Here is a 111,934-nt window from a genome sequence, read left to right as displayed (position 1 = left end):
ATCGTGCGGTAGTCGACGGAACCGGCCAGATGCGTGGCGACCAGCGACACGCCCGCCTGCTTCTTCCAGGCGATGAACTCCTCCGGCGTCGCGCGCGACACGGGCATGGCGAAGACCGAGCCCATCGTTGCCCGCACGGTCTCAAGCGAAAACGGGTCCGTGGTCTCGCCGACCAGGATGACGCCGGAAGCGCCCGCCGCATCGGCGGTGCGGATGATCGTGCCGAGATTGCCGGGATCGCGAACCCTATCGAGCGCGATCCACGTCTCGCCCTTGGCCGGGCGAATGTCGCGCAGCGGCTTCCAGCGGTTTTCGAACACGCCGACCACCATCTGCGGATTGTCGCGACGGGTGATCGAGGAGAGAACCTTCTCGCTGACCTCAAGCACCAGCCCGCCGGAGGCGACGGTCTTTGCAGCCATCTGCTCGACCAGCGGCTTGCCCTTGGCGGCCTTGGCGTAAACCAGCGTGCGGATGCTCCAGCCGAGCTCGATCGCGTCGATCACGAGCTTCAGGCCCTCGGCCATGAAGGTGCCGCTCTGCTCGCGGGTCTTCTTGTCGCTGAGCGCCTTGATGTCCTTGATGATGGGATTGGCAAGCGAGGTGACTTCCTTCACCTGGCCGACCCTGCGCGGACCGTTGTCGCGGTGTTCGTGGCTCATTTCGGCACCCAGCGGGAAAAGAGGGATGTGGAGAGCGCGCGGCCCGGCGTGTTGCCATCAAGCCCGGCTTCGCGGATCACCAGCTCTCCGGATTCGACCACGCCGCCGGCTCCGCGCATCGTCTCGCGCATCAGCTCGTGGATCGAATAGAAGCTGGCGCGGATCGAATAGGCCGTCAGCACGAGGCCGACAGCCTTGGGCGACAGGATCTCGCGGCAGATGTCAAGCATGACGGGCAGGTGCTCGAACAGATGCCAGACTTCGCCATTCGGGCCGCGGCCGAACTTCGGCGGATCGGTCAGAATGATGTCGTATGTATTGCCGCGGCGTTCCTCGCGCAGGATGAACTTCATCGCGTCTTCGCAGATCCAGCGGATCGGCGCCTTTTCAAGCCCGCTCATCGCCTGGTTCTCGCGCGCCCAGCCGATCGCCTTCTTGGAAGCGTCGACATGCGTGACCTCGGCGCCGGCGGCTGCCGCGACAAGCGAGGCAACGCCGGTATAGCCGAAGAGGTTCAGCACCTTCAGCGGCCGGCCGGCTGCTTCGACCTGCTGCTTCATCCACGTCCAGTGAACGATCTGCTCGGGAAACACGCCGACATGGCGAAACGAGGTGAAGCGGCCGAGGAAATCGACGCCGAGAAGGTTGAGCGGCCAGGTCTCGCCCAGCGCTTCCTTGGGAAAGCGCCAGCGGCCGGTGCCTTCTTCATCCGTATCGCCGGTAAAGGCCGCATCGACCTTGTCCCAGACATGTTTGGGAAGCGATGGCTTCCACAGCGCCTGTCCTTCCGGACGAATGATCCGGTAGGGGCCGTATTGCTCGAGCTTTTCCCCATTGCCGCTGTCGATCAGGTGGAAATCGCCGGCGCCGAGGGATTCGAGAATGATCGGAACGCGCTCGGGCGGCCGTTCACCGGTGCGCTCCATCAATGGGCGCTCCAGTGCCGCAGGCGCGGAGGCGGGTTCGCGCGCGGACTGTTGCGGCGCTGCGGGTCTGTTCGCGGGCTTCGGCGGGCGGCTGTTGCCGCGCTCGTCGCCGCGTCGTCCACTGGCGGGGCCTGTGCCGGATTTCTGGCCCGGCCGGCGTTCTTTTTGTCTCAACGTGGTGTTCCGCGTGCTGAATTTGATAGAGCCCGTGCAAATAGCATCCCATTTTCACCTTGGCAAAGCGCTTTCCCGCCGCGATATGTTCGAGAAGGTGAAAATGGGAGGATTGTGATGGACTTCGTCGGACAAGAGCGGATCACCGCGCCGCGCGATGCCGTGTGGGCCGGCCTCAACGATCCCGATATCCTCAAGGGATGCATACCGGGCTGCCAATCGCTGGAGTTTACCGGTCCGAACGAACTCGTCGCCACGATCCGGGTCAAGATCGGCATGGTGCCGCTGACCTTCACCGGCGAAATCCGCGTCTCCAACATCGATGCGCCCCTGAGCTACACGCTCTCGGCCGAAGGCAAGGGCAGCATCGCCGGCTTCGCCAGGGGATCGGCCGATGTGACGCTCGAGGACGACGGCGGCGAAACCATCCTGCATTATCGCGCCGGCGCCGATGTCGGCGGCAGGATCGCCCAACTTGGCGTCAAGCTGATCGATTCCTCCTCGCAGAAGCTCGCGCAGCGGTTCTTTTCCGATTTCAACGCGGCGGTCAGCGCCAAGGCGGCCGAATAAAAGGCCGCTGCCGTCCAACGAGGTAATTGGCAGCTCATGCTGTCTCCGCTACATCCATAACCATGCAGTGGACCATCCGATCGCCAGAAAAGGCCGACCTGGAAGAACTCGCGGATATCTATCTCGCGGTGCGTCGCGACACCTTCACCTGGGTCGACCCGCAGGTCTTTCGCCACGAGGATTTTCACGCGCATACGCAGGGCGAACTTCTGTGGCTTGCCGAAATGCCGGATGGCGAGATCGCGGGCTTCATGACGCTGTGGTCGCCCGACGACTTCATCCACATGCTATACATCAGGAAACAGTATCGCGGCCTCGGCATCGGCCAGGCTCTCCTGAAAGCGCTGCCCTACTGGCCGGACAAGACCTACCGGCTGAAGTGCCTCGACCGGAACGAAAACGCCAAGGCGTTCTATCGCGCCCGGGGGTTCGTGGTGACAGGCAAGGGCTCATCACGTGAAGGCGAATACGAGGAGATGACCTTCTTCCCCGAACGCTGACCGCCTCACTGCATCTGCGGCTTGCGCAGGAAGCTGTTGCGATCGGCCGAGTGCACGCGCAGCCAAGCCTCGCGACCGTCTCGGAGGATCCGCATGGGGATCTCGGCGCCGGCGGGGCCGCTGCTCCAGATCTTGCGGTAGAAATCGGCCAACCCATCGACCTCGCCATCGCGGATTTCCGAGATGACGTCGCCGCGTTTCAGCCCCGCCTGATCCGCCGGACTGCCCTCTGCGACGCTCATGACGATGACTTCTCCGTTGCTTTCGGCGGAGAACGCGCCGAGCCACGGGCGCGCCGGCTTGTTGACCTGCCCGCGCGTGGTCAGGTCATCGAGGATGGGGGTCAACAGGTTGATCGGAACGATCATGTTGATGTCGGCCACCTCGCCACCCTGGCTCATCTGCAGCCGCAACGAACCGATGCCAAGGAGCTTTCCATCGCCATCGACCAGCGCCGCGCCGCCCCAGGAGGGATGCGCGGGCGTGGTGAAGATCGCCTCGTCGAGCAGATATTCCCAATAGCCGGCAAATTCCTGCTTTGCGACGATCTTGGCATCAACGAACTCGCCGATCCCGTCGATCAGCGTCACCGATTGCCCAAGCTCGGCCAAGGTGGCATCGCCGAATTCCAGCGCCGGCAGGTTGAGGGGGCCGAGCGCCTGTAAAAGGCCAAAGCCCGTTTCCTGGTCGTAGCCAAGCGGATGCGCAGCGACCACCCGTCCGTCATGGGCGGTGAGCCACACTTCCTCGGCCTCGGTGATCAGATAGCCGATCGTCAGCACCAGGCCGCTGTCCTTGATGACCACGCCGCTGCCCTCGCGCCGAGTACCGAGCGTATCGGCGGTAAAGGCATCATCGGGAATGATGCCGCGGACGGCGACGACCGATTTCAGGATCTGATCTGTGTTCATGGTTTCATCCTCATGAAGCGACGCGCTGAGGCAGTGAAACTGCTTTGGGAGAAGGGCGCAGCGGGTTCTTTGGACATAGCTATGAAGACAGATGGCGCGGTGCAAGGGCTTGGCAAGCCGAAATCGCCGCGCGCACTTATGTCAGGAAACTCTGAAAAGCCCGAAGTCTTACCGCGACGGCAGCTGTCCGGCGATTTCTTCCGAGCGCGCCTTGTGGCGGTCGGCTTCACCCTGCCAGCGCACGGCTTCCTTGGCTTCGCTGCGGGCGCGCTTGCGATGCTTGCCCTGGTTCATCCAGGTCACCGCCGAGCCGGCGAACATGCCGATGATGAGCGCGATGAAGAGGAAGACGAAGAACGGTGCCGAGAGCGACAGCACCTGGTCCTCGGGGCGGAACGGATTGAACGCCAGCGTCACGCTCTGGCGGTTGGCCACGCAAAAAATGATCAGGATGATGCCGAGCGGCAGCAGGATCAGGAGGTTGATAATCTTCTTCGCCATCGCAGGCCTCCATATGCTCACGCACGCTCATGGATGAGCGGCGCGTTCTTTCAGCCACAGGATAGAAAAGACCTCGTGAAGTTCAAGTGCGGTTTCGCCGCAGCCGGACCCATAGGCGGCGATCAGTCGTCCTGATCGGCTTGTCCCGGGTTCAGCCGCTCGCGCAGCTCCTTGCCGGTCTTGAAGAAGGGGACCCACTTCTCCTCGACGAACACGGTGTCGCCGGTGCGCGGGTTGCGGCCCGAGCGGGAGGGACGGTTTTTGACTGAAAAGGCGCCGAAACCGCGCAGCTCGACGCGGTTGCCCGCCGCCAGCGCATCGGTGATCTCGTCGAGAACCGCGTTCACGATATTTTCCACATCGCGATGGTAAAGATGCGGGTTGCGAGCCGCAACTATCTGCACCAGCTCGGACTTGATCACGGTGGCCCCCTTAAATTATTGATTTCTTATCAATCATGGCCAACCTGCCAAACTGAAACGAGCCCGTCAAGAAGCAACTTCTGCGGCAGAATTCCCGCAAGGTCCTGGCTTCTGGCGAGATCGCCGTAACCGAGAAGCGTCAGGATCTGCGAGGCCGCGCCTGCAAGCAGGAACGGCGTGCTGCTCTTCTTGTTCCAATCGATCTCGGGCAGGTCCTTGCTGACATTCTTGGTGGCCAGATAGGCGCGGATTTCGTCGTCGCCGCCGAGCTGGTCGACGAGCTTCATCTTCAGCGCCTGGCGCCCGGTAAAGATGGTTCCGTCGGCGAGCTTCAGCACATCCTCGCGCGGCAGCTTGCGGCGATCGGCGACCAGATCGACGAACCAGGCATAGCTGTCGACGATCATGTTGTTGATCATCGCCTTGGCTTCCTCGCTCGCCGGATGGAAGGGCGAGGGCTCAGCCTTCAGCGGCGAGGATTTGATCTCCTCCATCGAGACGCCGATCTTGTCGAGCAGCGGCTTGACCTGCGGATACTGGAAGATCACCCCGATCGAGCCGGTGATCGAGCTGTCACCGGCGATGATCGTATCGCCGGCCGTTGCGATCATGTAGCCGGCGGATGCCGCAAGTGTGCGGACATCGGAGACCACGGGCTTCTTGGCGGCGATCGCCCGGATCGCCTTGAAAATCCGCTCGCCGCCATAGGTCGTGCCGCCGGGCGAGGAAATGGAAACGACCAGCGCCTTGACCGCGTCTTCGTCCTTGATCTTGGCAAGCCGCTCAAGCAATTCGCTGTCGTCGGTGATCAGGCCGGAGATCGTCACATGCGCGACATGCGGGCGTCGGTTTGCATTGTCGGCGAACAGGAAGCCGTAAATAGCCAACACAAGCGCGAGAAGAAGCAGTACCGCCACCACGCGCCAGAAGCCGACCTTGCGGCGCAGCCTGCGGCGATCTGCGATCATGGAGCTGTCCATTTATTCCTCCGGTCGGCAAGTCTGACGCAACTCTTCTTACGTAGAGTGCATAGATATGCGTTAACGCTGTGTCGATTGGTTTTGCGGTTTTCTTGCTTGTTGCAGAAAAAAATCCATATTGGCAAGTCAGTGTAATAATGCGAAATGAACTGTGATCGGGCGAAAGCGCTCCCTATATACGCCGTCCTATCATCGACACGGACCGAACGAATGCTCAACACCTTGGATAATGGCGGACAGGCTGCCTATGCGAAGCCCGCGCAAAGTGCCTATGGCGCCGCGCGGTTTCACTCCGCCCGCGTTCGCCGGCTGAAGGTTCTGCTGCCGGTCGCCGCCGTGATCGTGTCGCTCGCCTTTATCGGCGTGTCGGTCATCCGCACCTATCTGCCCGAGAACATCAAGATCGAAGGCGCCAAGATCGAAAACGGCAAGGTCGTGATGCTGAAGCCGGCGATCGCTGGCCGCAACGCCGCCGGCATCAACTACTCGATGCTCGCCGAACGGGCGCTGCAGGACATCAAGAACCCGAACCTGATCTCGCTGGAAACCGTCAAGGCAGTGGTTCCGGTCAAGGACGATCTGGTCGCCCGCGTCGAGGCGACGACCGCCGATTATGATCGCGCGACCGACAATTTGAACATCACGTCTCCCTTCGTCATCAACATGAGCGACGGCATGACCGCCAAATTCCAGACCGCGCAGGTGGATGTGAAGGGCGGAAAGCTTACAACCAGCGACCCTGTCGACATCAAAAAAGATGGCGCATCGGTTGTTGCGCGCTCGCTCAAGATGACAGATAAGGGACGGACGATCACATTCGAGGGGAACGTTCGAATGAATGTGAACCCCACCGCTATCCGCAAACAGGGCACTTAACCCGGGTCACCATGGCAAAAGATTGTCGCATTTCTACCCGCAAGGCGGGCGCAGTATTCACGAACGGTGCGCTTGCACTCCTGCTGTTGGCCGGAGCCGCGATGGCGCAGGCGACGACCAGCCAGATGAGCGGACTGAAGCTCAACAAGGATCAGCCGATCCAGATCGAAAGCGACAAGCTTGAGATCCACGACCAGGATCACACCGCCGACTTCACCGGCAACGTGAAGGTCGTTCAGGGAACGACCACGCTGCAGGCCGGCCACATGACCGTCTTCTACAAGGCAAAGGCCGCAGCCGATGGCGCTGCGCCCGCGACCAAGGCATCTGAAACCACGACGCCGGCATCCTCGATCTCGTCGGGCAACACCGACATCGACCACATTATCGTGACGAACAAGGTGTACCTCACCTCTGGCACGCAGACCGCGACCGCCGATAACGGTTCGTTCGACATGGCAAAGCAGCTCTTTATCCTGAAGGGCGACAAGGTCGTTCTGACCGACGGTGGCAATGTCTTCACCGGCTGCCAGCTGACGGTGCACATGGAAACGGGTCAGGCACAGTTGGACAGCTGCGGTGGCCGCGTCCAGATTCAGCTCGATCCGCAATCCCAGAAAAAGAACTGACCTCGGCTGCCACGTGAAATTATTCTCGCTATCGAATATGTTCGGCAAGACCGGGCAACAGGCCGCCGCAGATGGCGCCGTTGACAAGAGCCGCTATCAGGGCACCCTGATCGCGCGCGGTCTGACGAAGACGTACAGCACCCGGCGCGTCGTTAACGGCGTGTCGCTGGTCGTGCGTCGTGGCGAGGCCGTCGGCCTGCTCGGCCCGAACGGCGCCGGCAAGACGACCTGTTTCTACATGATCACGGGCCTGGTCCCTGTCGACGAAGGCACGATCGAGATCGACGGCAACGACGTCACGTCGATGCCGATGTATCGCCGCTCGCGCCTCGGCGTCGGCTATCTGCCGCAGGAAGCCTCGATCTTTCGTGGACTGACGGTCGAGGAGAATATCCGCGCCGTTCTCGAAGTGCATGTGAAGGACAGGGCGCAGCGCGAGAAGAAGCTCGACGAGCTGCTCGACGAATTCCACATTCGCAAGCTGCGCAAGAGTGCTGCGGTCTCCCTGTCCGGTGGTGAGCGCCGCCGCCTGGAAATCGCCCGCGCGCTGGCGACAGACCCGACATTCATGCTGCTTGACGAACCCTTCGCGGGCGTCGATCCGATCTCGGTGTCCGACATCCAGAACCTCGTCCATCACCTGACGGCACGCGGCATCGGTGTCTTGATCACCGACCACAATGTGCGCGAGACGCTCGGGCTGATCGACCGTGCCTATATCATCCATGCGGGCGAAGTGTTGACGCATGGCCGGGCAAACGACATCGTCAACAATGCCGAAGTTCGCAGGCTTTATCTCGGCGACAACTTCAGCCTCTGATCGCTCATCTTTTTTGATCGCGAGCCCCTTTGTTTACGGGGCTCCCGCAGCGGAAATTCACCTTCCCGCATACTTCCGCTTGACCAAATAGAATAAAAAAGCAATTTTTGGGCCAACTTGGATATCAGTGGTCCCACATATCGGACGTAACGAAAATCGCGATCGATTTTCGTTACGTCCGATATGTAGATTCAAAGAGTTAGAGCGTCCTTTGTGCGTCCTGCGGACGCACGGCGCTCTAGCCCCGTTATAGGACACTGTTTCCCGGAGGAACCGAGCGGGAGTTTTGCGTCCATCATGGCACTTTCGGCCAATTTATACCTGCGCCAAAGCCAATCGCTGGTGATGACACCACAGCTGATGCAGTCCATCCAGCTGCTTCAGATGACGCACTTCGAGCTCAATCAGTTTATCGCCCAGGAAGTCGAAAAGAACCCGCTGCTTGAGTTTCCGTCAAATGACGCCGAAACAGGCAGCGATCGCGCCGGCGATGACGACGATGGCCATTCCCGCCAGGCCGAAGAACAGAGCTTCGACGAAGATTACGACAGCCGCTCCGAAGTGATGTCCGGCGATTGGTCCGACCGTGCAGATGGCGCCGGCGCCACCAGGATGAGCGACGAACTCGACGCCAACTACGCCAACGTCTTCCCCGACGATGGCGTGCCGCAGCGCGCCGACGCTCCCGAATTGATCAGCCAGTGGAAGTCGATGCCGGGTGGCGGCGAGGGCGGTGCCGATGGCTATGATCTCGACGATTTTGTCGCCGGCCAGGTCTCGCTGCGCGATCATCTCGCCCAGCAGATGCCTTTCGTCCTGCCCGATATGGCCGACCAGCTGATCGGCCAATATCTCGCCGACCAGCTCGACGAGGCAGGCTATCTCCACGCCGATCTCGCGGAAGCGGCCGAACGGCTGGGTGCTGGTGCTGCGGATGTGGAGCGGGTGCTGGCGGCACTGCAGACGCTCGATCCGCCCGGCGTCTTCGCCCGAAACCTGTCGGAATGCCTGGCGATCCAGCTGCGCCAGAAGGATCGCCTCGATCCGGCCATGCAGGCCTTCGTCGGCAATCTCGAATTGCTGGCCCGTCGCGACTTCGCGACGCTGAAGCGGCTCTGCGGTGTCGACGAAGAGGATCTGCTCGACATGCTGAGCGAGATCCGCCAGTTGAACCCCAAGCCGGGCAGCGGCTTCGAGACGGCGGTGTCGGAGGCGATCATGCCCGACGTCGTGGTTCGTCCCAGCGCCGATGGCGGCTGGCTGGTGGAGCTCAATCCGGATACGCTGCCGCGCGTGCTCGTGAACCAGGCCTATTTCGCCAAGGTCAACAAGACCGGCGATGATCACGCTTTCCTGTCGGAGTGCCTGCAGACGGCCAACTGGCTGACCCGCAGCCTCGATCAGCGCGCCAAGACGATCATGAAGGTGGCGACCGAAATCGTCCGCCAGCAGGATGCCTTCCTGCTCCATGGCGTCGACCATCTGCGCCCGCTCAATCTGAAGACCGTGGCGGACGCGATCAAGATGCATGAATCCACCGTCAGCCGCGTAACGTCCAACAAGTACATGCTGACGCCACGCGGCCTCTTCGAGCTCAAATACTTCTTCACGGTGTCGATCAGCGCGGTCGAAGGCGGCGATAGTCACTCGGCTGAAGCCGTCCGTCACAAGATCCGCGCACTTATCGCGCAGGAAAGCCCCGACGCCGTACTCTCAGATGATGATATCGTTGACATCCTAAAGGGGAGTGGGGTGGAGCTTGCCCGCAGAACGGTCGCGAAGTATCGTGAAGCCATGAATATCGCTTCTTCCGTCCAGCGCCGGCGGGAAAAGCGGGCGCTCGCGAAGGTCGCGGGCTTCTGAGGAGTTCGGTCTGTTGCGGCCGACGCGTCCCGCCCCCGCGAGAAAACAGGGCGTGTGTTGACTTTTTGGTAACTTCTGGCTAGAAGCCGCGCCAAATTGACGCTGTGAAGGGTGTCAGAGGTTATCCCCATCAATCCTAAGGGCGCCCACAGCCGAGAACTTCGGCCGATCTTGCTTGAGATTGCGCGAAGTGCTTGGATGAGAGTCAGGCTTGGCGTAAACTGGTACTCGCAAACCACATAAGAAGGGAAACTCCATGAGTGTGCGTGTATCCGGTAAACATATGGAAATTGGTGACTCGTTCCGTCAGCGGATAGAGGACCAAATTGCCGTGGCCGTCACGAAATACTTCGACGGAGGGTATTCTGGTCAAGTGATCGTACAAAAGGCCAACGCCCGTTTCGCCGCCGATTGCAAGGTTCATCTCGACAGTGGCGTGATTTTGCACGCGGCCGGCGAGGCAATGGATCCGCAGTTGGCATTCGACGCCGCTTCCGAGCGTATCGAGAAGCGACTTCGCCGTTACAAGCGCAAGCTCAAGGATCACCATGCCGGAAATCATCTGAATGGTTTTGCAGAAGTCGCCTACACCGTCATGGATGGCATGCCGGATCATGACGACGAGATCGCCGATGATTTCGCACCAGCGATCGTTGCCGAAAGCACCAAGCAGATGAAGACCATGTCCGTCGCGACCGCCGTGATGGCGCTCGACATGACGGACGAACCCTTGCTGCTCTTCCGCAGCCCGGGTAACGAACAGTTGAACATCGTTTACCGTCGGCACGACGGCAACATTGGCTGGATAGACGCAGCCAACATCAAAAGCTGAGAAAACGGAGCGGAGCGGCAGGCATCTGCCGCTCCCCCGGCTTGGCACAAAAGGAAAAAGAAATGGCTTTGGCAGATTTGCTGCAGCAGAATGCGATCATTCCCGCTCTCAGGGTCAACTCCAAGAAACAGCTCCTGCAGGAATTGTCGGCCAAGGCGTCGAAAGTTACCGGGCTGTCCGAGCGCGAGATTTTTGACGTTGTCCTGCAGCGCGAGCGGCTTGGTTCCACCGGCGTCGGCAATGGCATCGCCATTCCGCACGGCAAGCTGGCAAGCGTCAATTCCATCGTCGGCATCTTCGCGCGTCTCGACCAGCCGGTCGATTTCGAAGCGCTGGACGATCAGCCGGTCGATCTCGTCTTCCTGCTACTGGCGCCCGAGGGCGCCGGCGCCGATCACCTGAAGGCGCTCTCGCGCATCGCCCGCGTGCTGCGCGACCACGATCTCGTCGCCAAGCTGCGCGCCACCGATAGCGCCTCGGCGATCTATGCCTTCCTCAATGAAGAGCAGACCTCCAACGCGGCTTGATCCTATTCAATTCAAATGAAAAGAGGCGCCGGATTGCTCCGGCGCCTCTTTTTGTTTTGGCTCAGTCGATCGGCTCAGAATTCTTCCCAGCTGTCCTGCGCGACGGCCGCCGATCCATGCGACTGCGCAACAGCGCGGCGCGGGGCAGGGGCGGCTGCCTGGCGATAGCTCGGCTGCGACGACGGACGGTAGCTCGGTGCCGCCGGTGCCCGCATCTGCTGTGCGGTGGAGCGCAGCGATGCGCCATGGTTGGCGTTGCTGACGCGGAAGCGGGCGACGAGATGCTGCAGCGTCTGTGCCTCTTCGTTCAGCGTGACGCTGGCCGCTGTGGTCTCCTCGACCATGGCGGCGTTCTGCTGCGTCACCTGGTCCATCTGGTTCATGGCCTGGCTGACTTCCTTGAGGCCGATCGCCTGCTCGCTGGCCGATGCCGAGATTTCCCGGATCAGACCATTGATGCGCATGACCTGCTCGGAGATGTTGTGCAGCGTATCGCCGGCGCGGCCGACGAGATCGACGCCTTCCTTGACCTGGACGGCCGAGGTGTTGATGAGCGTCTTGATCTCCTTGGCGGCGTTCGCCGAACGCTGGGCCAGTTCGCGAACTTCTTGGGCAACCACCGCAAAGCCCTTGCCGGCTTCACCGGCACGCGCGGCCTCGACGCCGGCGTTGAGCGCCAAGAGGTTGGTCTGGAACGCGATCTCGTCGATGACGCCGATGATGCGCGACACCTCGGTGGAGGACTGCTCGATCCCGTGCATCGAGGCGATCGCCTTGCGCACGACATCGCCGGAGCGTTCCGCATCCTCGCAGGCGTGGTTGACGTTGTCGGCGGCCGTGCGGGCATTGTCGGCGCTGGAATTGACCTGCGCGGTCAGCTCGTTCAGGGCCGCAGCTGTTTCTTCCAGGCTTGCCGCCTGCTGTTCCGTGCGCTTGGCCAGATCAGACGCGCTGCCGCTGATCTCGCTAGTGCCGGAGCCGATGTTGACGACGCTGAGGTTCATCGTCGTAATGGTCTCTTCAAGGGCGGCCAGCGCCGCGTTGAAGTCCTGCTTCAGCTTGCCGTATTCGCCCGGGAATTCATCGGTAATGCGGTGGCTGAGATTGCCCTGCGACAGCTCGGACAGACCGGCGCCGACGATGGATACGATGTGGCGCTGCAGCGAAACCGACTGCTGGCGTTCGCTTTCCGAACGGCCGCGCTCGTCTTCCGCTTCCTGGCGCTGGCTCTTGGCTTCGGCTTCGAGACGGCGGCTGTCGGCGAGCGCATGGCGGAAGCCTTCGAGCGCCTTGGCGACCGAACCCGTTTCGTCCGAGCGATCCTGGCCAACGACCGGCTGCTCGTAGCGACCTTCGCTCAGCATCTTGACGCTGGCGACGAGGCCACCAAGCGGCTTCTGCACGAAGGCGCGGACGGCGAAGTAGAGTGCCAGCATGACGGCCGCCAGAACGACGATGCCGGCCACGATCATCATGAAGGTCTGGTCCTGCACCGGCGCGTTGATCGCGCTGTGCGGCACGTCGACGAGGATGACCCAGTTGGTGTTCACGTCGGGGAGCGCGAAGGGATAGACCACGCGGTCGAACTGCTCGCCGCCATCGATCGAGAGGTTCTTGACGACGGCAGGCGCAAGCGTCGAGAGGCCGGTCTTGACCGCATCGACACCTTCACCCTCGTAGGGCTTCATCGCCAGATCCTTGGACGGCGCGACGATCCAGTTACCGCCCTGCGAGAGCAGGGTCACGCGGCCGGTGCCGAAGGGATGCAGGCCGCCGAGCTTGTCGGCGAGCGACTTCAGCGAAATATCGACGCCGCTGACGCCGATCATCTTGCCGCCGGACATGACCGGGTAGCCGATGGAAGTCATCGCGGTGTTTTCGCCGGTGGTGCTTTCAGCGTAGGGCGAGGAGATCGCGCCCTTCTTGCTGGCGGCGGCAAGGCTGTACCATTCGGCCTTGTAGTCGGATGCGAACACCGAGAAGGTGAAGCCGCCGTCCTTCTTCTTGGTCCAATAGGCGTTGAACGCGCCATTCTTGTCCGAGCCGAGATCCGTGCGGCCGGCAAGCGACGGCGACTGGCCGTCGAATGCATTCGGCTCTTCGCCGAACCAGCTGCCGAAGGCGAACTGGTTGCGCTCGACATTGGCCTTCAGCATATCGACGATCGCCTTGCGATCGAGATACTTGCCTTCGTGGCCGCGGCCGATGACGCCGGCCATGGAGCGCGCCGCGCCCGCGAGTTCGCCGACCGAGGACGCGACTTCGTTGGCGATGGCCTTCGCCTCTAGATTGGCTTGATCCATGGTCAGCGTTTCCACGCGATCACGGGTTTCGCCGATGAGGAAGAAATTGGAGATCAGGAGAACCAGTGCGATCGCGCTGCCGGTAATCACAATGAGTTTGGCCGCAAGCGATTTCATGCGAAAGATGAACATGCATTCCTCGGGGGGATCAAGGATGGGCCAGGCGAAGCATCCGCCGGCACAAGAAGCGAGGGCAGCCACATCATGGAGCCGCCGTGGCGAGTGCCGCGTCCCCTTGGAGAGGGAGCCGGCGATCACGCGGAAGATCGCCGGAAACCTATTAAATTTAAGTGAAATGCGATGATAATTTGACTCATCGCAAACAAACGCATCGCCGATGTCGTCGGCGGATAACGCCTATAGTTTGTTTGCGACGTCGTCGCGCGAGGGAATGGACGGCTGGGCGCCTGCCTTAAGGCATGCGAGCGAGCCGGCAACGGCCGCGCGACGCAGCGCCGGCTCGAAATCGATCCCTTCGTCGAGGCTGGCGGCGAAGTAGCCGCAGAAGGTATCCCCCGCGCCGACCGTATCCACCGGCTCAATCTTCAACCCCTTCGCCCGCGATATCACGCCGTCGCGGATCGCGACCACACCATCGCCGCCAAGCGTGACGATCAGCGTCTGCCCCGTCTCCGAGTTGAGGCGCTTCAGTGCTGCTTCTCGGTCTTCCGCGCTCATGTTTTCCTGCCCGGCCAGAAGCTCGAATTCGGTTTCGTTGGCGATGACGATATCCGCGAGGCGCCCGAGACGCGCGGCATCGTCGATCAGCGGCGCGAGATTGAGAATGGTGGTCACGCCCTTGGCGCGCGCGGCGGAAAGAGCCTGCTCGACTGATGGAACCGGGATTTCCAGCTGTAGCATCAGCGTGTCGCCCTTGCTCATCGCGCCGACAGCCTGATCCGCATCCTGCGCGGTGACCGTGCCGTTGGCGCCCGGCACGACGGCGATCATGTTCTCGCCGTCTCCGCCCACGAGGATGATCGCGGTTCCGGTCGGCTCGTTCGCGCGCTTGACGGACTGGAGATCCGTGCCGGCGTCCTTGAGGAGCGCGAGCGCTTCGTCCGAAAAACCATCATGGCCAACGGCGCCCGCCATGGTCACGCTGCGCCCGGCGCGCCGCGCGGCCAGCGCCTGGTTGGCGCCCTTGCCGCCGGCGGCCGTTGAAAAGCCGTTACCGGCCACCGTCTCGCCGGGCTTCGGAAGCCGTTGCGTCGTGGCGATGAGGTCCATGTTGATGGAGCCGAAAACGGTGATCATGCGAGGTGTCCTTCCCAGTGTTTTGTCGGGCGCGACACTGCCGAAGGCCTCACTCGTCGTCAACCACCCTTAGCTTGAGAAGGCCCGTTCTGCTCTCCACGGATTTTGATGCGGGCGCACTTTCATCCGGGACGCGGCCTGCATCAGCACCCTCGAATTCCAGCGCCTCGATCTTGGCGCCGCGCTTCGTCAGCTTGTCGGCCGAAGTGACGATCATGTCGACATCCTTCTGCGCCATGGCGAAATGCCCCTGCAGCTTGCGCACGCGGTCGTCGAGGCGACCGAGATCATCCATCAGATTGGCGACCTCACCCTGGATGACATGCGCCTGCGCCTGCATCCGCTGATCCTTCAGAACCGCCTGGATGACCTGGATCGACAGCATCAGCAGCGACGGCGAAACGATGACCACGCGAGCCCGATGCGCCTTCTGCACGATCGCCTCGAAGTTCTCGTGAATTTCCGCGAAGATCGATTCCGACGGCACGAACAGGAACGCAGTATCCTGCGTCTCCCCCTGGATCAGATACTTCTCCGCGATATCGCGGATATGGGTCTCCATGTCGCGCCGAAACTGCTGCGATGCGGCCTTGGCAAGCTCCGGCCCGCCCGCGTCGCGAATGGCGTTCCATGCCTCCAGCGGAAACTTGGCGTCGATGACGAGCGGCGGCGCGCCGTTCGGCATGCGGATCGTGCAATCCGGGCGTGAGCCGTTGCTCAGCGTCTGCTGAAAGGCATAGGCGCCGATCGGCAGGCCATCGGCAACGATCGTTTCCATCCGCGATTGGCCAAAGGCGCCGCGCGTCTGCTTGTTGGACAGGATCGCCTGCAGCCCGACGACGTCCTTGGCGAGCGTCTGGATATTGTTCTGCGCCGCATCGATCACCGCCAGCCGCTCCTGCAGCTTTCTCAGATTCTCATGCGTGGACTTGGTCTGCTCCGTGATAGTCGAGTTGACCCGCTGCGACATGCCATCCAGCCGCTGGCTGATCGCCTGGTTGAGTTCCGACTGGCGCGAGCCGAACACCTCCGCCATCGCCGCCATCCGGCCCTGCATTTCCGATTGAATCCGCAACAGCTCCATCATCCGCGCATCCGCCTCGGCGGCACGCTCGAGCGCCTCTTCCGCCTGCTCGCGCCGCGCCTGGCCACCACGAACGAGCAAGGCAAGCATCAAGACGATCACGATAGCCAGTGCCGCGCCGGCAAGGGCGAGCGACATGGGGCTAAGGCCTGAAAGGGTGGCGGAAAACGAGTCGGTGCTGGTTGTCATTTCAGCACCATAGCAAAGTCGCGCAGCTTTTCCAGATCAAAACGTGAACATTGTAAATGGCCTGCCGGCGATACCCAAGCTTCACATTCGAGCGCTAGCTAAGAAATAACCGCATAATTTAACGCTTGCGAAACTATATTCGGCAAAAGCTGCGCGAAAATTGCCCTTCGTCAAATGAAAAAGCAGAAATATATTATGAGCAGCCAGCAGCCTGAAAACGGTCTCAAGCAACGCCTCGATTTCATCGAACTGGACGACAACGCGCGGCAATCGCTGCGCCAGATGCGCCCGGCGATTTCGGAGCTGTTGAGCGGCGCGCTCGAACGATTTTACGGAAAGCTGGCGCGCACACCCTCGGTCGCGAGCTTCTTCTCCGACAAGTCGCATATGAACAGTGCCAAGACCCGGCAGGAAGCCCATTGGGCCAATCTCGCCGGCGGCAACTTCGACGAGGCCTACGTCAAGGGCGTCGTTGCGGTCGGCAAGACCCATGCGCGCATTGGCCTTGAGCCGCGCTGGTACATCGGCGGCTACGCGCTTCTGATGAGCGATCTGATCAAGGGGCTGATGGCGAAGGAATGGCCGTCGCGCTTCGGCCGCGGCCAGGGCAAGTTGCTCGGCGAAAAGCTCACCGCCGTCGTAAAGGCTGCGATGCTGGACATGGATTATTCGATCTCGGTCTATCTGGAAGCGCTGGAAGAAAAGCGGCTGAAGCTTGAAGAGGAACGCCACAAGGCGGAAGCCGATCAGGCAATGGCGCTCAGCCATCTCCGTCGCGGTCTCGAAGCGCTGTCGCGCGGCGACCTCGAAGCCACCTTGCCTGCTGACCTGCCGGGCAACTTCAAGGATATGGGCGACGACTACAACCGCGCTGTCGCGGCCCTTCGCGCCTCCTTCGCATCCGTTCGCGCCACGTCAGGTGAAATCCTGCGCGGCACCGATGTGATCGCCAAGGGTTCCGACGATCTGGCGCTGCGCACTGCCCAGCAGGCTGCCGGCGTCGAGGAAAGCTCGGCTGCCCTGCAGCAGCTCTCCGTCAGCGTCGGCCAGACGGCATCCAACGCCGAAAAAGCGTCGGCAGCCGTGCGCGAAACGCAGCAGAAGGCGAAGAACTCCGGCGAACTGGTCACCAGTGCCGTCTCCGCCATGGCCGGTATCGAAAAGTCGTCGAGCGAGATCACCAAGATCATCGGCGTCATCGACGATATCGCTTTCCAGACCAACCTTCTCGCGCTGAACGCAGGCGTTGAAGCGGCCCGCGCCGGTGAAGCCGGCAAGGGTTTTGCCGTCGTCGCCCAGGAAGTCCGCCAGCTGGCACAGCGCTCGGCCGATGCCGCCAAGGAGATCAAGAAGCTGATCTCCGAGAGCTCCGCGCAGGTTAACCAGGGCGTCGATATCGTCAGCAGCACCGGCGAATCTTTGAGCGACATGATCAACCGCATTGACAACATCAGCAGCTTCGTTGCCGATATCGCCGCCGCCGCGCGCGATCAGGCGACCGGCGTCAACGAAGTCAGCGTCGCCATCCGCAACATGGACACCATCACCCAGCAGAACTCCGGCATGGTCGAGCGCACCTCGTCGGAAACCCGGCGCCTGCGCAACGAGGTAGAAGGCCTGGTCGGCCTGCTCGAGCGCTTCCGCACCGACAGCGCCAGCCACTCCGGCTATCAGGCCTCGCGCCGCGCCGCCTGAGGCAAAAGCGTCGAAATTGCGAAGGCGGCGTAAAAAAGCGCCGCCTCCGGCCATCGGATAATTCCATCCCGCAAAAAGATGGGTTATGGGAACGCCATGACCATCAAGCCACTCATCATTCTTCCCGATCCGCTGCTCCGTCAGGTTTCCAAGCCGATCGAGCGCGTCGACAGCGATCTGCAGCGTCTCGCCGACGACATGCTGGAGACCATGTACGATGCCCCGGGCATCGGGCTGGCCGCCATCCAGATCGGCGTTGCCCGCCGCATGCTCGTCATCGACGTTGCGCGCGAGGGAGAGGAAAAGCAGCCGCTCGTCTTCATCAATCCCGAGATCGTCTCGTCCTCCGACGAGCGCTCGGTCTATGAAGAGGGCTGCCTCTCCATCCCGGATTACTATGCCGAGGTCGAGCGCCCGGCCACCGTCGGCGTCAAATATCTCGACCGCGACGGCAAGGAGCAGACGATGAAAGCAGACAGCCTGCTCGCCACCTGCCTGCAGCACGAGATCGACCACCTGAACGGCGTGCTCTTCATCGACCACATCTCCCGCCTGAAGCGCGAGATGGTCATCAAGAAGTTCACCAAGGCCGCCAAGACCACGAAGGCGCTCTGAGCCTCGCGTTGATAATCCGGCACCGAAGCGCTATGATATCAGTGATATCGTAGTGGAGGTGCCAAATGGGTGATCTTCTGATCCGTGGCCTTGATGACGACTTGAAGGCGCATCTGCAGGAACGTGCGATCCGCAACGGTCGCAGTCTTTCGCAGGAAGCGATCGAAATGATGCGGGGCCAGATCCTCAGGGAGCAATCGCTCGTTCCCGCCGGAAATCGGTTGCGTGGGTTGTTGGGAGATGAACGGCTGACTGCGGATGAGGTCGAGGCCTTTTCCGAGCTCCGTCATGATACAGATCGCGATCCGCCGCGCTTCGAACCATGATCGTTCTCGACACCAACGTGATCTCCGAGATCCAGGGCCGGCTGAACAGCGAACGTATCCTGACTTGGCTCAACGGGTTCGAGATCGAGTCCCTCTTTCTGACGACCATTTCCATTGGCGAGATGTATTATGGCCTGCATCTGCTCGACAAAGGCCGTCGCAAGGCCTCGCTGCTTGCGGATTTCGGTCGGATCGAGGCTGATTTTGCCGGCCGTGTTCTTGGCTTCTCCATCGAGGCGGCACGCCGCTACGGTGCACTGGCCGCCGCTCGCCGAAATATTGGCCGTTCCATGGAGACCAAGGACGCCATGATCGCCGCGATCTGCCTCATCCACGGCGCCACACTTGCGACGCGCAACACAAAAGACTTCGAAGGGCTTGATCTCAAGCTCGTAAACCCGTTTGAAGGCGGCTGATCTTCAAGATTGGCCTCGAGCCAGGAATTGGCGGCATAGAATGTCTCTTCGCATCATCTTCATGGGTACGCCCGAATTCTCCGTCCCGACGCTGCGCGCGTTGGTCGACGCCGGTCACACGATCCTGGCGGTCTACACGCAGCCGCCGCGCCCCGGCGGGCGTCGGGGGCTGGATCTGCAGAAGTCATCGGTCCATCAGGCAGCCGAGATTTTGGGCCTGCCTGTGTTCACGCCCGTCAATTTCAAGGATCCGGAAGAGCGCGAGAGATTCGCTGCCCACAAGGCCGATGTCGCCGTCGTCGTCGCCTATGGGCTGCTGCTGCCTGAGGCGATCCTCAACGGCACGCGATATGGCTGCTACAACGGCCACGCCTCGCTGCTGCCACGCTGGCGCGGTGCAGCCCCCATCCAGCGCGCGATCATGGCCGGAGACGAGAAGACCGGCATGATGGTGATGAAGATGGACAAGGGCCTCGACACCGGCGCCGTGGCCATCACCAGCGAAGTCGCGATCGGCGAAAACATGACCGCCGGCGAGCTGCACGACCGGCTGATGCTCACGGGCGCCAAGGCGATGGCCGAGGCCATGGTCAAGCTTGAGATGAGCGACCTGCCGCTGACGCCGCAGCCCGAGGACGGCGTGCTCTACGCATCGAAGATCGACAAGGCCGAGACGCGGATCGATTTCTCGCGCAATGCCGCCGACGTCCACAACCACATTCGCGGTCTTGCCCCGTTCCCTGGCGCGTGGTTCGAGCTCGAAATTTCAGGCAAGCCGGAGCGCGTCAAGGTGCTGGGCTCCGAGCGCGCCGAGGGATCGGGTGTTGCCGGAGAATTGCTGAGCGACGATCTCGTCGTTGCCTGCGGCACCGGCGCCGTGAGACTGACCAAGCTGCAAAAGGCCGGCGGCAAGCCGTTGGCGTCCGCCGAATTCCTGCGCGGCACGCCGCTTGCCAAGGGCACGAGGCTCGCCTGATGTTCCGCTACCGCATGATCGTCGAATATGACGGCTCGCAATATGTCGGCTGGCAGCGGCAGGACAATGGCCCGTCGGTGCAGGGCGCCATCGAGAAAGCCATCCTGTCGGCGAGCGGCGAGGTCGTCTCCATCCGAGGCGCCGGCCGCACCGATTCCGGCGTGCATGCCATGGGCCAGGTCGTCCATGCCGATCTCTCCAGGGAGTGGTCGCCATTCAAGCTGCAGAACGCGCTGAATGCGCATCTGAGGCTATCAGGCGAACGCGTCGCGATCCTCGATGTCGAGAGTGCCAGCGAATTCTTCGACGCACGCTTCTCGGCGCTACGCCGGCATTATCTTTACCGCATCATCAGCCGCCGCGCGCCTCTGGCACTGGAAGCCGGCAAGGCCTGGTTCGTGGCAAAGACGCTCGATCATGAGGTCATGCACGCCGCCGCCCAGACGCTGGTCGGCAAGCACGATTTCACGACATTCCGCTCCGCCCATTGCCAGGCGAACAGCCCGATCCGCACGCTCGATCGTCTGGATGTGACGCGATCAGGCGAGCTCATTGAAATCCGTGCCACCGCGCAGAGCTTCCTGCACAACCAAATCCGCTCCTTCGCGGGCACGCTGAAGCTTGCGGGTGAGGGGCGCTGGACGCCCGATGATGTGCGCGCCGCGCTGGAGGCGAGAGATCGCAAGGCCTGCGGTCCCGTCGCCCCGCCCGACGGTCTTTATTTCATGCAGGTCGATTATCCCGACGTGATCGTCGACCGCCGAAAGGAAACGGAAACAGCCGATGCCGACGACGATCTATCATAATCCCGCCTGCGGCACCTCGCGCAACACTCTCGCCATGATCCGCCAGTCGGGCGAGGAACCCGTCGTCATCGAATATCTGAAGACCCCGCCGAGCCGCGAGACGCTGGTCGCGCTGATCACCGAAATGGGCATCCCCGTCCGCGCGCTGCTTCGAGAGAAGGGCACACCCTACCACGACCTCGGCCTTGCCGACCCTGATCTCAGCGACGAGCACCTCCTCGACGCCATGCTCGCCCACCCGATCCTCATAAACCGCCCCATCGTCCAGACCACCAAAGGCACCCGTCTCTGCCGCCCGTCGGAAGCCGTTCTGGAGATATTGGAGAAACCGATCGCCGTCTTCACCAAGGAAGACGGCGAGGTCGTCAGCAGTCGCTAAACCGGATAAATCCCCAGAAACCGCTGCATGAATTCCGACAGCATCAGCGCCGGCACGAAGAGAACCAGCGTCATCGCGCCGATCAAAAGGCCGTTGCCGTTGAAGATCATCCGGAGAATGCGGGCGATGGCGAAGACTTGGGCCAGCATGAAGGCAAGCAGCAGTAGCGATACGAGGCCGATCGTGCCGGGCAGGAAGAACACCAGCGCCAGCAGCAAGCCGTTGATATAGGAGAGCGGCACGCCCAGCCAGTTGACGCTGACGACGACGGCGGAGAAGCGCTCGCCCTTCTTCATAGCAAGCAGCAGCAGCCCCGCCAGCACCAGCGGCACGAACCAGTTCGCCGCCTCGACCAGGCCTAAGCGAACATAGAAGACCAGGCCGACATCGGTGTGCGGCGGCATCGTGCGCAGGAAGGATTCGCGCCACCAGAGCCAGGAAATCCCCATCGGCGGCAGGCACCAGACGAAGGCCCAGAAGGAGCGGTTGACGCCGCGGTCCGACATGTCGAGAAACCGGAAGCCGGCCGGATCCATTCGGATCAGCAACCAGAGCCCGGCCAGATAATACTGGACTTCCCTAAACCCCGGCATTCTCGAACCAGCGCGCGATGAAGGTTTCATAGACGACCGTCAGCCGCTCGAGGTCTTCAACCGCGACGCGTTCGTCGACCATGTGCATGGTCTGCCCGACAAGGCCGAACTCGACGACGGGGCAGTAATCCTTGATGAAGCGCGCATCCGAGGTGCCGCCCGTGGTCGACAGCGCCGGCGATTGGCCGGTCACGCTTTCGATGGCCGAGGACAGCGAGGCGATCAGCGCGTTGTTGCGGGTGAGGAAGACGTGGCTCGGGCGCTCGGCCCAGACGATATCGTATTTGAACGGCGCCCGGCCGGGCCTGAGCACGCCGTCGCTGGCGGCGGCGTCGAGGCGGCGGATGATCTCCTGCTGCAGCGTCTCGGCCGTCCATGTGTCGTTGAAGCGGATGTTGAAGCTCGCCGCCGCCTTGGCCGGCACGACATTGGTCGCAGGGTTGCCGACGTCGACGGTCGTCACTTCGAGATTGGAAGGCTGGAAGTTCTCGGTGCCGGCATCGAAAGGCGGGTGCATCAGCGCCTGCGTCAGCTGCAGGATCCCGCGCACGGCGTTGTCGGCCAGATGCGGATAAGCGGCATGGCCCTGCACGCCATGGGCGGTGATCTTGCCCGACAGCGAGCCGCGGCGGCCGATCTTGATCATCTCGCCCAGCGTGTTCGGGTTGGTCGGCTCGCCTACGAGGCAGGCGTCCCAGCGCTCGCCACGCTCGGCCGCCCATTGCAGAAGCTTGATCGTGCCGTTGACGGCGGGGCCTTCCTCGTCGCCGGTGATCAGGAACGAGACGGATCCCTTAGGTAACCCATGCTTTTCGATATGGCGGGCGATGGCAGCCACGAAGCAGGCGACGCCACCCTTCATGTCGACAGCGCCGCGACCGAAAAGCTCGCCGCCCGCGATCTCGGCCGCAAAGGGCGGATGCGTCCATGCGTCTTCGTCGCCGACAGGCACGACATCGGTATGGCCGGCAAACATCAGGTGCGGGCCGTCATTGCCGAGACGGGCGTAGAGGTTCTCGATATCCGGCGTGCCCGGCTCCGTCGCCTTGACCTTGTCCACCTTGAAGCCGAGCGGCGACAGCATCGCCTCCAGCGCCGAAAGCGCGCCACCTTCGGCGGGCGTAACGGATGGGCAGCGGATCAGGGTCTGGAGATTGGCGACGGGATCGGTAGCGGTCATGACAGTGGAACTATCCGGCGGTAATGGCAAAGAAAAGGCAAGGGAGAGTTGCATCAGGCGAAATGCGCCGTTCGCTTACGGCAGCCTGATATCGGGCAGGAGAATGGTCCGTGCCGCGCATGAGTTCTGTCATGCGCGGCGCCGGATAGAAGCTGAATTAGTCGCGCAGCAGTTCGTTGATACCGGTCTTCGAGCGGGTCTTCTCATCGACCGTCTTCACGATCACTGCGCAGTAGAGATGCGGCGCGGCAAGGCCGTTCGGCATGGTGGCATTGCCCGATGGCATGGAGCCGGCGACCACCACCGAGTAGGGCGGTACTTCGCCGTAGAAGACTTCGCCCGTGGCGCGGTTGACGATCTTGGTCGACTTGCCGATGTAGACGCCCATGCCGAGAACCGAGCCCTCGCGGATGATGCAGCCTTCGACGACTTCCGAGCGGGCGCCGATGAAGCAATTGTCCTCGATGATGGTCGGGCCGGCCTGCATCGGCTCGAGCACGCCGCCGATGCCGACGCCGCCCGAGAGATGCACATGCTTGCCGATCTGCGCGCAGGAGCCGACGGTTGCCCAGGTATCGACCATCGTGCCCTCGTCGACGAAGGCGCCGAGGTTGACGAAGGACGGCATCAGCACGACGTTCTTGCCGATATGGGCCGAGCGGCGCACGACGCAGTTCGGCACGGCGCGGAAGCCGGCGGCCCGGTACTCGTTTTCACCCCAGTTCTCGAATTTGGACGGCACCTTGTCCCACCACGTCGAGTTGCCCGAGCCGCCCTTGACGACTTCCATGTCGTTCAGGCGGAAGGAGAGGAGAACGGCCTTCTTCAGCCACTGGTTCACCTTCCACGTGCCATCGGCGCCGCGTTCGGCAACGCGCACCTTGCCGCCGTCGAGAAGCTCGAGCGCGGTTTCGACCGCGTCGCGTACTTCGCCCTTGGTCGAGGTGTTGACGCTGTCGCGGTTGTCGAAGGCGGCTTCGAGTGTCTTTTCGAGGGCGGAGAGGTCGGTGGCGCTCATGAGAATTCCTTAAACTTCGATCTTTATCGTTGGAGGCGGAGGCCTCCGGGAATTGTGATTGGCGGGATGCGATCTGCTCTATCGCATGCAAGGCTAAAATGGAATGATTTTTCGGGACCGCTTGGCTCCCGATCACTGCTACAAAACGACATACCGGCTGCACTGCCGGCAGGACTGAAAGGCATTGGAATGGCAAAGGCGAAAAACGGCAGACTGCGGCGCAAGGACGGCGTCTGGGATCCGTTGAAATCAAGCGAGACCGACAAGCAGCGCGCCGAAGCCGTGCCGAAAACGCCGCAGACCCTGTCGCCGGCCTATCGCCTCGCCTATGCCGACGAGGACTTCCTGTGCCGCGAGGAGCTGAGGCCGATCCGCCTGCAGCTGGAGCTGATGAAGCCGGAAATGCTGCTCACCGAGCGCGGCATCAAATCGACAGTTGTGATGTTCGGCGGCGCCCGCATTCCCGCACCCGGCCAGAGCGCCTGGGCGGCCCGCAACGACACGCAGCGCGCCAATCTGGAGGCGGCATCCGTCTATTACGACGAGGCGCGCAAGTTCGCCCGCCTGTGCTCGAAATACGCGGCCGGCTTCGATTTCCACGAATATGTCGTCGTCACCGGCGGTGGGCCGGGCGTGATGGAAGCAGGCAACCGGGGTGCTGCCGACGAGGGCGCGCCGTCGATCGGCCTCAACATCGTGCTGCCGCACGAGCAAGCGCCGAATGTCTATGTCACGCCGGAGCTCAGCTTCAATTTCCACTACTTCGCCATCCGCAAGATGCATTTCATGGTGCGCGCCAAGGCGATCGCCGTCTTCCCCGGCGGCTTCGGCACGATGGACGAGTTTTTCGAATGCCTGACGCTGATCCAGACCGGCCGCATGGAAAAGATGCCGCTCATCCTCTTCGGCGAAAAATTCTGGAAGAGCATCATCAATTTCGAAGCGCTCGCCGAATTCGGCACGATCGCGCCCGATGACGTCGATCTGATCAGCTTCGTCGACACCGCCGACGCCGCCTGGAAGATCATCCAGGAATTCTACGAACACCCGGAATAGGGGCTCCCCTAAGACACGAAAAACCCGCCGCGATGGTCGCGGCGGGCTCGGTTGTCGGTGTTTCTCGCCTTACAGGCCCGTTTTTACAGGAATGGACGCTGCGGCATGTCGGCGATCGAGATGACGCCGTCCTTGTTGGTGTCCATCCGCGTGAAGAATTTCTCGAAGGCGGCTTCGGCTTCCTGCTTGGAAATCTGGCCGTTCTCGTCGGTGTCGATCCGCTGCATCAACAGGAGTTCGCGGACCATGCCGGGGCCGCGCATGCCGTGTCGGCCTGGGCCACGACCGGCTTCGTCCTGCGGCGGTGCGGGCTGGCCTGCGTCGGCATCAGCCGGCGGCGGGGCGGGAGGGGCTTCGTCATCGGCCGCCATGTCTTCGGCGGGCGCCTTCATCTTGGCCATCTGCGCTTCGTGATACTTGCGGATTTCGCCCGGTGTCAGCGAGCCGTCATTGTTGGTGTCGATCGCCGCGAAGATCGCCTCCATGCCCTTCTGGGCTTCGTCCTTGGAGATCTGGCCGTCCTTGTTCGTGTCGAACTGCTGCAGCATGCGCACGAATACGACTTCCCGCATCACGGGCCCGCGCATACCGCCGCCCATCATCGCGTGGTGTGGCCTTGGCGGATGCTTGTGCTTGTCGCCGGGCGCGGCAAAACTGCTGCCGGCTGCGGCACCGACAATCAAGACGGAGGAAAGTGCGGCCAGTATCAGCTTGTTCCGAGACATTTGGGTTCCTTTCAGTGTGCAATCTCATTGGGGATCACAGACAAAAAGGTAGGGCGGACAAGCCCGATTACCCAGTTAAACATCGGTAAGCTGGATGAAACTTTCGTAATTTAGCCGGTAATCTTGGGCGTAATCTTACCAAGGAAATCAGTAAGATCGTCGGTCACGAAGTCGATGTGATCGTCCTCGCCGCTGGTCTTTTCCCACCACTCGACAACCGTGTCCTCGAGATTGTTGGGCACCAGCAGAACGGTCTGCATGCCAAGCGCCTTCGGCGCGATCAGGTTGCGCGGCAGGTCCTCGAACATCGCAGCCTTCTGCGTCTCGACGCGCTTCAGCTGGGTGAACTTGTCATAGGTCTGCTGCGCCGGCTTCGGCACGAACTCGGCGGCCACGATGTCGAAGATATCGTCGAAATGGTCGAGAATCCCAAGTGCGCCGGCCGCCATTTCCGCATGCTTGACGCTGCCGTTTGTGAAGATGAACTTGCGGCCGGGGAGCGCCTTGATCGCGGCCCCCAGTTCCGGCTGTGCGGTCAGGCTGGAATAGTCGATCGCATGCGCCTTCTCCAGGAAGTCGTTGGGATCGACGCCGTGGTGGATCATCAGCCCCTGCAGCGTCGTGCCGTGATCATAGTAATACTGCTTCTGCAGCTTACGCGCCTCGTCCCGCTCCATCTGCAGCAGCGTCGAGACATAGGCCGTCATGTTCTTGTCGATCTGCGCGAACAGATTGACGTGATGCGGATAGAGTGTGTTGTCGAGGTCGAAGACCCACTCTGTCACATGCGAGAAGTCGGAATGGGTGGGCGTGCGATCGATCTTGCTCATTCCTGCCTTATGCCACGCGTCGCCTTCGATTGAAATCCGGAATGCGACCATTCACGCCGGCCGATTGATCGCCTGACGTGATCGCACTAGTTTTCCGGCACAAGAAATGAGGAGGCGAAGATGAATCAGGCTGAGAAGGCAAAGGCGTTCGGCGCGCTGCACCAGAAAGGCAATCCTGTCGTTCTCTACAATGTATGGGATGCCGGCACCGCAAAGGCCGTGACCGAGGCCGGTGCCAAGGCTTTGGCGACCGGAAGCTGGTCTGTTGCCGCCGCGCAAGGCTATGGCGACGGCGAGAAGATCCCGATGGAGGCGCTGGTTGCAACGACCCGCCAGATCACTGCCGTCAACGATCTGCCGCTCTCCGTCGATTTCGAGGGCGCCTATTCCACCGATCCCTCGGGCGCTGCCGCCAATGTAGAGCAACTGATCGACGCCGGCGCGATCGGCATCAATTTCGAGGATCAGGTGGTTGGCGGCGACGGGCTGCACCCAGTCGAGAAACAGGCCGCCCGCATCCGCGCCATCCGCGAGATGGCGGATCGCCGCGGGATTGCGTTCTTCATCAATGCGCGCACCGACCTGTTCTTGCGCGAAGGCGATCTTGCCAAGCATGCCGGTCTGGTCGAGGAGGCGCTGGACCGCGGCAAGGCCTATGCCGCCGCCGGTGCCGATGGCTTCTTCGTGCCCTGGCTGATCGATGAAGCCTTGATCGAGAAGGTCTGCGCGGCGTCGCCGCTGCCTGTGAATATCATGATGCGGCCGGGCGCGCCGGATGTGAAGACGCTGGCGAAGCTCGGCGTCAGCCGTGTCAGCTATGGGCCGGGGCCATATCGGGCGATGATGGAGAAGCTGAAGGAAGCGGCTGCGGCGGTTTATGGAGCGCTGTGAGGTGGACCCCTCCCCAACCCCTCCCCACAAGGGGGAGGGGCTTGCTGGGCGCACCCTCTCCATGAAGCCGAAGCCTCTCGACATATGCAGATTGTGTGAGATGGCGCAAATAGCGCAACGAGTTAGCCCCTCCCCCTTGTGGGGAGGGGTTGGGGAGGGGACTTCATCCCGTCTGAGAAGGAAAATACCGCCCTTACGGAACGATCAGCGTTCCCGCGCCGCGTTCCGTAAAGATCTCGAGCAGCACGGAATGCGCGGTCTTGCCGTTCAAGATGACGACGCCCTGCACGCCGGCCTTGATCGCGTCGATGCAGGTCTCGACCTTCGGGATCATGCCGCCGGAGATCGTGCCGTCGGCGATCAGCTGGTGGGCCTGCGACACCGAGAGTTCCTTGATCAGGTTGCCCTGCTTGTCGAGCACACCAGGGACGTCGGTCAGGAACAAGAGGCGCGTCGCGTTGAGCGCGCCGGCAATGGCGCCGGCGAACGTGTCGGCGTTGATGTTGTAGGTCGCGCCGTCGCGGCCCGGAGCAACCGGGGCGATGACGGGGATCATTTCCGAGCGGGCCAGAAGGTCGATCAGCGTGCGGTCGACTTCAACGACTTCGCCGACAAAGCCGAGGTCGAGAACGCGCTCGATATTGCTGTCCGGGTCCTTGATGGTCTTCCGCGCCTTTTCGGCGAAGACCATGTTGCCGTCCTTGCCGCAAAGGCCGATCGCCCATTCGCCCGTCTGGTTGATGAGGGCGACGATTTCCTTGTTGATCGAGCCGGCGAGAACCATTTCGACGATCTCGACCGTCTTGGCGTCGGTGACGCGCAGGCCGCCTTCGAATTTCGATTCGATGCCCATCTTCGTCAGCATCGCGCCGATCTGCGGGCCGCCGCCGTGCACGACAATCGGGTTGACGCCCGATTGCTTCAACAGCGCGATATCGCTGGCGAATGCCTTGCCGAGCTCGGGATTGCCCATGGCATGGCCGCCGTATTTCACGACGATCGTCTTGTTTTCGTAACGCTGCATGAAGGGCAGTGCCTGCGCCAGCAGCCGTGCCTGGATTTCGCTTTCGGTCTCGGTCATCGGATACCCCGCAGAAAAATGGTTGCGGCCTTTTATCCCAAGTTTTTGACAGATGGAATAATCAATGGCCCGATAGTTCGCGCAATTTGCGCACGCGCCGCCGTCTTGCCAAGCGTGACCGAACACCCATAGTTAGGGAAGGACATTGGGGAAGAGACACGGCATGACGAGCGAGGAAATCGCCGAACTGATCGGCCGGGTTGCAATGCGCGACCGAAAGGCTTTCGTGGCTCTGTACCGTGAAACAAGCCCGAAACTTTTTGCCATCTGCCTGCGTATCTTGAAGGACAAGACGGAGGGGGAGGAAGCATTGCAAGAGGTCTATATCAAGGTCTGGCAACGCGCTTCCGCCTTCGCGGTCTCCTCGGGAACGCCTTCGTCCTGGCTTGCGGCGATCGCGCGCAACCAGGCGATCGATACCCTGAGAAGCCGAAAGCCGATAGCCGACGAATTGGACAGTGCTTATGATCTCGCAGACAGCCAACTTGATCCGGAAGCGACAACTGTGATCCGCGATGAAGGAAGGCGGATTGACACCTGCATGGAACAGTTGGAAGCTGATCGTGCGGTGGCGGTCAGACGGGCTTATGTCGAAGGGCTGAGCTATCAGGAACTGGCCGGTGAGTTCGGCGTGCCCCTGAACACGATGCGCACATGGCTGCGGCGCAGCCTATTGAAGCTGAGAGAGTGCCTGGAACGATGACGTCGTCCGATCAAAGCAAGGGAGGTCGCTCCCGCGATGAGGTACTCGCCGGTGAGTATGTTCTCGGTGTTCTCTCTTTCCAGGATCGTCGCGTCGTCGAGGACCGCATGCGGGTCGACCGGCAGTTCGCGGCGATCGTCAGCCGCTGGGAGGCGAACCTCTCCACCTTCAACGACGATTATGACGCCGTAACCCCCGGCCAGGAAACCTTCAAGCAGGTCGAGGCCCGCCTGTTCGGCACCCCGCAGCAGGCAGCCGCGCCGGGCAGGGGCGTCTGGAATTCCCTTTTCTTCTGGCGCTGTCTCGCCGCCGTCTCGCTCGTCATCACGTCGGCTGCCCTGTCGCTGACGGTCGCGACGGTATCGCCGCTGAAGCCGAGCGTTCCGCCGCTGGTCGCGCAATTGTCGGGACCTGCGAGCCAGGTCAATCTGCTGGCCTCCTATGAGGCGCAGACCGGCCGCATGCGGATCATTCCGGTCGCCGCAGGCAAGCCGGAGGAGAAGTCGCTCGAGCTGTGGCTGTTGCCCGAAGGCGGCACGCCGAAGTCGCTCGGCATCTTCGCCGCGGGAGAGGGCGGCGATGGCGAACTGGTGATCCCGGTCGACATGCGCTCCGCCATCGGCGAGGGCACGAGCTTCGCGGTCAGCCTCGAACCCTTCGGCGGCTCGCCGACGGGAGCGCCGACCGGCCCCGTCGTCGCAAGCGGCGCCGCGCACCGGCCGTAAGATCGGCTGAAACTTTTTCTGACAACCTTCCGTAGATCCTCATGTCCCAGCGACGCTGATGCATTCAGCCGGCGACCCGCGAGCGGACGGATGAGGAGAACCAGTCATGATCAAGTCCGCACTGCGCACGGCAGCCCTTGCAGTCGCCGTATCCGCAATCGCCTTTGCCGCGCAGGCCAAGAACCCGATGGTCGGTGGCGCCGCCATGTATCCGACCAAGAACATCGTCCAGAACGCCATGAAGTCGAAGGATCACACGACGCTGGTCGCCGCCGTCAAGGCAGCCGGCCTGGTCTCTACGCTCGAGGGCAAGGGCCCGTTCACGGTCTTCGCGCCGACCAACGAGGCTTTCGCGGCACTCCCCGCCGGCACCGTCGACACGCTGCTGAAGCCTGAGAACAAGGCCAAGCTCACCAAGATCCTGACCTGCCACGTCGTGGCTGCCGACGCCATGGCCAAGACCGTCGCCAAGATGATCAAGGACGATGGCGGCGAGCATGACATCAAGACGGTCGGCGGCTGCGTGCTGAAGGCCAAGGAAGACATGGGCAAGATCACGCTGACCGACGAAAGCGGCGGCGTCGCCCATGTCACGATCGCCGACGTCAACCAGTCGAACGGCGTCATTCACGTCATCGACAAGGTCTTGCTGCCGAAGATGTAATCTTGAGTTCAGGCAGCAAACGGGGGCGCCCTGTCAACACCACTGGGGCGCCTCCACCTCACTTCCAGTGATCGGCCCCAACGGTGAGCGCGATCGCCTCGCGCAGATCGTCCAGCCCCTCGCTCTTTTCGGACGAGGTGGCGATGATCCCGGGATAGGCGGCAGGGCGCTTCTTGATCTTTTCGGCCGTTTCGGCGAGCAGCTTTATAACAGCCGGCGGCTTGATCTTGTCGGTCTTGGTCAGCACCACCTGATAGGAGACGGCGGCCTTGTCGAGCAGGTCGAGAACCTCGTCGTCGTTCTTCTTGATGCCGTGGCGGCTGTCGATCAGCACATAGACGCGCTTCAGCGTCGCGCGGCCGCGCAGATAGTCGAACACCAGCTTGGTCCAGGCATCGACATGCTCCTTCGGCGCCTTGGCATAGCCGTAGCCCGGCATGTCGACCAGCGCCATCGGCGGCAGATCGCCGGCCTCGCCGGAATAGCCCTCGGGCACGAAATAGTTCAGCTCCTGCGTGCGCCCCGGCGTGTTCGAGGTGCGCGCCAGACCATGCTGGCCGACGAGCGCGTTGATCAGCGACGACTTGCCGACATTCGAGCGGCCTGCAAAAGCCACTTCGGCCGGCCCTTCCGGCGGCAGGAATTTCAGGGAGGGCACGCCGCGGATGAAGATCCAGGGGCGGCCGAAGAGCGGCTTGTCTTTATTGTCGGTCATTCGGCCTTTTCCAGCGCGTCCAATTCCAGTGAACCTATGGCATTCAGGTTTCGGGCGATTTTGTCAACCGGCAGCCCCGATTGTCCTAAGAAGCATCCCGGTGCCACAAAAGAAAAAGCCCCGGCGAACCGGGGCTTTTTGCTATTTCTCTGTCGGCGCCGGCTTTCGCTTGAACAGCCCCTTCAGATTGTCGAAGAGCTCGATCTTCACGCCGTGGCGGCGCATGATGACGCCCTGCTGGATGACCGAAAGCGTGTTGTTCCAGGCCCAGTAGATGACCAGACCGGCCGGGAAGCTTGCCAGCATGAAGGTGAAGACCAGCGGCATCCAGTTGAAGATCATTGCCTGCGTCGGATCCGGCGGCGTCGGGTTCATGCGCATCTGCAGGAACATCGTGACGCCCATGATCAGCGGCCAGACGCCGAGATGCAGGAAGGTCGGAGCGGCGAACGGCAGCAGGCCGAACAGGTTGATGAACGAGGTCGGATCGGGCGCCGAAAGGTCCTGGATCCAGCCGAAGAACGGCGCGTGGCGCATCTCGATGGTGATGTAGATCACCTTGTAGAGCGAGAAGAAGATCGGGATCTGCAGCGCGATCGGCCAGCAACCGGCGATCGGGTTGATCTTCTCTTCCTTGTAGAGCGCCATGGTCGCCTGCTGCAAGCCCATGCGGTCGTCGCCGAACTTTGCCTTCAGCTCTTCCATCTTCGGCTGAACGCGCTTCATGTTCGCCATCGAAGCATACTGCTTGCTGGCGAGCGGGAAGAACAGCGCCTTGACGACGATCGTGGTCATCAGGATCGCGACGCCGAAGTTGCCGAAGTAACGGAAGAAGAAGTCCATCAGTTTGAACATCGGCTTCGTCAGGAAGTAGAACCAGCCCCAGTCGATCAGGCGGTCGAAGCGCGGGATCTGGTAGGTAGCCTCGTAGCCGTCGATGACGGGAACTTCCTTGGCGCCGGCGAACACGAGGTTCTTCAGCTCGAGCGACTGGCCAGGTGCCACGGTGACGGCGTTCTGCTTGTAGTCGGCCTGGAAGCGCGGCTGGCCATCCGTGAAGTGGCTGAAGCGTGCGTCGTAGGCGGTCGTCTGCGGCGGAATGATCGTTGCGGCCCAGTACTTGTCGGTGATCCCGAGCCAGCCGCCGGTTGCCGTTGCAGGCGTCACGGCTTCCTTCTCGACGGAAGCATACTTGCTCTCGATCAGGCCGTCTTCGCCGATCACGCCGATGAAGCCTTCGTGCAGCACGTAGGTCGAGGCGACGGCAGGCTTGTTGTAGCGCGTCACGCGGCCGTAGGAGGAGAGTGCTGCGGGCGCCTGGCCGGCATTGGTGATCTTGTCGGTGATCGTGAACATGTAGCGTTCGTCGACCGAGATCGTGCGGGCGAATGTGATGCCCTTGTCGTTGGTGTAGGTCAGCGTAACCGGGGTCTTCTCGGTCAGCTTCGCGCCTTCAGGAGCCGTCCAGAGCGTCGAGGGGCCTGGGACGTTGCCGGTCGCGGCGTCGCCGATATAGCCGAGTTCGGCGAAGTAGCCGTCCTTGGTTTCCGACGGGCTGAACAGCGTGATGATCGGGCTCGAGTCGTCCACGGTCTCGTGGTAGCCCTTGAGCTTCAGGTCGTCGAGGCGACCGCCGGCAAGGTTGATCGAGCCGGAAAGCGCTGCCGTGTCGATGATCACGCGCGGGTTCTTGGCAAGAGCATCAGCCAGCGACGTGGTCGCCGGTGCCTGGCCGGTCGGAGCGGCGCCGTTCGTCTGCGCGCCACCGGCTGCGCCATTGGCGGCCGGTGTCTGCGTCTGCTGGGTCGTCTGCTGTGCCTTCTGGGCAAGCTCGGCCTTGCGTTGCGCTTCGATGCGCGGATTCATGTAAAGGAATTGCCACCCGAGAACGATCAGCACGGAGAGAGCGATCGCAATGAAGTAGTTGCGGTTGTTTTGCATCATACGTTCCTGGGGCGGCCGTCTCCGGACCGCTTGTGTTTCGGCTTCGTCTCGACGCGAGCCGTAAGCTCAGCGGCTAATTGATGGAAGGATGCTTGGAGCACGTCCCTTCGCGCGACAACCACATAGTCGTGTCCGGGCTTCATTGCAAACCCTGCATGCAGCCGTACCGCCTCTTTCAGGCGCCGACGCATGCGGTTTCTTTCAACCGCGTTGCCATGCTTCTTGGTGACGGTGAAGCCGACGCGGGCTTCGGTATCGGGTTCCTTCCTGTCGAGCACCTCGAGAAGGAAGAATCCACCCCTGCGTTTTTCGCCATTGCGAACAGCAAGAAACTGCGGGCGGCTTTTCAGCCGCCCGGCAGTTATTTTGGGATCTTTGGTCGTCGGATCGCCCGTCATCTGATCGGGCACTTCCGGCCTTAGGCCGAAAGACGCTTGCGGCCGCGGCCGCGACGAGCAACGATGACCTTACGGCCGCCCTTGGTAGCCATACGTGCACGGAAACCGTGACGACGCTTGCGAACAAGCTTGGAAGGTTGGTAAGTACGCTTCATTTATTTTAATCACCGCGGAGTGCGGCCCTTCTTGAATTTGCATAATGCAAGGAGCGTTGTTTTTCGAACGGCGGGAGGCTCAAAAAGCCTTATATGACCGGACGTGCGGCGGCTTATACGGACGACGGTCGCGAAAGTCAATTATCGCAGGGAGAATCCGCTCTGCTCGCCTCTTGGGTGTGAAAATTAGCAGATGCTGTTAATGATTGCGCCATCGGGTCCACATCGCGCTCGCTATCATTTTATTCCGTTTCTGCAGCCCAAACGTGCGCCTACCGGGCCTCTGTTCGTTTTTCGCGCAAAAAATAGGGCCGGCAACCATCGTTCATGGATGATTTTTTATAGTAGCCGGCGAAAATATCGGAAATTCAACATTAATTGTTTTAGCGCAATTTGATCTAACGGCCGGGCATCCAGTTTTCGGCCTCTAGTCTTATTGGGGGGATCCTTTGAAAATCCGAGGCAAGATCAACATACTCGTATGCGCCATGTCCTGTGTCGCGCTGGTTATCGGCGCGACCGCTCTCTGGGCGGTGCAGCGCTACAACAATAATCTCTCCGCCTATGAGGATGCCGCCAGCCGCGCCTATTCCGGCGAGCGCCTGAACCGCTACGTGACCGCGACCGTGATGGAAGCGCGGGGCATCTATGGCGCCGCCTCGACAAAGGACGCCGCAAGCTTCGCCAAGGGTCTGCTCGCAGCACTCGACCAGATCGACGCCACCATCACATCCTGGACGCCGCTGGTTCCCGACAACCAGATGGATGCGTTCAACAAGCTCAAGGCCCGCTCGGCCGAATTCCGCACCTTCCGCGCTGAAACCGCGCGCCTCGGCACCGAGGTCAGCCCGCAGGCGGCCAACGAGCAGGGCAACAACGACGCCAACCGCGCCAACCGCAAGGCCTTCCAGGCGGAGATCGATGCGATCGTCGCCACCGACAAGGCCACGCTCGACGCCGTCAACCAGGAAGTCGAAAGCTTCCGCACCTCGGTCCTCTGGCTTGTTCTCGGCATCACCGGCTTCGGCATCGCGGCCGGCATCGGCATGGGCCTTTATGTCGGCACAATCCATCTCTCGCGTCCGATCAAGAAGGTCACCGAGGCGATCAAGAATGTCGCGGACGGCAACTTCGACACCGATGTTCCTTTCCCCGGCCGCAACGACGAGATCGGCGAAATGGCTGCCGCAGTGGCGGTGTTCAAGGAAAATGGTCTGGCCGTTCGCCGCATGAATGCCCAGGAAGCCGCCATGCGCGCCAAGAGCGACGACCTGCAGTCCAGCATGTCCGTCGTCGTGGCCGCAGCCGCCGCCGGCGATTTCTCGCGCCGGATCGACAAGGACTACCAGGACGACAACCTCAACCAGTTCGCCAGCAACATCAACCAGCTGCTGTCGGGTGTCGATGGCGGCGTCGGCGAAACCCGCCGCGTTATCGCGAGCCTGTCTGAAGGCGATCTGACGCAGACCATGCGCGGCAATTTCCAGGGCGCCTTCGCCGAGCTGCAGAAGAACGTCAACAGCACCTTCGCCACGCTGCAATCGACCATGCGCGAAGTGCGCGAGACCGCCGAGGGCTTCCACGGCAACACCAACGAGCTGCGCGCCGCCAGCGACGACCTCTCCAAGCGCACCGAACAGCAGGCGGCTGCGCTTGAGGAAACCTCCGCGGCGCTCGACGAGATCACAGCCGTCGTCAACAACTCCACCGATCGCGCCCAGGAAGCCAGCGTCATGGTCTCCGAGGCCAAGGACGATGCCGGCAAGTCGGGCGTTGTCGTTCGCAACGCCGTCGATGCCATGGGCCGCATCGAGCAGGCCTCGCGCGAAATCAGCCAGATCATCAACGTCATCGACGAGATCGCCTTCCAGACCAACCTTCTGGCACTCAACGCCGGTGTCGAGGCAGCGCGTGCCGGCGAAGCGGGCAAGGGCTTTGCCGTCGTTGCCCAGGAAGTTCGCGAACTCGCGCAGCGCTCGGCAACGGCCGCCAAGGATATCAAGGGCCTGATCACCAAGTCCGGCGGCGAAGTGCAGATCGGCGTCAAGCTGGTGCAGGAAACCGGTGAGGCGCTCTCGCAGATCGAGCGCCGCGTCAACGCCATCAACGACCACATCCACTCGATCGCCACGGCCGCCAAGGAGCAGTCGACCGGCCTCAAGGAGGTCAACACCGCCGTCAACCAGATGGACCAGGTGACGCAGCAGAACGCTGCCATGGTCGAGGAAACCTCGGCTGCGACCCACAAGCTGTCGTCGGAAGCAGACAGCCTCGTGCGCCTGATCTCGCGCTTCAAGGTGTCGAACGCGCAGCATGCGGCGCCCGTGGCCGTCGCACGCTACGAGGAACACCGCCCGGTTGCCTCGCCCGCCCGCCGCGCGATCGGCAGCGTTGCCCGCGCCTTCAACGGCAACGCCGCGGTCGACCAGAGCTGGGAAGAATTCTGATTTCCTGGTGTGCAAACTGAACAAGAGCGCCGCCTTCGGGCGGCGTTCGCGTTTCGGCATTATGTCGCACCGCTCGCAAAGATTTGAAAGCGACGCGGTTTCGTCTAATATAGAGATTGAATCCGTGGCGCATGGCGCCGATTGGACGAGAAGCGATGCCCGCCCCTGATCAAGGCCAAACTGTTCCCGAAGCACTCTCGACGGCGACCGATGCCGCCCGGCCCGCATGCCGGCCCATCAGCATGTTTGGCGGTATCTCCGGCAAGCTCCTGTGGCTTACCGTTATCTGCATCATGCTCGCCGAAGTGCTCATTTTCTTTCCCTCGGTGGCCTCCATGCGCCTTCGCTGGCTGGACGAGCGGCTGAACGCCGCCGCTGCCGCCGCAATAGCCATCGATGGCCTGCAGCCGGTGGAATTGCCGCGCGACCTGCAGCGGCAAACCCTGGAAGCGACGGGCACCAAGGCGATCGTGCTGCGCAAGGACGGTACCTCGCGCCTGCTCGCCACCTGGGACATGCCGGCATCCGTCGATGAGCAATATGATCTCACGAGCGTGCCTGCCGTCACCGCCATGCGCGATGCGCTCGACACGCTGATCTTCGGCGGCGACCGGATGATCCGCGTCTACGGCCCGGTGCAGGACACCAATATCGGTGTCGAGGTGCTGATGAAGGACAAGCATCTGCGCAATGCGATGCTGCTCTATTCCCGCAACGTCTTCCTGCTGTCGATCCTGATCTCGCTCTTTACCGCCACCCTCGTCTTCTTCGCGATCAACCGTATTCTGATCCGGCCGATCCGTAGATTGACGGGCAGCATGCAGCAATTTTCCGCCGATCCTGAAAATCCGCAGCATGTCTTCGTCGGCGATGGCGGGCGCGACGAGCTGGGCATTGCCGGCCGCCATCTGACCGCCATGCAGCTGCAACTGCAAAAGACGCTGAAGCAGCAGAGCAACCTCGCGGCCCTCGGCCTGGCCGTCTCCAAGATCAACCACGACATGCGCAACATCCTCGCCTCCGCGCAGCTGATGTCCGACCGCCTGGTCGATGTCGACGATCCCATGGTGAAGCGCTTCGCTCCGAAGCTGCTGCGCACCATCGACCGCGCCGTCGGCTACACCACCGAAGTTCTCTCCTACGGCCAGGCCAGCGAATCGGCGCCCCGCCGTCGCCTCGTGAGGGTGACGACGCTGGTCGAGGATGTCAGGGACATGCTGGCGATCGATCCGCAGAGCGATGTAGAGTTCGTCGAGCAGATCAACGCCGATCTCGAAGTGGATGCCGACAACGAACAGCTGTTCCGCGTCATCCACAATCTCTGCCGCAACGCCCTGCAGGCGCTGACGTCAAACAACGCAGGCGCAGGCGCACGGCGCATCACAGTGTCGGCCCACCGCATCGGCAGCGTCGTCAGCATCACCGTCGACGACACCGGCCCCGGCATGCCGCAGAAGGCTCGCCAGAACCTCTTCACCGCGTTTCGCGGCTCAGCCCGCTCCGGCGGCACGGGCCTTGGTCTCGCCATCGCCCGCGAACTGGTGCTCGCTCACGGCGGCACCATTGCGCTTGTGGAAAAACCATCGATCGGCACGCAGTTCCGCATCGAAATCCCCGATCGCCCTGTGTCACTGGACGATTACCGCGGCCGCAGCCTCTTGGAAAAGTGATGCAATCCCGCGATCCCGGCAGCTCGCGAAGAAAGACGTCACTTTTTTTACAAACCCTATTGCATTCATTCAGATGACCCTTTAGAGAACCGCTCACGCCAGCGGGACACACCGCTGCAGACGCACCCGTAGCTCAGCTGGATAGAGCACCAGACTACGAATCTGGGGGTCAGGAGTTCGAATCTCTTCGGGTGCGCCACTTCTCTTTTCTCACGAAAATTTAGCATGGCGACCTCAAGCAGGGTCGAATTCTGCACGTCTAAATTTTTAAAGCCGATCTCCGCGATTCCCATCCTCTGCGAGTCGTGAGACACTTCCCCGGTACGAAACCCATACGATCACCAGAGCGTTGCACAGGCCGGCATTCCCTCACGGAATACAGGGCAGGTGTGTCCGCGCATTCGTTGCGAGGTCAGGCCGATGGACTCAAATTTCTACGCGCAGCTAGCCACTGACGTTCTGACGAACCGCGCTCGTCATGTGGGAGCATCTCTCCGAGATCGATTCGAGCGAGACCGGTGTGCGTCGGATGCGGCCTGCTATGCGCTTGCGGCCGCCGGTCTGATCGATTTCGAGGAACTCACCACCCGCATGTTTGCGCAGGAGCGCGCGTTGCTCGATCGGCACGGGTTCCAACCTTGATGGCCCGCCGCAAGAAGACGCGGGAAGCCCCTTTCACCCTGGAGATCGCCATGCTGCATTTGTCGGGCCTCGATTGGATCGAGACCTTCGAATATGTCTCGCGACGGCACGGGATCGGCATGACCAGCAGCGATATCAAGGTCTTTGCCGTGGCCGCCGAATATAGCTACGAGCTTGAGCTTATAGAGGCTGTCCGCAAAGGGTGGATCTATGTCTGACACACACATGCAGAAGAACATGATCTTTACAGGCAGGCGGGAACGCGACGCCGTCGTTGAATACTGGCTCAGCGGCGAAGTTGCTGCGTCATACGACGCCATGAAGGCCGATCCAAGCAGAGGAATATCCGTGGACAGCGCGTTTGCATCCGTTCGCGATCGTCACGCTGAGCGGACGAGAGCTGTGGAGTAATCGTCCTACCGCCGCCGACCAGCCGACGAAATCAGATACCCTAAGGCAAACGTCATCGCCGCCACCGCGATCCCGGTGCTGATAACGCCGGCGGGCGTGATCCTGGCGCTGCCTTGCAGCGTGATGTGCTTTCCGACGCGAAGGTCGAAGACCGATTTCATTTCCTCCGGGTGAGAGGGGATGTCTTGCGCGTGTTCGTCCTGAAGAGCTGACACTGTCTGATCCTCCATCTTGATGTTGGCACCTGCGCGATGGGCGTCTTGCTCGGCGCTAGCTTGGCACAATGTTGCCAGACGATTGTCTCGGCAAGATGCCTTTTGAAGGCAGGACATGCCGTGGCCGCGGGCCGGAGAGATTGAATGCTGAGCAATATGGTTCGTGGAATGGTGTTTCTGGCGTCGGTGGCGGCCCTGGCCGGTTGCGTCGATCATGCCAACGGCCCGATGCTGACGCCTGTCAACACACTCGACCCGCCGCTCAATCCGCCCGGCATCGCCCACAACATCTGCGTCGCCGACGGCAACGTCATGTATAATGAGGCGCGCAAGCAATACGAGTCGCGGGCGCAGATGTCGCGCTATGCGATCGATCCGGCCAACGAGGAAGCGCAGGCGAGGGCGGCCGCGCGCCGTCAATATGTCACCTGCATCTCCAGCCAGGGCTACCGCGCCGTCTACGACCAGTAGAAGCGGCGGGATCACGCCTAAAGCGCAATCGGGATCACGCCCCAGGGCGTAATCGAGATCACGCGCAATCGCCTGTGATCACGACTGTTGGAGCGCGCGTGCAGGCGCGGAACTTTGCAAGCTGAGACGGCATTTTCTTCATGTGAATCCTGAAGGAGGGTTTATCATGAAAATCTCCCGTTACATCCCGTCCGTCCTGTCGCTTGGCGTTATCGCCGCACTCTCGGCTGCGGCGCCTGTTCAGGCAGCACCCGTCGATCAGTCCGCGCAGCCGGCTCAAGTAGTCCAGGTGGCGCAGACGCAGCCGGGCTATTGGCACGGCTATCATGGCTCGCGCACCGAGCGGCCCGGCACCCGTCTGCATGACGGCTACTGGTATCCCGATGCCGCCTTCGGCGTCGACCGCCAGACCACCGGCTCGATCGGCGAGCGCCCGATGCAGCCCCAGCCCCCAATGCAGCAAATGCAAAGGCAGGCCTATTGCCAGGGCACCTTCGGCGGCACCAATGGCGACGGCTCCATGCCATGCGGCAACGAGTGGTGAGTCGGTCTCGAAGGCGGCGGCACAGGCCGCCGCCTTCGGCCCCATGTGGCTGGAATTGCTTATATCTTGGCAGGTTTGATGAAATGATGTGCATGAATCGAATGCGAATGACGATCTAAGCGGTCGCGTTATGCACATGGTGCATTGCTGCGTTGCGGTATTCTCCCTATTCCTGATCGAAACGATGGGCTATCTATCCCCTCGAAGGCAGCGCACTCCTCCTCCCAGCGCTCCTTCATCGGACTGACAACACTCCTCCTCCCAGTTGTCAGTCAGGATCAAGAGCCCGGTGCACCTCCTCCCGCACCGGGCTCTTTTCCATTCTGGACCTTCGATCACGTCAGTTGCCGATTCTCGCCACGCCCGTCTGGCCGTTGTCGCGCGTCCACTTCACCTTTCCAGGCCCTGCCGTCTCCAGCTCGAAACACATCGGCGCGCCGTCGTACCAGGTCCGGAATTTCTGGCAGAGCCGGTTCGAATCGATCCACCATTTGCCCTGGTCGTTCGGCTTGAAGAATTTTCCGAGCCCGATCGCCTCGCCGCTGCCATCGACCACGCCTGATGTGTGGTAGTTCAGCGGCAACTCGCCGCCGAGCGGCGTCGCGAGATAGATGGTCCTGCCGATGATGTCATGGCGTATCGCGTCCTCCTCAAGCGCGCCGGCGAAGGCGAGCGACGGGCAGAGCAGGGCGATCGTAAGAAGGATGCTGGGCACTGCCTTCATGGCGCTGTCCTTGGTTGATATCCTGCCGCAATAAACGGAAACAACGCTCGGAAAGTTTCACGACGCCTGTGCCGAACGCGCGAGGGCGCAGCGTCCAGCTAAAGGCAAAAATTCAGATGGAAGTCGCCCCTGTTCTGATATATCACAGTGCGGCCGGTGGTGTGGTCCGCCGCGCGAATGGGCGGTGAGGGATGAACGAGAAGAAACAGACGGTCGCGGTTGTCGGCGCAGGTGTCATCGGGGCGGCGATCGCGCTCGAATTGCAGCGCCGTGGCCTGCAGGTCACGCTGATCGACAAGGGCGAGCCCGGGCGCGGCACCTCTTATGGCAACATGGCCAGCATCGCGCTCGATTTCGCCGCCGGCTCCGGCCCCAATACCTGGCGCAAGATCCCCCGCTGGCTGCTCGATCCCGAAGGCCCAGTCTGGCTGCGCCCCGCCTATGCGTTGAAGATGGCGCCATGGTTCCTGCGTTTCATCGCGGCCGGTAGGCCCTCGCGGCTGCGTGACATCGAGGATGCGGGCATGAGCCTGTCGAACCCCGCTCTCGCCGATTTCCGCGCTATGCTGGATATGATCTCGGCACCCGATCTGATGACCGACGAAGGCTGCCTGGCGATCTATGAGACCGAGGCGGAATTTGCTGGTGATCGCGGCCATATCGACTTCATGCGCCGCTACGGCTTCGATTTCGACGTGCTTGAAGGCGCCGCCATCCGCGATCTGGAGCCCTCGCTCTCGCCATCGATCGCCAAGGCGGTCCTGCTGCCCGACAACAAGACCATCCGCGATCCCTATCGCCTGGTGGTCAAGCTGGCGGACGCCGCCCGCGAACGCGGCGCCACCTTCCTGTCCGGCGCGGTTCGCACGGTTGAAAAGAATGCCGACGGCACCTCCGTCGTGCTGCTCGAAAGCGGCGAGCGTATCGCGGCTGATTTCGTCGTGCTGGCGGCGGGCGTGCACACGCGCTTCCTGGCGGAAAAGCTCGGCGAGCCGATCCCGCTCGAGACCGAGCGTGGCTATCATACGCAGATCATGCAGCCCGGCGTCTCCATGCGCTATTCGGTGATATGGCCGCATCGTGCCTTCATGATCACGCCGACGGCGGGCGGTATCCGCATCGGCGGCAATGTCGAGCTGGCGGGGCTCGATGCCGCGCCCGATTTCCGCCGCGCTCGCGTCCTCGTGCGCCATGCGCAGCGAGCCGTCCCGGGCCTTCAGGTCAAGGACGCGACAGAGTGGATGGGTCATCGTCCGTCGCTGCCCGATACGATCCCGATCATCTCGCCCTCTTCGAAAATGCAGGGCGTCTGCTACGCGACCGGTCACGGCCATCTCGGCCTCACCTATTCGGCCACCACCGCGCAACTGATCGCGGATATGGTGACAGGGGTGAAATCCGCAGTCGACATGACGCCGTTCCGTGTTAACCGCTATTGAGACATAACAGAGTGCCGGCGGTGACGAGGTCGCCCTGCCGGCGGATGATGGGAGACGCCGATGAGATGGAAGCGCACGATCCAGCTTCTGGATGTCCACGCCGAAGGTGAGATCGGAAAGGTCGCGATCGGCGGCGTTCCGAAAATCCCGGGCAACACCGTTGCCGAGCAGTTGCACTGGCTGAACACCGATCCGAAGGGCCAGGAGCTCCGCCGCTTCCTCTGCCTGGAGCCGCGCGGCGCGCCGATCGGCTCCGTCAATCTGCTGCTGCCGCCCAAGCATCCGGATGCCGACGCCGCCTTCATCATCCTGCAGCCCGATCAGGCGCATGCAAGCTCCGGCTCGAACTCGATCTGCGTCACCACGGCGATGCTTGAATCCGGCATCGTCGAGATGCACGAGCCGGAAACCGTGGTCACGCTGGAAACGGCGGCCGGCCTCGTCAAGGCGACCGCCACCTGCCGCGATGGCCGCTGCGAGAAGGTCAAACTGACAATGGTGCCGTCTTTCGTGCACGAGCTCGATGTCTCGCTGGAGACCGAGCAGTGGGGTACGATCAAGCTCGACCTCTGCTACGGCGGCATCTTCTATGCGCTTGTCGATGTCGGCCAGATCGGTCTGACGATCGCCAAGTCCAATGCGGCCGCCCTTGTCAGCGCCGGCATGGTGATCAAGGAAAAGATCAACCGCGAGATCGAGGTCGTGCATCCGGAAATCCCGGCGATCTCGGGCGTCGCCTATGTCATGTTCCGCGATCTCGAAGCCGATGGCACGGTGCGCACCTGCACCACCATGTGGCCGGGCCGCGCCGATCGTTCGCCCTGCGGCACCGGCAATTCCGCCAATCTCGCGACGCTGCATGCGCGCGGCAAGGCGAAGGTCGGCGATGTCTTCAAGTCACGCTCGATCATCGATTCCGAATTCGAGGTCGGGCTTCTGGCCGAGACCACCGTTGCCGGCCGCCCGGCCGTCATCCCGACGATCACGGGCCGCGGCTTCACCTTCGGGCTGTCGCAGGTGGCGCTCGATCCCTTCGATCCGCACCCCGGCGGCTTCGCGCTGACGGATGTCTGGGGACCGCTCGCCGGCGAGATCTGATCGCCGGCGGATCCCTCAGTAGGGAAACGGGTCGACCTGGGCCTTGCCCTTGTCGCCCGGCTTGCCCGGATGGATCACGCCCTTGCGCAGGATGATGTTGCCGTAGAGGCGCGGCTCGCTGGTCTGGATCAGCGCATGCGCCGCCTTCACCCTGTTGTAGAAATCGGGCCCCACCAGCGGCACGACCTGCCGGTGCGGCTCGTAATGCGCGCAGCAGTCGATCATCTCCTCATGAACAGGGTCGAGCTTGTCGCGCTCGCCTTTTACGGTGGCGCGGAAGATCGCCTCCGGCACGAACTCGTCGATCGGCAGCACGCTCAACACGGCGTCGAGCACGGGAATGATGCCGTGCCCATCGAGCCGGATCAGCCGCCGCGCGTCCTCGAGGCCGGGATAATTGCCGTCGACGATGGCGATCTCGTCGCCATGGCCCATGGCGCGCAGCGTCGAGAGCAACTCGGGGCTCAGGATCGGGTTAAGTCCCTTCAGCATTCTCCACCTCCTTGAAGAGCACGTTCTGGTCCGTGAGATAGCGGGCGAAAATCGGCAGGCTGGCGCCGCCGATGGCGCGCGCATGCGCCCCCACCGCGCCCTCGATGATATCGGGCATGACGACGCCCTGCAGGTCGAGCCTGTCCGCTTCGTAAATCGTCGCCTGCACGATCCGCTCGCGAACCCAGGCCGGAAAGCCGCCATCGATGACGGCGGCGCTGAAATCGATGATCGAGGCGGCCGCGACGATGCCCTGCGCCAGCGCCTTGGCGGTGTCCTGTATCCACAATTCCAGCGGCTCGCCGAAGTCGATCCAGTCGTCGGCCGAATACCAGAGCGGTTCCGGATCGACGCCGCGTTCGCGCAGCATGTTTTCGAGCACGAAGATCGAGGCGACCTCGAGCAACTGCAGCGTCTCGCCGTTCTTGCCGCGCACCGGCAGGGGGCCGATGGCGCCGGCGGTCCCCGTGCGGCCGGAAAAGATCGCCGAGTTCAGAACGATGCCGCCGCCGATGAAGGAGCCGATGAAGAAATAGACGAAATCGGGATGTTGCGGGCCGATGCCGAAAACGAGTTCCGCGCCACAGGCGCTGGTCGCATCGTTCTGCAGATAGACGGGGTAGGGGAGGCTTGCCGCCACCTCGGCATGCAGGTCGTAATCGCGCCAGACATCCATCGCGCCTTTGGGCGAGCCCACTTCTTCTTCCCAGTTCCATAGCTCAAAAGGTGCCGCGATGCCCACACCGGCGATCCGGCTGCGCTCGTCGTCGCTCAGCCGGCTTTCCAGCTCCTGTATGCCGGATACGATGAAGTCGAGAAACAGGTCGGGCAAGGGGTAGGCGTAGGTGACATGCAGCTGCATGCGGATCTTGCCGACGAAATCCATCAGCACCAGATCGGCGCTGCGTCGTCCCATCTTCACGCCGAAGGAATAGACGGCATCGGGATTGAGCCGCATCGGAACCGAGGGTTGGCCCACGCGTCCGCGGATCGGCTCGCCGCGCGAAAGCAGCCCTTCCTTTTCCAGCACGCRCATGATCACCGACACGGTTTGCGCCGAAAGGCCCGTGCGGCGTGCGATATCCGCCTTCGATTGGGCGCCATGCAGGCGCACCAGCGAAAGCACCAATCTTTCATTGTAAGCGCGAACCCGAACCTGGTTCGCGCCGCCTGCCGGACTGACGCCAGGCAGCTGGGCCGGCAAGTGAACCGGACCTCTCATCGACGACATTGGCCATTCCTCCCTTGATCGGCCTATGCGTTATTTTCGCCGAGCATGCCACAAGGAATTAATAATTCAATTGGATTTATTTATTGACAAGCCAAATTCTTTCGCCCTTAATTAGCGTCGTAAACAGCACGAAACGGCTTGGAGGAAGCCATCGGCGGTATTCGAAGGCGGCGTTCGTGCTTTAAAATTCCGGCCAGCCATGGGGCGGTCCGGCTACACTCTGGGAGGAGTAAATGAAGAAATCAGTGCTTTCCGCAGCGCTCGCCGCGCTGGCCCTCGGCGTCGCCTTCTCGGCGCCTGCAAAGGCCGCGGACGTTTCCGCCTGCCTGATCACCAAGACCGACACCAACCCCTTCTTCGTCAAGATGAAGGAAGGCGCGACCGCAAAGGCCAAGGAACTCGGCGTCAACCTGAAGTCCTATGCCGGCAAGATCGATGGTGACTCTGAAAGCCAGGTGGCCGCGATCGAGACCTGCATCGCCGATGGCGCCAAGGGTATCCTGATTGCCGCTTCCGACACCAAGGGCATCGTGCCGAACGTCAAGAAGGCCCGCGACGCCGGCCTGCTCGTCATCGCGCTCGATACACCGCTGGAGCCGATCGATAGCGCCGACATGACCTTTGCCACCGACAACCTGCTCGCCGGCAAGCTGATCGGCCAGTGGGCCAAGGAAACGCTGGGCGACAAGGCCGCGGATGCCAAGGTTGCCTTCCTCGACCTGACGCCATCGCAGCCGTCGGTCGACGTGCTCCGCGACCAGGGCTTCATGATGGGCTTCGGCATCGACCCGAAGGACCCGAACAAGATCGGCGACGAGGATGACAAGCGCATCGTCGGCCACGACATCACCAACGGCAACGAAGAAGGCGGCCGTACCGCGATGGAAAACCTTCTCCAGAAGGATCCGACCATCAACGTCGTCCACACCATCAACGAACCGGCTGCAGCCGGCGCCTATGAAGCGCTGAAGGCTGTCGGTCGCGAGAAGGACGTGCTCATCGTCTCCGTCGACGGCGGTTGCCCTGGTGTCAAGAACGTCGCTGATGGCGTCATCGGTGCCACCTCGCAGCAGTATCCGCTGCAGATGGCAGCGCTCGGCATCGAGGCGATCAAGAAGTTCGCCGACAGCGGGGAAAAGCCGAAGCCAACCGACGGCAAAAACTTTTTCGATACCGGCGTGACGCTGGTCACCGACAAGCCCGTCTCCGGCGTCAAGTCGATCGACACCAAGGAAGGCCTTGGCAAGTGCTGGGGCTAATGCCCTGACCGCCTGATAACGAAAGCGGGGATGCGCGAAGCGCGTCCCCGCACCCTGCTCATCTTTGACAGCGCACCGAATTGAGTGCAGCCTACCCACGTCTCGCCTGCATCGGCGGGATGCCCTTCGGGAGTGGGGCCACGCGGAGGATTTCCATGAGCGAGCCGACAACAGCCGCACCGCATCACGATTACGAAAAAGTCCTCAAGGAAAGTTCGACCGATGTCGCTTCCTTCGACACGGACGACAAGAGCTTCCTTCAAAGGTTCCGGCATTTTTTGCATTCGAGCCCATCGGCGGTATCGCTGATCGTGCTCGTGCTGTCGCTGGTCATCTTCGGCGTCCTCTTGGGCACCAAGTTCTTCTCCGCCTTCTCCCTGACGCTTATCCTGCAGCAGGTGGCGATCACGGGCATCGTCGGCGCGGCGCAGTCGTTGGTCATCATGACGGCGGGCATCGATCTCTCGGTCGGCGCTATCATGGTGCTGTCGTCTGTCGTCATGGGCCAGTTCGTCTTCCGTTACGGCCTTCCGGTCGAACTCGCCATCCTCTGCGGCTTCGCCGTCGGCGCGCTCTGCGGTTTCATCAACGGCTGGCTTGTCGCCCGCATGAAGCTGCCGCCCTTCATCGTCACGCTCGGCATGTGGCAGATCGTTCTCGCGACGAACTTCCTCTATTCCGCCAACGAGACCATCCGCGCGCAGGAAATCGAGACCACGGCGCCGCTTCTTCAGATTTTCGGCGATACCTTCCGCATCGGCGGCGCGGTCTTTACCTATGGCGTCATCGCCATGGTCCTGCTCGTGGCGGTTCTCTGGTATGTGCTGAACCACACCGCCTGGGGCCGGCATCTCTATGCAGTCGGGGACGATCCGGAGGCAGCGGGCCTCTCCGGTGTCAACGTAAGGCGCATGCTGATCTCTACCTATGTTCTCTCGGGCCTCATCTGCGCGCTCGCCGGCTGGGCCCTCATCGGCCGCATCGGCTCGGTATCGCCCACCGCCGGCCAGTTCGCCAACATCGAAAGCATCACCGCGGTGGTGATCGGCGGCATCTCGCTCTTCGGCGGCCGTGGTTCCATCCTTGGCATGATGTTCGGCGCGCTCATCGTCGGCGTCTTCTCGCTCGGCCTGCGCCTCCTCGGCACCGACGTGCAGTGGACCTATCTCTTGATCGGCGTGCTCATCATCGCCGCCGTTGGAATCGATCAGTGGATCAGAAAGGCAGCAGGCTGATGGCTACCGAACCCCTTCTCATGGCGCGTGGTCTCGTCAAGCGCTACGGCCGCGTCACCGCCCTCGACCATGCCGACTTCGATCTCTATCCGGGCGAAATCCTGGCCGTCATCGGCGACAACGGCGCCGGTAAATCCTCGCTCATCAAAGCGATCTCGGGTGCCGTGCGTCCCGATGAGGGAGAGATCCGGCTGGAGGGCCAGCCGATCCACTTCTCGTCGCCCATTGAAGCCCGAAAGGCCGGCATCGAGACCGTCTACCAGAACCTTGCACTGTCGCCGGCGCTCTCGATCGCCGACAACATGTTCCTCGGCCGCGAAATCCGCAAACCGGGCTTCATGGGCAAGGTCATGCGCAAGCTCGATCATTCGGCGATGGAAAAGATGGCGCGGCAGAAGCTCACCGAGCTTGGCCTGATGACCATTCAGAACATTAACCAGGCGGTCGAGACGCTTTCCGGCGGTCAGCGCCAGGGCGTGGCTGTTGCCCGCGCGGCGGCTTTTGGCTCCAAGGTCATCATCCTCGACGAACCAACGGCGGCCCTGGGCGTCAAGGAAAGCCGTCGCGTGCTGGAACTCATCCTCGACGTCCGCTCGCGCGGCATCCCGATCGTGCTGATCTCGCACAACATGCCGCATGTCTTCGAGGTGGCGGATCGCATCCACATCCACCGCCTCGGGCGTCGCTTGACGGTGATCAATCCGAAGGAATACACAATGTCGGACGCCGTCGCCTTCATGACCGGCGCCAAGTCTGTTCCTACGGAGCCTGTTGCCGCATGACGATGACGATCGAGGATATCGCCGGCGAGGTTCTTGCCCGCGCCGGCGACGCGAAGCGCTTTCTGATCGCCATCGCCGGCCCGCCCGGCGCCGGCAAATCCACCATGGCAGACCACATCGCCGACGCCTTGCGCGCCGGCGGCGAAACGGCGGCGGTGCTGCCGATGGATGGCTTCCACATGGATAATGCCATCCTGATCGAGCGCGGCCAGCTTGCCCGCAAGGGCATCCCCGAGACCTTCGACGTGCGCGGCTTCCTCGATATCATCCGCGCCGTTCGCCTGGCCGATCAGGAAGTGCTCGTGCCGGTGTTCGATCGCTCGCGTGAGCTTGCCATCGCCTCGGCGCGTCCCATCGGCCCGGAGCATCGTTTCATCATCGTCGAGGGCAACTACCTGCTTTTCAGCCTCGGCAAGTGGGCGGAACTCGAAGGCGTGTTCGATTATTCGATCATGCTCGCCCCGCCGATCGAGGTGCTGGAGGAGCGGCTGTGGGCGCGCTGGCGCGGCTACAAGCTGAGCGAGGAGGAATCGGCGCGCAAGGTCTATGAGAACGACCTTCCGAACGGTCGCCTCATTCTTGGCAATCGCCGCCGCGCCGACGTCACCCTCGAGATCGCCTGATCGCAATTGCCCGGTGGCGGCGGGCAAACCATTTGCCATCCCCCATGCTTGGATGTAATTCCCAAGGCTGAGCCCTAAAGCGCAGCCTTGCCGGAGTTTAAGTCATGCAATCGATCACCATCCGCCGCCCCGATGATTGGCATCTTCACCTGCGTGATGGCGCCATGCTGGAAGGCGTGATTGCCGATTCAAGCCGCGACTTCGCCCGCGCCATCATCATGCCGAACCTCGTGCCGCCGGTCGTCACGACAGCGGATGCCGAGGCCTATCGCGGCCGCATCATGGCCGCCTTGCCGAAAGGCGACCGCTTCGAGCCGTTGATGACGCTCTATCTCACGGAGCACACCGATCCCGATGATGTGGAGAAAGGCAAGGCCAGCGGCCTGATCACCGCCGTCAAGCTCTACCCGGCCGGCGCCACCACCAATTCTCATGGCGGCGTACGCGATATCGACAAGGCCATGCCGGTGCTTGAGCGCATGGCCAAGATCGGCCTCCCGCTTTGCGTCCATGGTGAAGTCACGACATCGGATGTCGATATCTTCGATCGCGAAGCCGTCTTCATCGAAACCGTACTCGATCCGTTGCGCAAGCGCCTGCCGGAGCTGAAGGTGACGATGGAACACGTCACCACCAAGGACGGCATCGATTACATCAAGTCTGCCGAGCGCAATCTCGCCGGCTCGATCACCACCCATCACCTGATCATCAACCGCAACGCCATCCTCGTCGGCGGCATTCGCCCGCACTATTACTGCCTGCCGGTCGCCAAGCGCGAACACCATCGTGTCGCGCTGCGCCAGGCAGCCACCAGCGGCGACGCCCGCTTCTTTCTGGGCACAGATTCCGCGCCGCATGTCGATCCGCTGAAGGAATGCGGCTGTGGTTGCGCCGGCATCTACACTTCGATCAACACGATGAGCTGCCTTGCCCATGTCTTCGAGCAGGACAATGCTCTCGACAAGCTGGAAGCCTTCGCCTCGCTGAACGGCCCGGCCTGGTATGGCCTTCCGATAAACGAGGAAGTAATAACGCTTGTGAAGCGCGCCGAGCCCGTGTCGTTTCCTGCCAAGATCGAGACCGGCGCCGGTCCCGTCACGGTATTCGACCCCATGTTCCCGCTTCATTGGGATGTCGAGCGCTGATAGCACTCGTAAACCCCTAATTTTTTACTGGAAGAAGGACACGCATCTATCGARATATGTTACTGCGCTAACATCTAAGCTTTAAATACATGTTTTATTAACGAAATTGATAACACATTCGTTGTCGGGCGAATTCCATTTTCTTAAAGCGAAAGCGTGGCAGAAGCCGCGGAGCTCAAAGCATGACGCTTGACTATAATTCATTGCTGACCGCGTTGGCGGTCTCGGCGACTTGTCTCGCCATTACTTTGCTGGCGAGCTGGATTGCCCGCCGGACCGAAACATTTCTGCTGGCCTGCGGGGTCGGCCTTATTCTGATCGTCAGCGGCATCTTTGCCTATGGCATCTATGTCGATAAGCCGAACGCGCTCGTCGGCACTGTCTGCTTCGCGCTGCTCTTTCCCGGTTTCGCGACCGTCTGGGGCGCGGGATGCCAGTTCCGGACAGGAACATTGCCGCACGCGCGCGTTGCTGCCTTCGGCGCCGTGGCGGTGGTGGCGACCTCATTGCCGATGTTGCTCGGCTATGACGGCCTGTCCTTCATCATCGACAATATCGCCATCGCCTCCTTCCTCTTCGCCACGGCCTACCAGTATTGGCGCGCCCGTGCCGAAGCGATCGTCCCGCTGACCGGCATCACCAGCCTCTATTGCCTGACAGGCTTTTCCTTCGTCCTCTGCGCTGCCGTGCTGATCTATCAGGGCAAGCTTGTCCTGGGTGCTGCACCCAACAACTGGTCTGAAGATTTGAGCCTCGCTGTCTGCATCGCCAGCATGACCGGCATCGGCGCGCTGTCGCTTGCCCTGCACCAATGGCGCATGGCCGCCCTCCACCGCATCGACGCGGCTACCGATCCGCTGACCGGCCTGCTCAATCGCCGTGCCCTGTTCGATCGCCACGGCGCCGGCGTCATGGGCCCGACCACGGCTGTGTTGGTCTTCGACATCGACCACTTCAAATCGATCAACGACAGTTTCGGTCACGACGTCGGCGATCGCGTGCTCAAGGTCTTCGCGGCCGAATTGACCGCGACTTGCCGGCTGAGCGACACAGTTGCCCGTCTCGGCGGCGAAGAGTTCGCGATGGTTCTGCACCAGGTCATGCCCGGCCGTGCCGAGGTCGTCGCCGAGCGCATACGCAAGGCCTTCGAGGGACGCGAGCTCGACATCGACGGCCAGGTCTGCAAATGCACCGTCAGCGTCGGCGTCGCTTCCGGCCGCACCAAGCCGCTGCCATTCGACGCCATGTTGACCGCTGCCGACAAGGCGCTCTACGCGGCCAAGCGCGCCGGCCGCAACCGCGTCGAGCTTGCGAGCCACCTGCAGGCAGTTCCCACGGACACGGCCCGCACCGCCTCTTGATCGTCGGCGGTTCCCCTCGTATGGTCGGGTTGGCCGATGCAGCCAGCCGCCCCGCGGTGCGAAAGCACGATGGTGAATGCATCCACGCATATCCTTCACATCCCTTGCCGTTTGGCGATTGATGGCGAACGGGTCAGCAGACGCGGGCACTGATCGTCCTGTTCGCCGCCAACGAAGGGAATGCACCATGCGTGATTTTCGCGATGCGAAACTGATGGCCAAGGCGTTGCGCCAGGCACTTGCCGACCGCGATGTCGATCTTTCTCACAGCGATACGCTGGAGATCGTCGCCCGCCAGTTCGGCTTCGAACAATGGAACATCCTGTCTGCGAAACTGGAACAGACAACGGCATCGCCGCCCGCGGTCGGCATAGAGCCGCCGATCCCGATCTTCCGCATCTTCGACGTCGACAAGGCCAAGGAGTTCTACTGCGGCTTTCTGGGGTTTGAGCTCGATTGGGAGCACCGCTTCGGCGAGCATTTCCCGCTCTACTGCCAGGTTTCGCGAAGCGGCATGATCCTGCACCTCAGCGAGCACTCGGGAGACGCCAGCCCCGGCGCCAGGGCCTTCGTTCCCGTGAAAGGCGTTCGCGCCTATCAAGCGGAGCTCACGGCCAAGGATTATCGTTACATGAAGCCGGGGCTTCAGGAAGCGCCATGGGGATTGGAGATGGAGGTCATCGATCCCTTCAACAATCGCGTTACGTTCTGCGAGCGCAACGACGGATAAAGGCCGGCAGGGTCTGAGGCGGTGTGCTGGGCAAGCCTGCCGCCTCAGACGGCCCAAATCCCGCGCGTCGAAAGATAGCCGATCGCGCCGAAGAGGATGGCGACCGCCGAGGCGAGGCCGAGTGTCACGGCATATTCGCGGCGCCCCGCGGTGAAGGCCAGCGCGACCTTGGTGACCATATTGACGAACACGGCAATCAGCGTGACATCGGCCGCCGTCGTGGCGCTGATCGCCGAGCCGACGAGGCGCACGGTGGAGAGCGTGATCGCATCGACATCGACAAGACCCGAGATGGCAGCGACGACATAGAGCGCCGAGGCGCCGACATATTCGGTCGCCATCTTCGAGACGAGGCTGATCAGGCCAAGCAGCAGCGCAAAGGAAATCACCGTCTTCAGTTCGAACGGATTGGTGAGCCCGATCTCCGGCGCCTGCGTGCTCGACCCGGAACGCCATGCGAGAAACAGGCTGGTCGCCAGGAAGCCGATGATGGCGGGCACGAGCGCCGACGAGAGCGGCGCCAGCATGCTGAGCGACAGGGCGCTCGCAATGACGAGAACGCGCGCGAAGGAAAGCGCGCCGGCAATCGCCGCACCCGCCGCCAGATGCCGCGCCCCTTGCGGCGCTTCCATCGAATAGCGGGCGAAGGAGAGTGTCAGCGCGGTGGACGAGACAAGCCCGCCGGCCGCACCCGCAAGCAGGATCCCGCGGCTCGATCCCATGAGCCGGATCGCCACATAGCCGGCGAAGGAGAGTGCCGCGATGGTAATCGTCAGAAGCCAGAGCGCATAGGGATTGAGCGCGCCCCAGGGATCGAGCGGCTTGTCGGGCAGCAGCGGCAGCGCGATCACGGTCATCGCGAGCAGCATCAGCGCCGAGCGGAGCTCCACCCAGGTCAGCCCCTGCAGGAAGCCGTGAAGGCTGGTGCGGGCCGCGAGCACGACTGTCACCACGACCGCGCCTGCTCCCGCCGTGATGAGATCGCCGAGCGCGGCGAGCATGCCGAGCGCGAAGACGCAAAGGGCGGCGATGATCGAGGTGATGCCGTAATCCTTGTCCTCGATGGCCTCCTGCCATTTGCCGGCGATATAGACGACGCCGAGAAGCACCGCGATCGTGGCCGGGAAAAACGGGCCGGTCAGCGGCTGCAGCGTGCCGACAATGCCGCCTAGGAAGCCGGTGAGGCCGAACGTCCGAAGCCCGGCGGTGCGCCCGCCGACGCGCACGTCGCGCTCGGTCCAGCCCCGCTCGACGCCGACGAGCAGACCGATGGCAAGCGCCACGCCGAGACGGCGGAAGACTTCGATATGTTCCATGTCCCGCACGATATCGCCGCCGCGCCGCTAAGCAAGCGCAAACATCTGAAACCATTGGCGCATTAGCGATACAGCCGCCGATTTCGCGATCAGATCAGCATCAGTGCCCGCACGAACGCGGCCGATGCCAGAAGCGAGGCCACGGTCCTCACATGGTTCCACCACGTCCAGTCGCGGACGTAGTCCTGCCACAGCGCCGATGCCTCGGGGCCGTTGCCTGAAACCTGCCCCAGCGCATCGTTCATCGGCACGTTGAAGATGATCGTCGAGGCGAAGGAGGCAACGATGTAGATGATGGCGCCGGCGAGCATCCAGAGGCTCGCCCCCTCCCGCCAGCTCACCACCGCGAGCACACCGATCAACAGGCAGAGAATGGCCGTCGGCACGAAGAGCATCATGAAGGGCGAGCGCAGGATCGTGACGTTGATGGAGTTCATCGCGGCGATCCCCTGTTCCGTCGGGATGCGCGAAAACGCCGGCATCACGAAAGTCGAGAACGCGAAGAATGTGCCGGCGACGAGCCCGCTGCCGATCGCGGCGGCGACAAGCGACAATACGAGAATGATTGCCATGCCGATGACCTCCCATTTTGGCCCGTAAGCCAAAAGTCAATAACAGAGAAACTCTCTCATTTGCAAAATGAGATAAACTCTCTTATTTCTCCTGTCAACCGGAATGGAGCGTTAGATGGCGGACGAAGCGGCTGTGGGATCGCGAACAAAGGTGGGCGCCACAAGGCAGCCCCGGCGCATCCCCCGTCAGCAGAGAGGCCGCGAGCGCTTCGAGAAGATATTGGCCGTGGCCACGCAGCTGATCGAGGCAAAGGGGAGCGATGCGCTGAAGATGAGCGAGATCGTCGAAAAGGCCGATCTCTCCTTCGGCGCGCTCTACCAATATTTCCCGGATAGGAGCTCGATCTTCGCAACGCTGGCCGAGCGCTTCAACGAGGAGGGCCGCGCCTGCGTGGTCGCGGCGCTGGTGGAGGCAACGGATGCCGCCACGCTGCGCTTGGCGCTGTGCCGGATCGCCGACGAGTACCACGCGTTCTTTCGCAGCGAGCCCGTCATGCGCGACATATGGTTCGCCACCCAGGCGGATCGGCTGCTGCAGGAAATCGACGCCGACGATATGGAGTTTCACGCGCAGGCGTTGCTGGCGGTGCTGGAGCAGGTCTATCCGGATCGCCGCAAGCCCGCGCTGCTCGCGCTCGCCAGGCTCGTGATGCAGCTGCTGGCAGCGGCGGTCAGATATGCCGCCGCGTTGAGCGAGGATGAGGGACGGGCAGCAATTGCGCTCTACAAGAAGATGCTGCCCGCCGATATCGGCGAATTGGTAGCGGAGTGATCAGGCACGGATCTTCGCGTCCCTGATCGACAAGGAGACCGCCGAGCGAACCATGTTGCGACCTCCGTTCTTGGCGGCATAAAGCTCCCGGTCCGCCGCCGTCAGCATGGATTTCAGCGTTTCGCTGGCGGGATCGCCACGATAGACGCCGAAGCTTGCCGTCACGCGCTTGGCCGTCAGCGGGCCGACGGCCTTGCTTTCGAACTGCATGCGCAGCCTGTTGGCGATGTTGACCGCGGCATCGATATCCGTGCGCGGCAAGACCAGGCAGAATTCCTCGCCGCCGATGCGCGCCGCGATGTCATAGGGCCGCAGATTGTGCTGGATCGTGGCGCCGGCCATGACCAGCACCTGGTCGCCGACATCGTGACCGAACTGGTCGTTGATCGACTTGAAGTGATCGAGATCGAAGACCACGACGGAGATCGGCGTGCGCTCACGTGCGGCGCGAGCAATCTCCAGCGCCCCGATATCCTTCAGCCAGCGGCGGTTGCCGAGACCGGTCAGAACGTCTGTCGTCGCCTGGCGGCGCAATTGCGCCAGCGTCGCATCGAGTTCCTTGATCAGGATCGAGATCCCGTTGGTGACGATGCCGACCTCGTCCTTGCGCTTGCTGCGCACCGACTTGACGACGCCGGTGGAACGGTAGGTCTCGACCACGCCGGCGATCTGGTGCAGCGGCCGGATGAACGCCCAGACGCACGCCAGGCAAAAGGCGGTGCCGATCAGCGTCGCTCCCAGCACCAGGATAAGCACAGGCGTCGCCTCGCTCCGAAAACCGGTGACCAGATAGACGACGAGCGCCAGAAGCGGCACGTGCGTCGAGACGAAGCAAATGGAGAAGATCTTGAGGGTCAGCGATTGGTTGAACTGCTGAAGCGGTGTGAACCTCGTGAGGCGCATTCTGGACTCCTTCATGGTGTCTTTGGGCGCTGGGAAAATGGCGCGGGAAGTTTCACTCCGTTGTTAACGAAATCATTCAAATTTGAATGTCTTTGGGGCCGCCGGGCATTAGGGACCGTGCAAGTGCCTGCCGAACAATACGTATGACGAATGTCTAAAATTATGAATGGGTTGTGGAAATTTAAGTTGTCCGCAAAAGAAATACCATCAAGGGTTTTTGCGGCCCGGCGCGCCTCACGCTTTTGGTGAATCACCGCATCCTGACACAACGAAATTAACAGAGCGAGAAGCGGCGCCAACGGCAACGTAAGCGCGTGCAAATGCCATTCTTGCGTTTGAGCCGCTCGCGTTCTGGAAACTTGCCCCACTTGCTGCTATTGGCCCATAAGTTTGAGCACAAGATCGAGGCAAGGAGAGAACGATGATCCAGGCAACATTCACCGACCGCAAAGTCATGGCCGAACTGGTGGCCAAGATGCTCTGGGAGATCAAGGCCGTTCACTTCAATGCCACCCAGCCCTACAAGTTCGCCTCCGGCATGGCGAGCCCCGTCTATATCGACTGCCGCAAGCTTCTCTCCTTCCCGCGCATCCGCTCGACAGTGATGGATTTCGCCGCCAGCGTCGTGCTGCGTGAAGCGGGCTTCGAGAAGTTCGACTGCATCGCCGGCGGCGAAACGGCGGGCATTCCCTTCGCGGCGCTCCTTGCCGATCGCCTCAGCCTGCCGATGATCTATGTCCGCAAGCAGCCGAAGGGCCACGGCCGCAACGCCCAGATCGAGGGCAACATGCCTGAGGGTTCGCGCGTTCTGGTCATCGAGGACCTGACGACGGCCGGCGGCAGCATGTTCAAGTTCATCGATGCGGTGCGCGACGCCGGTGGTGTTGTCGATCATGGCATCGCGCTCTTCTATTACGGCATCTTCGACGAGGGCGCGCTGCGCTTTGCCGATGGCAAGGTCAAGCTGCACTACATCGCCACCTGGCGCGATGTTCTGGCTGTCGCCAAGGAGCAGCAGCTGTTCGATCAGAACACTTTGAACGAGGTGGAATCCTTCCTCGATGCGCCGCTGGCATGGTCCGGCCGCAACGGTGGTATTTCATCACTTTGAGTGAATAATTGCTCACGGCGCTTTGCTTTTGCCACGAAGTTATCTAATCCAGTTGGGCATCGACAGATCGTAATGCCCTTGGGAGACGGACATGATTTTGTGCTGTGGAGAAGCGTTGATCGACATGCTGCCGCGGGAGACGACGCTCGGCGAAAAGGGCTTCGCGCCCTATGCCGGCGGCGCCATCTTCAACACGGCGATCGCGCTCGGGCGCCTGGGCATCCAGACGTCTTTCTTCACCGGTCTCGCCGACGACATGATGGGCGAAATCCTCTGCGATACGCTGAAGGCGAGCAATGTCGACTTCAGCCTCTGCGCCATCGCGCAGCGCCCTTCGACACTCGCCTTCGTCAAGCTGGTCAACGGCCAGGCAACCTACGCCTTTTATGACGAAGGCACCGCCGGCCGCATGATCACCACCGACGACCTGCCTGTCCTCGGCGACGATTGCGAGGCGCTGCACTTCGGCGCCATCAGCCTGATCCCCAGCCCCTGTGGCGAAACCTACGAGGCGCTGCTCGACCGCGAGGCGGCCAAGCGCGTCATCTCGCTCGACCCGAACATCCGCCCCGGCTTCATCAAGGACAAGCAGGCTCACATGGCGCGCATCAAGCGCATGGCCGCCAAGTCCGATATTCTGAAGTTCTCCGACGAGGACCTGGAGTGGTTTGGCATGGAAGGCAGTCATGACGATCTCGCCGCCCACTGGCTGCAGCACGGCGCCAAGCTCGTCGTCATCACCAAGGGCGCCGAGGGCGCGACGGGCTACACAAGCGAACGCAAAGTCACCGTCCCTAGCCAGCGCGTGACCGTTGTCGACACTGTCGGCGCCGGCGACACGTTCGATGCCGGCGTTCTCGCCTCGCTGAAGATGGATGGCCTGCTCACCAAGCCGCAGGTCGCCTCGCTCGATGAAAAGGCGCTGCAGAACGCCCTCTCGCTCGGCGCCAAGGCCGCCGCCGTCACGGTCTCCCGCGCCGGCGCCAACCCGCCATGGGCCAACGAGATCGGCCTCTAAGCCTCAGGGCAATTGATCGAGAAAGCCAAGCACGGTCCGATTGAACTCATCGGGCCGCTGCAGCGGCGCAAAGTGGCTGACGCCTTCCATCGAAACGGAGGTCGCGCCGGGAATGCTGCCCACCAGATGCGCGGCATGCTCCGGCTTGATGAACTCGTCCCTGTCACCGAGCACCACCGCCACCGGCACACGGATGCGGTTCAGATCGGCGGCCGAATAATTCGGCTCGGTCGACATCATCAGGCTCACATCCTCGACGAAGCGGTCGAACTGATCGGGCGTCGGCGACAGCGCCTCGTAGTCCATCCGATGCCGGCTGAAGCAGCGGTCGATCACAGGCGTCGGCATGAAGGGCTTTACGCCAGATGGATCCATGCTGCAGGCGAAGAAGAACACGCCGTCGACGCGTTGAGGGTGCTTGTCTGCGAGAATGAGCGCCGTGCAAGCCCCATCGCTCCAGCCCACAAGCGCCGCCTTTTCGATCTCGAGATGATCCATCACCGCAAGCACGTCGGACGCCATCAGTTCGTAAGTGTAGGGCTTGCCGTCCCGCGTGCTGCGGCCATGCCCGCGGCTGTCGATCACCACCACGCGCCGGCCGGAGCGCAACAGCGCCGGCACCTGATAGCCCCAGTTGCCGCTATTCCCGAGCCCGCCATGCAGCAGGATCACAGCCGGCCCGGAGCCATAGGCGCTGTACCATATATCGGCGCCATCATGCGTGGCCACGCCGTCGTCACCGTCAGGCAAGGCCTCCGCTCCCTGCGCTGCAAATCGCTCCAGCTCGTCGTCGGTCATGTCAGTCCTCCCAATCCTTCATTCTCTCTAGACGAACGACGCAGCCTCGTCTCGACACATCCCGCGAAACAATCGCCGCGCCGCCCGAACTAAGCCTTCCCTCGCGCTGCCTGCATGGCCCCGCGCAGCACCTCGAAGACTTTAGGATCTTCCGTCTGCGAAACATTGAACCGCATGAAATCCGTCGCCGTCTGCGACAGGCTGAAGGCATTGCCCGGCGCCAGCACCACGTCTCGCTCCAGTGCCGCTCGCGCCACATCGGCGGCGTCGATGCCATCAGGCAGCCGGCACCACAGGAACATCCCCGCCTGCGGCTCAAGCCAGGGCACGATGCCGAGGTTCTTGAGCTTGGCCGAGACCTCGAACATCGTCTTCGATAGCCGGCTGCGCAGTGTCTCGATATGCTTGCGATAGCTCCCGTCGCTGAGTACGCTCAACACAAGCTGCGCCGCATGCCGCCCGCCGCCGAACGAAGTGGCGATCTTCAGATCCGTCAGCCCGCCGATCCATTCCGGCTTGGCGGCGATGAAGCCGCAGCGTGCCGAGGCCGACAGCGTCTTCGAGAAACTGCCGATATGGATGACGCGATCCAGCCCGTCGAAAGCGGCAAGGCGCGGCGCCGTGCCATGCTCGAAATCGGCGAAGATATCGTCCTCGATGATCGTCAGGTCGAACTGCTCCGCGATCTTCAGCACCCGATGCGCCGTCACCGGCGAGAGGATCGCTCCGGTCGGGTTATGCAGCGCCGAATTTGTCACGTATAGCTTCGGCCGGTGCTCGGCCACTACGCGGGTGAAGGCGTCGATATCCGGGCCGGACGGCGTATAAGGCACGCTGACGATCTTGGCGCGGTGCGCCCGAAGCAGAGCGTGGAAATTGAAATAGCAGGGATCGTCGACCATCACGGTGTCGCCGGGCTCGATCAGGAAGCGGCAGAGCAGGTCGATCGCCTGGATGCCTGATTCCGTGAGGATGATCTGGTCGGGCGAGGCGCCGATCCCCTTGTCGGCCATCCGCCGCGCGATCAGCTGCCTGAGCGGCGGCAATCCGAGCGGCGATCCATAGGCAAGCAGCACCGGCCCATCGGCGCGCGCCAGCGCCCGCAGGCCGCGGCGAACGCCGTCCTCCGGAAGCCACGACGGCGGCAGCCAGCCGCAGCCGGGCTTCAGCCCGATATCGCCCGCCTCCAGAGACTGCCGCGACACCCAGAACGGATCAATCTCGCGATCGAGCCGTGGCCCGACCTCCGATAGCGCGAAGGGCGCCGCCTGGTTGGCGACGTAAAAGCCGGAGCCCGGCCGGGACAGGATCGCGCCCTCGGCAACCAGCCGCTCATAGGCCTCGACGACGGTCGATGTCGAAATCTTCAGCGATCCCGCAAGCGCCCGCACCGAAGGCAGCTTCGCCCCCGCCGTCAGGCTGCGGCCGGCGATGCGCTGCTTGATTGTGTTCATCACCATCGCCACGCGGGTCGTGCCAACGATTGCGTTATCGGCCATCCGTACTGCTCTCCGATGCATAACAGTTTGGACAAACCGTACCATACCGTAGCTGGCATGGCCACGCCGCGTGGGATCATAAGATGGCTATTGATCGTGAAGGAGTGTGCCATGGACCGCACGGCGGCCGGTTGGTTGAATGGTTTTATCGGTGTTCTGATCTTCAGCGGCTCGCTGCCCGCGACGCGCATGGCGGTGATGGGGTTCGATCCCGTCTTTCTGACCGTCGCCCGCGCAGCGATCGCCGGGCTGATCGCGCTGGTGCTGCTCGTTCTGTTTCGCGAAAAGCGGCCGGCGCGCGACGATCTCCTGTCGCTTATTATCGTCGCCTTCGGCGTCGTCATCGGCTTCCCGCTGCTGACGGCGCTGGCGCTCACCCATATCACCTCGGCGCACTCCATCGTCTTCATCGGCCTGCTGCCGCTTTCGACCGCGATCTTCGGCGTTCTCAGGGGCGGGGAACGTCCGCAGCCGGCATTCTGGATCTTCTCCTGCGTGGGGAGCGCGCTGGTCGCAGGTTTTGCCCTGTCGCAAGGCGTGACTGCAGCCCCGCTCGGCGATCTCCTGATGCTCGCCGCCATCATCGCCTGTGGCCTTGGCTATGCCGAGGGCGCCAAGCTGTCGCGCAGGCTGGGCGGCTGGCAGGTCATCTCCTGGGCGCTGGTTCTCTCGCTGCCCGTCATGCTCGGGCTTGCGCTCTTCAATCTGCCGCCGTCCTTTGCGGCGGTCGAAACGCCGGCCTGGGCAGGCCTCGTCTATGTCTCGCTGTTCAGCATGCTGATCGGCTTCTTCTTCTGGTATCGCGGCCTGGCGCAGGGCGGCATTGCCGGTGTCGGCCAACTGCAGCTGCTGCAGCCCTTCTTCGGCCTGCTCCTGGCAGCAACGCTGCTGCATGAGCAGGTGAGCCCCATCATGCTGGTCGTCACCATCGCTATTGTCGGCTGCGTCGCCGGCGCCAAGAAGTTCGCGCGCTAGAGCATTGCAGGTGAGAATGGATTTGCATTTTGCCGCGTAAGCGCGCCTGCTGGTTGGCGTCACATCGCTCGATGTGGCCCAACCAGGGAGCTTGAAATGGCAAAGGGTCAACTCCGCGGCACGCGTGAAGCGCGCAAGCCGAAAAAAGACAAGTCCGCTCCGGCAGTCGCCTCGCAGCCGGGTTCGCAGGTCAAGCAGGCCGCGAGCACCGTACCATCAGGCAAGGGCGCCAGGCCCTGACCGCCACCGAGGGGTGGTCTTGAGGTCAGTCATCTCAGCCAAATGAAAAACGCTCCCGCGGCGGTCGCCACGGGAGCGTCGGTAGAACGTTGCGTTCGTTACTTCGCGAGCTTCGCCAGTTCGGCGACAAGGCCCTGCGTCGACGAATCGTGGCCGGCAGCGCTTTCCTTGCCTTCGATGACGGGCAGCAGGCCGGTCGCCAGTTCCTTGCCGAGCTCGACGCCCCACTGGTCGAAGGAGTTGATGCGGAACAGCACGCCTTCGACGAAGACGCGGTGTTCGTAGAGCGCCACGAGGCGGCCGAAGGCGAACGGCGTCAGCTTGTCATAGACGAAGGTGATCGACGGACGGTTGCCGGTGAAGACGCGATGCGGCGCGATGAAATCGGCCTGCTTGTCGTCCATGCCCTTGTCGGTCAGCTGCTTCTTGGCTTCCTCGAAGGTGCGGCCCTTCATCAGCGCTTCCGACTGCGCGATGCAGTTTGCCATCAAAAGCTGATGCTGGTGGCGCAGCTCCGGCTCGAAGCCGTTGGCGGCGATCATGAATTCCGCCGGGATTACGCTCGTGCCCTGGTGGATCAGCTGGTAGAAGGCGTGCTGGCCGTTGGTGCCGGGCTCGCCCCAGACGACAGGGCCGGAATTGCCTTCGACCGGCGTGCCGTCGATGGTGACGCCCTTGCCGTTCGATTCCATGTCCAGCTGCTGCAGGTAAGCAGGGAAGCGCGACAGGCGCTGGTCGTAGGGTAGGATCGCGCGCGTGGCGTAGCCGAGAACGTTGCGATTGTAGAAGCCGATCAGGCCGAGCAGAATCGGCAGGTTCTTGGCGATCGGCGCCGTGCGGAAGTGGTTGTCGATCGAGTGCGCGCCGTCGAGGAACTTGCCGAAGTTCTCAGGACCGACGGCGATCATCAGCGGCAGGCCGATGGCCGACCAGATTGAGTAGCGGCCGCCGACCCAATCCCAGAAGCCAAACACGCGCTCGCTCTCGATGCCGAAGGCGGCAACCTTGTCGAGCGCCGTCGATACGGCTGCGAAGTGATGCTGAACGGCGGCTTCACCCAGCGCATCGGCAACGAACTTGCGCGCCGTCTGGGCGTTCGTCATCGTCTCGATGGTGGTGAAGGTCTTGGACGCGACGATGAAGAGCGTCGTTTCCGGCTGCACCAGCTTCAGGATGTCGGCGATATGCGCGCCGTCGATGTTGGAAACGAAATGCGCGCGGGGCCCGTCGTGGAACGGTGCCAGCGCCAGCGTCGCCATGACGGGGCCGAGGTCGGAGCCGCCGATGCCGATGTTGATGACGTCGGTGATCTTCTTGCCGGTCGCGCCTTTCAGCGCGCCCGAGCGAATGCCGTCGGCGAACTTGCCCATGGCGGCGAGCACGCCGTTGACGTCAGGCATCACGTCCTTGCCGTCGACGAGAACCGGGGTGTTCGAACGGTTGCGAAGGGCCGTGTGCAGCACCGCGCGGTTTTCGGTGAAGTTGATCGCCTTGCCCGAGAACATCTCGTCGCGCTTGGCTTCGACGCCACCGGTTTCGGCGAGCTTGACCAGAAGGGCCAGCACTTCGTCGTTCACGGCGGTCTTCGAGAAATCCATCAGGAGGTCGTCGAGCGAGGCGGTGAAGCGCGAAAAGCGTTTCGGATCGGCCGCGAAGGCAGCACGGATATCGGTGGCCTTGGTGGCAGCCGCGGTGCTTTTCAGTTGGTCGACGATGGCATTCATGGGAGGCTCCTTTGCAGGGCGTGAGGGTCGCGGAAACTATTCGCTTTACCGGGTGCAAATCAAGTTATGTCTGAAACTATTCATAAAAAGGGTGCGCACGTCGCGCTTGATGCGCCAGCGCAGTCGGGCTATATTGGAGAGGTTGCAGGCGGAGCGGTAACTCCACCTGCTGCGCTTACTTAGGTATGGAATGCGACCCGGACGCTGATTGACCAGCTTGTCCGGGTTCTCCTTACCGTAAGCGTGATGCTAAGCGGTCGAAACCACATATCATCACCTCCCGTTCTGATAGCAAGGCTCTTGCCGAAGTCGGCGCGGCCCATCCTCGCCGATAGGCCGCGTTGCCGCGACCTGTGCTGCTTCTGCCTCAAACAAGCGGATAGCAGTACAGTTTTGGGTTGTGCTCAATCGCGAAATATTACGCGCGCAGATCCTTGCGCAGGATCTTGCCGACCGGCGATTTCGGCAGTTCGGTGCGGAACTCGATGAAGCGCGGCCGCTTGTAGTTGGTGAGGTTGGCCACGCAATGCGCCTTCACATCCGCCTCAGTCAGATCAGGATCCTTGCGCACCACGAAGAGCTTCACCGCCTCGCCGGAATGCCCATCGGCCACGCCGACGGCGGCGGCTTCCAGGATGCCCGGGTGCATCGCCGCCACTTCCTCGATTTCGTTCGGATAGACGTTGAAGCCGGAGACGAGGATCATGTCCTTCTTGCGGTCGACGATCTTGGTGTAGCCGCGGGCATCCATGAAGCCCATGTCGCCGGTGCGGAAATAGCCGTCGGGGGTCATGGCGCGCGCCGTCTCATCCGGCTTGTTCCAGTAACCGGCCATCACCTGCGGTCCGCGAATGCAGATCTCGCCAACCTCGCCGAGCGGCAGCGACGCGCCGTCCTCGTTGCGGATATCGAGATCGGTGGAGGAGATCGGCAGGCCGATCGCGCCGGTGAATTCGGGCGAATCGAAGCGGTTGGCGGTGGCGACCGGCGACGTCTCGGAAAGCCCGTACCCCTCGGTGATGTGGTTGCCGGTGATCGTCAGCCAGCGTTCCGCCACCGGCCGCTGCACGGCCATGCCGCCGCCCAGCGAAATCACCAGCGAGGAGAAATCGACCTTGGCGAATTCAGGGTTGTTCATCAGCGCGTTGAACAGCGTGTTGAGCCCGGGGAAGACGTGGACGTTGGATTTCGAGAACTCGCGCACGAGGGCAGGGATGTCGCGCGGATTGGCGACGAGAATGTTATGCGCGCCGAGCGACATGCCCATCAGCGAGTTCACCGTCAGCGCGAAGATATGGTAGAGCGGCAGCGCGCAGAGGAAGTTCAGCACATCCGGCCGCTGGCGCTTCTCGAAGGCCGATTTCAGCCAGAGTTCCAGCTGCAGCTTGTTCGACAACAGGTTCTTGTGCGTGAGCACCGCACCCTTGGCGATGCCCGTCGTGCCGCCGGTATATTGCAGGAAGGCGATGTCGCTGCCGACAAGACCTGATGGCTTCAGCGTCGCGCCGTCACCCTCACCAAGAACCTGCTTGAAGGTCTTGTGCCGGGGGATAGACCAGGCGGGAACGAGCTTCTTCACCTTGCGGACGAGAAGATTGACGATCAGCCCCTTGGCGCCCAGCATTTCGCCGAGCGAGGTGACGACCACATGGCGCACATCGGTATGGCCGAGCACCTGCTGAACGGTATGGGCGAAGTTCTCCAGAACGAAGATAGCCTTGGCGCCGGCATCGCGCAGCTGATGCTCCAGTTCGCGCGGCGTGTAGAGCGGGTTGACGTTCACTACCACGAGCCCGGCGCGCAGGATGCCATAGACGGCGATCGGGTTCTGCAGCACGTTCGGCATCATCACCGCGACGCGGTCACCCTTCTGCAGTCCGCTTGCCTGCAGCCATGCGGCGACCTTGCGCGTCTGGCTTTCCAGCTGGCGGTAGGTGAGCGTCTTGCCCATGCTGGAAAAGGCGATGCGGTCGGCATAGCGCGCGCAGGATTTCTCAAGCAACTCCGCCAGTGATTCGTACTCCAGCGCCGGAAGCTCGGCCGGTACGATCGCCGGATAGGTGGCAAGCCACGGCTTGTCGGGCCTTTCACCGCCAGGATGGGCGGAAATGCTGTTCATCGTGTCTCTCTCCCTGTCGCTGCCGGCGGGGCGCCCGTCGAAACTATTGGATGATCCTCCATCCTCCAATACGGCAGCTTATGTCATTGCTCGAATGGTTCAAGCAGCATCAGGCTACAATAACCTTGACGTAAACGTCAATATTGCGGCGCCCGCCAAAATTGCGGATCAAATTCGGGAACAACGGGCAGCCGGCGACGTTTTCAATTCATACGCCTGGCAACACACACTTGGCACGAGGAACAACCGCCAGGCACGAGGAACCAACCGAAAGGGAGTAGAGACATGCTGCAACAGGACAACGACAAGACCCTCCGTGACCCGAACGTCAAGGACACGCACTCGCTGATCGCCAGCGACCGCGTGGAAGGCACCCGCGTCTACGGTGCCGATGGCAAGCACATCGGCTCGATCGAGCGCCTGATCCTCGGCAAGAGGGATGGCCGCGTCGCCTATGCCGTGCTGAGCTTCGGCGGCTTCATGGGCATCGGCCACGATCATTACCCGCTGCCCTGGGATAAGCTGTCCTACGACACGCAGCTGGATGGCTACCGCATCGACCTGACCAAGGAACAGATCGAAGGCGCGCCAAGCTATGCGGATGATGACGACACCTGGTACAACGATAACGGCCGCCGGGTCTACGATTACTACGGCGTGCCGCCCTACTGGATGTAAGTCTCCCGCGAGGCCGGAACGGAAGGGTCCCGCCGCGTGCGGGACCCACCGACGGCCACAAAAACCTCCGGCGAAAGTCGGAGGTTTTTGCATGTGCTGCGCGGGTCTAGTTCAGCCCGCGGACACGAGATCGTTGGCCGAGCGCAGCACCGTCCCCACCACGATATCAGCCGCACTGATCGCCGCCTGCGTCTCCACTTCGAACACATGCGTCTCGCCCGGCAGAAGCGTGATCAGCATCGTATCCACCACCGCATCCGGATCGAGACGATCAGCCATAAGGCAGAGATCCTTCAGCAGGCTGGCGGCAGTCACCGCGACCGCGTAACCGCCCTCGCGCTTGCTGACCTCGATCCTCATCTCCGGCTTCGGCAGCTTGAGGTCGATATCCTCGACGAAATAGTGAAACGCCCGCCGGTCCAGCATGTCGACGACGATCACTTCATTGCCGGGATCATCAGCGGTCGCGATATCCTGAGGCAGCGTGAATGCCTTCGCCTCGAACCGGTCGCAAAGCAACCGCCAGAATTCGAACTCGGCAAGCACGGTCCCATCGAGCCGCAGCCGCTTGCCGGATATCTTCGCCCGCCAGAACAGCGTCCTCTCGTTGACGGCAACCGCGGCGAGCCCGCCCTCGCGCGGCTGGATAGTCAGAAGCCGCGGATCGAAAGCCTGGCGCATCGCATACCACAGCGGCTTGCGCCGCCCGGCCGAATCCAGCGCCGCCCAGGAGGTCACCGGCCAACAATCGTTGAACTGCCAGACGACGGCGCCCTTGCAGATATCGCGGTGCGAGCGCATGTGCTCGACCGCGAAGCGGATGGCACGCGCCTGGTTCAGCTGCGTGGCGAAATGCCAGTCGTCCATCGTCAGTGGCTCGGGCAGATGGCCGGCCAGCCCACGGATCAGCTTGTCATTGCCCTGCGTCGCCTTCTGGTGGTGGAAGACCCCGTTGGACACAGGCGTCAGAGGCGCGTCGTGCACGCTTTCTTCCAGCGTCGCCCAGTTGGGCGGTGCCTGCCAGCCGAATTCGGAGCAGAAGCGCGGAATATAGTTGCGGTAGACCTCGTAGCCTACGTCGTTCCACACATCCCAGATGTGCTTGCATCCATGCGCATCCGCATTCGGCTCGATCTCCATCGTGCCCGAGTACGGGCTGCCGGGATAGTAGGGCCGGTCGGGATCAATCTCGGCGCAGAGTCCCGGCAGGATGTCGAGATAGTAGCCAAGCCCCCAGCTCTCGCCCTCCTTGATGATCGGCCGCCAGCCCCACTCGTCGAAACCCCAGATATTCTCGTTGTTGCCGTTCCAGACGATCAGCGAGGGATGCGGCATCAGCCGCGCGACGTTGTCGCGCACCTCCGCCTCGGCCTCGCCACGGAGCGGCTCTTCCTCAGGATAGGAGGCGCAGGCAAACAGGAAATCCTGCCACACCAGCATGCCCACGCGGTCGCACTCCTCGTAGAACTCATCCCGCTCGAAGATGCCGCCGCCCCATACCCGCAACAGGTTGATGTTGGCGGCCTTCGCCTCGTCGATCCGCGACGCATAGCGCTCGGCCGTGACCCGCGAGGGGAAGCAATCGTCGGGGATCCAGTTGGCGCCGCAGAGAAACAGCGGCACGTCGTTGATCACGAAGGTGAAGGCCGAGCCATGCTCATCCGGGGAAGTATCGAGCCGCACCGAGCGGAAGCCGATCTGCTTCACATAGTCATCGAGCAGTCCGTCGCTCTCGCCATCGCGCAGTTCGATGCGCAGCGGATAAAGCGGCTGCGCGCCGAGATGATGCGGCCACCAGATCTGCGGCGAGGGAACGCGCAACTGGAAGCTGACCTCGTCGCTCCCGGCCGCGACCATCTCGCTATGCGTGACGCCGCCGATGCTGGCCGTGATGCGGCAATCGCCGCCGTCACCAGCGCGCGCGATCTTTGCCCGCACCGTCACCAACCCGTCTCCACCAGCAAGTGCCGCCGAAACCAGCGTCTCGGCAAGCCGCGCCTTCGCCCGGCGCTCCAGCCGCACCGGCTTCCATATCCCCGCCGTCACCAGCGTCGGTCCCCAGTCCCAACCGAAATTGCAGGCCATCTTGCGCATCAGGTTGCCGGGGCCGGGATAGTTGTTCGGCCGGTAGCCGTAATGCGCTTCCATCTCCGCGCCGTAGGCATAGGCCGAGCGAAAGGTCACGACCAGCTCGTTGCCTTCGGCCTTCAGGCGATCGGAAACGTCGAAGCGGTAGGTCCGGTGCATGTTGAACGTCTGGCCGATCTCTTCGCCATTGAGCGAGATCGTCGCCACCGTATCCAGCCCGTCAAAAACAAGCTCCTGCACGAGATCGGCATCGGGCGCGGCGTCGAAGCGGCAGCGATAGGTCCAATCCTCGCGGCCGATCCAGTCATTGGTGATCTCGTTGACGTCGACATAGGGGTCGGGGATCAGTCGGCCTGCCAGGAGGTCCAGATGCACGCATCCCGGCACATGCGCCGGCACGGTTTTCGGCAGATCCGGCTTTCCTGCAACGTTACAGTTGAGGGTCCAGCCGGTATGCAGGTCTGTCTTGGAAATCATCGGGTTCTCTTAGAGATAGCGGCCGTGGCCCTGCAGGACTTCGATCTTGTAGCCGTCGGGATCGGTGATGAAGAAGAACAGGGCAAGCAGCTTGCCGTCCCGGTTGAGCTCCGTGAGCTTGCCGGGATTGAGCCCGGCTTCCGCGAGCCGCTTGTGCTCGACGGCAACCTCCTCGACCGACACCGCCAGATGCCCATAGCCGTCGCCGAGATTATAGGGTTCGACGCGGCCCTTGTTGATGGTCAGCTCCAGCTCGAAGCCGGTCTCGCGGTTGCTGAGATAGATGAGCGTGAAGGTGTCGAAATCGATGCGGTCGGCGACCTCGAGCCCGAAGACCTTGCCGTAGAATTCGACCGAGCGCGCTTCGTCGAGAACGCGGATCATCGAGTGAATCATCTTGGCCAAGGCTGCCTCCATCGTGCGTATCAGGCCGCTTTGGTAGCTGCTGCCTTAGGCGGTGCGCAAGCCCATTCTTCGCGTCATCGCGCTTTCCACCAATCCCACCGCATCATAGATCAACAGCGCCATCAGTCCGACGATCAGGCCGCCCTGCAGGATGAAGGCGGTGTTGTCGGATATCAGCCCGGCGATGATCACTTCGCCCAGCCCCTTGGCGGCCACCGTCGAGCCGATCGTCGCCGTTCCGATGTTGATCACGGTCGCCACCTTCACGCCCTCGATGATCAGCGGCAGCGCCAGTGGCAGCTCCACCTGGAACAGCCGCTGCGTCGGGTTCATGCCCATGCCGTCGGCGGCATCGAGCACGGCGGGGGAGACCTGGCGCAGGCCGGAGATGGTGTTTTCGAAGATCGGCAGCAGCCCGTAGAGAAACAGCGCGACAAGCGTCGGCCCGGCACCGAAGCCCATGGCCGGCACCGCCAGCGCCAGCACAGCGACCGGCGGAAAGGTTTGCCCCGCATTGGCGATGGCGCGCGACAGCGGCAGGAAATCTGCGCCGCTCCGCCGTGTTACGAAGACCCCGCCCAGAATGGCGACCACGGCGCTCCCGACAATCGAGATCAGCACCAGTTGCAGATGCCCGAGCGCCAGAAGCGGCAGGCTGCTTTGCGTATAGACGGGGGGCGCGTTGTTCTTGGTGAGCGGCGTCAGCAGGAAGGACAGCCACTCTGTCCGGAACAGGAGGATCAGGAGCAGTGCCAGCGCCGCGACGCGAAAGAGATTGGCGGTGAGGAGCTTCATTCCTTGCGGCCCAACTCCAGCAGGTGCGACATCGAGATCGACCCGATCGCCGCCTTCTTCTCGTTCTCGACGGCGGCTTCGTCGATCCCTTGCCAGATCATCTCGGCCAGCGCGTCGCGCAGGCTGAGCGATTGCGGCAGGCCGTGATCGAGCCCGGCCTTGGCCGGCGCCATGCCCGATGTCAGCGGCAGCAGCGACATGCGCTTCAGCGCCCGGTCGGTCGTTCCCGTCAACTGCTGCACGAAGGGGTCGGCGGGTTCGGTGATGATCTTCTCCGGCGTCGAATATTGCAGCAGCCTGCCGCCGCGCATCACCGCGATCCGGTTGCCGAGGTGGAAGGCCTCGTCCATGTCGTGGGTGACGAGAATGATCGTCGTTCCGAACTGTTTCTGGATCGCCAGAAGATCGTCCTGCGCCTTGCCGCGAATGACGGGATCGAGCGCGCCGAAGGGCTCGTCCATGATCAGCACCTCCGGCCCCGCGGCCAGCGCTCGCGCAACGCCGACGCGCTGCTGCTCGCCGCCGGAAAGTTGATGCGGATACTTTTTGGCAAAGGATTTGGGGTCGAGATTGAAGAGGCCGAGCAGTTCATCGACGCGCGCATCGATCCTGCCTCGCTCCCAGCCGAGCAGCTGCGGCACCGTCGCGATGTTCTGCGCCACCGTGCGGTGCGGAAAGAGCCCGTTGCCCTGGATCACGTAGCCGATATTGCGGCGCAGTTCCGTCTCCGGCACATCGGCCACGTTGCGCCCGCCGACGCGGATTTCGCCAGATGTCATCGGTACCAGCCGGTTGATCATCCGGATCAGCGTCGATTTGCCGGAGCCCGAGGTTCCGACGATCACGGTGATCTCGCCCTTCTCGACCGCCATCGACACATTGTCGACCACGGTCGTATCGCCGTAGCGCTTGGTGACGTTGCGGATGTCGATCATGCTCATGCGGCAGGTCCCCGTGTGCTGTCGGCGACCGCATCGAGAATGACGGCCGAAGAGAAGGCGAAGATGACGGTCGGCACGGCGCCGAGGAGAACGAGGTCCATGGCCGTCTGGCCGAGCCCCTGGAAGATGAAGACGCCGAAGCCACCGCCGCCGATCAGCGCCGCCACCGTCACCAGCCCGATCGCCTGTACCAGCACGATGCGGATACCCGTGAGGATGACCGGCAGCGCCAGCGGCAGGTCTATACCCGTGAGAATCTGCCGCCGCGTCAGCCCCATGCCGGCGGCTGCGTCGCGCACGGCGGGGTCGACGCCCTCGAGACCGACGACGGTGTTGGCCACGATCGGCAGCAGCGAATAGAGCACCAGTGCGATCAGCGCGGGCGCCGCGCCGATGCCGCTGATCCCGAGCGCTGCCGCTAAAGGAACATTCGCCGCGAGATAGCCGAGCGGCAGCATCAGCAGGCCGAAGAGCGCGAGGCTCGGGATCGTCTGGATCAGGCTCAGCCCCTGCAAGAGCGCCGCGCGGAGCTTGGGCACCCAGAAACAGACGATGCCGAGCGGCAGCCCGATCGCCACCGAGATCGCCAGCGACCCGAAGGCCAGCTCAACATGCGTCCATGCCTCGGCCCAGAACTGGTCGCCGCGATTGGCGAATTCGCGCATGATCGAGAGACTGTCGAGCAACCCCGACCATAGAAAGATGCCGAGCAGACAGGCATAGGCGATGAGCGCCACCACCCGCATCCACGGCTTCAGCCGCACCTTCACCAGCGCATCTGATATGATCAGCGATGTGACCGCGAGCAGCACCCAGAAGCCGCCGCCCGGCGTCATGCGCGCCGCCGTGCTGCCCTCTGGCGTAAACGACGTTGCCACGAACCCGATTGCCGCCAGCAATGCCGCCAGACAGAGCGTCGAGATCGCAAGCCGCGCATAGGCGTTTTCGAGAAACAGCACCGCGCAGGCCGAGAAAACGAGGAGCAAAGTGAGGATGATGACGGAGGGCTGATCCAGAAGCTGCATCAGCAACATCGGCTTGCCCGATGCGATCCGGTTCGCCTTCACGTAGATGAATGGCAGCATTGCCGCCGCCGCGACGCCCGCGACGACGAGAACGACGCCGAGCCGGTCCAGTCTGCGGACCGCTAAGGTTTCTTCCATCGATCCATCCCAGCCTGGAAGGAAAACGGCTCCGCATCCATTGCTGGATACGGAGCGTCGGCAATTACTTCAGGAAGCCTTTTTCCTTCAGATAGGCCTCGGCAACGCTCTTCGCCGGCTCGCCATCGACCTGGATCTTGCCGTTCAGCTTGCGCAGCTCGTCGGCCGTCAGGCTCTTGAAGATCGGCGCCAGGATCTCTTCGATCTTCGGGTTCGCCTTCAGCACCTCCTCGCGGATGATCGGCGTCGGCGCATAGACCTGCTGCACGCTCTTGTCGTCTTCGAGCACGGTCAGTTCTGCGGCCTCGATCGCGCCATCCGTGCCGTAGACCATGGCGGAATTGGCGCCGTTCGTCTGGTCGGCCGCGGCCTTGATCGTGGCAGCGGTATCACCGCCCGAGAGCACGATTTCCTGCTCCGGCTTCAGCGTGAAGCCATAGGTCGTCTGGAACGCCGGCAGCGCGCCGGCGGTGTTGACGAATTCTGCCGATGCCACGAGCTTCGCTTCGCCGCCACCGGCAACCCACTTGCCGAAATCAGACATGCTCTTCAGGTTGTTTTTCCCGGCGACATCGTTGCGCACGGCGATCGCCCATGTGTTGTTGGCGGGCGAGGGGGTCAGCCAGACGATCTTGTTGGCGTCATAATCCAGCTTCTTGGCCATGTCATAGCCCTGCTGGATGTTCTTCCAGGCCGCATCGTCGGGCTTGTTGAAGAAGAAGCCGGCATTGCCGGTGTATTCGGGATAGATGTCGATCTCGCCTGCGGTGATCGCCTTGCGCACCACGGGCGTGGCGCCGAGCGCGATGCGGTCCTTCGTCTTGATGCCGTTGGCGTTCAGCGCCAGCGCGATCACGTTGCCGAGCAGCGTGCCCTCCGTGTCGATCTTAGACGACACCACGACATCCGCGGCCTGCACCGCACCTGCCGTCAGGGCACAGAGCGATACGGCAAGGGCTATTCTTTTCAGCATGACCATCCCCTTATTCCTTCAAAGGCGCGGAAAGCCTTGGCGCAAGGCGAACCGCTCGAAACTCCCCGGCGAAGACAGCGCACTGTCGGCGACCGATCCAATGCGTAACTGACATAGTGTGCACGATTGAAAAATCGATGCGATTGCGAAAATACTGTTCACGACACTGTCCAATCGATCGATGATCGATTGCCTTCCGGTCTCCGCTCGCAAACACGGTGCTGGGATGCTAACCGGAAGAGCAGGCTCAGGCTTGGACGATCATGAGATGACGAGGGAGGAAAGCGTGACAATCTTGCTTGAGGTATGCGTGGATAGCCCGCGCGGTCTGGCGGCGGCCATCGAAGGCGGCGCTGATCGTATCGAATTGTGCTCGGCGCTCGAGATTGGCGGGCTGACGCCCGTCGCCGGCATGATGAAAGCGGCGGCTGCCGCCCCCATCCCGGTCTACGCAATGATCCGCCCGCATGCCGGTCCCTTCATGTTCGACAGCGGCGATGAAGCGGCGATGATGGCGGATATCGATGCCGTCAGGGCCTTCGGCCTCGCCGGCGTGGTTATCGGGGCAAACCTTGCCGACGGCACGCTCGACATGCCGCTGCTGCGCCGGTTGAAAGCGCATGCGGCCGGCCTCGGCTCGACGCTGCATCGCGCCTTCGATCTCGTTCCCGATCCCGATGCGGCGCTGGAGCAGGCGGTCGAGCTCGGCTGCGAACGAATCCTCACCTCCGGTTGCATCCCCAAGGCCATCGATGGCCTGGAGACATTGGCACGACTGTCGAAGAAGGCGGCCGGCCGGATCTCGGTCATGCCCGGCAGCGGTGTGCGCCCTGCCAACGCGCCGCAGATCCTGCGCGCCACCGGTGCCCGCGAAATTCACGGCTCCTGCAGTTCGCCCGTTGCAAGCGTCGATCCCCGAGCCGTCGCTTTCGGCTTCGAGGCCGCGTCGCCCAACAGAACGGACGCGTCCATCGTGCGCCAGATGCGCGAGGCGATCGATAGTCTTTAGCCGACTTTGATGACGGCCTTGATCAGACCGCTCTTTTCATGCGCCCAGCGCGCCAGATCGCGCGGCGCATCGGCAAGCGTCGTGCGGTGGCTGATCAGCCGTTCCACCGGCACGAGGCCGTTGGCGATCGAGGCCGCCACATGCTCGAAATCGATCCGCGTCGCATTGCGGCTGCCGATGACAATCATTTCGCGCTTGTGAAACTCGGGGTCGGAGAAGCGGATATCGTCCTTCACGACGCTGACCAGAACCAGCGCGCCACCATGCGCAACGAACTGGAACGCCTTCTCCATTGAGGGGCCATAGCCGGTAGCGTCGAAAACGACGTCGAAACCATCCCCGCCGGTCTTCGCCTTCACCGCATCAAGCGTCGCATCATTGGCGACGATGCCGGATGAGAAGCCGAAGCGCTCGGCGGCCATCTCCAGCCGCTCCGCGCTGGTGTCCAGCAGCGTCACCTCATGGCCGGCGATCCGCGAAAAGATTGCAGCACCAAGGCCGATCGGGCCGGCGCCGATGACGAGCGCGCGCGAGCCTGCGGGCGAAAGCGAGCGGCGCACGGCATGCGCCCCGATCGCCAGGAATTCCACTGTCGCCGCCGCTTCCAGGCTCAGCCCCTGCGCCGCATAGAGATTGCCTGCCGGAACCGTGATCTCCTCGCAGAACGCCCCGTCTGTGTGGACGCCAAGCACCTTGATATCGGTGCAGCAATTCGCCTTGTCCTTGCGGCAGGCGACGCATCGGCCGCAGGAGATATATGGGTTGACGATCACAGGCGTGCCGACCGCGATCTCGACGCCGGCACCGGTTTCCACCACGGTTGCCGAGATCTCGTGGCCCATCACCCGCGGATATTCGAGAAACGGATGCTTGCCCTCGAAGATGTGATAGTCCGTGCCGCAGATGCCGACATGACTGACCGCGAGCCGCGCCCAGCCGGCTTCAGGCGTGCCGGGAGAGGGGCGCTCGACGATTTCGAGAACACCCGGTTGTTGGCAAAGCACGGCTTTCATGACGGTTCCTGCATTCGATTGAAAGGAAGCCGGCGAGTGGCCGGCTCCCTGTATTGGCATTTAGGAGCTGCGGCGACGGCGCAGCTGATCGAAGTAAACGATCACGATGATCAGCAGGCCGGTGATGATGCGCTGCCAGAACGAGTTGACGTTGAGCAGGTTCGCGCCGTTGTTGATCGTGGCCAGGATGAAGGCGCCGATCAGCGGACCATGCACGGAGCCGACCGCGCCGAACAGCGAGGTGCCGCCGATGACCGAGGAGGCGATCGCCTGCAGTTCCCAACCGTCCGCCTGCGTGGCGTTGCCGATGGCGATACGCGATGCAAGCAGGACGCCGACGAAGGCCGCGAAAGTTGCCGACAGGATGTAGGCCATGTAGATGATGGCATTGACCCTGACACCCGACAGGCGCGCTGCTTCGCTGTTGGAGCCGACGGCGAAAAGATACCGACCCCAGCGGCTGAGATGCAGCAGCACGTAGGATGGTATCGCCACCAATATCACCATCCAGAACAGGCTCGGTATGCCGAGGAAGTCGGCGCGCGAGAAGTTGGAGAATGCTTCGTTGGTGATGTTGATCGAGGAGCCGTTGGTGATGAGAAGTCCGAAGCCGCGCAGCGCCGTCAGGGTCGCCAGCGTGATGATGAAGGGCGGCAGCCCCATGTTCACGATGCCGAAGCCGTGGAAGGCGCCGATCGCCACTCCGAAAGCGAGCGTGATGAGGATCGCCGCCCACACGGGAACGCCGGCCTGCAAAAGCCAGGCCACGATGACACCCGCGAAGCCAACGATGGCGCCGACCGAAAGATCGATGCCGGCCGTGATGATGACGAAGGTTTCGCCAAGCGCGAGGATGGCGGTCATCGAGCCCTGGCGCAGCAGGTTGCTGATGTTGAGCGGCGTCCAGAAGCTGTTGGTGGCAAGCCCGAGCGCGACCCAGAGCGCGACCAGCAGGCCGATCAACGTCAGCCCGAACAGGATGTTCACTTTACGCCGTTGCGGTGGCGCCGGAATATCGGTGGGGGTTACTGTCATTGTCTTTCTCCCTCTTATTCTTCTGCTCAGACGCCGATCGCTTCGCTGAGTACCTGTTCGTGTGACGCTTCGCGAAACCCATGGCTGGCGACGAGATTGCCGGTGCGGAACACATGAAGTTCGTCAGCCAGCTCGTAGACCTCGGGCAAATAGGATGAGATCAGGATGATGCCGGCGCCTGATTGCAGCAAACGGGCAAAGAGCCGGTAGATTTCCGCCTTTGTGCCGACATCGACGCCGACAGTCGGCTCGTCGAAGATGAAGAGCCGAGCGCCGTGGCTCAGCCATTTGCCGATGACCACCTTCTGCTGGTTGCCGCCAGACATGGCGGAAACCAGCACTCTCCGGCTTGGCGTCTTGATCGACAGATCGCGTATCTGCTGGTCCGCATTCTTCGCTTCGTCCGCAAGGCCGATGACGGGTCCCTTGCTCAGCCGCTTGAACACAGGCAGGTTTATGTTGAGGCCGATCGGCAGGTTGAGGCAAAGGCCCTGGTCGCGCCGGCTCTCCGGCGCCAGCGCAATGCCGAGCTCCATCGCCGTTCGTTCGTTCTTGATGTTGACCTTGCGCCCCATCCAGCTGATTTCGCCGGCGGTCGTCTTCTCGCGTCCGTAGAGCCCGAGCGCGAATTCGCTGCGTCCGGCGCCGATCAGCCCGTAAAGCCCGACGATCTGGCCGGCTTTCACAGACAGCGAGATGTCCTTGAACCCCGGCCCCGAAAGGCCTCGCACGTCGACGATCGTCTCGCCGATAGCGATATTTTCCTTGTGATAGACCTGCTCGATCGAGCGGTTGATCATCAGCGCGATCAGTTCGGTTTCGTTCGTCTCGCCAATCAGGCGCGTGCCGACATGCGTTCCGTCGCGCAGCACCGATACGCGGTCGGCGAGCTCGAAAACCTCTTCCATGCGATGGCTGATATAGACGATTGTCACGCCTTCGCTCTGCAATCGACGGATCAGCTTGAAAAGCTGCGCGGATTCCTGACGCGTGAGATAAGCGGTCGGCTCGTCGAAGATGAGAAACTGGGTGCCGCGCATCGCGGCGCGCGCCGTGGCGACGAGTTGCTGCTGGCCGATCGTGAGATCGCTGAGCAGCGAGGCGGCCGGCAGGCCGAAGCCGAGATCGTCGAGAACGGTCTGCGCCATCTTGACCATCTGCTTCTTGCGCATCAGGCCGAATTTATTGACTTCGTCGCCAAGAAACAGGTTGGCAGCGACGGTCAGATGCGGGCAGAGCACGACTTCCTGGTGAACGGCGTTGATGCCGCGGACAATGGCTTCATTGGGTGTCGCAAGCGCTACCGGATGACCGCACCAGACGATCTCGCCGGCGGTTCGGTTGATCACCCCGGTCAAAAGCTTGATCAGCGTGGATTTTCCAGCGCCGTTCTCGCCCACGATTGCGTGGATTTCGCCGGCCAGAAACGTCACTGTCGCCGGCTTGAGCGCCTGTACGTAGCCGTAATTCTTCTGCAGTCCCTTCAGTTCGAGGATGGGGGTGCCTGCGGCAATGCGGCTTGCCTCTCGCAGCTTGGCACTGTCGTCATCATGGCGATGACTGATCTCTTCCAGGCTCATGGATATCTCTCCTCCTCGACAATTCGCCGTCTTTCGCCAGCCGTCCGCGTTCCCGGAGCGGATCGTACATCGGCGAAGAGAGGCCGCGCCGGATCGCTCCAGCGCGGCCTTTTCCGATTACTTCAGCTTCGGATTGAGAAGCGCGTCGATCTTCGGATCAGACATGTTCGCCTTGGTCACCAGGTTCGCGCCGGTGTCGACGTTCTGCTCGACCTTCTCGCCCTTGGACACGGCAAGCGCGGTCTTGATGCCGTCGTAACCCATGCGATACGGGTCCTGCACCACGAGGCCGGCAAGCGCGCCGTCCTTGAGGAAGCCGATGGTCTTGTCGTCGCTGTCGAAGCCGATGACCTTGACCTTGTCGCTGAGCTTGTTTTCAGCGATCGCCTGACCGACGCCTTGAGCCATGATCAGGTTCGAAGCGAACACGCCAACGATGTTCGGGTTGGCGGTGATCAGGTCGGTCATGATGTTGAGGCCGGTCGTCGCCTGACCGTCGGCGTACTTGTCGGCAACAACCTTCAGGCCCGGATACTTGGTCTTGACCTGATCCAGGAAGCCTTCGCGGCGCTGTTCGAGCGAGCCGGCGCCGGGCGCGTTGGTAATGATGACGACATCGCCCTCATCCTTGCCGGTCATTTCCTTGATCGCAGCGGCAAGACCGTCGGCAGCGATGCGGCCACCCTGGACGTTGTCGGTGGTCAGGAACGACTTGAAGGCTTTCGAGTCGGCACCGGAATCGATACCGATGATCGGAACGGACTTGGCTGCTTCGTCGATCGGCTTGCCGAGCGCCTTGAATTCGGTCGGCGAGATGACGATCGCGGCCGGTTTGCCGGCTACGGCATTCTCAAGAATGCTGATCTGGCCGTTGACGTCGGTTTCAGCCTGGGCGCCGAGTTCYGGCACCTTGACGCCGAGATCGGTGCCGGCCTTGCGGGCGCCAGCCAGAACAATCTGCCAGTAGAAGGACGTGGTGTCCTTGACGATGATAGGAATGGTCACGTCTGCCGCAAAGGACGGCATCGGCACGGCTGTTGCCATGACGGCGGCGCCCGCGAGAGCGGTAAAGGTGCGACGCGAAAGAATGGACTTCATGCGCATGTTGGTTCTCCTCCAAGTGCGTTCTTCCTCCAGGAAATCTCTCGCGAACGCGAACGAGAGACTTTTATCGATAAAAAACATTTACGAGTTCGAAGCTAGCCGAGGCCTGCCTTGTTTGCAAGACGGTGCCCGATAAGCCCTTTGGCTCTTTCCGGACCAGTCCCCCACCCGTTTACCGATGAAGCCGCCGGCACGAATGCGCCGGCAACGCCCTATTCCCAATCCCGGTGCCGCTTTCTCCAAGGCCCGATGCCCCTCCAAGACATCCGGCCTAAAAGCTCCCGAGTTCGATTTATGAAATATCGGTTCCGCGTAAATGTCAACACGGAACGTTTATTCCGTTTCTCCTCTTATCCCCAGAAGACCTCGTCCGGCAGCACAACGCCTTTCTTCAGGATGATGTTGCCATAGAGCCGAAACTCGGTGGTCGCGACGATATAGGCGGCCTTGCGCGACCGTTCGTAGAAGGCGAAACGCTCAAGCGTCGAAATGCCGAAATCGCCGGCGCGCTTGGACACAATGGTCTGAAATTCCTTGCAAACCTCGGGCACGGCGGTCGGATCGCCCACCACTTCCATGACCCAGGCCGATTCCGGCACGAATGTATCGAGCGGCATATGCGTCAGGATCGCTTCGGCCATGGTCGTGGCACTGACGCCATCGGCGCGGATCATTTCCGGGCCCATGGAAAAAGACGGAAAGTTGGCGTCGGCGATGACGATCTCGTCTCCATGGCCCATGCGCGCGATGGCGCACAACAGGTCGGGGCTGAGGACGGGATGAATTCCTTTAAGCATTCTGTTTTTCCTTAAACGCGAACAGCATCGTCGCCGAGTGGCGGCGCAACGAGGGTGAAGCTATCGAATTCCGGATAGATCGTCTCCGGCAAAATCGGTGAGACCAGGTCCATGTTGCGCGTCACGCTGGATGCCTTGCCCGTGCCGATCAGCACCGACGACACGAGCGGGTCGCGCAGTGCGAACTGCAGCGCCGGCGCGGCGAGCGATACACCATTCTTCTTGGCGACTTCTTCCATACCGCGCACCTTGGCGAGCACCTCTTCGGTCGCCGGCATATAGTCGAAATTCGACCCCGCCACTGCGCCGGTCGCCAGGATGCCGGAGTTGAAGACACCGCCGACCACAAGCGACGTCCCCTTCTTGCGGCAGAGCGGCAGCAGTTCGGCTTCGGCCGAGCGGTCGAGCAGCGTGTAGCGACCTGCCATCAGGATGCAGTCGATATCGGCATTGCGCATCACGTCGAGGCACACAGGCACCTCGTTGACGCCAAGCCCGAAGGCCTTGATCGCGCCCCATGTCTTCAGTTCTTCCAGCGCCTTGATGCCTGTGTCGAGGAACTGCTTGAGATAGACCGCGTTCTTCGCCGCGCCATGCGTATAGCCGCCGATATCGTGCACATAGAGAATGTCTATCCGGTTCAGCCCCAGCCGCGCATAGCTGAATTCGACCGAGCGCATGATGCCGTCATAGGAATAGTCGTAATCGGCATCAAACGAGAGCGGATCGACATAAGAGTAGTCCGGCACGGTTCCCGTCGGCACCGGGCGCAGCAGCCGCCCGACCTTGGTGGAGAGTACCCATTCACTTTCCGGCTTGCCGCGCAGGAAATCGCCGACATGGCGTTCGCCGAGCCCCAGGCCATACCAGGGCGCGACGTCGAAATAGCGCATGCCGCTATCCCATGCCGCGTCGAGCGTTTGCATTGCCTGTTCGCGCGGGCAGGCGCGGTAGAGGCCGCCAAGGGCTGCTGCGCCGAAGCTCACTTCGGTCACCTCAAGCTCGGTCCGGCCGATCCTCCTCGTCTTCATCATTCCTCCCTGAAGACTGTCGATATTATTGATTAAAGCGTTGCTCCGAGATGCCAAGGCACGAATTCGTTATCGCCGTAGCCGAACTCTTCGCTCTTGGTCTTCTTGCCCGATGCCGTATCGATGATCAGGTCGAAGATCTCGCGCCCCTTGCCAGAGATCGTCGCATCGCCGCTGGCGATCGTGCCGCAGTCGATGTCCATGTCCTCTTCCATCGAGGCATAGAGCGCCGAATTGCTGGAGAGCTTGATCGACGGCGCCGGGCGACAGCCGAAGCAGCTACCGCGGCCGGTGGTAAAGGCGATCATGTTGGCTCCACCAGCGACCTGGCCGGTGGCCGAGACGGGGTCGTAGCCTGGTGTGTCCATGAAGACGAGGCCGGGTGCGGTCACCCGTTCGGCATAACCATAAACCGCCGTCAGCGGCGAACGTCCGCCCTTGGCCACAGCACCCAGCGACTTTTCCAGAATGGTCGTCAGCCCGCCGCGCTTGTTGCCGGGGGAGGGGTTGTTGTCGAGCGAGGCGCCGTGCATCGCCACATACTTCTCCCACCAGACGATCTTCTCGTCGAGCTTGCGGGCGACCTCTTCGCTGACCGCGCGGCTGCGCAGCAAGTGCTCGGCGCCGTAGATCTCGGAGGTCTCCGACAGGATCGCCGTGCCGCCGGCCGCTGCCAGAAGATCGGCCGCGACACCCAGCGCCGGGTTGGCGGTGATGCCCGAGAAGCCGTCGGAACCGCCGCACTGCATGCCGATGATGATATCGCTGATCGGCAGCGGCACGCGCCGCTCGCGCCCGACATCGTCGGCGATTTCCTTCAGCATGCCCATGGCGCGCTCGACGGCGCGGCGCGATCCGCCGGCATCCTGGATATTAAAATGGCGCTTGGAATTGCCGGCCCCGCTCTGGCCGTAGAGCGTCAGCTGGTTGACCTCGCAGCCGAGCCCGATCATCAGGACGCCGCCGAAATTCACATGCCTGGTATAGCCGGCAAGTGTCCGGTGCAGAACGGCCATGCCGTCGCCCGTCGAGCTCATGCCGCAGCCCTGGTCATGCACGATCGGCACGAAACCGTCGATGCCCTCGTAATGCGGCAGGATGGTGCGGTTGGCCTGGTCGGCGATGGCGCGACAGACCGTGGTGGAACAGTTCACGCTGGCGATGATGCCGATATAGTTGCGCGTCGCCGAGCGTCCGTCGGCACGCTTGTAGCCCATGAAGGTGCGCGCGCGGTCGGCCGCACTTGCTTCTTCCGGCGCCGAATTGGCGGTGGCGGCCAGGCGGTCGTTTTCGAAATGCAGGTTCTGGCTATGGATATGCTGGCCGGCCTTGACGTCGGATGTCGTGCGCCCGATCGCCTGCCCGTACTTAACGACCGGCTGCCCGAGTGCGATGTCTGTCAGCGCGATCTTGTGGCCGGGGTCGATCTTCTCCACGGTTGTTATCCCCGCCACTATCTCGCCGGCGGCGATCGGGGCCGTGGCCACCGCGACATTGTCGCCTGATGACAGGATAATCCAAGGGTCTTTCTTCAACGATCTTCTCCCTAGGGAAACACTCGCTGCATCGGCGAATGCGCATTGCTTTTGTTTTTTATCTACAATAAACATTTTCAAGTCAACGGGATTATTGATCCTGTGGACGAGGGAGGCAAACAGCCGCGGACGATCCAAAATAAGATAAGGATCGCCGAGAGATAAGCTCCTGCCACGCGCCGGCGCCCGCCATTCGCGGGCTTTCGCCGTGTGCCGCAGGGCAACAAGGCGGGGTGTGCATGGCGCGGCAAAACACGGTCTTCAAGGAAGCGTATAATCGCTATGTCGCGGTTCTGCGCGCCGATGAGACCCTGCCGTCCGAGCCCGATATCGCCGCCAAGCTCGGCATCAGCCGCAGCACCGCCCGCGCCATCCTGACCCGGCTCGACGAAGAAGGCATCATCAGCTGGAACAAGCGCCAGAAGGTGGTGTTGCGCACGCCGACTGAGGCCGATCTATTTCCCTCGGAAGAGACCGATTCCCTGCACAACATCATCGAGCGCAGCTTCATGCAGCGCATTCTTTCCGATGATGCGGCCCCCGGCACGCAGATCAACGAGCTGGAGCTCGCCCGCGACATCGGCACCGGCACAACCAGCGTGCGCGAATTTCTGATCCGCTTCTCGCGCTTCGGGCTGATCGAGAAGCGGCCGAACAGCCACTGGATATTGAAGGGTTTCACCCGCGAGTTCGCGCTGGAGCTCGCCGAAGTGCGCGAGATGTTCGAGCTCCACTCCGCCGCCGAATTCGGCCGGCTGCCTGCCGATAACGAAGCCTGGCGCGCTCTCGCGGAGATCAAGGCCGAGCACCACGCCCTGCTCGATGATCTCGACGGCCGCTATAAGGAATTCTCAGCCCTCGACGAGCGCTTCCATTTGCTGATCCACGGTGCAGCGAAGAACCGCTTCATCGCCGATTTCTACGACGCCATCGCCATTGTCTTCCACTATCACTACCAGTGGAACAAGGCCTTCGCCCGCCAGCGCAACGAGCGCGCCATCCACGAACACCTGGATTATATCGCAGCCCTTGAAGCAGGCGATTCCGCCGCGATCGACGCCGCCTGCAGGGTGCACCTGCGTTCCGCGCGCCAGACCTTGCTGCAATCCCTGCCGCAGACGGCGGCCGACGGGGAAGCGCCCGCGAAGTAATGCCGAATGGCATCGTATGGGCGAAAAAAAGCCCGCTCAAGGCGGGCCAGGTCTCGCGAACTCAATACAATCGATAACGCAATACCAACGAGACAACTTAACCTAACATCCCGCGCTGCGCCTTGCACTTCGCTCATTCGGATGAGTTTCGCAGGCTGGCATCAGGCAATGGGAGCAGGCGCCGCTTACCGCGCCGCGTATCTTCGGCAGACCGAAGCAGGCTCGATCGCAAACGGCTTAGCGCCGGGGAAAATCATTCCATCCGGAAGCACGCGCCTTCGCGAACACGATCTGCGCCTCACGCCCCAGAAAGAGCAGGCCGAAGATGCCTATGATCGTCAGGATATCCCACATGTGCGCTCTCCCCAATTGCGTTGCGGGCCGTGCCTCAGACCCCTCATGACACGGCCCGCCCAATCCAAACGCGACCGCCATCACGTTTCAGGACGATCGCACTCATATGCGACATCAATGCGTCGCGGTATCGCGAATTCTGGGGATGTGGCCGTTTGGCGCATCACTTTACGGTGCGCGTGCAAGGGCAAATCGTGAGCGCGAACGGTGTTGGCGTCGGCAATATTTCTCGGTCGGCCCATTCTTGGCGTCAGGTCAAGTTCTCGAGTTTTCTGACCGGAAATATCTGGGAACGTCTTGAAAACTACTTGGCGAGGCGACGTCCGCGAATTTTTAAGCGGGAGCAACAAGAACAACTCCCAAGTTGTGCCATTTTCATAAGATTTAGCTAATGGCATCCACACTTTGTTAACTGCGAATTTCTTAGTTTGGCACCCATAGGCTGTAAGAATCAGTCATAGCTCTTCGTTTTAATTCAAGGTTTTATTTATCTGGATCTCCGATGACCTCCCTTTTGACGAATACCTCGGCACTTGCAGCACTACAGACGCTAAGCTCTCTCAACTCAGGACTGCAGGAAACCCAGGGCCGGATATCGTCGGGTCTACGTGTGGAAGCGGCTTCCGATAATGCCGCCTACTGGTCCATCGCGACGACGATGCGATCCGACAGCAAGGCGGTTTCGGCCGTCTCGGACGCTCTCGGAATGGCGTCCGCCAAAGTCGATACAGCCTACGCCGGCACCGACTCGATCGTCGATGTCCTGACCGAATACAAGGCAAAGCTCGTTGCCGCGACTGAAGACGGTGTCGACAAGGCGAAGATCCAGGATGAACTGAAGCAGCTCAATCTGCAGGTCGAAAGCATCGTGGCTTCGTCGAGCTTCAATGGTGTCAACTGGCTGACGACGAATGCTCCGACGCATCTCATGGTCACCGATGATCTTACCACCTCTGTCATGTCGTCGTTCGTCCGCTCGGATGACGGTTCGGTTAAGGTGGAAACGGAAAGCGTAAACCTCAAGCTCAGCAGCATGCTAAACACCGGCGGCGGCGGCATCCTGCAAAAGGAACTTGACGGTGTTGGCAATATCGGCGGCTTCCGCGGCACGGGTATCAATTCCGTCGCCCATGAGGGCCATGAGAACCGTGATTTCACCGGCCCGGCCACTTTCGGTGCATCCGATTACATCGACTTTGATATTGTGGTCGACGCCGGAGACTATTCCGCCGGCGAGACCTTTACCGCGCTCAGGATCGACAAGAGCGTGATCGACACTGCTTTGGGCACGACCGACGGCAAGATCGGCAACGCTTCCGACATGCGCAAGGTGCTCAACCAGGTCTTTGCCGATAACGGCGTTCCTGCGACCGCCAACGAGACGCTTTTCTCCGGCTGGCTGACGTCGAACCAGTTCGAGATCGGTTCGCTCGAGACCTCGGGTCATCCTGGTTCCAGCATCGACATCACCGGCGTTACATCGGATTTCGGCGGCGTCTATCCAACCGGCTTTGCGCTGGGCCTGGAAAAAGCGCCGCTCAGCAATCACGACAACATGTATCCCGAAGCCCACATGACGTTCGGCCGGTCGTTCACCGTCTCCGAGAAAGCGTCCATCACCTTTGACGTGCAGGTTGGCCCCAACCCGCTGCAGACCTATAGGATCGACCGGACAACGGTCGATGCCGCGCTTGGCACCAGCGATGGCTATGTCGGCAACGCCACGGACCTAGCCGCTGTCATCGCATTCGCCTCGGCGGGCAGCGATTTGGTGATCACGCCATCCGGCGACACAATCACCTTTTCGGCCGATCGGACCCTCTATCCGGAAGCGGGCAATCGCGCCGCCCGCGTCAGCGTCGGCAACGTGCAGTCTGATCCGCCCTGGACGCTTGAGTTCGACCTCGACGAGGTCGATGTCACCGGCTCCGCCTTCGGTGTCGATGAGTATCTCACCGGCGTCGAGTACATGCTGAAGCGATCGATCGAAAGCGCCAGCACGCTCGGATCGCTGCAGACGCGTATCGACGGGCAGACGGCCTTCGCAGCCAAGCTCATGGACAGCCTCGACAGCGGTGTCGGCCGTCTGGTCGATGCCGACATGGAGCAGGAATCCTCCAGGCTCGCGGCCCAGCAAACCCAGCAGCAACTCGCCATCCAGGCGCTGTCGATCGCCAACTCCGCGCCGAGCGGCATCATGAGCCTGTTCCGGTAATCGAAGTCGAGTGTGTCCGGCTGAGGGGAGCGCCCTCAGCCGCTACCGGTTTGGGCAGCATCGAGCGGTCATCGTCTTAGGCGTCGGCCACGCTATCGTTGCGCGCGAAAGCCGGCGAAATGTCGAAACTCTGAGAAATCTGAAGAAAAAATGGTGCCGCTTGCAGGACTCGAACCTGCGACCCCATCATTACGAATGATGTGCTCTACCACCTGAGCTAAAGCGGCAATCCGGCGGGTGATTTGTGTTCGGCCCGCGATTTGCATGGCGCTGATACAAGCATTGTCGGAAGATTTCAAGCGCCCTGTCACGTCTTTGGCAAAAAAGAACGCGGCTGTGGAAATATCCCCGCGCCGTCAAACCGGCGAGGGGAGTGCCAGTCGGTCGCGCGCCGCGCCATATTCCTTTTTCATTCGGTCCACGAGTGCCTCGACGGGCTCGACGGCCTTGATGGCGCCGATGCCCTGGCCGCTGCCCCATATGTCCTTCCAGGCCTTGGCGCCGCCAACGGCCTGTTCGAAATCCATCTTCGAGACGTCGGCGGCCGGCAGGTTGTCGGGGTCGAGGCCGACGGCTTTGACTGAAGGTTTCAAGTAGTTGCCGGCGACGCCGGTGAAATAGTTGGAATAGACGATATCGCTCGACGCGCCGTCCACGATCGCCTGCTTGTAGGCGTCGGAGGCGCGCGCCTCGTCGGTCGCGATAAAGGGGCTGCCGATATAGGCCATGTCGGCGCCCATCGCCTGCGCGGCCAGGATCGCGCCGCCATTGGCGATCGCGCCGGCAAGCAGAAGCGGGCCGTCGAACCATTCGCGGATTTCTTGCACCAGCGCAAACGGCGACAACGTGCCGGCATGGCCGCCGGCGCCCGCCGCCACCGCGATCAACCCGTCGGCGCCCTTGCGGATGGCCGAATTGGCGTGGCGGTTGTTGATCACGTCATGCAGCACGATGCCGCCATAGGAATGCACGGCGGCGTTTACCTCCGGCACGGCGCCGAGCGAGGAGATGACGATCGGCACCTTGTATTTGACGCAGAGCATCAGGTCGTGCTCCAGCCGCTTGTTCGACGTATGGACGATCTGGTTGACGGCGAAGGGTGCGGCCGGCCTGCCCGGATTGGCGGCGTCGTGCGCTGCCAGTTCCTCGGTCATCATCGCAAGCCATTCGTCGAGCTGGCTTTCCGGCCGCGCATTGAGCGCCGGGAATGCGCCGATGACGCCCGCCTTGCACTGCGCCAGCGTCAGCGCCGGGTGCGAAATGATGAACAGCGGAGAGGCCACCACGGGCAGTCTGAGGTTTCGCGTCAGGATCGAGGGCAGGGCCATGGGTCACCGTGAAGAATTGACGTTTACGAAAACGTCAATGTGATAGCAGAGAGTTTTCGCCAGGAAAAGACCGTGTCGCGGTTCCGCCAACATCGCTTGCTCTATAAAAAGGCCTGCCTTTCGGTATTATCCCCTATTGAACGGGCGCCGTCGGCGGCCTCAGCCTTGCGGTTTACGGCATCAGCCGCTACCGCAGTTGCATATTGTTAAGCATATGACGCCTGTCATCAGCACGAAGGACCGGACGTGAGCGGATTAGAAACGGCTATCAGAACGGCGCTAGACAATGCCGATCGCGACAATCCCGAAGTCCGAGCCAAGATCTATCAATCCGCGCGCCAGGCGCTGGAAGCCGGCCTGCGCAAGCAGGACGTGACGGATACCAACGCGATCGCCCATCATCGCCATCGCCTGGAAACGACGATCCACATGATCGAGGGCGAGGAGCGGCAGCGCCTTCATCCGCGCCAAGGGCCGCCCGAGGTGCCGGTGCCGCCCGTGGTCGATATCCCGCCACCCCCGCCGCCTCGCGCGCCTGACGATTTCGACAGCCCCACCATCGGCGGGGAAACACGCGCGCCCGCGCCTGACGTCATGGTCGCCGACAATCGCTATGAAGAGGACTCTGGTCTCGGCGGCCTGCATGCCGGCGATGCCGATCATCTGGCGGCTGCACCCGAACCCTTCGTGGCCGAGAAAAAGCCGGCCAACATGGATTTCCGGCCCGAGCGCGCCGTCGCCCGTCGCAAGCCGCGCAAGTTCTTCTCGCGCCTGCTCGTCTGGTGCGTCCTCCTCGCCTTCATCGGCATGGGCGCCTGGTGGGCGCACACATCAGGCCTGCTGATGACGGCGGCCGAGCGCGATACCAGCGTCGCCAATCCGCCCGCCACCACCGCGCCGGAGGATTTCAACGGCGCGAGTGACAATCATAATGCAGAGAGCGACGCCAGCCAGGCGCCGGTCATCGATCCGCAGAATTCCTTCTCCGCCGCATGGCTCGAAATCTTCAAGCCGTCGGATGCCAACAAGATCGTCAAGGGTCCGCAGTCGCGCGTCGAGAGCATTGCCGAAAACGATGGTCCGGCCGTGCGCCTCACCTCGCAAAGCGCCGGCGCCGATGGCAATGTCGGCATCACCGTTCCGCCGGATATTCTGCAGCAGCTCGCCGGCAAGTCCTCGACCATCGCGGTCACTTTGCAATCGACCTCCGATGAGCCGACGCAGATCACCGTCGAATGCGATTTCCAGTCGCTCGGCGATTGCGCCCGCCACCGCTTCACGGTCAACCGCGAAAAGTCGGACGTTCTCTTGCAGGTCCGCTTCGATCGCTCGCTCGCGCCGACCTCGGCCGGCACGCTTTTGATCAACAGCGACGTGGACGGCAAGGCGAGGGGCATCAACCTCTACGCCGTGCGTATCCTGCCCGGCCAATAAGGCGGTCGGGCAGCCCGCTCAGTTAGTATGCTTTGCCGCAGTCACTTCAGGAACTTCGGCCCCTGGCCGATGATCTTGTCGTCGAGCTTGCCGATAGCGTCCTTGTCCTTGCCGTCATAATCGATCGTCTTCAGTATGTGACGGATGAGGTTCAGGCGGGCGCGGCGTTTGTCGTTGGCGTGAACGACGGTCCAGGGCGCGAATTCCGTGTGCGTTTCCTTCAGCATCCGGTCGCGCTTTTCGCTGTAATCGTCCCACTTGGTCAGCGCCGCGATATCCATCGACGACAGCTTCCACACTTTCCTCGGATCATGGCGGCGGTCGTGAAAGCGCTTGAGCTGCATCTCGCGGCCGATATCCAGATAGAATTTGAAGAAGAAGATGCCCTCGTGGCTGATCACCTTCTCGATCTGCGGCGCCTGCGCGAGAAAATCCTCATATTGTTTCGGCGTGCAGAAGCCCATGATCGGCTCGACGCCAGCGCGGTTGTACCAGGAGCGGTCGAAGAGCACGAACTCGCCCGCCGTCGGAAACTGCGCGATGTAGCGCTGGAAATACCATTGCCCGGCCTCGCGGTCGGTGGGCTTCGTCAGCGCCACTACGCGCGCGAGGCGAGGGTTCATGTGCGCGGAAGAGGCGGAAATCGCGCCGCCCTTGCCCGCCGCGTCGCGGCCCTCGAACAGCGCCATCACGCGCTTGCCGGTCGCCTGCAGCCAGAACTGTACCTTCACCAGCTCGATCTGAAGCGCCTTGAGCTCTTCGAGATACTCTTCTTCCTTGAGCTTCTTGTTGTAAGGGAAGTCGCCCGATTTCAGCGCCTCCTCGTCCACCCAGTCGGGCAGCACCGGATCGTCCACGTCGAAAACGCGCTTCTTGCCCTTGATATCCAGTTCGACTGCTCTGCTTTCGACATCTTCCGACATGGCGATCCTCCTCGGTATGTGCGTAGCTGCCAAGGCGAACATATTTCCTTTTGAAAATCAAACCTCTCGTCATCGGTAAAAATTATGTGCGCAGTCGGGGTGCATTGTCGGTTTGCTGGCGGCATCGGTAAACTTCTGTCATGAAAGAGCGCTATCAGGCGAAGTTTGATAGCCAACGAAGAACGAATCGACGTCGCGAGGGGCACTTGGAACAGCAAACGCCATGGACGGCCAAACTGGCGGCAAAGCTCCGTCGGGAGAGCTTCGTGCTTCTCGTCGCGCTGGCGATTGCCTTCATCGCGGTGACCGCCGGCATGAACGGCTGGGGCGTGCTCGGCCTGCTGGCGATCATGCTGCTTGCCATCATGTGCTCGTCCGAGCCGCGCCCCCGGGTCGCCACGGCCCCGCCGGCGTCCGAGGTCGAGGAGCCGGCCGCGCGCAGTCTTCTGCCCGAGGTGTCGGCGACGCTTTCGGCGCTCGACATTCCGGTCATGGTGTTGGCCGGCGATGCCTCCGTGCTGTTCCAGAACCGCGCCGCTGAAAAGGCCTTCGGAGAGATGGTCATCGGCGCGCATATCTCGGCGCGGCTTCGCTCGCCCGGTATTCTCGATATGGTCCGCGAAACCATCGTCACCAATGCGCCGAACCAGATCGAGCACTCCGAACGGCTCCCGTCGGAGCGCGTCTATATTGTCCGCAGCTCGCCGGTCGAGCTTGGCGGCGTCGGCGGTGCAAACCATGGCGCAAGCGAGCGACTTTTCGTTCTGTCCTTCCGCGACATATCGGAAGTTCGCCGCATCGATCGCATGCGCTCGGATTTCGTGGCCAACGCCAGCCACGAGCTGCGCACGCCGCTCGCCTCGCTGCGCGGCTTCATCGAAACCATCCAGGGGCCGGCGAAAAGCGATTTCAAGGCGCAGGAACGCTTCCTCGGCATCATGTTCGATCAGACCACGCGCATGAGCCGGCTGGTCGACGACCTCTTGTCCCTGTCACGCCTGGAACTGAAGTCGCATATCGCGCCGGATGAGAAGGTGGATCTCGTGCCGCTGCTCGGCCATGTCCGGGATGCGCTTCTGCCGCTGGCCAACGATGTCGGCGTCGATATCCAGTTGCACCTGCCGGAAGGGCGGGCCGAGGTGGCGGGTGATCGCGACGAACTCGTGCAGGTGTTTGAAAACCTGATCGAAAACGCCTGCAAATATGGCCAGGAAGGCAAGGTCGTCGAGGTCTTCCTGAAGAACGGCCCCAGCGGACCTGTCGAGGTTACCGTCGTCGACAAGGGGCCGGGTATCCCGGCCGAACACGTACCACGCCTGACGGAGCGCTTCTATCGCGTCAGCATTGAGGATAGCCGCTCCAAGAAGGGCACGGGCCTCGGGCTTGCCATCGTCAAGCACATCCTCACGCGCCACCGCGCCCGCCTGATCGTCAAGTCCGAGGTCGGCAAGGGAACGAGCTTTACCGTCCGGTTTTGACATAAAAGGCCGTCCGGTCTTTGTGGGTCATGATTTTATCTATGTATTTCAATTGCATAGACTGTCATAAATGTTTCACTGAACTGACATAAAAGCTCTTGTCATCAGAGGCTAAAGAATGCGTGCCGCTGACAGAGACGGCACCGTCAAAGGGCCGTTCAGGCCCCACCCAGACAGTTATAAGCCCGGGAGACTATTATGAACGCTTTTAAACTCACGGTCGCTGCACTTGCTGCTTCCGCCGCTTTCGCAGGCGCGGCTGTTGCTCGCGACCAGGTCCAGGTCAGTGGTTCGTCCACCGTTCTGCCTTACGCCAAGATCGTTGCCGAAACTTTCGGCGAAACCTTCAAGGACTTCAAGACGCCGGTCGTTGAATCCGGTGGCACCGGCGCTGGCCTCAAGGAATTCTGCAAGGGCGTAGGCCCTGACACGATCGACGTTGCCAACGCTTCGCGTCCGATCAACGCCAAGGAACTGGAAGCCTGCAAGACCGCCGGCGTTACCGACATCCAGGAAGTCAAGATCGGCTACGACGGCATCGTCTTCGCAACCGACTCGTCCAACCCTGACGTCGCTTACGAGCCGGCCGACCTCTACAAGGCTCTCGCTGCTCAGGTTGTTGTCGACGGCAAGCTCGTCGCAAACCCCTACAAGAAGTGGTCTGAAGTCAACTCGAAGCTCCCGGCTGTTGATATCGCTGCCTACATCCCCGGCGAAAAGCACGGCACCCGCGAAGTGTTCGAGCTGAACGTTCTCGCTGCTGGCTGCAAGGATAGCGGCGCTCTCGACGTGATCTCCAAGGAAATCGCTGACAAGGCTGCTCAGAGCAAGGCTTGCGTTGCAGTTCGTAAGGACGGTGCTGCAGTCGACATCGACGGCGACTATCCGGAAACGCTGGCACGCATCGCTGCCAACAAGACCGGTGTTGGCGTATTCGGCCTTTCCTTCTACGAAAACAACGCTGACAAGCTGAAGGTCGCTACCGTCAAGGGTATCGTTCCGAGCCCGGAAACGATCGCTGACGGCACCTACCCGGTTTCCCGTCCGCTGTTCTTCTACGTGAAGAAGGCTCACCTGGGCGTTATCCCGGGCCTGAAGGAATACGTAAACTTCTTCGTATCCGACCAGATGGTTGGCCCTGACAGCCCGCTCGTCGAGTACGGTCTGGTTGCTGCTCCGGACGCTGAGCGCGAAGCGACCCGCAAGGCAGTCGAAGACGGCAAGACCATGTAATAAACTTTGCCGGCGCGATCCAAAGGGTCGCGCCGGCATCGCCTTTGTCCGCTCTAAGGGAGCGGTGAAGCTGAACTACTCCATGATTGGAAGCCGAAATGGCCGAAGCGCCGTTTCGCTCTTGGGGGCCGAGGGCCTGGGGGACCTTAACGAATGAGTACATCCGTCTTACTCTTGTGCCTCGTTGTGCTTGGCGCGGTTGCCTTTGTGGCAGCACGCAGCCGCGCGACGGCGCTTGCCGGAGGTAAATCCTCGGCACTGCACTCCCGGCCTGGCTACTACGGTGCCTATGCCGCAATCTGGGCTATCCTGCCTGCGCTCATCGTTCTGTGCGCCTGGCTTGCGATCAGCCCCTCCATTATCGAATCCTCCGTTCGCGGCGGCTTTCCCGAAGACGTCAAGGCTCAGTCTGCGGCTCAGCAGAACCTGAACTACGGCATGGTCAGCGCCATCGCCCGCGGTTTGCCTCAGCTCGCGAGCGAAGACGTTGCCGCAGGCGTCGGCGATCCCGCCGGTCTCCAGGCCAAGCTCGCCGCCAAGGGCGTTCCGCTCGCCGGCGTTCCGCAGCCTTACATGATCGAAGGCGCTCAGAAGCTGAACACCGAGAGCGGCATCAGCCGCTTGATCATGACGCTGGTCGTTCTCGCGCTCGGCGTTGCCGGTGGCTTCTATGCCCTGCGCGAAGTCGCTCCCCGTTTCCGGGCCCGCAACCGCGTTGAACGCGTCATGCTCTGGGGGCTGCTGCTCGCATCCTCCATCGCGATCCTGACCACTGTCGGCATCGTCATGTCGATGCTGACGGAAGCAGCCCACTTCTTCGCTGAAGTTCCGGCCGCCGACTTCTTCTTCGGCACCGTCTGGGATCCGCGCTTTGCCGGCGCCGGCAGCTCGTCCTTCGGCCAGTTCGGTCTGATCCCGCTGCTGCTCGGCACGCTCTACATCGGCCTCGTTGCCATGCTGGTCGCTGTTCCGGTCGGTCTCTTCGCGGCCATCTACATGGCGGAATACGCGGCTCCCAAGGTTCGCGGTATCGCCAAGCCGCTGCTCGAAGTGCTGGCCGGTATCCCGACCATCGTCTACGGCTTCTTCGCCCTCATCACCGTCGGCCCCTTCCTGCGCGACCTCTCGTCCCAGGTGAACGGCCTTCTGACCGGCGACTACAGCAACTTCATCCAGGCACAGAGCGTTCTGACCGCCGGTATCGTCATGGGCATCATGCTGATCCCATACGTCTCCTCGCTGTCTGACGACATCATCACCGCCGTGCCGCGCGCCCTGCGTGACGGTTCCCTCGGCCTCGGCGCCACGCGTTCGGAAACGATCAAGAAGGTCGTTCTCCCCGCCGCCCTGCCAGGTATCGTCGGCGCTCTCCTGATGACCGCCTCGCGCGCCATCGGCGAGACCATGATCGTCGTGCTTGCGGCCGGTGTTGCAGCCCGCATTCAGATCAACCCATTCGAGCCGATGACGACGGTGACGGTCAAGATCGTCAACCAGCTGACGGGTGACCTTGAGTTCACCTCGCCGCAGACGCTGGTTGCCTTCGCGCTTGGCATCACGCTGTTCTTCATCACGCTTTGCCTTAACATCTACGCGCTCTTCATTGTGCGCAAATACCGGGAGCAGTACGAATGACGGACGTTGTTTCCTCCGGACAGGGCGTCGTCGTCTCCAAGGCGCCGGCCCGCCGCGACATCGGCATCAAGCGTCGCTACGCCGCCGAACGCCGCTTCCAGGCCTATGGCATCGCTGCCATCTCCTTCGGTCTGATCTTCCTGGCCATCCTGCTCACGACGGTTATCCGTCAGGGCTACACGGCCTTCGCGCAGACCTCGATCACCCTGCCGATCGAGTTCTCCGAAAAGGTGCTCGACCCCAACAACAAGCGCGCCACCGACCCGTCGGTGCTGATCGCCGCCAACTATCCGGTGCTCATCCGCGACGCCATGGTCAAGACGCTCGGCATCAATGCTGAGAGCCGTCCGGAAACGCGTGATGCCACCGCGATGATCTCCAAGGGTGCACCGATCGTGCTTCGCGACATGGTCGTCGCCGACCCGTCGCTCATCGGCAAGACGGTCAACGTCACGCTTCTCGCCGACGCCAACGTCGACTCGGCCAACAAGGGCCAGATCGACCTGACGGTTGACGAGAAGAACCGCAAGGTCAACGACCGCCAGGTCGGCTGGATGCAGCAGATGGCCGCCAGCGGCACGCTCCACAAGGAGTTCAACACCGGCCTCTTCGTCAACGGCAACTCCAGCCGTCCGGAAGCCGCAGGTCTCGGCGTCGCCCTCATCGGCTCGCTTTACCTGATGCTGATCGTTCTTGCCCTGTCGCTGCCGATCGGTGTCGCCGCTTCGATCTATCTCGAAGAGTTCGCGCCGAAGAACAAGCTGACCGACCTGATCGAGGTCAACATCAACAACCTCGCGGCCGTTCCCTCGATCGTCTACGGTCTGCTCGGTCTCGCCGTCTTCATCAACTTCGCAGGCCTGCCGCGCTCCGCGTCGCTGGTCGGCGGTCTGGTGCTGACGCTGATGACGCTGCCGACCATCATCATCGCCACCCGCGCAGCCCTGCGCGCCGTGCCCCCTTCGATCCGCGCAGCCGCTCTCGGCCTCGGCGCTTCGAAGATGCAGATGGTGTTCCACCACGTCCTGCCGCTGGCAATGCCTGGCATCCTGACCGGCACCATCATCGGTCTGGCGCACGCGCTCGGTGAAACCGCGCCGTTGCTCCTGATCGGCATGGTCGCCTTCGTTGCCAATGCGCCTGCCACCCCGATGGATCCCTCCACGGCTCTGCCGGTGCAGGTTTACATGTGGGCAAACGAAGCCGAACGCGCCTTTGTCGAGCGCACGTCCGGCGCCATCATCGTCCTGCTCCTGTTCCTGATCGTCATGAACCTCGGAGCCATTCTCTTGCGTCGTCGCTTTGAGCGCCGCTGGTAAACGGAGTAAACATCATGAACATGTTGACGGAAGCAGCAGTTGAGAAGGCGCTAGACCAGAAGATGAATACCATTCCGTATAAAATGATCGGCCAGGACGTCTCGGTTTACTACGGCGAGAAGCGTGCGCTTTTCGACGTGAAGCTGAACATCCGCGAAAACACCGTGACGGCTCTCATCGGTCCATCGGGCTGCGGCAAGTCCACCTTCCTGCGCAGCCTGAACCGCATGAACGACACGATCGACAACTGCCGCGTTACCGGCAAGATCACGCTTGATGGCGATGATATCTACGATCCGGATATCGACGTCGTCGAACTGCGCGCCCGCGTCGGCATGGTGTTCCAGAAGCCGAACCCGTTCCCGAAGTCGATCTACGAAAACGTCGCCTACGGCCCGCGCATCCACGGTCTCGCCAAGGCGAAGGCCGACATGGACGTCATCGTCGAGCAGAGCCTGCAGCGCGCCGGCCTGTGGAACGAGGTCAAGGACCGCGTGCATGAAGGCGGCACCGGCCTCTCGGGTGGTCAGCAGCAGCGTCTGTGCATCGCCCGCGCGATTGCCGTCAGCCCCGAAGTCATCCTGATGGACGAGCCCTGCTCGGCGCTTGACCCGATCGCGACCGCCAAGGTCGAGGAGCTCATCCACGAGCTGCGCGAAGCCTACACGATCGTCATCGTCACGCACTCGATGCAGCAGGCAGCCCGCGTTTCGCAGCGCACCGCCATGTTCCACCTCGGCAACCTCGTCGAGGAGAACGATACCGACAAGATGTTCACCAACCCGGATGATCCGCGCACCCAGGATTACATCATGGGCCGCTTCGGTTGATCTCCGAAACCGGTAAACCTCAGGACATTCAAGGATAAGCCCCATGGCATCGACACATATCTATTCCGCCTATGACGATGATCTCAAGTTCCTGACGCGCCGCATCTCCGAAATGGGCGGCCTCGCGGAACAGATGGTCGGCGACGCCGTTCGCGCGCTCGTCAACGGCGACACTTCGCTCGCCCAGAAGGTCATCTCCGACGACGTGATCCTCGATCACGCCGAGCGCGAGATTGGCGAAAAGGCGATCATCACCATCGCCCGCCGCCAGCCGATGGCCGCCGACCTTCGCGAAATCATGGGCTCGATCCGCATCGCGGCCGATCTCGAGCGCGTCGGCGATCTTGGCAAGAACACCGCCAAGCGCGTCATCGCGGTTCAGAGCACGGGCGTTCCGCGCAAGCTCGCCCGCGGTCTCGAGCATCTCTCCGAACTGGCGCTCGTCCAGCTCAAGGAAGTTCTCGACGTCTACACCAGCCGCGTTGCCGATCGTGCCAAGTCGATCCGCGAACGCGACGAGGAAATCGACGCGATGTACACCTCGCTGTTCCGCGAGATGCTGACCTACATGATGGAAGATCCGCGCAACATCACCAGCTGCACGCACCTTCTCTTCTGCGCCAAGAACATCGAGCGCATCGGCGACCACGCCACCAACATCGCAGAGACCATCTACTACATGGCTACCGGCGCCCAGCCGGAAGGCGAGCGTCCGAAGGACGACACCGCCAACACCGTCGGCGCGGTCACGGAATAAGCGTTCCGGACCCACGCCCCCAGGAGACCGAGACGAATGATCCCAAGAGTAGCAGTCGTTGAAGACGAAGAAGCACTGAGCGTGCTTCTTCGCTATAACCTTGAGGCCGAAGGCTTCGAAGTCGATACCATCCTTCGCGGTGACGAGGCCGAGATCCGGCTGCAGGAACGCACGCCTGATCTTTTGATCCTCGATTGGATGCTGCCCGGCGTATCCGGCATCGAGCTCTGCCGTCGCCTGCGCATGCGCCCCGAGACGGAGCGCCTGCCGATCATCATGCTGACCGCCCGTGGCGAGGAAAGCGAACGCGTTCGCGGCCTGTCGACCGGCGCCGACGATTATGTCGTCAAGCCGTTTTCGACGCCTGAGCTCGTTGCCCGCGTCAAGGCGATGCTGCGCCGCGCCAAGCCCGAAGTGCTCTCCTCGCTGCTGAAGTGCGGCGATATCGAGCTCGATCGCGAAACCCACCGCGTTCACCGCAAGAGCCGCGAAGTCCGCCTCGGACCGACCGAATTCCGCCTGCTGGAATTCCTGATGTCGTCGCCGGGCCGCGTCTTCTCCCGCTCGCAGCTGCTCGATGGCGTCTGGGGCCATGACATCTATGTCGACGAACGCACCGTCGATGTGCACGTCGGCCGCCTGCGCAAGGCGCTCAACTTCTCCAACATGCAGGATGTCATCCGCACGGTTCGCGGCGCCGGCTATTCCATGGAAGCGTAAGGCGCTTCCATTCCATCCGATCCAACGAAAAACGGGCCCCGCGAGGGCCCGTTTTCTTGTGTTCCTTATCCGGCTTTCCGGGTCATGCGACCCGGTTGGCTGCCTTGCGGCGCTCGTTGACCGGCTGGTAGGCCATGCGCTGGTGGTAGGTGCAGTATGGCGAGTTGTCAGGGGACTCGCAGCCGCAGAAGTGGAAATCGTCAGTCAGCGGATCGCCGACCGGCCACTTGCACGTACGCTCGGTCAGTTCCGTAAGGCCGAGGCGGCGCGAGATCGGAACGACAACGTTGGAAGCCGGACGGTAGCGGACTTCCTCGATCGCATCGATGTCCATCTCTTCCTTGAGAGCCACTGCGCCCTGCGGGCGGGCAACGGCGCGGCTTGGCGAGATGCGTGCGGAATTGAAGTTGCTGGCAGCGCGCGGGGTCGAAACCGCCGGGCGCTTCGGCGCTCTGGTCGCGGTCGTCGTGCCGCCGGCCTTGGCGCGGCCAGGCAGGTTCAGGCGGTGGACCTTGCCGATGACGGCGTTGCGGCTTACACCGCCAAGTTGTGCCGCAATCTGGCTGGCGCTCAAGCCTTCGGCCCAAAGCTTCTTCAGTCTTTCAACGCGCTCGTCTGTCCAGTTCATGCCCTGTCTCCGCCTTATTGCGTTGGTGTAGGCAGAATCCTTCACCCATGGCACGGACGTGTCCGGACCAAGAAACGCTTGCTCGATTTTGGTGACTAGTTCCGCCGCATGCAGTCTAGTAATTGAGTTTTAACCTAGAGTGAGGGCGACTCCGTGACAAGAGTCGGTTGAATCGCGGCGAATCGATTTCTCGGTTTTCCCCAACTTGCTGGGTGGTAGAGTCATTTCTGCAACATTAGCTGTTGATAGCTCGCCGGCGCCCCGATGCTTGCTTGACGCATGCGGCAAAAGCTCAGTTTTGTTGACATCGCACTGCGAAAAGACAATAGTGCCCCTCGCCGCCGAAAGGCGGCATTTTTCATTTCCGGGCACCCGCTTTTTAGCCGGAGTCCGGGCCTTTGTTGAGCGAATGACAGGAGATCGCGCCATGGCTGAAGCCGCGCCGCTTTATGATACCTACTCTCGTGCCCCGCTGCGGTTCGAGCGAGGAGAGGGCGTGTGGCTGATCACCGAAACTGGCGAGCGATATCTCGATTTCGGCGCGGGCGTTGCCGTGACCTCCGTCGGCCATAGCCATCCGCACGTCGTCGGCGCGCTGAAGGATCAGGCCGAGAAGGTTTGGCACCTCTCCAACATTTACGAAATCCCCGGCCAGGAGCGCTTTGCCAAGCGGCTGACCGATGCAACCTTCGCGGATAAGGTGTTCTTCACCAATTCCGGCGCCGAAGCGCTGGAATGCGCGATCAAGACCGCGCGCCGCTACCAGTATTCGAAGGGCCATCCCGAGCGCTTCCACATCATCACCTTCGAAGGCGCCTTCCACGGCCGCACGCTGGCAACGATTGCCGCCGGTGGCCAGGAAAAGTATCTCGAAGGCTTCGGCCCCAAGACGCCCGGTTTCGACCAGGTTCCCTTCGGCGATATCGAAGCCGTCCGTGCCGCGATCACCGATGCCACGGCCGGTATCCTGATCGAGCCGGTACAGGGTGAGGGTGGTATCCGCCCGGCGACCACGGAATTCATGAAGGCGCTGCGCCAGCTCTGCGACGAAAACGGCCTGCTTCTGATCCTCGATGAGGTTCAGTCCGGCGTCGGCCGCACCGGCAAGCTCTTCGCGCATGAATGGTCCGGCGTGACGCCCGATATCATGGCGGTCGCCAAGGGCATCGGCGGTGGTTTCCCGCTCGGCGCATGCCTGGCAACGGCCGAAGCGGCCTCCGGCATGAAGGCCGGCACCCATGGCTCGACCTACGGCGGCAACCCGCTCGCCATGGCCGTCGGCAATGCCGTGCTCGATGTCATCCTCGAGGAAGGCTTCCTGCGCCACGTCAACGACGTCGCGCTAGTCTTCCGTCAGGGCCTTGCATCGCTGAAGGATCGTTTCCCTGATGTGATCGAGGATATCCGCGGCGAAGGCCTGATGCTCGGCGTCAAGGCGGCTGTTCCGTCAACTGAGCTGTTGCAGGCCATCCGCGCTGCCAACCTGCTGGCCATTCCGGCCGGCGACAATGTCATCCGTTTGTTGCCCCCGCTCGTCGTCACCGCTGACGAAGCCCGCGAAGGCCTCGCGCGCCTGGAGCGCGCCGCCGAGAGCGTGCGCGCCAAGGCAAAGAAGACGGCTTGAATGGATGGATGCCCGGCCGGATGGCGGGCGCAACAGGTTAAAGACAGATGGCTTCCCCAAAACACTTTCTCGATCTCTCCGCGGTAACCTCTTCCGACCTCAGGGTCATCATGGACGACGCCAAGACCCGCAAGCAGGCCTTCAAGGCTGGCCAGGGCGACAAGCCGCTGGCAGGCAAGATGCTGGCGATGATCTTCGAAAAGCCCTCGACGCGTACCCGCGTCTCCTTCGACGTCGGCATGCGCCAGCTCGGCGGCGAAACGCTGTTCCTCTCCGGCACCGAAATGCAGCTCGGCCGCGCCGAAACGATTGGCGACACCGCGAAGGTCCTGTCGCGCTATGTCGACGCTATCATGATCCGCACCACCGATCACGCCCGCATGCTGGAGCTCGCCGAACATGCGACCGTTCCCGTCATCAACGCGCTGACGGATGATACCCATCCCTGCCAGATCATGGCCGATATCATGACCTTCGAAGAGCATCGCGGCCCGATCAAGGGCAAGACGATCGCCTGGATGGGCGATGGCAACAACGTGCTGCATTCGCTGGTCGAAGGGGCTGCCCGTTTCGGCTATCGCATGAACATGGCGGTACCTCTTGGTTCCGAGCCGAAGGATCACTATCTGAACTGGGCCCGCAATGAGGGCGCCGAGATCATGCTGAGCCATGATGCAGACCGTGCGGTCGCCGGCGCCGATTGCGTGGTGACCGATACCTGGGTCTCCATGAATCAGGAACATCGGGCCCGGGGTCACAACGTCTTCCAGCCTTATCAGGTCAATTCGGCTTTGATGGCACAGGCCGACAAGGATGCATTGTTCATGCATTGCCTGCCGGCCCATCGTGGTGAGGAAGTTACCGACGAAGTGATCGACGGCCCGCAATCCGTGGTCTTCGATGAAGCGGAAAACCGTCTTCATGCGCAGAAGTCGATTCTTGCTTGGTGCCTGGGCGCGATCTGAACCATACTGGAGGCCACATCGGGCCGGACAGGCCCGTGGCCGCGCTGGCGGATGGACGGGCTCGTCCACTGCCCTCAGACTAGGAGAAGACCATGGCAGAAGCTGCAGCCACCCTTGGCGAATTCGATTTCGCCGGTGATGATCATGTCGTTCCGTTTCAGGTGGAAGGCCTGGATGTGCGCGGTCGCGCCGTCCAGCTCGGCCCGATGCTGGATGCGATCCTCGATCGCCACAACTATCCCGCACCCGTCGCCCGTCTGCTGGCCGAAGTCATCGCGCTGACGGTGCTGCTTGGCACGTCGCTGAAGTTCGAAGGCAAGTTCACCGTGCAGACCAAGAGCGACGGCCCGGTCGATCTGCTTGTGGCCGATTTCTCGACGCCCGAGAACGTGCGTGCCTATGCCCGCTTCGACCAGACGCTTCTGGACGAGGCGGTCGCCGCCGGCCGCGCAGAGCCAGAGCAGCTGCTCGGCAAGGGCATGCTGGCGTTTACCATCGACCAGGGCAAGTTCAGCCAGCCTTACCAGGGCATCGTCGCGCTCGACGGCGCCACGCTGGAGGATATCGCCGGCACCTACTTCCGTCAGTCGGAACAGATCCCGACGCGCGTGCGCCTCGCCGCCGCCGAACTGTTAGACCGCGACGAGCAAGGCAAGTCGCGTCATCGCTGGCGGGCAGGGGGCCTCGTTGCCCAGTTCCTGCCGGAAGCGCCCGAGCGCATGCGCCAGGCCGACCTGCATGGCGGCGATGGCGACGAAGGTACCATCAAGCATGCGGAAGACGATGCCTGGGCCGAAGCGCGCTCGCTGGTGGAAACCATCGACGCCGACGAGCTGACGGATCCGCAGGTCGGCGTCGAGCGCCTGCTGTTCCGGCTGTTCCACGAGCGCGGCGTGCGCGTTTACGAGCCGCGCGAAGTGTTCGACCGCTGCTCCTGCTCGCGCGAGAAGATCAAGGGCGTGCTCAAGGGCTTCTCCGCCGAGGAGATCGAGGCGAGCCAGGAAGAGGGCAAGATCGCGGTCACCTGCGAATTCTGCTCGACGACCTATCGTTTCGAGGCCGAAGAACTCGCGCAGGCGGCTGAATGACCTGAGGCATGTCGCGCAAAAGTGTGCAGCGGCTTTGCGGCAGCGGCATGCAACAAAAAGGTTAGTTCAGGACTCTGAGCAGGCCCGGTGAATCAAGCGAGAAGGCGGGGATTTCCACCTGGAAGACCTCGCCTTTGTCGGTTTCCATCTGGTAGTGGCCGAACATCAGGCCCGATGGCGTATCGAGCGGGCAGCCCGATGAGTATTCGTATGTGTCGCCAGGGCTGAGCGTCGGCTGCTCGCCGACGACGCCGGCGCCGCTCACTTCATCGACGACGCCGTTTTGGTCGGTGATGTTCCAATAGCGGTTGACGAGGCGTACAGTGAGGTCTGAATTGTTGCTGATGACGATGCGGTAGCCCCACACATAGCGGTCGTCGTCCGGGTCGGATTGCTCCTCCAGGTAAAAGGGCTCGACCACCACTTCAATATCTCGTGTCAGGGCGCGGTACATGCCTACACCATAATAAGAATACCTTACTGGTATCTTATAAGAGGTGCGGCAGGTCAATAAACCAGGCCGGAATCCGCAATCAATTGGCTGTAAGCGCGAAAAATTCGCGCGTTAAGACTAATGCCATTCCCGCTCAGCGCGAGTAAATTTCAAGAATGCGCGTTTAAATGCCGACCGGATCACATCGACCCGGCCGGCTATTCTTGATCAGGCCTTGATCTTGGATAGCGCCTGCGCGAAATCCTCGATCAGGTCGTCGGTATCCTCGATGCCGGCGGACAGGCGCACGGTGCCCGGAGAAATGCCGAGTTCGGCGCGGGCCTCGTCCGTCAGGTTCTTGTGCGTGGTCGTGGCCGGATGCGTGATCAGGCTCTTCGCGTCGCCGAGATTGTTGGAGATCTTGACGATCTCAAGCGCGTTCTGCAGCGCGAACGCCGCTTCCTTGCCGCCCTTGAGCTCGATCGCCACCAGCGTCGAGCCGCCCTTCATCTGCTTGGCGACAATATCGGCCTGCGGATGGTCCTTGCGGCCGGGATAGATCACCTTGGCCACCTGCTTCTGCCCGGCCAGGAAGTCGGCGATCTTGCCGGCGTTCTCGGTCTGCTGCTTGACGCGAAGCGGCAGCGTCTCGAGACCCTTGAGCAGGGTCCAGGCCGTGAACGGCGACATGGCCGGACCGGTATGGCGATAATAGTCCTGCAGATGCTCGTTGACCCACTCGGTATCCGAGAGGATCACGCCACCCAGGCTGCGGCCCTGGCCGTCGATATGCTTGGTCGCGGAATAGACGACGATATGGGCGCCGAGTTCCAGCGGCTTCTGGAAGATCGGCGTCGCAAAGACGTTGTCGACAACGACCTTGGCGCCGATCTGGTTGGCGAGCTTGGCAACGCCGGCGATATCGACCACTTCCAGCGTCGGGTTGGTCGGGCTTTCCAGGAAGAACACCTTGGTGTTCGGGCGGATCGCCTTTTCCCAGTTCTCCAGATAGCGGCCGTCGACCAGCGTGCATTCGATGCCGTATTTCGGCGCCAGCGTCTCGACCACCCAACGGCAGGAACCGAAGAGCGCGCGGGCGGCGACGATATGGTCACCGGCCTTCACCTGGCAGAGGATGGCGGCGGCAACGGCTGCCATGCCCGATGCGGTGGCGCGGGCTTCTTCCGCACCTTCCATCGCGCACATGCGCTTTTCGAACATGTCGTTGGTCGGGCTGCCGTAGCGGGCATAGATATAGCCCTCGGTCTCGCCCTTGAAGCGCGCCTCGGCGGCTTCCGCGCTGTCGTAGACGAAGCCCTGCGTCAGGTAGATCGCCTCGGATGTCTCGCCATACTGCGAGCGCAGCGTTCCGCCGTGGACCAGTTGGGTTGCCGGGCGCCAAGTCTTGCTCATGCCATCACCACTTTCAAACACAAAAAAACCGGCCGCAAATGCAGACCGGTTTCAACCCGGTCTATTTAGCCACTTGTTTAACGTGGCTGCAAGCCGACCGGCCAAATCACCACGGGATAAAGCTGCAATACTGCTGTTGCGCGCTTGCGTCAATTCCTCGATTTTGGTTTTGTCTGCGGCAAATTATGGATGGGGCATGATGGCTCGCGAAACAGGAATATTGGCAGACCGCGCGATTGCGGCGTTGTTCGAGACGGGACGCCTCGTCGCGGAGCGCGAGCTCGATAGCGACCAGATCCAGCCGGCGAGCCTTGATCTGCGTCTCGGCGCCAAGGCATTCCGCGTCCGCGCCAGCTTCATGCCGGGTCCGAACAGTCTCGTCTCCGACAAGCTCGACCGTTTGAAGCTGCATGTCGTCGACCTCTCGGAAGGCGCGGTGCTCGAAACCGGCTGCGTCTACATCGTCCCGCTCATGGAGCGCCTCGATCTGCCCGCCGACATGTCGGCCTCGGCCAATCCGAAAAGCTCGACCGGCCGCCTCGATATCTTCACCCGCGTCATCACGGATTATGCACAGGAGTTCGACAAGATCCCGGCCGGCTATTCCGGTCCGCTTTATCTCGAAATCTCGCCGCGCACCTTCCCGATCGTCGTGCGTCGCGGCTCGCGCCTGTCGCAAATCCGCTTCCGCATTGGCCAGTCGCTGCTCGGCGAACCGGAACTTCTGGCGCTGCACGATGCCGAAACGCTGGTCGCAAGCACAAAGCCGAACGTCTCCGGCGGCGGCATCGCGCTGTCGATCGATCTCGCCGGCGACAAGGACGGCCTGATCGGCTATCGCGGCAAGCACCACACGGCGGTCGTCGACGTCGACAAGAAGGCTCAGCACGACATCTTCGATTTCTGGGAGCCGATCTACAGCCGCGGCCGCAACGAGCTGATCCTCGATCCCGACGAATTCTACATCCTCGTCTCGCGCGAAGCAGTCCACGTGCCCCCGCATTACGCCGCCGAGATGACACCTTTCGATCCGCTGGTCGGCGAGTTCCGCGTCCACTACGCAGGCTTCTTCGACCCCGGCTTCGGCCACGCCCCCGCCGGCGGCCGCGGCAGCCGCGCCGTCCTCGAAGTCCGCAGCCACGAGGTCCCCTTCATTCTCGAAGACGGCCAGATCGTCGGCCGCCTGGTCTACGAGCACATGCAGGAACACCCCGAAAGCCTCTACGGCACCGGCCTCGGCTCGAACTACCAGGCGCAGGGCCTCAAGCTCTCCAAGCACTTCCGGATCTGACCAGCCTCACCCGGAAGTCGCCAACGCCGCTTGACACCAGCCGCCATCTGTTGGAAATCTGCGCGTAACGCGGGTGTAGCTCAATGGTAGAGCAGCAGCTTCCCAAGCTGAATACGAGGGTTCGATTCCCTTCACCCGCTCCAACTTCTCTATTTCCCGACACCCCTCGCTACCTACGTCAGCATCGGCCAGGTATCGGAAAGCTTGTAGCCGCCGGGGAATGGATCGGTAGGGTCGAGCATGAGCTGAGCGGTGCCGCTGATCCAGGCGCTGCCGGTGATCGAGGGAACGATCGCCTTCTGGTCGGCGATCGTCGTCTCTTTGACGATCTTGCCGACGAATTTCGTGCCGATGATCGACACGCCCGTCAGGCTCTCGCCTTCCTGTAGCTCGCCGCGCGCGTTGAGCAGCGCCATGCGCGCCGACACCGCCGTGCCGGTTGGGGATCGGTCGATCTTGCCGGGTTGAATGGCGACGACGGATTTCGCCAGAAGCTGGCCATCCTCGCGATAGGGCTTTCCGGCAAAGAGGCAGAACGAGATATGGTTCCAGCCTGTATCTTCGGGGTGCGAGAAGCCCAACTGCTGATTAGCCGCATTGGTGATCCTGATGCCCGTCTCGGCGATCAGGCGCGCATTCTCCGGGATCAGCTCGATGCCGACCTGATCGGGATCGACGACCACGAAACTGTCGCCGCCATAGGCGGTGTCGACGGTGAGCGTTCCGATACCGGGAACGTCGAGTGAAGCATCGAGCTTCTGCGCAAAGCTCTTCACGTTGGTCACGGTAATGCGTTCGGCCTTGCCGTTGCGGCATTCCGCCTCGACCTCGACGAGCCCGGCCGGCGCTTCGAGCACCATCCTCGTTACCGGTTCCGTCATCGGAATGATGCCGCTGTCCAGGAGAACGGTGGAGACGCAGATCGAGTTCGATCCAGACATTGGAGGCGTATCCTCCGGCTCCATGATGATCCAGCCCATCTGCGCTTTCGGGTTCTTCGGCGGCACCAGCAGGTTGACGTGGCGGAAAACGCCGCCACGCGGCTCGTTCAGCACGAAATTCCGTAGCGTCTGATCCCTCGCAATCCAGCGGGACTGCTCCCAGACCGTCTCGCCCGGCGGCGGCGCGACGCCGCCGACGATCACATCGCCGACTTCTCCTTCGGCATGGCAACTGACGATGTGGACGATCTTGCTGGTGCGCATCTTCTCGCTCTTTTCTCGGTTCTCGTCGCCTCGAAGCCCCGACGACGCTGGTGACGGATCATATAATGCATGCCTGCGCATCATTGATGAAGCACCTTCCGCATGCGTAGAGGATCTAAGCGGGTTATCCAATTCGGGTTGTGGCTCTAACGCTTTCCGCGTACTTGACGAATCCCTAATGAACGTGGTTAATTTTTAACTATTCTCCGGTACATGGAACTTGGACGGCGCTCTGGCCGTTACTGGCGCACACGAGGAGGAATAGCGAAATGCTCTTGAAGATTTTCACCGCGAAGCGCGATGTCGTCGACGCCGATGACACCGGCACATACGCGGATGGCTACCATATGCCGGAACTCGACGTTGCCGCATACAAGCGCAGCGACCGCCGTTCTTCCTACGAGCGCGACTATGGTCGTGGTCGCAAGGTTGAAGAAATCTCGCTCGGTCTCGTCTAAAAGATTGATCAGATAGCGGGTAAAGTCGGCATTTGCCGAAATGAAAATGGGCGGCCTCGAGCCGCCCATTTCATGTTTGCGAGAGCCTCGTCGCGGCTCAGAATTCCGTCCAGTCGTCGTCCTTCTTGTCGGCGGAAGACGTGCCGCCGAAGGCGTTGGCGAGCTTCTGTCCGAGGGCGAGCGCTGGCGAGGAGGTCGGTCGCGTGACCCCCGAGGTGGCGATCCGCACCGGCGCCTTGCGGGTCAAGACAGGCTTGGCCGGGCGCGGCGCCAGGGGCTCGTTGGCATCGGGAACCACCCGTGGCGTGAACGCCACGGTGCTGCCGCCGGTGCCGGTCAGCTTGAACTGGTCGAGCAGGGTGTTGAGCGCAGCCGCCTCGGTGGCGAGCTTGTGGCTGGCGGCGGTGCTTTCCTCCACCATCGCGGCGTTCTGCTGCGTGCCCTGGTCCATCGTGTTGACCGAGGTGTTGATCTCTTGCAGCCCGATCGATTGCTCGCGTGCTGCTTCGGCAATCGCGTTGACGTGCTGGTTGATCTCCTGCACCTCATGCACGATCTCTTCGAGCGCCTTGCCGGTCTCGCCGACCAGCGAAACACCCGATTTCACCTGGTTGCCCGAAGTCAGGATCAGCGACTGGATTTCGCGTGCGGCATTGGCTGAGCGTTGCGCGAGTTCGCGCACTTCCTGGGCGACAACAGCAAAGCCCTTGCCCGCTTCACCGGCGCGTGCCGCTTCCACGCCCGCGTTCAGCGCGAGAAGGTTGGTCTGGAAGGCGATGTCGTCGATCACGCCGATGATGTTGCCGATCGAGGCCGAGGACTGTTCGATCTGCTGCATGGCGTTGACCGCCTTGCGCACCACTTCGCCGGATCGCTCTGCGCTATGGCGGGTTTTCGACACCAGCGTGCGCGCTTCTTCCGCCCGGCGCGCGGCATCCTTCACCGTGGTGGTGATCTCTTCCAGCGCGGCCGCCGTCTCTTCGACGGAGGCTGCCTGCTGCTCGGTGCGACGCGAAAGCTGGTCGGCAGACGAGCGGATTTCGCCGGCGCCGGCCGTAATCGCGCGGGCGTTGTCGCCCACGGTCTGCATCGTTTCGTTGAGCTTGAAGATCGAGTTGTTGAAGTCCTGGCGCAGGCTGTCCAGGCTGCCTTCGAACGGCGTGTTGATCTGTGAGATCAGGTCGCCGGCGGCAAGCTTGCGCAGGCCGTCGCCGAGCGCGCTGACGGTGCGCGAGAGATCGGCCGCCTCGGTGGCGCGCTGTGCTTCGATTTCGCGGCGTTCGCTGTCGGTGAGATTGCGGTTGCGCTCCGCCTCGCGCTCGAGACGCACGCGCTCGATGGCATTGTCGCGGAAGATCGAGACGGCGGCCGCCATCTCGCCCACTTCGTCCTGCCTGTCCATGCCGTCGACGGCGCTTGCCGTCTCGCCCTCGGCAAGCCGCGTCATGCGCTGGCGAAGCCGGGCCATCGGCGCCGCGATGCCAGCCTGCGCGATCCAGATGCTGAGCCCGATCGCGGCAAGCACGGCGAGCCCGATCAGCACGAAACAGTAGAAGATACGGCTGTTGACCGTGGCCGAAAGCGCATCGCCGCCATCGTTGAGCTGTACCATCAGCGCATCATTGTTGGCGATCATCTTCGGCGTAACGATCGAGAGCTTGGCGTTAAGCTCCGCCGCCGTGGCCTGCGCACCGGTGCGGTCGCCGGCCTTGGCCTGGTCGATCACCTTTTTCGCGAGCGCATCCATCTCGTCGATGCCGGCGATGATCTCGTCGATCGCGGGCTTGCGGTTCGGCACGAGGTCGGCTGCCTGCTGCAGACGCTCGCGCGCTTGCGGCATCTTGCTGGGCGCGGCGATCGCGGCGTCGAAGTCTGGCGTGCCGGGGGTAAGGTCGGAGACGACGGTTGCCTGCAGAACGGCTGCGGTGGCAGACGCGCTGGCTCGCGAGGCTTGCATGGCTGCCAGTGCTTCGTGGTCGATGAAGGCGCTGTAGGCGGCATCGGCGCCGCGGAATTCCTCGACGACATAGACAAGACCGCCGATCGCGATGACGCCGAGAAGCGCAACGACCGAGATGATCTTGGTGCGGATTTTGAAGTTTTTCAGCATGAATGGGCCCATGGGCTGCGGCCAGGGGGATGGCCGGATACGATCGTTTTCAAGGACAGGCGTTTTCGAAGGCAGAGCTGGCGCTTTCGCGCCGTGGGAAGATGCCCGCTAAGGCTCGACAGGCGCATCATGCATTCGGTCAGGAACCGGTGTCGTCGATCGCGACTAGAATCCATATTGCTTAAGACGAAACTAACACATCCAGAGGTCCACAGAATTTAAGTGGGCTGGCTCATGGCGAGGGGATCGAGGCCCCGCGCATCGGTTGCGAAGAGGCCGTCGGCAGGTGCGGGGTCTTGTCCCAGAAGAACGGCTTGAAATGCAGCTGGAAGACGGCGCGCCACGCGGCGCTCGATATCATCACCCAGTAAAGGGGAAGGGCGACCCAGCGCCAGCCGACCTTCCGCTTCTCGTCACGCAGCATGGCGCGCCGGCCAAGCACCAGCAGGATGACGTAGCTTCCCAGCATGTTGGCGACATCGATCATAAACAGCAGCATATCAAGGGTGGCGGTTTCGGGGAAACCGAGCATCATGTAGCTGGCGGTGGTGAGGATCAGCATGACCATCCACGGACGCGTCAGCGAGGCGACGAGCATGCCGCCGATCAGTACCTGGAAAACGAGGAACGGCCAAAGCCCCATCTCGCGCACGAGTTTGCCCGGTGCGCGCATCATCACCAGCCATGTCTGCAGCCAGCCCTTGAACCACCGTGTGCGCTGGTTCAGCCAGACCTTACGCGTCGTCGGCGCGTCCTCGTATGTCGGGCAATCGATCACGCCGCAGCGATAGCCGAGCCTGTAGAGCCGCAGGCCGAGATCGGCATCTTCAGTCACGTTATAGGGATCCCACCCGCCGCACGCCTTGAGATCGGCGACACGCAGATGGTTGGAGGTGCCGCCGAGCGGCATCGGTAGCCGGTGCTTCGCCAGCATCGGCAGCAACAGCCGAAACAGCGCTGCATATTCGAGCGCGAAGGCCGCGCTGATCCATGAGCTGCCGACATTGGAGATGATCAGCGGCGCCTGCAGGCAGGCAACGTCGTCCCGACTGGCGCAGAAGCTCGCATAGGCCGCGCGCAGCTGGTCCGCATGCGGCCTGTCCTCTGCGTCGTAGATCACGAGGAACTCGCCGCGCGCGGCGCTCAGCGCATAGTTGAGCGCCTTCGGTTTCGTTCTCGGATGGGAGACCGGCACCGCGACGATTTCGAACTGCGGGCCGAGATCCTGTTTTTCGAGTGCCGCGATCGTCGCGTGGTCGTCGGCCTCGCATATCAGCTTGATGTCGAGCTTGGCGATCGGCCAGTTGAGCTGCTTCAGCGCTGCCACCAGCTGGCCGGCGACCTCCGCCTCCTTGTAGAGCGCGACGAACACGGAATAGACGGGCAGTCGCTCCGTCGGCTGTGGCGTTGGCTGCGGGCCGCGACGGTGGTGGAGTGCGCAGGCTCTGAGCAGGATCGCCACCATGTAGATGAACGACAGCGCGAGATGAACGATCGCGATCAGCGGCAAATCCGAGAACGCCGCGAAAATAAGCGCGCAGAGTGCCGCGCCCGCGATGAATCCCTGCTTGCCCGAGAGCACGATGCGGGCGCTGAACCGGCCTTTGTCCTCGAACAGCGTCCCGATGCTCTCCTTCACCCGCCGCTTGGCGCCGACGCGCCAGATAGCGTCGCGCATCGCGGTCGGCGTGGTGACGATGATCCGCTCCGCAAGCCCCGGCCGCGCCTCGATCGTCTGCGCCAGCGCCAGCAGTCGACTGGCCTCGGGAATGATGGCGATCATCGCCTTGTCGGCGTAGTTCAGCCGCACGGATCGCGTGTCCGCCAGCTGCGTGTCGAGCGCTTGGTCGTCATGGATCAGGGCCGGATCGAGCTGCGCGATGAACGGCAGGCGAAGCGCGCGGGCGAGTGCGGCATAATAGCTCTCGGCGTCCACCCATCGGTTGGCCAAGAGTTCACGCTCGATCGACGTGCCGTTATGGCGGGCCATGGTCGCCGCGCGCGCGATCGTCGGCTTGCCGATTCCGAGCCTCAGCAGCGCTTCGATCTCGATCTGCCTGACATCATTGACCACGCTCGCCGGCACGGTCGGCGAGATCAAAGGTTTCGATCGCTCTTGAAGCGTCGTGTTACGGGTGCTGATCCCGCCCGACGCATATTCCCCGATACGCATGACTCTGATACACCGTCGTTGAATTGGCAGTGCAGTCCCCGGGGCAGATCATAATGGTGCGATTTAAGCTGGCATCTCTCAATCCTAAGGGGTTTTGCAGCCTCTGGCTGTTTCTGGCCGCGTTTTGGCTACCTCTTTCGGCTGCGGCGCAGCAGGCGGCACCCTCTTTGCCCTTGCTTTTCGACAGCCGCGAGCGTCTCGCCAAGCCGGATCTGACGAGCCTCGTACGCCTGCGTTTCCTGACTTCGGTCGATTTCCCGCCGTTCAATTTCATGGATCAGAACGGCAAGCTTTCGGGCTTCAATGTCGATCTCGCCCGCGAAATCTGCGCCGAGCTGGAGATATCGGACAAGTGCCAGATCCAGGCCTTGCCCTTCGGTGATCTCAAGGATGCGCTGGCCGCCTCGCAGGGCGATGCCGTGATCGCGGGGCTGGCCGTCGGCAGCGAGCTACGCCGGCAGTTTTCCTTCTCGCGTCCTTATCTGATGCTGCCCGCCCGCTTCGCCCGCAATCTGAAGGCGCCGATCAAGGGCGAGAACGCCGCAAGCCTTGCCGATCGCTCCGTCGGCGTGGTCAAGGAAACCGCGCACGCCGCCATGCTCGCCGCCTATTTCCCCAGGGTCAAGGCAGTGCCGTTCGACAGCAAGGAAGCGCTGCTGGAGGCATTGAAGGACGGCAAGGTCGACGCCGTCTTCGCCGATTCGCTGCAGCTGTCCTTCTGGGTGTCGTCGCAGGCGTCGGAGAAATGCTGCGCCCTGTTCGACGGTCCCTACATGTCGGAAGAGTTTCTGGGAGAGGGCATGACGATCATGCTGCGGCAGAAGGACGAGGTCCTGCGCTCGGCCTTCGACCACGCGCTGGCCGCCCTTTCGCGCAGCGGCCGCCTGCAGGAAATCTACCTGCGATACTTCCCCTACGGCCTATACTAGGCAGGTTAAGCCTTGCGGAAACGGGCAATGGCGCTGCGCTCGATCGCGGCGCAGGTCAGCTTGTCGAGGCCGAGCCGGTCGCGCAGCAGGCTGAGCAGGCGCAGTTCTTCCGCCTTCACCGAAAGATCGGCCG

109 protein-coding genes, 3 tRNA genes and 1 riboswitch (2 of these 113 only partly in view) are annotated in these 111,934 nt (G+C 62.2%); of the genes, 59 read left to right on the top strand and 53 right to left on the bottom strand.

Features of this window, described 5'->3' with window-relative positions; translation table 11 throughout:
* Together AC1DOG_RS08875 and AC1DOG_RS08870 are read right to left on the bottom strand one after the other, a co-directional pair.
* Positions 1–662: the 5' portion of a TrmH family RNA methyltransferase gene (locus AC1DOG_RS08875; RefSeq protein ID WP_477927409.1), read on the bottom strand. 199 nt of this gene lie to the left of the window's left edge; only the first 662 of its 861 coding nucleotides appear in the window; its start codon is at positions 660–662; the stop codon falls past the left edge of the window.
* Positions 659–1,762 carry a class I SAM-dependent methyltransferase gene (locus tag AC1DOG_RS08870; RefSeq protein ID WP_477927408.1) on the bottom strand — a complete coding sequence of 368 codons (1,104 nt, stop codon included), beginning with the start codon at positions 1,760–1,762 and terminating at the stop codon, positions 659–661. The genes AC1DOG_RS08875 and AC1DOG_RS08870 overlap by 4 nt, the downstream gene beginning before the upstream one ends.
* 117 nt (positions 1,763–1,879) lie before the next feature.
* Here AC1DOG_RS08870 and AC1DOG_RS08865 point away from each other — a divergent pair, with 117 nt between their 5' ends.
* Together AC1DOG_RS08865 and AC1DOG_RS08860 are read left to right on the top strand one after the other, a co-directional pair.
* The gene (locus tag AC1DOG_RS08865; protein ID WP_477927407.1) at positions 1,880–2,332 is read left to right on the top strand and encodes an SRPBCC family protein; all 453 of its coding nucleotides are present in this window, start codon (positions 1,880–1,882) and stop codon (positions 2,330–2,332) included.
* 62 nt (positions 2,333–2,394) lie between these two features.
* Positions 2,395–2,832, top strand: coding sequence for a GNAT family N-acetyltransferase (locus tag AC1DOG_RS08860; protein ID WP_018898209.1), 438 nt, complete (start codon positions 2,395–2,397; stop codon positions 2,830–2,832).
* 5 nt (positions 2,833–2,837) lie between these two features.
* Here AC1DOG_RS08860 and AC1DOG_RS08855 read toward each other — a convergent pair whose 3' ends face one another.
* The 4 genes from AC1DOG_RS08855 to sppA all read right to left on the bottom strand — a co-directional run bounded on the left by AC1DOG_RS08855 (position 2,838) and on the right by sppA (position 5,646).
* Positions 2,838–3,743 (bottom strand): S1C family serine protease, encoded by a 906-nt coding sequence (locus AC1DOG_RS08855; RefSeq protein WP_477927406.1) that lies wholly within the window; start codon positions 3,741–3,743, stop codon positions 2,838–2,840.
* 168 nt (positions 3,744–3,911) lie between these two features.
* The gene (locus tag AC1DOG_RS08850) at positions 3,912–4,244 is read right to left on the bottom strand and encodes a LapA family protein (protein ID WP_018898212.1); all 333 of its coding nucleotides are present in this window, start codon (positions 4,242–4,244) and stop codon (positions 3,912–3,914) included.
* A gap of 122 nt (positions 4,245–4,366) precedes the next feature.
* A complete protein-coding gene (locus tag AC1DOG_RS08845) occupies positions 4,367–4,666 on the bottom strand; it encodes an integration host factor subunit beta (RefSeq protein ID WP_018898213.1) in 300 nt (99 codons plus the stop codon).
* A 29-nt stretch (positions 4,667–4,695) separates the two neighbouring features.
* Complete coding sequence (sppA, locus tag AC1DOG_RS08840; RefSeq protein WP_477927405.1) at positions 4,696–5,646, bottom strand: signal peptide peptidase SppA; 951 nt, start codon at positions 5,644–5,646, stop codon at positions 4,696–4,698.
* A gap of 210 nt (positions 5,647–5,856) precedes the next feature.
* Here sppA and lptC point away from each other — a divergent pair, with 210 nt between their 5' ends.
* The 6 genes from lptC (at position 5,857) to ptsN (ending at position 11,193) form a co-directional block, all read left to right on the top strand.
* Positions 5,857–6,522, top strand: coding sequence for an LPS export ABC transporter periplasmic protein LptC (gene lptC / locus AC1DOG_RS08835; protein WP_113196594.1), 666 nt, complete (start codon positions 5,857–5,859; stop codon positions 6,520–6,522).
* A gap of 11 nt (positions 6,523–6,533) precedes the next feature.
* Positions 6,534–7,151, top strand: coding sequence for an LptA/OstA family protein (locus AC1DOG_RS08830; protein WP_113196593.1), 618 nt, complete (start codon positions 6,534–6,536; stop codon positions 7,149–7,151).
* A gap of 37 nt (positions 7,152–7,188) precedes the next feature.
* Positions 7,189–7,971 (top strand): LPS export ABC transporter ATP-binding protein, encoded by a 783-nt coding sequence (gene lptB / locus AC1DOG_RS08825; protein WP_113010999.1) that lies wholly within the window; start codon positions 7,189–7,191, stop codon positions 7,969–7,971.
* Positions 7,972–8,268: 297 nt separating this feature from the next.
* Positions 8,269–9,834, top strand: a complete 1,566-nt coding sequence (rpoN, locus tag AC1DOG_RS08820; RefSeq protein WP_477927404.1) for an RNA polymerase factor sigma-54 — start codon at positions 8,269–8,271, stop codon at positions 9,832–9,834.
* A 256-nt stretch (positions 9,835–10,090) separates the two neighbouring features.
* Positions 10,091–10,666 (top strand): ribosome hibernation-promoting factor, HPF/YfiA family, encoded by a 576-nt coding sequence (gene hpf / locus AC1DOG_RS08815; protein WP_026282950.1) that lies wholly within the window; start codon positions 10,091–10,093, stop codon positions 10,664–10,666.
* Positions 10,667–10,728: 62 nt separating this feature from the next.
* The gene (gene ptsN / locus AC1DOG_RS08810) at positions 10,729–11,193 is read left to right on the top strand and encodes a PTS IIA-like nitrogen regulatory protein PtsN (RefSeq protein WP_018898220.1); all 465 of its coding nucleotides are present in this window, start codon (positions 10,729–10,731) and stop codon (positions 11,191–11,193) included.
* A 74-nt stretch (positions 11,194–11,267) separates the two neighbouring features.
* Here ptsN and AC1DOG_RS08805 read toward each other — a convergent pair whose 3' ends face one another.
* From AC1DOG_RS08805 to AC1DOG_RS08795, 3 genes are all read right to left on the bottom strand, one after another.
* A complete protein-coding gene (locus tag AC1DOG_RS08805; protein WP_477927403.1) occupies positions 11,268–13,628 on the bottom strand; it encodes a methyl-accepting chemotaxis protein in 2,361 nt (786 codons plus the stop codon).
* A 225-nt stretch (positions 13,629–13,853) separates the two neighbouring features.
* The gene (locus AC1DOG_RS08800) at positions 13,854–14,753 is read right to left on the bottom strand and encodes a ribokinase (RefSeq protein ID WP_477927402.1); all 900 of its coding nucleotides are present in this window, start codon (positions 14,751–14,753) and stop codon (positions 13,854–13,856) included.
* A gap of 49 nt (positions 14,754–14,802) precedes the next feature.
* Positions 14,803–16,026 carry a DNA recombination protein RmuC gene (locus AC1DOG_RS08795; protein WP_018898223.1) on the bottom strand — a complete coding sequence of 408 codons (1,224 nt, stop codon included), beginning with the start codon at positions 16,024–16,026 and terminating at the stop codon, positions 14,803–14,805.
* A 195-nt stretch (positions 16,027–16,221) separates the two neighbouring features.
* Between AC1DOG_RS08795 and AC1DOG_RS08790 the strand changes: the two genes are divergently transcribed.
* The 7 genes from AC1DOG_RS08790 to arsC all read left to right on the top strand — a co-directional run bounded on the left by AC1DOG_RS08790 (position 16,222) and on the right by arsC (position 21,239).
* Positions 16,222–17,721 (top strand): methyl-accepting chemotaxis protein, encoded by a 1,500-nt coding sequence (locus AC1DOG_RS08790; protein WP_477927401.1) that lies wholly within the window; start codon positions 16,222–16,224, stop codon positions 17,719–17,721.
* Between the two features lie 96 nt (positions 17,722–17,817).
* Positions 17,818–18,336 carry a peptide deformylase gene (gene def / locus AC1DOG_RS08785; protein ID WP_477927400.1) on the top strand — a complete coding sequence of 173 codons (519 nt, stop codon included), beginning with the start codon at positions 17,818–17,820 and terminating at the stop codon, positions 18,334–18,336.
* 65 nt (positions 18,337–18,401) lie between these two features.
* Entirely contained in the window at positions 18,402–18,662 is a 261-nt protein-coding gene (locus tag AC1DOG_RS08780; RefSeq protein WP_112981934.1) for a FitA-like ribbon-helix-helix domain-containing protein, read from the top strand.
* Complete coding sequence (locus AC1DOG_RS08775; protein WP_477927399.1) at positions 18,659–19,078, top strand: PIN domain-containing protein; 420 nt, start codon at positions 18,659–18,661, stop codon at positions 19,076–19,078. The genes AC1DOG_RS08780 and AC1DOG_RS08775 overlap by 4 nt, the downstream gene beginning before the upstream one ends.
* A 40-nt stretch (positions 19,079–19,118) precedes the next feature.
* A complete protein-coding gene (gene fmt, locus AC1DOG_RS08770) occupies positions 19,119–20,054 on the top strand; it encodes a methionyl-tRNA formyltransferase (RefSeq protein ID WP_477927398.1) in 936 nt (311 codons plus the stop codon).
* Complete coding sequence (gene truA / locus AC1DOG_RS08765) at positions 20,054–20,860, top strand: tRNA pseudouridine(38-40) synthase TruA (RefSeq protein ID WP_477927397.1); 807 nt, start codon at positions 20,054–20,056, stop codon at positions 20,858–20,860. The genes fmt and truA overlap by 1 nt, the downstream gene beginning before the upstream one ends.
* Positions 20,838–21,239: an arsenate reductase (glutaredoxin) gene (gene arsC / locus AC1DOG_RS08760; RefSeq protein ID WP_477927396.1), complete on the top strand. Its 402-nt coding sequence runs from the start codon at positions 20,838–20,840 to the stop codon at positions 21,237–21,239. Before truA ends, arsC begins: the two co-directional genes overlap by 23 nt.
* On the opposite strand, the gene AC1DOG_RS08755 is transcribed toward arsC, so the two are convergent.
* The 3 genes from AC1DOG_RS08755 to dapD form a co-directional block, all read right to left on the bottom strand.
* Positions 21,236–21,832, bottom strand: a complete 597-nt coding sequence (locus AC1DOG_RS08755; RefSeq protein WP_477927395.1) for a hypothetical protein — start codon at positions 21,830–21,832, stop codon at positions 21,236–21,238. The two genes, arsC and AC1DOG_RS08755, sit on opposite strands and share 4 nt — an antisense overlap.
* Positions 21,819–23,012 carry a succinyl-diaminopimelate desuccinylase gene (dapE, locus tag AC1DOG_RS08750; protein WP_477927394.1) on the bottom strand — a complete coding sequence of 398 codons (1,194 nt, stop codon included), beginning with the start codon at positions 23,010–23,012 and terminating at the stop codon, positions 21,819–21,821. The genes AC1DOG_RS08755 and dapE overlap by 14 nt, the downstream gene beginning before the upstream one ends.
* A gap of 157 nt (positions 23,013–23,169) precedes the next feature.
* On the bottom strand, positions 23,170–24,030 hold the full coding sequence (gene dapD, locus AC1DOG_RS08745) for a 2,3,4,5-tetrahydropyridine-2,6-dicarboxylate N-succinyltransferase (protein ID WP_477927393.1): 861 nt from the start codon (positions 24,028–24,030) through the stop codon (positions 23,170–23,172).
* 189 nt (positions 24,031–24,219) lie between these two features.
* On the opposite strand from dapD, the gene AC1DOG_RS08740 reads away from it, so the two are divergent.
* A complete protein-coding gene (locus AC1DOG_RS08740) occupies positions 24,220–25,086 on the top strand; it encodes an LOG family protein (RefSeq protein WP_018898236.1) in 867 nt (288 codons plus the stop codon).
* 83 nt (positions 25,087–25,169) lie between these two features.
* Here the strand turns inward: AC1DOG_RS08740 and AC1DOG_RS08735 are convergent, their stop codons facing one another.
* Both AC1DOG_RS08735 and AC1DOG_RS08730 read right to left on the bottom strand, forming a co-directional pair.
* The gene (locus AC1DOG_RS08735; protein WP_477927392.1) at positions 25,170–25,811 is read right to left on the bottom strand and encodes a calcium-binding protein; all 642 of its coding nucleotides are present in this window, start codon (positions 25,809–25,811) and stop codon (positions 25,170–25,172) included.
* Positions 25,812–25,921: 110 nt separating this feature from the next.
* Positions 25,922–26,641, bottom strand: a complete 720-nt coding sequence (locus AC1DOG_RS08730) for a pyrimidine 5'-nucleotidase (RefSeq protein ID WP_477927391.1) — start codon at positions 26,639–26,641, stop codon at positions 25,922–25,924.
* A 120-nt stretch (positions 26,642–26,761) separates the two neighbouring features.
* On the opposite strand from AC1DOG_RS08730, the gene AC1DOG_RS08725 reads away from it, so the two are divergent.
* Positions 26,762–27,532: an isocitrate lyase/PEP mutase family protein gene (locus AC1DOG_RS08725; protein ID WP_477927390.1), complete on the top strand. Its 771-nt coding sequence runs from the start codon at positions 26,762–26,764 to the stop codon at positions 27,530–27,532.
* 193 nt (positions 27,533–27,725) lie between these two features.
* On the opposite strand, the gene argB is transcribed toward AC1DOG_RS08725, so the two are convergent.
* Positions 27,726–28,613, bottom strand: a complete 888-nt coding sequence (gene argB / locus AC1DOG_RS08720) for an acetylglutamate kinase (RefSeq protein ID WP_018898241.1) — start codon at positions 28,611–28,613, stop codon at positions 27,726–27,728.
* Positions 28,614–28,776: 163 nt separating this feature from the next.
* Here argB and AC1DOG_RS08715 point away from each other — a divergent pair, with 163 nt between their 5' ends.
* The 3 genes from AC1DOG_RS08715 (at position 28,777) to AC1DOG_RS08705 (ending at position 30,705) form a co-directional block, all read left to right on the top strand.
* Positions 28,777–29,316, top strand: a complete 540-nt coding sequence (locus tag AC1DOG_RS08715) for a sigma-70 family RNA polymerase sigma factor (protein ID WP_477927389.1) — start codon at positions 28,777–28,779, stop codon at positions 29,314–29,316.
* The gene (locus tag AC1DOG_RS08710; RefSeq protein WP_477927388.1) at positions 29,313–30,041 is read left to right on the top strand and encodes an anti-sigma factor; all 729 of its coding nucleotides are present in this window, start codon (positions 29,313–29,315) and stop codon (positions 30,039–30,041) included. The genes AC1DOG_RS08715 and AC1DOG_RS08710 overlap by 4 nt, the downstream gene beginning before the upstream one ends.
* Before the next feature lie 106 nt (positions 30,042–30,147).
* Positions 30,148–30,705 (top strand): fasciclin domain-containing protein, encoded by a 558-nt coding sequence (locus AC1DOG_RS08705; protein ID WP_477927387.1) that lies wholly within the window; start codon positions 30,148–30,150, stop codon positions 30,703–30,705.
* A gap of 58 nt (positions 30,706–30,763) precedes the next feature.
* Here the strand turns inward: AC1DOG_RS08705 and yihA are convergent, their stop codons facing one another.
* The 4 genes from yihA to rpmH all read right to left on the bottom strand — a co-directional run bounded on the left by yihA (position 30,764) and on the right by rpmH (position 33,917).
* The gene (gene yihA / locus AC1DOG_RS08700) at positions 30,764–31,420 is read right to left on the bottom strand and encodes a ribosome biogenesis GTP-binding protein YihA/YsxC (RefSeq protein WP_477927386.1); all 657 of its coding nucleotides are present in this window, start codon (positions 31,418–31,420) and stop codon (positions 30,764–30,766) included.
* Between the two features lie 141 nt (positions 31,421–31,561).
* Positions 31,562–33,361 (bottom strand): membrane protein insertase YidC, encoded by a 1,800-nt coding sequence (gene yidC, locus AC1DOG_RS08695; RefSeq protein WP_111561923.1) that lies wholly within the window; start codon positions 33,359–33,361, stop codon positions 31,562–31,564.
* The gene (gene rnpA / locus AC1DOG_RS08690) at positions 33,361–33,762 is read right to left on the bottom strand and encodes a ribonuclease P protein component (protein ID WP_081619887.1); all 402 of its coding nucleotides are present in this window, start codon (positions 33,760–33,762) and stop codon (positions 33,361–33,363) included. The genes yidC and rnpA overlap by 1 nt, the downstream gene beginning before the upstream one ends.
* Before the next feature lie 20 nt (positions 33,763–33,782).
* Entirely contained in the window at positions 33,783–33,917 is a 135-nt protein-coding gene (gene rpmH / locus AC1DOG_RS08685; RefSeq protein ID WP_065689331.1) for a 50S ribosomal protein L34, read from the bottom strand.
* A gap of 449 nt (positions 33,918–34,366) precedes the next feature.
* Here rpmH and AC1DOG_RS08680 point away from each other — a divergent pair, with 449 nt between their 5' ends.
* The 4 genes from AC1DOG_RS08680 to AC1DOG_RS08665 all read left to right on the top strand — a co-directional run bounded on the left by AC1DOG_RS08680 (position 34,367) and on the right by AC1DOG_RS08665 (position 38,894).
* Positions 34,367–36,364 carry a methyl-accepting chemotaxis protein gene (locus AC1DOG_RS08680; protein ID WP_413392500.1) on the top strand — a complete coding sequence of 666 codons (1,998 nt, stop codon included), beginning with the start codon at positions 34,367–34,369 and terminating at the stop codon, positions 36,362–36,364.
* A 155-nt stretch (positions 36,365–36,519) separates the two neighbouring features.
* Positions 36,520–38,034, top strand: a complete 1,515-nt coding sequence (locus AC1DOG_RS08675) for an ATP-binding protein (protein ID WP_477927385.1) — start codon at positions 36,520–36,522, stop codon at positions 38,032–38,034.
* A gap of 122 nt (positions 38,035–38,156) precedes the next feature.
* A tRNA-Arg gene (locus AC1DOG_RS08670) sits at positions 38,157–38,233 on the top strand.
* A gap of 493 nt (positions 38,234–38,726) precedes the next feature.
* The gene (locus AC1DOG_RS08665) at positions 38,727–38,894 is read left to right on the top strand and encodes a hypothetical protein (protein ID WP_018898251.1); all 168 of its coding nucleotides are present in this window, start codon (positions 38,727–38,729) and stop codon (positions 38,892–38,894) included.
* 198 nt (positions 38,895–39,092) lie between these two features.
* Here the strand turns inward: AC1DOG_RS08665 and AC1DOG_RS08660 are convergent, their stop codons facing one another.
* Positions 39,093–39,317: a hypothetical protein gene (locus AC1DOG_RS08660; RefSeq protein WP_477927384.1), complete on the bottom strand. Its 225-nt coding sequence runs from the start codon at positions 39,315–39,317 to the stop codon at positions 39,093–39,095.
* Between the two features lie 129 nt (positions 39,318–39,446).
* On the opposite strand from AC1DOG_RS08660, the gene AC1DOG_RS08655 reads away from it, so the two are divergent.
* Together AC1DOG_RS08655 and AC1DOG_RS08650 are read left to right on the top strand one after the other, a co-directional pair.
* Positions 39,447–39,773, top strand: a complete 327-nt coding sequence (locus AC1DOG_RS08655; RefSeq protein WP_477927383.1) for a hypothetical protein — start codon at positions 39,447–39,449, stop codon at positions 39,771–39,773.
* A 166-nt stretch (positions 39,774–39,939) separates the two neighbouring features.
* Positions 39,940–40,317: a surface protein gene (locus AC1DOG_RS08650; RefSeq protein WP_477927382.1), complete on the top strand. Its 378-nt coding sequence runs from the start codon at positions 39,940–39,942 to the stop codon at positions 40,315–40,317.
* A 340-nt stretch (positions 40,318–40,657) separates the two neighbouring features.
* Here AC1DOG_RS08650 and AC1DOG_RS08645 read toward each other — a convergent pair whose 3' ends face one another.
* Positions 40,658–41,041 (bottom strand): hypothetical protein, encoded by a 384-nt coding sequence (locus AC1DOG_RS08645; protein WP_018898255.1) that lies wholly within the window; start codon positions 41,039–41,041, stop codon positions 40,658–40,660.
* Between the two features lie 191 nt (positions 41,042–41,232).
* Here AC1DOG_RS08645 and AC1DOG_RS08640 point away from each other — a divergent pair, with 191 nt between their 5' ends.
* Together AC1DOG_RS08640 and AC1DOG_RS08635 are read left to right on the top strand one after the other, a co-directional pair.
* Positions 41,233–42,480, top strand: coding sequence for an NAD(P)/FAD-dependent oxidoreductase (locus AC1DOG_RS08640; protein WP_477927381.1), 1,248 nt, complete (start codon positions 41,233–41,235; stop codon positions 42,478–42,480).
* Positions 42,481–42,540: 60 nt separating this feature from the next.
* Positions 42,541–43,578, top strand: a complete 1,038-nt coding sequence (locus AC1DOG_RS08635) for a 4-hydroxyproline epimerase (RefSeq protein ID WP_477927380.1) — start codon at positions 42,541–42,543, stop codon at positions 43,576–43,578.
* A gap of 15 nt (positions 43,579–43,593) precedes the next feature.
* On the opposite strand, the gene AC1DOG_RS08630 is transcribed toward AC1DOG_RS08635, so the two are convergent.
* Entirely contained in the window at positions 43,594–44,070 is a 477-nt protein-coding gene (locus AC1DOG_RS08630; protein WP_477927379.1) for an RbsD/FucU family protein, read from the bottom strand.
* On the bottom strand, positions 44,054–45,301 hold the full coding sequence (locus AC1DOG_RS08625; RefSeq protein WP_477927378.1) for an ROK family transcriptional regulator: 1,248 nt from the start codon (positions 45,299–45,301) through the stop codon (positions 44,054–44,056). Before AC1DOG_RS08625 ends, AC1DOG_RS08630 begins: the two co-directional genes overlap by 17 nt.
* A gap of 233 nt (positions 45,302–45,534) precedes the next feature.
* Between AC1DOG_RS08625 and AC1DOG_RS08620 the strand changes: the two genes are divergently transcribed.
* From AC1DOG_RS08620 to AC1DOG_RS08590, 7 genes are all read left to right on the top strand, one after another.
* Complete coding sequence (locus AC1DOG_RS08620; protein WP_112940984.1) at positions 45,535–46,560, top strand: sugar ABC transporter substrate-binding protein; 1,026 nt, start codon at positions 45,535–45,537, stop codon at positions 46,558–46,560.
* A 155-nt stretch (positions 46,561–46,715) separates the two neighbouring features.
* The gene (locus AC1DOG_RS08615) at positions 46,716–47,795 is read left to right on the top strand and encodes an ABC transporter permease (RefSeq protein WP_113196569.1); all 1,080 of its coding nucleotides are present in this window, start codon (positions 46,716–46,718) and stop codon (positions 47,793–47,795) included.
* Positions 47,795–48,577 (top strand): ATP-binding cassette domain-containing protein, encoded by a 783-nt coding sequence (locus AC1DOG_RS08610; RefSeq protein WP_477927377.1) that lies wholly within the window; start codon positions 47,795–47,797, stop codon positions 48,575–48,577. The genes AC1DOG_RS08615 and AC1DOG_RS08610 overlap by 1 nt, the downstream gene beginning before the upstream one ends.
* Positions 48,574–49,200, top strand: a complete 627-nt coding sequence (locus AC1DOG_RS08605; protein WP_111561617.1) for a nucleoside triphosphate hydrolase — start codon at positions 48,574–48,576, stop codon at positions 49,198–49,200. The genes AC1DOG_RS08610 and AC1DOG_RS08605 overlap by 4 nt, the downstream gene beginning before the upstream one ends.
* Positions 49,201–49,304: 104 nt before the next feature.
* Positions 49,305–50,345 carry a dihydroorotase gene (gene pyrC, locus AC1DOG_RS08600; RefSeq protein WP_113196567.1) on the top strand — a complete coding sequence of 347 codons (1,041 nt, stop codon included), beginning with the start codon at positions 49,305–49,307 and terminating at the stop codon, positions 50,343–50,345.
* Positions 50,346–50,527: 182 nt separating this feature from the next.
* Positions 50,528–51,706: a GGDEF domain-containing protein gene (locus tag AC1DOG_RS08595; protein ID WP_477927376.1), complete on the top strand. Its 1,179-nt coding sequence runs from the start codon at positions 50,528–50,530 to the stop codon at positions 51,704–51,706.
* A gap of 187 nt (positions 51,707–51,893) precedes the next feature.
* Complete coding sequence (locus AC1DOG_RS08590) at positions 51,894–52,436, top strand: glyoxalase superfamily protein (protein ID WP_477927375.1); 543 nt, start codon at positions 51,894–51,896, stop codon at positions 52,434–52,436.
* A 44-nt stretch (positions 52,437–52,480) separates the two neighbouring features.
* Here AC1DOG_RS08590 and AC1DOG_RS08585 read toward each other — a convergent pair whose 3' ends face one another.
* Positions 52,481–53,752, bottom strand: coding sequence for an MgtC/SapB family protein (locus AC1DOG_RS08585; RefSeq protein WP_477927374.1), 1,272 nt, complete (start codon positions 53,750–53,752; stop codon positions 52,481–52,483).
* An 89-nt stretch (positions 53,753–53,841) separates the two neighbouring features.
* Positions 53,842–54,324, bottom strand: a complete 483-nt coding sequence (locus AC1DOG_RS08580) for an anthrone oxygenase family protein (protein ID WP_477927373.1) — start codon at positions 54,322–54,324, stop codon at positions 53,842–53,844.
* 115 nt (positions 54,325–54,439) lie between these two features.
* Between AC1DOG_RS08580 and AC1DOG_RS08575 the strand changes: the two genes are divergently transcribed.
* The gene (locus AC1DOG_RS08575; protein WP_477927372.1) at positions 54,440–55,096 is read left to right on the top strand and encodes a TetR/AcrR family transcriptional regulator; all 657 of its coding nucleotides are present in this window, start codon (positions 54,440–54,442) and stop codon (positions 55,094–55,096) included.
* Here the strand turns inward: AC1DOG_RS08575 and AC1DOG_RS08570 are convergent, their stop codons facing one another.
* Positions 55,097–55,999, bottom strand: coding sequence for a GGDEF domain-containing protein (locus AC1DOG_RS08570; RefSeq protein WP_477927371.1), 903 nt, complete (start codon positions 55,997–55,999; stop codon positions 55,097–55,099).
* 421 nt (positions 56,000–56,420) lie between these two features.
* Here AC1DOG_RS08570 and AC1DOG_RS08565 point away from each other — a divergent pair, with 421 nt between their 5' ends.
* Together AC1DOG_RS08565 and AC1DOG_RS08560 are read left to right on the top strand one after the other, a co-directional pair.
* Entirely contained in the window at positions 56,421–57,110 is a 690-nt protein-coding gene (locus AC1DOG_RS08565; RefSeq protein ID WP_111561624.1) for an orotate phosphoribosyltransferase, read from the top strand.
* 91 nt (positions 57,111–57,201) lie between these two features.
* On the top strand, positions 57,202–58,128 hold the full coding sequence (locus AC1DOG_RS08560) for a carbohydrate kinase family protein (RefSeq protein WP_477927370.1): 927 nt from the start codon (positions 57,202–57,204) through the stop codon (positions 58,126–58,128).
* 3 nt (positions 58,129–58,131) lie between these two features.
* Here AC1DOG_RS08560 and AC1DOG_RS08555 read toward each other — a convergent pair whose 3' ends face one another.
* On the bottom strand, positions 58,132–58,926 hold the full coding sequence (locus tag AC1DOG_RS08555; protein ID WP_477927369.1) for an alpha/beta fold hydrolase: 795 nt from the start codon (positions 58,924–58,926) through the stop codon (positions 58,132–58,134).
* An 89-nt stretch (positions 58,927–59,015) separates the two neighbouring features.
* Entirely contained in the window at positions 59,016–60,446 is a 1,431-nt protein-coding gene (locus tag AC1DOG_RS08550; protein ID WP_477927368.1) for an aminotransferase-like domain-containing protein, read from the bottom strand.
* Between the two features lie 90 nt (positions 60,447–60,536).
* Here AC1DOG_RS08550 and AC1DOG_RS08545 point away from each other — a divergent pair, with 90 nt between their 5' ends.
* Together AC1DOG_RS08545 and AC1DOG_RS08540 are read left to right on the top strand one after the other, a co-directional pair.
* On the top strand, positions 60,537–61,400 hold the full coding sequence (locus tag AC1DOG_RS08545; RefSeq protein WP_477927367.1) for a DMT family transporter: 864 nt from the start codon (positions 60,537–60,539) through the stop codon (positions 61,398–61,400).
* 96 nt (positions 61,401–61,496) lie between these two features.
* On the top strand, positions 61,497–61,640 hold the full coding sequence (locus tag AC1DOG_RS08540) for a hypothetical protein (protein WP_181459210.1): 144 nt from the start codon (positions 61,497–61,499) through the stop codon (positions 61,638–61,640).
* 98 nt (positions 61,641–61,738) lie between these two features.
* Here AC1DOG_RS08540 and pgi read toward each other — a convergent pair whose 3' ends face one another.
* Together pgi and AC1DOG_RS08530 are read right to left on the bottom strand one after the other, a co-directional pair.
* Positions 61,739–63,364, bottom strand: coding sequence for a glucose-6-phosphate isomerase (gene pgi / locus AC1DOG_RS08535; RefSeq protein ID WP_037187720.1), 1,626 nt, complete (start codon positions 63,362–63,364; stop codon positions 61,739–61,741).
* 418 nt (positions 63,365–63,782) lie between these two features.
* Positions 63,783–65,483, bottom strand: coding sequence for a long-chain-fatty-acid--CoA ligase (locus AC1DOG_RS08530; protein WP_477927366.1), 1,701 nt, complete (start codon positions 65,481–65,483; stop codon positions 63,783–63,785).
* 285 nt (positions 65,484–65,768) lie between these two features.
* Here AC1DOG_RS08530 and AC1DOG_RS08525 point away from each other — a divergent pair, with 285 nt between their 5' ends.
* Positions 65,769–66,161 carry a PRC-barrel domain-containing protein gene (locus AC1DOG_RS08525; RefSeq protein WP_018898279.1) on the top strand — a complete coding sequence of 131 codons (393 nt, stop codon included), beginning with the start codon at positions 65,769–65,771 and terminating at the stop codon, positions 66,159–66,161.
* 111 nt (positions 66,162–66,272) lie between these two features.
* On the opposite strand, the gene AC1DOG_RS08520 is transcribed toward AC1DOG_RS08525, so the two are convergent.
* The 6 genes from AC1DOG_RS08520 to osmF form a co-directional block, all read right to left on the bottom strand.
* Positions 66,273–68,726 carry a glycoside hydrolase family 2 protein gene (locus AC1DOG_RS08520; protein ID WP_477927365.1) on the bottom strand — a complete coding sequence of 818 codons (2,454 nt, stop codon included), beginning with the start codon at positions 68,724–68,726 and terminating at the stop codon, positions 66,273–66,275.
* 9 nt (positions 68,727–68,735) lie between these two features.
* Positions 68,736–69,131 carry a VOC family protein gene (locus AC1DOG_RS08515; protein WP_477927364.1) on the bottom strand — a complete coding sequence of 132 codons (396 nt, stop codon included), beginning with the start codon at positions 69,129–69,131 and terminating at the stop codon, positions 68,736–68,738.
* A 45-nt stretch (positions 69,132–69,176) separates the two neighbouring features.
* Positions 69,177–69,926, bottom strand: coding sequence for an ABC transporter permease (locus AC1DOG_RS08510; RefSeq protein WP_477927363.1), 750 nt, complete (start codon positions 69,924–69,926; stop codon positions 69,177–69,179).
* The gene (locus AC1DOG_RS08505; RefSeq protein WP_113009841.1) at positions 69,923–70,867 is read right to left on the bottom strand and encodes an ABC transporter ATP-binding protein; all 945 of its coding nucleotides are present in this window, start codon (positions 70,865–70,867) and stop codon (positions 69,923–69,925) included. Before AC1DOG_RS08505 ends, AC1DOG_RS08510 begins: the two co-directional genes overlap by 4 nt.
* The gene (locus AC1DOG_RS08500) at positions 70,864–72,030 is read right to left on the bottom strand and encodes an ABC transporter permease (protein WP_477927362.1); all 1,167 of its coding nucleotides are present in this window, start codon (positions 72,028–72,030) and stop codon (positions 70,864–70,866) included. The genes AC1DOG_RS08505 and AC1DOG_RS08500 overlap by 4 nt, the downstream gene beginning before the upstream one ends.
* Before the next feature lie 64 nt (positions 72,031–72,094).
* Positions 72,095–73,003: a glycine betaine ABC transporter substrate-binding protein OsmF gene (gene osmF, locus AC1DOG_RS08495; protein ID WP_113010051.1), complete on the bottom strand. Its 909-nt coding sequence runs from the start codon at positions 73,001–73,003 to the stop codon at positions 72,095–72,097.
* 286 nt (positions 73,004–73,289) lie between these two features.
* Here osmF and AC1DOG_RS08490 point away from each other — a divergent pair, with 286 nt between their 5' ends.
* Positions 73,290–74,012: a copper homeostasis protein CutC gene (locus AC1DOG_RS08490; RefSeq protein ID WP_477927361.1), complete on the top strand. Its 723-nt coding sequence runs from the start codon at positions 73,290–73,292 to the stop codon at positions 74,010–74,012.
* Here AC1DOG_RS08490 and AC1DOG_RS08485 read toward each other — a convergent pair.
* From AC1DOG_RS08485 to AC1DOG_RS08455, 7 genes are all read right to left on the bottom strand, one after another.
* The gene (locus tag AC1DOG_RS08485) at positions 74,009–75,025 is read right to left on the bottom strand and encodes a zinc-binding alcohol dehydrogenase family protein (protein WP_477927360.1); all 1,017 of its coding nucleotides are present in this window, start codon (positions 75,023–75,025) and stop codon (positions 74,009–74,011) included. The two genes, AC1DOG_RS08490 and AC1DOG_RS08485, sit on opposite strands and share 4 nt — an antisense overlap.
* 60 nt (positions 75,026–75,085) lie before the next feature.
* Entirely contained in the window at positions 75,086–76,060 is a 975-nt protein-coding gene (locus AC1DOG_RS08480) for an ABC transporter permease (protein ID WP_113196552.1), read from the bottom strand.
* Between the two features lie 26 nt (positions 76,061–76,086).
* Positions 76,087–77,640, bottom strand: a complete 1,554-nt coding sequence (locus AC1DOG_RS08475) for a sugar ABC transporter ATP-binding protein (protein WP_113009845.1) — start codon at positions 77,638–77,640, stop codon at positions 76,087–76,089.
* Between the two features lie 117 nt (positions 77,641–77,757).
* Positions 77,758–78,744: an ABC transporter substrate-binding protein gene (locus tag AC1DOG_RS08470; RefSeq protein ID WP_113009846.1), complete on the bottom strand. Its 987-nt coding sequence runs from the start codon at positions 78,742–78,744 to the stop codon at positions 77,758–77,760.
* 350 nt (positions 78,745–79,094) lie between these two features.
* On the bottom strand, positions 79,095–79,541 hold the full coding sequence (locus tag AC1DOG_RS08465) for an RbsD/FucU family protein (RefSeq protein WP_112981972.1): 447 nt from the start codon (positions 79,539–79,541) through the stop codon (positions 79,095–79,097).
* An 11-nt stretch (positions 79,542–79,552) separates the two neighbouring features.
* A complete protein-coding gene (locus AC1DOG_RS08460; RefSeq protein ID WP_477927359.1) occupies positions 79,553–80,572 on the bottom strand; it encodes an aldo/keto reductase in 1,020 nt (339 codons plus the stop codon).
* A gap of 32 nt (positions 80,573–80,604) precedes the next feature.
* Complete coding sequence (locus tag AC1DOG_RS08455; RefSeq protein ID WP_477927358.1) at positions 80,605–82,107, bottom strand: UxaA family hydrolase; 1,503 nt, start codon at positions 82,105–82,107, stop codon at positions 80,605–80,607.
* A 239-nt stretch (positions 82,108–82,346) separates the two neighbouring features.
* Between AC1DOG_RS08455 and AC1DOG_RS08450 the strand changes: the two genes are divergently transcribed.
* Both AC1DOG_RS08450 and AC1DOG_RS08445 read left to right on the top strand, forming a co-directional pair.
* Positions 82,347–83,258, top strand: coding sequence for a GntR family transcriptional regulator (locus AC1DOG_RS08450; RefSeq protein ID WP_477927357.1), 912 nt, complete (start codon positions 82,347–82,349; stop codon positions 83,256–83,258).
* A gap of 856 nt (positions 83,259–84,114) precedes the next feature.
* Complete coding sequence (locus AC1DOG_RS08445; RefSeq protein ID WP_477927356.1) at positions 84,115–85,827, top strand: flagellin N-terminal helical domain-containing protein; 1,713 nt, start codon at positions 84,115–84,117, stop codon at positions 85,825–85,827.
* A gap of 151 nt (positions 85,828–85,978) precedes the next feature.
* Here AC1DOG_RS08445 and AC1DOG_RS08440 read toward each other — a convergent pair.
* Positions 85,979–86,054 (bottom strand) — tRNA-Thr (locus tag AC1DOG_RS08440).
* A 129-nt stretch (positions 86,055–86,183) separates the two neighbouring features.
* Complete coding sequence (locus tag AC1DOG_RS08435; RefSeq protein ID WP_477927355.1) at positions 86,184–87,155, bottom strand: NAD(P)H-dependent flavin oxidoreductase; 972 nt, start codon at positions 87,153–87,155, stop codon at positions 86,184–86,186.
* A gap of 246 nt (positions 87,156–87,401) precedes the next feature.
* Between AC1DOG_RS08435 and AC1DOG_RS08430 the strand changes: the two genes are divergently transcribed.
* Positions 87,402–88,589: a hypothetical protein gene (locus tag AC1DOG_RS08430; RefSeq protein WP_477927354.1), complete on the top strand. Its 1,188-nt coding sequence runs from the start codon at positions 87,402–87,404 to the stop codon at positions 88,587–88,589.
* Between the two features lie 41 nt (positions 88,590–88,630).
* Here AC1DOG_RS08430 and ppk2 read toward each other — a convergent pair whose 3' ends face one another.
* A complete protein-coding gene (gene ppk2, locus AC1DOG_RS08425) occupies positions 88,631–89,512 on the bottom strand; it encodes a polyphosphate kinase 2 (protein WP_112940959.1) in 882 nt (293 codons plus the stop codon).
* A 206-nt stretch (positions 89,513–89,718) separates the two neighbouring features.
* On the opposite strand from ppk2, the gene phoR reads away from it, so the two are divergent.
* From phoR to phoB, 7 genes are all read left to right on the top strand, one after another.
* The gene (phoR, locus tag AC1DOG_RS08420; protein WP_477927353.1) at positions 89,719–90,990 is read left to right on the top strand and encodes a phosphate regulon sensor histidine kinase PhoR; all 1,272 of its coding nucleotides are present in this window, start codon (positions 89,719–89,721) and stop codon (positions 90,988–90,990) included.
* Positions 90,991–91,188: 198 nt separating this feature from the next.
* Complete coding sequence (locus AC1DOG_RS08415; protein ID WP_113009851.1) at positions 91,189–92,223, top strand: substrate-binding domain-containing protein; 1,035 nt, start codon at positions 91,189–91,191, stop codon at positions 92,221–92,223.
* A gap of 153 nt (positions 92,224–92,376) precedes the next feature.
* Positions 92,377–93,858: a phosphate ABC transporter permease subunit PstC gene (gene pstC, locus AC1DOG_RS08410; RefSeq protein ID WP_477927352.1), complete on the top strand. Its 1,482-nt coding sequence runs from the start codon at positions 92,377–92,379 to the stop codon at positions 93,856–93,858.
* Positions 93,855–95,177 (top strand): phosphate ABC transporter permease PstA, encoded by a 1,323-nt coding sequence (pstA, locus tag AC1DOG_RS08405; RefSeq protein WP_113196540.1) that lies wholly within the window; start codon positions 93,855–93,857, stop codon positions 95,175–95,177. Before pstC ends, pstA begins: the two co-directional genes overlap by 4 nt.
* 14 nt (positions 95,178–95,191) lie before the next feature.
* A complete protein-coding gene (gene pstB, locus AC1DOG_RS08400) occupies positions 95,192–96,007 on the top strand; it encodes a phosphate ABC transporter ATP-binding protein PstB (protein WP_018898305.1) in 816 nt (271 codons plus the stop codon).
* 43 nt (positions 96,008–96,050) lie between these two features.
* Positions 96,051–96,764 (top strand): phosphate signaling complex protein PhoU, encoded by a 714-nt coding sequence (gene phoU / locus AC1DOG_RS08395; protein WP_018898306.1) that lies wholly within the window; start codon positions 96,051–96,053, stop codon positions 96,762–96,764.
* A gap of 36 nt (positions 96,765–96,800) precedes the next feature.
* Positions 96,801–97,484: a phosphate regulon transcriptional regulator PhoB gene (gene phoB / locus AC1DOG_RS08390; protein WP_018898307.1), complete on the top strand. Its 684-nt coding sequence runs from the start codon at positions 96,801–96,803 to the stop codon at positions 97,482–97,484.
* 82 nt (positions 97,485–97,566) lie between these two features.
* On the opposite strand, the gene AC1DOG_RS08385 is transcribed toward phoB, so the two are convergent.
* Complete coding sequence (locus AC1DOG_RS08385) at positions 97,567–98,112, bottom strand: GcrA family cell cycle regulator (RefSeq protein ID WP_477927351.1); 546 nt, start codon at positions 98,110–98,112, stop codon at positions 97,567–97,569.
* Between the two features lie 427 nt (positions 98,113–98,539).
* Here AC1DOG_RS08385 and AC1DOG_RS08380 point away from each other — a divergent pair, with 427 nt between their 5' ends.
* The 3 genes from AC1DOG_RS08380 to AC1DOG_RS08370 all read left to right on the top strand — a co-directional run bounded on the left by AC1DOG_RS08380 (position 98,540) and on the right by AC1DOG_RS08370 (position 101,789).
* The gene (locus tag AC1DOG_RS08380; protein ID WP_289728611.1) at positions 98,540–99,736 is read left to right on the top strand and encodes an aspartate aminotransferase family protein; all 1,197 of its coding nucleotides are present in this window, start codon (positions 98,540–98,542) and stop codon (positions 99,734–99,736) included.
* A gap of 47 nt (positions 99,737–99,783) precedes the next feature.
* Positions 99,784–100,701: an ornithine carbamoyltransferase gene (gene argF, locus AC1DOG_RS08375; RefSeq protein ID WP_026282967.1), complete on the top strand. Its 918-nt coding sequence runs from the start codon at positions 99,784–99,786 to the stop codon at positions 100,699–100,701.
* 92 nt (positions 100,702–100,793) lie between these two features.
* The gene (locus AC1DOG_RS08370) at positions 100,794–101,789 is read left to right on the top strand and encodes an Hsp33 family molecular chaperone (protein WP_477927350.1); all 996 of its coding nucleotides are present in this window, start codon (positions 100,794–100,796) and stop codon (positions 101,787–101,789) included.
* A gap of 61 nt (positions 101,790–101,850) precedes the next feature.
* Here AC1DOG_RS08370 and apaG read toward each other — a convergent pair whose 3' ends face one another.
* Both apaG and AC1DOG_RS08360 read right to left on the bottom strand, forming a co-directional pair.
* On the bottom strand, positions 101,851–102,243 hold the full coding sequence (apaG, locus tag AC1DOG_RS08365; RefSeq protein ID WP_026282968.1) for a Co2+/Mg2+ efflux protein ApaG: 393 nt from the start codon (positions 102,241–102,243) through the stop codon (positions 101,851–101,853).
* Between the two features lie 207 nt (positions 102,244–102,450).
* On the bottom strand, positions 102,451–103,635 hold the full coding sequence (locus tag AC1DOG_RS08360) for an O-succinylhomoserine sulfhydrylase (protein ID WP_477927349.1): 1,185 nt from the start codon (positions 103,633–103,635) through the stop codon (positions 102,451–102,453).
* A 44-nt stretch (positions 103,636–103,679) separates the two neighbouring features.
* A riboswitch (SAM riboswitch) is annotated at positions 103,680–103,758 on the bottom strand.
* Positions 103,759–103,831: 73 nt separating this feature from the next.
* Here AC1DOG_RS08360 and AC1DOG_RS08355 point away from each other — a divergent pair.
* Together AC1DOG_RS08355 and AC1DOG_RS08350 are read left to right on the top strand one after the other, a co-directional pair.
* On the top strand, positions 103,832–104,926 hold the full coding sequence (locus AC1DOG_RS08355; protein ID WP_026282969.1) for a 2'-deoxycytidine 5'-triphosphate deaminase: 1,095 nt from the start codon (positions 103,832–103,834) through the stop codon (positions 104,924–104,926).
* Between the two features lie 69 nt (positions 104,927–104,995).
* Positions 104,996–105,069, top strand: a tRNA-Gly gene (locus AC1DOG_RS08350).
* 30 nt (positions 105,070–105,099) lie between these two features.
* Here the strand turns inward: AC1DOG_RS08350 and AC1DOG_RS08345 are convergent.
* Positions 105,100–106,131, bottom strand: a complete 1,032-nt coding sequence (locus AC1DOG_RS08345) for a trans-3-hydroxy-L-proline dehydratase (RefSeq protein WP_477927348.1) — start codon at positions 106,129–106,131, stop codon at positions 105,100–105,102.
* Between the two features lie 269 nt (positions 106,132–106,400).
* Here AC1DOG_RS08345 and AC1DOG_RS08340 point away from each other — a divergent pair, with 269 nt between their 5' ends.
* Positions 106,401–106,589 (top strand): hypothetical protein, encoded by a 189-nt coding sequence (locus AC1DOG_RS08340; protein ID WP_018898317.1) that lies wholly within the window; start codon positions 106,401–106,403, stop codon positions 106,587–106,589.
* Between the two features lie 97 nt (positions 106,590–106,686).
* On the opposite strand, the gene AC1DOG_RS08335 is transcribed toward AC1DOG_RS08340, so the two are convergent.
* Positions 106,687–108,699 (bottom strand): methyl-accepting chemotaxis protein, encoded by a 2,013-nt coding sequence (locus AC1DOG_RS08335; protein WP_477927347.1) that lies wholly within the window; start codon positions 108,697–108,699, stop codon positions 106,687–106,689.
* A gap of 232 nt (positions 108,700–108,931) precedes the next feature.
* A complete protein-coding gene (locus tag AC1DOG_RS08330) occupies positions 108,932–110,872 on the bottom strand; it encodes a glycosyltransferase family 2 protein (RefSeq protein WP_477927346.1) in 1,941 nt (646 codons plus the stop codon).
* A 53-nt stretch (positions 110,873–110,925) separates the two neighbouring features.
* Between AC1DOG_RS08330 and AC1DOG_RS08325 the strand changes: the two genes are divergently transcribed.
* On the top strand, positions 110,926–111,801 hold the full coding sequence (locus AC1DOG_RS08325) for a transporter substrate-binding domain-containing protein (protein WP_477927345.1): 876 nt from the start codon (positions 110,926–110,928) through the stop codon (positions 111,799–111,801).
* A gap of 5 nt (positions 111,802–111,806) precedes the next feature.
* Here the strand turns inward: AC1DOG_RS08325 and AC1DOG_RS08320 are convergent, their stop codons facing one another.
* Positions 111,807–111,934: the final stretch of a tellurite resistance TerB family protein gene (locus tag AC1DOG_RS08320; protein ID WP_018898321.1), read on the bottom strand. It continues 286 nt past the right edge of the window; only the last 128 of its 414 coding nucleotides appear in the window; its start codon lies off the right edge, out of view — the gene reads right to left on this strand; the stop codon is at positions 111,807–111,809.

The sequence above is a fragment of the Rhizobium sp. 01N48 genome, from assembly GCF_056399145.1.
Note: the sequence above shows the minus strand (reverse complement) of the source record. Positions and strands in the feature narration are given on the sequence as shown.

Coding starts and splice junctions, on each gene's coding strand:
- AC1DOG_RS08865 (WP_477927407.1), top strand. CDS start 1,880: ATGGACTTCGTCGGACAAGAGCGGATCACCGCGCCGCGCGATGCCGTG.
- AC1DOG_RS08860 (WP_018898209.1), top strand. CDS start 2,395: ATGCAGTGGACCATCCGATCGCCAGAAAAGGCCGACCTGGAAGAACTC.
- AC1DOG_RS08855 (WP_477927406.1), bottom strand. CDS start 3,743: ATGAACACAGATCAGATCCTGAAATCGGTCGTCGCCGTCCGCGGCATC.
- AC1DOG_RS08850 (WP_018898212.1), bottom strand. CDS start 4,244: ATGGCGAAGAAGATTATCAACCTCCTGATCCTGCTGCCGCTCGGCATC.
- sppA (WP_477927405.1), bottom strand. CDS start 5,646: ATGGACAGCTCCATGATCGCAGATCGCCGCAGGCTGCGCCGCAAGGTC.
- lptC (WP_113196594.1), top strand. CDS start 5,857: ATGCTCAACACCTTGGATAATGGCGGACAGGCTGCCTATGCGAAGCCC.
- AC1DOG_RS08830 (WP_113196593.1), top strand. CDS start 6,534: ATGGCAAAAGATTGTCGCATTTCTACCCGCAAGGCGGGCGCAGTATTC.
- lptB (WP_113010999.1), top strand. CDS start 7,189: ATGTTCGGCAAGACCGGGCAACAGGCCGCCGCAGATGGCGCCGTTGAC.
- rpoN (WP_477927404.1), top strand. CDS start 8,269: ATGGCACTTTCGGCCAATTTATACCTGCGCCAAAGCCAATCGCTGGTG.
- hpf (WP_026282950.1), top strand. CDS start 10,091: ATGAGTGTGCGTGTATCCGGTAAACATATGGAAATTGGTGACTCGTTC.
- ptsN (WP_018898220.1), top strand. CDS start 10,729: ATGGCTTTGGCAGATTTGCTGCAGCAGAATGCGATCATTCCCGCTCTC.
- AC1DOG_RS08805 (WP_477927403.1), bottom strand. CDS start 13,628: ATGTTCATCTTTCGCATGAAATCGCTTGCGGCCAAACTCATTGTGATT.
- AC1DOG_RS08800 (WP_477927402.1), bottom strand. CDS start 14,753: ATGATCACCGTTTTCGGCTCCATCAACATGGACCTCATCGCCACGACG.
- AC1DOG_RS08795 (WP_018898223.1), bottom strand. CDS start 16,026: ATGACAACCAGCACCGACTCGTTTTCCGCCACCCTTTCAGGCCTTAGC.
- AC1DOG_RS08790 (WP_477927401.1), top strand. CDS start 16,222: ATGAGCAGCCAGCAGCCTGAAAACGGTCTCAAGCAACGCCTCGATTTC.
- def (WP_477927400.1), top strand. CDS start 17,818: ATGACCATCAAGCCACTCATCATTCTTCCCGATCCGCTGCTCCGTCAG.
- AC1DOG_RS08780 (WP_112981934.1), top strand. CDS start 18,402: ATGGGTGATCTTCTGATCCGTGGCCTTGATGACGACTTGAAGGCGCAT.
- AC1DOG_RS08775 (WP_477927399.1), top strand. CDS start 18,659: ATGATCGTTCTCGACACCAACGTGATCTCCGAGATCCAGGGCCGGCTG.
- fmt (WP_477927398.1), top strand. CDS start 19,119: ATGTCTCTTCGCATCATCTTCATGGGTACGCCCGAATTCTCCGTCCCG.
- truA (WP_477927397.1), top strand. CDS start 20,054: ATGTTCCGCTACCGCATGATCGTCGAATATGACGGCTCGCAATATGTC.
- arsC (WP_477927396.1), top strand. CDS start 20,838: ATGCCGACGACGATCTATCATAATCCCGCCTGCGGCACCTCGCGCAAC.
- AC1DOG_RS08755 (WP_477927395.1), bottom strand. CDS start 21,832: ATGCCGGGGTTTAGGGAAGTCCAGTATTATCTGGCCGGGCTCTGGTTG.
- dapE (WP_477927394.1), bottom strand. CDS start 23,012: ATGACCGCTACCGATCCCGTCGCCAATCTCCAGACCCTGATCCGCTGC.
- dapD (WP_477927393.1), bottom strand. CDS start 24,030: ATGAGCGCCACCGACCTCTCCGCCCTCGAAAAGACACTCGAAGCCGCC.
- AC1DOG_RS08740 (WP_018898236.1), top strand. CDS start 24,220: ATGGCAAAGGCGAAAAACGGCAGACTGCGGCGCAAGGACGGCGTCTGG.
- AC1DOG_RS08735 (WP_477927392.1), bottom strand. CDS start 25,811: ATGTCTCGGAACAAGCTGATACTGGCCGCACTTTCCTCCGTCTTGATT.
- AC1DOG_RS08730 (WP_477927391.1), bottom strand. CDS start 26,641: ATGAGCAAGATCGATCGCACGCCCACCCATTCCGACTTCTCGCATGTG.
- AC1DOG_RS08725 (WP_477927390.1), top strand. CDS start 26,762: ATGAATCAGGCTGAGAAGGCAAAGGCGTTCGGCGCGCTGCACCAGAAA.
- argB (WP_018898241.1), bottom strand. CDS start 28,613: ATGACCGAGACCGAAAGCGAAATCCAGGCACGGCTGCTGGCGCAGGCA.
- AC1DOG_RS08715 (WP_477927389.1), top strand. CDS start 28,777: ATGACGAGCGAGGAAATCGCCGAACTGATCGGCCGGGTTGCAATGCGC.
- AC1DOG_RS08710 (WP_477927388.1), top strand. CDS start 29,313: ATGACGTCGTCCGATCAAAGCAAGGGAGGTCGCTCCCGCGATGAGGTA.
- AC1DOG_RS08705 (WP_477927387.1), top strand. CDS start 30,148: ATGATCAAGTCCGCACTGCGCACGGCAGCCCTTGCAGTCGCCGTATCC.
- yihA (WP_477927386.1), bottom strand. CDS start 31,420: ATGACCGACAATAAAGACAAGCCGCTCTTCGGCCGCCCCTGGATCTTC.
- yidC (WP_111561923.1), bottom strand. CDS start 33,361: ATGCAAAACAACCGCAACTACTTCATTGCGATCGCTCTCTCCGTGCTG.
- rnpA (WP_081619887.1), bottom strand. CDS start 33,762: ATGACGGGCGATCCGACGACCAAAGATCCCAAAATAACTGCCGGGCGG.
- rpmH (WP_065689331.1), bottom strand. CDS start 33,917: ATGAAGCGTACTTACCAACCTTCCAAGCTTGTTCGCAAGCGTCGTCAC.
- AC1DOG_RS08675 (WP_477927385.1), top strand. CDS start 36,520: ATGCCCGCCCCTGATCAAGGCCAAACTGTTCCCGAAGCACTCTCGACG.
- AC1DOG_RS08665 (WP_018898251.1), top strand. CDS start 38,727: ATGCTGCATTTGTCGGGCCTCGATTGGATCGAGACCTTCGAATATGTC.
- AC1DOG_RS08660 (WP_477927384.1), bottom strand. CDS start 39,317: ATGGAGGATCAGACAGTGTCAGCTCTTCAGGACGAACACGCGCAAGAC.
- AC1DOG_RS08655 (WP_477927383.1), top strand. CDS start 39,447: ATGCTGAGCAATATGGTTCGTGGAATGGTGTTTCTGGCGTCGGTGGCG.
- AC1DOG_RS08650 (WP_477927382.1), top strand. CDS start 39,940: ATGAAAATCTCCCGTTACATCCCGTCCGTCCTGTCGCTTGGCGTTATC.
- AC1DOG_RS08645 (WP_018898255.1), bottom strand. CDS start 41,041: ATGAAGGCAGTGCCCAGCATCCTTCTTACGATCGCCCTGCTCTGCCCG.
- AC1DOG_RS08640 (WP_477927381.1), top strand. CDS start 41,233: ATGAACGAGAAGAAACAGACGGTCGCGGTTGTCGGCGCAGGTGTCATC.
- AC1DOG_RS08635 (WP_477927380.1), top strand. CDS start 42,541: ATGAGATGGAAGCGCACGATCCAGCTTCTGGATGTCCACGCCGAAGGT.
- AC1DOG_RS08630 (WP_477927379.1), bottom strand. CDS start 44,070: ATGCTGAAGGGACTTAACCCGATCCTGAGCCCCGAGTTGCTCTCGACG.
- AC1DOG_RS08620 (WP_112940984.1), top strand. CDS start 45,535: ATGAAGAAATCAGTGCTTTCCGCAGCGCTCGCCGCGCTGGCCCTCGGC.
- AC1DOG_RS08615 (WP_113196569.1), top strand. CDS start 46,716: ATGAGCGAGCCGACAACAGCCGCACCGCATCACGATTACGAAAAAGTC.
- AC1DOG_RS08610 (WP_477927377.1), top strand. CDS start 47,795: ATGGCTACCGAACCCCTTCTCATGGCGCGTGGTCTCGTCAAGCGCTAC.
- AC1DOG_RS08605 (WP_111561617.1), top strand. CDS start 48,574: ATGACGATGACGATCGAGGATATCGCCGGCGAGGTTCTTGCCCGCGCC.
- pyrC (WP_113196567.1), top strand. CDS start 49,305: ATGCAATCGATCACCATCCGCCGCCCCGATGATTGGCATCTTCACCTG.
- AC1DOG_RS08595 (WP_477927376.1), top strand. CDS start 50,528: ATGACGCTTGACTATAATTCATTGCTGACCGCGTTGGCGGTCTCGGCG.
- AC1DOG_RS08590 (WP_477927375.1), top strand. CDS start 51,894: ATGCGTGATTTTCGCGATGCGAAACTGATGGCCAAGGCGTTGCGCCAG.
- AC1DOG_RS08585 (WP_477927374.1), bottom strand. CDS start 53,752: ATGGAACATATCGAAGTCTTCCGCCGTCTCGGCGTGGCGCTTGCCATC.
- AC1DOG_RS08580 (WP_477927373.1), bottom strand. CDS start 54,324: ATGGCAATCATTCTCGTATTGTCGCTTGTCGCCGCCGCGATCGGCAGC.
- AC1DOG_RS08575 (WP_477927372.1), top strand. CDS start 54,440: ATGGCGGACGAAGCGGCTGTGGGATCGCGAACAAAGGTGGGCGCCACA.
- AC1DOG_RS08570 (WP_477927371.1), bottom strand. CDS start 55,999: ATGCGCCTCACGAGGTTCACACCGCTTCAGCAGTTCAACCAATCGCTG.
- AC1DOG_RS08565 (WP_111561624.1), top strand. CDS start 56,421: ATGATCCAGGCAACATTCACCGACCGCAAAGTCATGGCCGAACTGGTG.
- AC1DOG_RS08560 (WP_477927370.1), top strand. CDS start 57,202: ATGATTTTGTGCTGTGGAGAAGCGTTGATCGACATGCTGCCGCGGGAG.
- AC1DOG_RS08555 (WP_477927369.1), bottom strand. CDS start 58,926: ATGACCGACGACGAGCTGGAGCGATTTGCAGCGCAGGGAGCGGAGGCC.
- AC1DOG_RS08550 (WP_477927368.1), bottom strand. CDS start 60,446: ATGCATCGGAGAGCAGTACGGATGGCCGATAACGCAATCGTTGGCACG.
- AC1DOG_RS08545 (WP_477927367.1), top strand. CDS start 60,537: ATGGACCGCACGGCGGCCGGTTGGTTGAATGGTTTTATCGGTGTTCTG.
- AC1DOG_RS08540 (WP_181459210.1), top strand. CDS start 61,497: ATGGCAAAGGGTCAACTCCGCGGCACGCGTGAAGCGCGCAAGCCGAAA.
- pgi (WP_037187720.1), bottom strand. CDS start 63,364: ATGAATGCCATCGTCGACCAACTGAAAAGCACCGCGGCTGCCACCAAG.
- AC1DOG_RS08530 (WP_477927366.1), bottom strand. CDS start 65,483: ATGAACAGCATTTCCGCCCATCCTGGCGGTGAAAGGCCCGACAAGCCG.
- AC1DOG_RS08525 (WP_018898279.1), top strand. CDS start 65,769: ATGCTGCAACAGGACAACGACAAGACCCTCCGTGACCCGAACGTCAAG.
- AC1DOG_RS08520 (WP_477927365.1), bottom strand. CDS start 68,726: ATGATTTCCAAGACAGACCTGCATACCGGCTGGACCCTCAACTGTAAC.
- AC1DOG_RS08510 (WP_477927363.1), bottom strand. CDS start 69,926: ATGAAGCTCCTCACCGCCAATCTCTTTCGCGTCGCGGCGCTGGCACTG.
- AC1DOG_RS08505 (WP_113009841.1), bottom strand. CDS start 70,867: ATGAGCATGATCGACATCCGCAACGTCACCAAGCGCTACGGCGATACG.
- AC1DOG_RS08500 (WP_477927362.1), bottom strand. CDS start 72,030: ATGGAAGAAACCTTAGCGGTCCGCAGACTGGACCGGCTCGGCGTCGTT.
- osmF (WP_113010051.1), bottom strand. CDS start 73,003: ATGCTGAAAAGAATAGCCCTTGCCGTATCGCTCTGTGCCCTGACGGCA.
- AC1DOG_RS08485 (WP_477927360.1), bottom strand. CDS start 75,025: ATGAAAGCCGTGCTTTGCCAACAACCGGGTGTTCTCGAAATCGTCGAG.
- AC1DOG_RS08480 (WP_113196552.1), bottom strand. CDS start 76,060: ATGACAGTAACCCCCACCGATATTCCGGCGCCACCGCAACGGCGTAAA.
- AC1DOG_RS08475 (WP_113009845.1), bottom strand. CDS start 77,640: ATGAGCCTGGAAGAGATCAGTCATCGCCATGATGACGACAGTGCCAAG.
- AC1DOG_RS08465 (WP_112981972.1), bottom strand. CDS start 79,541: ATGCTTAAAGGAATTCATCCCGTCCTCAGCCCCGACCTGTTGTGCGCC.
- AC1DOG_RS08460 (WP_477927359.1), bottom strand. CDS start 80,572: ATGAAGACGAGGAGGATCGGCCGGACCGAGCTTGAGGTGACCGAAGTG.
- AC1DOG_RS08450 (WP_477927357.1), top strand. CDS start 82,347: ATGGCGCGGCAAAACACGGTCTTCAAGGAAGCGTATAATCGCTATGTC.
- AC1DOG_RS08445 (WP_477927356.1), top strand. CDS start 84,115: ATGACCTCCCTTTTGACGAATACCTCGGCACTTGCAGCACTACAGACG.
- AC1DOG_RS08435 (WP_477927355.1), bottom strand. CDS start 87,155: ATGGCCCTGCCCTCGATCCTGACGCGAAACCTCAGACTGCCCGTGGTG.
- ppk2 (WP_112940959.1), bottom strand. CDS start 89,512: ATGTCGGAAGATGTCGAAAGCAGAGCAGTCGAACTGGATATCAAGGGC.
- AC1DOG_RS08415 (WP_113009851.1), top strand. CDS start 91,189: ATGAACGCTTTTAAACTCACGGTCGCTGCACTTGCTGCTTCCGCCGCT.
- pstC (WP_477927352.1), top strand. CDS start 92,377: ATGAGTACATCCGTCTTACTCTTGTGCCTCGTTGTGCTTGGCGCGGTT.
- pstA (WP_113196540.1), top strand. CDS start 93,855: ATGACGGACGTTGTTTCCTCCGGACAGGGCGTCGTCGTCTCCAAGGCG.
- pstB (WP_018898305.1), top strand. CDS start 95,192: ATGAACATGTTGACGGAAGCAGCAGTTGAGAAGGCGCTAGACCAGAAG.
- phoU (WP_018898306.1), top strand. CDS start 96,051: ATGGCATCGACACATATCTATTCCGCCTATGACGATGATCTCAAGTTC.
- phoB (WP_018898307.1), top strand. CDS start 96,801: ATGATCCCAAGAGTAGCAGTCGTTGAAGACGAAGAAGCACTGAGCGTG.
- AC1DOG_RS08385 (WP_477927351.1), bottom strand. CDS start 98,112: ATGAACTGGACAGACGAGCGCGTTGAAAGACTGAAGAAGCTTTGGGCC.
- AC1DOG_RS08380 (WP_289728611.1), top strand. CDS start 98,540: ATGGCTGAAGCCGCGCCGCTTTATGATACCTACTCTCGTGCCCCGCTG.
- argF (WP_026282967.1), top strand. CDS start 99,784: ATGGCTTCCCCAAAACACTTTCTCGATCTCTCCGCGGTAACCTCTTCC.
- AC1DOG_RS08370 (WP_477927350.1), top strand. CDS start 100,794: ATGGCAGAAGCTGCAGCCACCCTTGGCGAATTCGATTTCGCCGGTGAT.
- apaG (WP_026282968.1), bottom strand. CDS start 102,243: ATGTACCGCGCCCTGACACGAGATATTGAAGTGGTGGTCGAGCCCTTT.
- AC1DOG_RS08360 (WP_477927349.1), bottom strand. CDS start 103,635: ATGAGCAAGACTTGGCGCCCGGCAACCCAACTGGTCCACGGCGGAACG.
- AC1DOG_RS08355 (WP_026282969.1), top strand. CDS start 103,832: ATGATGGCTCGCGAAACAGGAATATTGGCAGACCGCGCGATTGCGGCG.
- AC1DOG_RS08345 (WP_477927348.1), bottom strand. CDS start 106,131: ATGCGCACCAGCAAGATCGTCCACATCGTCAGTTGCCATGCCGAAGGA.
- AC1DOG_RS08340 (WP_018898317.1), top strand. CDS start 106,401: ATGCTCTTGAAGATTTTCACCGCGAAGCGCGATGTCGTCGACGCCGAT.
- AC1DOG_RS08335 (WP_477927347.1), bottom strand. CDS start 108,699: ATGCTGAAAAACTTCAAAATCCGCACCAAGATCATCTCGGTCGTTGCG.
- AC1DOG_RS08330 (WP_477927346.1), bottom strand. CDS start 110,872: ATGCGTATCGGGGAATATGCGTCGGGCGGGATCAGCACCCGTAACACG.
- AC1DOG_RS08325 (WP_477927345.1), top strand. CDS start 110,926: ATGGTGCGATTTAAGCTGGCATCTCTCAATCCTAAGGGGTTTTGCAGC.